The sequence below is a fragment of the Sphingobium sp. FW305-3-2-15-F-TSA7 genome (assembly GCF_058787155.1).
Genome location: NZ_JBYSZM010000019.1, coordinates 1 through 112,450, shown reverse-complemented (window position 1 = coordinate 112,450; position 112,450 = coordinate 1). Strand labels below are relative to the sequence as shown.

General features: G+C 64.6%; 107 protein-coding genes and 2 tRNA genes. 47 read left to right on the top strand and 62 right to left on the bottom strand.

Features of this window, described 5'->3' with window-relative positions; translation table 11 throughout:
- Positions 1 to 128 precede the first annotated feature (128 nt).
- Together glyA and AC3WN8_RS16335 are read right to left on the bottom strand one after the other, a co-directional pair.
- A complete protein-coding gene (gene glyA, locus AC3WN8_RS16340; RefSeq protein WP_492670512.1) occupies positions 129 to 1,451 on the bottom strand; it encodes a serine hydroxymethyltransferase in 1,323 nt (440 codons plus the stop codon).
- A gap of 96 nt (positions 1,452 to 1,547) precedes the next feature.
- Positions 1,548 to 2,330 carry a phytanoyl-CoA dioxygenase family protein gene (locus tag AC3WN8_RS16335; RefSeq protein ID WP_492670511.1) on the bottom strand — a complete coding sequence of 261 codons (783 nt, stop codon included), beginning with the start codon at positions 2,328 to 2,330 and terminating at the stop codon, positions 1,548 to 1,550.
- Between the two features lie 546 nt (positions 2,331 to 2,876).
- On the opposite strand from AC3WN8_RS16335, the gene AC3WN8_RS16330 reads away from it, so the two are divergent.
- Positions 2,877 to 3,350 carry a DUF6306 domain-containing protein gene (locus AC3WN8_RS16330; RefSeq protein WP_492670510.1) on the top strand — a complete coding sequence of 158 codons (474 nt, stop codon included), beginning with the start codon at positions 2,877 to 2,879 and terminating at the stop codon, positions 3,348 to 3,350.
- A 100-nt stretch (positions 3,351 to 3,450) separates the two neighbouring features.
- Here AC3WN8_RS16330 and AC3WN8_RS16325 read toward each other — a convergent pair whose 3' ends face one another.
- A complete protein-coding gene (locus AC3WN8_RS16325) occupies positions 3,451 to 4,044 on the bottom strand; it encodes a TetR/AcrR family transcriptional regulator (protein ID WP_492670509.1) in 594 nt (197 codons plus the stop codon).
- A 456-nt stretch (positions 4,045 to 4,500) separates the two neighbouring features.
- On the opposite strand from AC3WN8_RS16325, the gene AC3WN8_RS16320 reads away from it, so the two are divergent.
- From AC3WN8_RS16320 to AC3WN8_RS16310, 3 genes are all read left to right on the top strand, one after another.
- Positions 4,501 to 5,061, top strand: coding sequence for an outer membrane protein (locus AC3WN8_RS16320; protein WP_492670508.1), 561 nt, complete (start codon positions 4,501 to 4,503; stop codon positions 5,059 to 5,061).
- A gap of 213 nt (positions 5,062 to 5,274) precedes the next feature.
- Complete coding sequence (locus AC3WN8_RS16315) at positions 5,275 to 5,454, top strand: hypothetical protein (protein WP_492670507.1); 180 nt, start codon at positions 5,275 to 5,277, stop codon at positions 5,452 to 5,454.
- Between the two features lie 275 nt (positions 5,455 to 5,729).
- A complete protein-coding gene (locus tag AC3WN8_RS16310; protein ID WP_492670506.1) occupies positions 5,730 to 6,596 on the top strand; it encodes a DUF3011 domain-containing protein in 867 nt (288 codons plus the stop codon).
- 194 nt (positions 6,597 to 6,790) lie between these two features.
- Here the strand turns inward: AC3WN8_RS16310 and AC3WN8_RS16305 are convergent, their stop codons facing one another.
- From AC3WN8_RS16305 to AC3WN8_RS16285, 5 genes are all read right to left on the bottom strand, one after another.
- On the bottom strand, positions 6,791 to 7,792 hold the full coding sequence (locus tag AC3WN8_RS16305; RefSeq protein WP_492670505.1) for a Csu type fimbrial protein: 1,002 nt from the start codon (positions 7,790 to 7,792) through the stop codon (positions 6,791 to 6,793).
- Entirely contained in the window at positions 7,783 to 10,098 is a 2,316-nt protein-coding gene (locus AC3WN8_RS16300; RefSeq protein ID WP_492670504.1) for a fimbria/pilus outer membrane usher protein, read from the bottom strand. Before AC3WN8_RS16300 ends, AC3WN8_RS16305 begins: the two co-directional genes overlap by 10 nt.
- Positions 10,099 to 10,186: 88 nt before the next feature.
- Positions 10,187 to 10,939, bottom strand: coding sequence for a fimbrial biogenesis chaperone (locus AC3WN8_RS16295; RefSeq protein WP_492670503.1), 753 nt, complete (start codon positions 10,937 to 10,939; stop codon positions 10,187 to 10,189).
- A gap of 20 nt (positions 10,940 to 10,959) precedes the next feature.
- Complete coding sequence (locus tag AC3WN8_RS16290; RefSeq protein WP_492670502.1) at positions 10,960 to 11,490, bottom strand: Csu type fimbrial protein; 531 nt, start codon at positions 11,488 to 11,490, stop codon at positions 10,960 to 10,962.
- 16 nt (positions 11,491 to 11,506) lie between these two features.
- Positions 11,507 to 12,049 (bottom strand): Csu type fimbrial protein, encoded by a 543-nt coding sequence (locus tag AC3WN8_RS16285; RefSeq protein ID WP_492670501.1) that lies wholly within the window; start codon positions 12,047 to 12,049, stop codon positions 11,507 to 11,509.
- A gap of 365 nt (positions 12,050 to 12,414) precedes the next feature.
- Here AC3WN8_RS16285 and AC3WN8_RS16280 point away from each other — a divergent pair, with 365 nt between their 5' ends.
- Positions 12,415 to 13,428 carry a 2-dehydropantoate 2-reductase gene (locus AC3WN8_RS16280; protein ID WP_492670500.1) on the top strand — a complete coding sequence of 338 codons (1,014 nt, stop codon included), beginning with the start codon at positions 12,415 to 12,417 and terminating at the stop codon, positions 13,426 to 13,428.
- Between the two features lie 141 nt (positions 13,429 to 13,569).
- The gene (locus AC3WN8_RS16275; protein ID WP_492670499.1) at positions 13,570 to 14,616 is read left to right on the top strand and encodes a YncE family protein; all 1,047 of its coding nucleotides are present in this window, start codon (positions 13,570 to 13,572) and stop codon (positions 14,614 to 14,616) included.
- A 17-nt stretch (positions 14,617 to 14,633) separates the two neighbouring features.
- On the opposite strand, the gene AC3WN8_RS16270 is transcribed toward AC3WN8_RS16275, so the two are convergent.
- Together AC3WN8_RS16270 and AC3WN8_RS16265 are read right to left on the bottom strand one after the other, a co-directional pair.
- Entirely contained in the window at positions 14,634 to 15,734 is a 1,101-nt protein-coding gene (locus AC3WN8_RS16270; RefSeq protein ID WP_492670498.1) for a pyridoxal phosphate-dependent aminotransferase, read from the bottom strand.
- A gap of 81 nt (positions 15,735 to 15,815) precedes the next feature.
- A complete protein-coding gene (locus tag AC3WN8_RS16265; protein ID WP_492670497.1) occupies positions 15,816 to 16,535 on the bottom strand; it encodes a LuxR C-terminal-related transcriptional regulator in 720 nt (239 codons plus the stop codon).
- A gap of 211 nt (positions 16,536 to 16,746) precedes the next feature.
- Here AC3WN8_RS16265 and AC3WN8_RS16260 point away from each other — a divergent pair, with 211 nt between their 5' ends.
- Positions 16,747 to 18,405 (top strand): hypothetical protein, encoded by a 1,659-nt coding sequence (locus AC3WN8_RS16260; RefSeq protein WP_492670496.1) that lies wholly within the window; start codon positions 16,747 to 16,749, stop codon positions 18,403 to 18,405.
- Between the two features lie 27 nt (positions 18,406 to 18,432).
- On the opposite strand, the gene AC3WN8_RS16255 is transcribed toward AC3WN8_RS16260, so the two are convergent.
- From AC3WN8_RS16255 to AC3WN8_RS16240, 4 genes are all read right to left on the bottom strand, one after another.
- Positions 18,433 to 19,857 carry a sulfatase family protein gene (locus tag AC3WN8_RS16255; protein WP_492670495.1) on the bottom strand — a complete coding sequence of 475 codons (1,425 nt, stop codon included), beginning with the start codon at positions 19,855 to 19,857 and terminating at the stop codon, positions 18,433 to 18,435.
- A gap of 131 nt (positions 19,858 to 19,988) precedes the next feature.
- Positions 19,989 to 22,439: a TonB-dependent receptor gene (locus AC3WN8_RS16250; protein WP_492670494.1), complete on the bottom strand. Its 2,451-nt coding sequence runs from the start codon at positions 22,437 to 22,439 to the stop codon at positions 19,989 to 19,991.
- Positions 22,440 to 22,472: 33 nt separating this feature from the next.
- Positions 22,473 to 23,777, bottom strand: a complete 1,305-nt coding sequence (locus AC3WN8_RS16245) for an MFS transporter (protein WP_492670493.1) — start codon at positions 23,775 to 23,777, stop codon at positions 22,473 to 22,475.
- 98 nt (positions 23,778 to 23,875) lie between these two features.
- The gene (locus tag AC3WN8_RS16240) at positions 23,876 to 24,877 is read right to left on the bottom strand and encodes a LacI family DNA-binding transcriptional regulator (RefSeq protein WP_492670492.1); all 1,002 of its coding nucleotides are present in this window, start codon (positions 24,875 to 24,877) and stop codon (positions 23,876 to 23,878) included.
- A 50-nt stretch (positions 24,878 to 24,927) separates the two neighbouring features.
- Here AC3WN8_RS16240 and AC3WN8_RS16235 point away from each other — a divergent pair, with 50 nt between their 5' ends.
- Positions 24,928 to 26,370, top strand: coding sequence for a trehalase family glycosidase (locus tag AC3WN8_RS16235; RefSeq protein WP_492670491.1), 1,443 nt, complete (start codon positions 24,928 to 24,930; stop codon positions 26,368 to 26,370).
- A 45-nt stretch (positions 26,371 to 26,415) separates the two neighbouring features.
- Here AC3WN8_RS16235 and AC3WN8_RS16230 read toward each other — a convergent pair whose 3' ends face one another.
- From AC3WN8_RS16230 to AC3WN8_RS16220, 3 genes are all read right to left on the bottom strand, one after another.
- Positions 26,416 to 27,741, bottom strand: a complete 1,326-nt coding sequence (locus AC3WN8_RS16230) for a L,D-transpeptidase family protein (protein ID WP_492670490.1) — start codon at positions 27,739 to 27,741, stop codon at positions 26,416 to 26,418.
- 17 nt (positions 27,742 to 27,758) lie between these two features.
- Entirely contained in the window at positions 27,759 to 28,004 is a 246-nt protein-coding gene (locus AC3WN8_RS16225; protein WP_492670489.1) for a hypothetical protein, read from the bottom strand.
- A 184-nt stretch (positions 28,005 to 28,188) separates the two neighbouring features.
- Positions 28,189 to 29,319: a S1C family serine protease gene (locus AC3WN8_RS16220; RefSeq protein WP_492670488.1), complete on the bottom strand. Its 1,131-nt coding sequence runs from the start codon at positions 29,317 to 29,319 to the stop codon at positions 28,189 to 28,191.
- A 257-nt stretch (positions 29,320 to 29,576) separates the two neighbouring features.
- On the opposite strand from AC3WN8_RS16220, the gene AC3WN8_RS16215 reads away from it, so the two are divergent.
- The 6 genes from AC3WN8_RS16215 to AC3WN8_RS16190 all read left to right on the top strand — a co-directional run bounded on the left by AC3WN8_RS16215 (position 29,577) and on the right by AC3WN8_RS16190 (position 33,613).
- Positions 29,577 to 29,864, top strand: coding sequence for a co-chaperone GroES (locus AC3WN8_RS16215; RefSeq protein ID WP_492670487.1), 288 nt, complete (start codon positions 29,577 to 29,579; stop codon positions 29,862 to 29,864).
- Positions 29,865 to 29,913: 49 nt separating this feature from the next.
- Positions 29,914 to 31,542, top strand: a complete 1,629-nt coding sequence (groL, locus tag AC3WN8_RS16210) for a chaperonin GroEL (protein ID WP_492670486.1) — start codon at positions 29,914 to 29,916, stop codon at positions 31,540 to 31,542.
- Between the two features lie 60 nt (positions 31,543 to 31,602).
- Entirely contained in the window at positions 31,603 to 31,800 is a 198-nt protein-coding gene (locus AC3WN8_RS16205) for a hypothetical protein (RefSeq protein ID WP_492670485.1), read from the top strand.
- A gap of 36 nt (positions 31,801 to 31,836) precedes the next feature.
- Positions 31,837 to 32,103, top strand: coding sequence for a hypothetical protein (locus AC3WN8_RS16200; protein WP_492670484.1), 267 nt, complete (start codon positions 31,837 to 31,839; stop codon positions 32,101 to 32,103).
- Positions 32,104 to 32,109: 6 nt separating this feature from the next.
- Positions 32,110 to 32,973 (top strand): transglutaminase family protein, encoded by an 864-nt coding sequence (locus AC3WN8_RS16195; RefSeq protein ID WP_492670483.1) that lies wholly within the window; start codon positions 32,110 to 32,112, stop codon positions 32,971 to 32,973.
- Between the two features lie 349 nt (positions 32,974 to 33,322).
- Positions 33,323 to 33,613, top strand: coding sequence for a hypothetical protein (locus tag AC3WN8_RS16190; protein WP_492670482.1), 291 nt, complete (start codon positions 33,323 to 33,325; stop codon positions 33,611 to 33,613).
- A gap of 103 nt (positions 33,614 to 33,716) precedes the next feature.
- Here the strand turns inward: AC3WN8_RS16190 and AC3WN8_RS16185 are convergent, their stop codons facing one another.
- Together AC3WN8_RS16185 and AC3WN8_RS16180 are read right to left on the bottom strand one after the other, a co-directional pair.
- Positions 33,717 to 33,866, bottom strand: a complete 150-nt coding sequence (locus AC3WN8_RS16185; RefSeq protein WP_492670481.1) for a hypothetical protein — start codon at positions 33,864 to 33,866, stop codon at positions 33,717 to 33,719.
- A gap of 281 nt (positions 33,867 to 34,147) precedes the next feature.
- Positions 34,148 to 34,423, bottom strand: a complete 276-nt coding sequence (locus tag AC3WN8_RS16180) for a hypothetical protein (protein WP_492670480.1) — start codon at positions 34,421 to 34,423, stop codon at positions 34,148 to 34,150.
- Positions 34,424 to 34,487: 64 nt separating this feature from the next.
- Between AC3WN8_RS16180 and AC3WN8_RS16175 the strand changes: the two genes are divergently transcribed.
- Positions 34,488 to 34,895: an HIRAN domain-containing protein gene (locus tag AC3WN8_RS16175; protein ID WP_492670479.1), complete on the top strand. Its 408-nt coding sequence runs from the start codon at positions 34,488 to 34,490 to the stop codon at positions 34,893 to 34,895.
- A gap of 44 nt (positions 34,896 to 34,939) precedes the next feature.
- Here AC3WN8_RS16175 and AC3WN8_RS16170 read toward each other — a convergent pair whose 3' ends face one another.
- A complete protein-coding gene (locus AC3WN8_RS16170; RefSeq protein WP_492670478.1) occupies positions 34,940 to 36,463 on the bottom strand; it encodes an ABC1 kinase family protein in 1,524 nt (507 codons plus the stop codon).
- A gap of 153 nt (positions 36,464 to 36,616) precedes the next feature.
- On the opposite strand from AC3WN8_RS16170, the gene AC3WN8_RS16165 reads away from it, so the two are divergent.
- Complete coding sequence (locus tag AC3WN8_RS16165; RefSeq protein WP_492670477.1) at positions 36,617 to 37,147, top strand: DUF3617 domain-containing protein; 531 nt, start codon at positions 36,617 to 36,619, stop codon at positions 37,145 to 37,147.
- A gap of 61 nt (positions 37,148 to 37,208) precedes the next feature.
- On the opposite strand, the gene AC3WN8_RS16160 is transcribed toward AC3WN8_RS16165, so the two are convergent.
- Both AC3WN8_RS16160 and AC3WN8_RS16155 read right to left on the bottom strand, forming a co-directional pair.
- Positions 37,209 to 37,730: a hypothetical protein gene (locus tag AC3WN8_RS16160; protein WP_492670476.1), complete on the bottom strand. Its 522-nt coding sequence runs from the start codon at positions 37,728 to 37,730 to the stop codon at positions 37,209 to 37,211.
- A gap of 136 nt (positions 37,731 to 37,866) precedes the next feature.
- Positions 37,867 to 37,943 (bottom strand) — tRNA-Arg (locus tag AC3WN8_RS16155).
- An 85-nt stretch (positions 37,944 to 38,028) separates the two neighbouring features.
- Here AC3WN8_RS16155 and AC3WN8_RS16150 point away from each other — a divergent pair.
- Positions 38,029 to 38,544: a hypothetical protein gene (locus tag AC3WN8_RS16150; protein ID WP_492670475.1), complete on the top strand. Its 516-nt coding sequence runs from the start codon at positions 38,029 to 38,031 to the stop codon at positions 38,542 to 38,544.
- On the opposite strand, the gene AC3WN8_RS16145 is transcribed toward AC3WN8_RS16150, so the two are convergent.
- Genes AC3WN8_RS16145 through hemB form a run of 4 tightly spaced genes read right to left on the bottom strand, consistent with a single transcriptional unit; the run spans position 38,531 to position 42,922 of the window.
- Complete coding sequence (locus AC3WN8_RS16145; RefSeq protein ID WP_492670474.1) at positions 38,531 to 39,079, bottom strand: gamma carbonic anhydrase family protein; 549 nt, start codon at positions 39,077 to 39,079, stop codon at positions 38,531 to 38,533. The two genes, AC3WN8_RS16150 and AC3WN8_RS16145, sit on opposite strands and share 14 nt — an antisense overlap.
- Entirely contained in the window at positions 39,067 to 39,618 is a 552-nt protein-coding gene (locus AC3WN8_RS16140; RefSeq protein WP_492670473.1) for a GNAT family N-acetyltransferase, read from the bottom strand. Before AC3WN8_RS16140 ends, AC3WN8_RS16145 begins: the two co-directional genes overlap by 13 nt.
- A 24-nt stretch (positions 39,619 to 39,642) precedes the next feature.
- Positions 39,643 to 41,874 (bottom strand): fused MFS/spermidine synthase, encoded by a 2,232-nt coding sequence (locus tag AC3WN8_RS16135; protein ID WP_492670472.1) that lies wholly within the window; start codon positions 41,872 to 41,874, stop codon positions 39,643 to 39,645.
- Positions 41,875 to 41,932: 58 nt separating this feature from the next.
- Positions 41,933 to 42,922 (bottom strand): porphobilinogen synthase, encoded by a 990-nt coding sequence (gene hemB, locus AC3WN8_RS16130; RefSeq protein ID WP_492670471.1) that lies wholly within the window; start codon positions 42,920 to 42,922, stop codon positions 41,933 to 41,935.
- A 114-nt stretch (positions 42,923 to 43,036) separates the two neighbouring features.
- Here hemB and AC3WN8_RS16125 point away from each other — a divergent pair, with 114 nt between their 5' ends.
- Positions 43,037 to 43,918: a diacylglycerol/lipid kinase family protein gene (locus AC3WN8_RS16125; RefSeq protein ID WP_492670470.1), complete on the top strand. Its 882-nt coding sequence runs from the start codon at positions 43,037 to 43,039 to the stop codon at positions 43,916 to 43,918.
- Between the two features lie 197 nt (positions 43,919 to 44,115).
- On the opposite strand, the gene AC3WN8_RS16120 is transcribed toward AC3WN8_RS16125, so the two are convergent.
- The 9 genes from AC3WN8_RS16120 to AC3WN8_RS16080 form a co-directional block, all read right to left on the bottom strand.
- Complete coding sequence (locus tag AC3WN8_RS16120) at positions 44,116 to 45,849, bottom strand: DUF885 domain-containing protein (RefSeq protein WP_492670469.1); 1,734 nt, start codon at positions 45,847 to 45,849, stop codon at positions 44,116 to 44,118.
- Between the two features lie 89 nt (positions 45,850 to 45,938).
- Positions 45,939 to 46,577 carry a glutathione S-transferase gene (locus AC3WN8_RS16115; RefSeq protein WP_492670468.1) on the bottom strand — a complete coding sequence of 213 codons (639 nt, stop codon included), beginning with the start codon at positions 46,575 to 46,577 and terminating at the stop codon, positions 45,939 to 45,941.
- 250 nt (positions 46,578 to 46,827) lie between these two features.
- Positions 46,828 to 47,772: an oxygen-dependent tRNA uridine(34) hydroxylase TrhO gene (gene trhO / locus AC3WN8_RS16110; protein WP_492670467.1), complete on the bottom strand. Its 945-nt coding sequence runs from the start codon at positions 47,770 to 47,772 to the stop codon at positions 46,828 to 46,830.
- Positions 47,773 to 47,788: 16 nt separating this feature from the next.
- The gene (locus AC3WN8_RS16105; protein WP_492670466.1) at positions 47,789 to 49,246 is read right to left on the bottom strand and encodes an MATE family efflux transporter; all 1,458 of its coding nucleotides are present in this window, start codon (positions 49,244 to 49,246) and stop codon (positions 47,789 to 47,791) included.
- Positions 49,247 to 49,410: 164 nt separating this feature from the next.
- Positions 49,411 to 52,062 (bottom strand): valine--tRNA ligase, encoded by a 2,652-nt coding sequence (locus AC3WN8_RS16100; RefSeq protein ID WP_492670465.1) that lies wholly within the window; start codon positions 52,060 to 52,062, stop codon positions 49,411 to 49,413.
- 169 nt (positions 52,063 to 52,231) lie between these two features.
- Complete coding sequence (locus AC3WN8_RS16095; RefSeq protein ID WP_492670464.1) at positions 52,232 to 54,304, bottom strand: S9 family peptidase; 2,073 nt, start codon at positions 54,302 to 54,304, stop codon at positions 52,232 to 52,234.
- A gap of 146 nt (positions 54,305 to 54,450) precedes the next feature.
- Positions 54,451 to 54,930, bottom strand: a complete 480-nt coding sequence (locus AC3WN8_RS16090; RefSeq protein WP_492670463.1) for a DUF2497 domain-containing protein — start codon at positions 54,928 to 54,930, stop codon at positions 54,451 to 54,453.
- A gap of 10 nt (positions 54,931 to 54,940) precedes the next feature.
- A complete protein-coding gene (locus AC3WN8_RS16085) occupies positions 54,941 to 56,401 on the bottom strand; it encodes a TolC family outer membrane protein (protein ID WP_492670524.1) in 1,461 nt (486 codons plus the stop codon).
- A 17-nt stretch (positions 56,402 to 56,418) separates the two neighbouring features.
- Positions 56,419 to 57,036: a protein-L-isoaspartate O-methyltransferase family protein gene (locus AC3WN8_RS16080; RefSeq protein ID WP_492670523.1), complete on the bottom strand. Its 618-nt coding sequence runs from the start codon at positions 57,034 to 57,036 to the stop codon at positions 56,419 to 56,421.
- On the opposite strand from AC3WN8_RS16080, the gene AC3WN8_RS16075 reads away from it, so the two are divergent.
- Positions 56,951 to 57,409 carry a hypothetical protein gene (locus AC3WN8_RS16075; RefSeq protein WP_492670525.1) on the top strand — a complete coding sequence of 153 codons (459 nt, stop codon included), beginning with the start codon at positions 56,951 to 56,953 and terminating at the stop codon, positions 57,407 to 57,409. The genes AC3WN8_RS16080 and AC3WN8_RS16075 overlap by 86 nt on opposite strands.
- Before the next feature lie 105 nt (positions 57,410 to 57,514).
- Here the strand turns inward: AC3WN8_RS16075 and AC3WN8_RS16070 are convergent, their stop codons facing one another.
- A complete protein-coding gene (locus tag AC3WN8_RS16070) occupies positions 57,515 to 58,462 on the bottom strand; it encodes a polysaccharide deacetylase family protein (RefSeq protein WP_492670462.1) in 948 nt (315 codons plus the stop codon).
- 217 nt (positions 58,463 to 58,679) lie between these two features.
- On the opposite strand from AC3WN8_RS16070, the gene AC3WN8_RS16065 reads away from it, so the two are divergent.
- Positions 58,680 to 58,752 (top strand) — tRNA-Ile (locus AC3WN8_RS16065).
- A 79-nt stretch (positions 58,753 to 58,831) separates the two neighbouring features.
- Here the strand turns inward: AC3WN8_RS16065 and AC3WN8_RS16060 are convergent.
- Positions 58,832 to 59,950, bottom strand: a complete 1,119-nt coding sequence (locus AC3WN8_RS16060; RefSeq protein WP_492670461.1) for an ankyrin repeat domain-containing protein — start codon at positions 59,948 to 59,950, stop codon at positions 58,832 to 58,834.
- 229 nt (positions 59,951 to 60,179) lie between these two features.
- Between AC3WN8_RS16060 and AC3WN8_RS16055 the strand changes: the two genes are divergently transcribed.
- The 4 genes from AC3WN8_RS16055 to AC3WN8_RS16040 are packed head-to-tail and all read left to right on the top strand — an operon-like array spanning position 60,180 to position 62,490.
- Complete coding sequence (locus AC3WN8_RS16055; protein WP_492670460.1) at positions 60,180 to 60,806, top strand: GNAT family N-acetyltransferase; 627 nt, start codon at positions 60,180 to 60,182, stop codon at positions 60,804 to 60,806.
- A 21-nt stretch (positions 60,807 to 60,827) separates the two neighbouring features.
- Complete coding sequence (locus tag AC3WN8_RS16050) at positions 60,828 to 61,517, top strand: DUF4336 domain-containing protein (RefSeq protein WP_492670459.1); 690 nt, start codon at positions 60,828 to 60,830, stop codon at positions 61,515 to 61,517.
- Positions 61,518 to 61,567: 50 nt separating this feature from the next.
- Positions 61,568 to 61,804, top strand: a complete 237-nt coding sequence (locus tag AC3WN8_RS16045; RefSeq protein WP_492670458.1) for a DUF4287 domain-containing protein — start codon at positions 61,568 to 61,570, stop codon at positions 61,802 to 61,804.
- Positions 61,805 to 61,851: 47 nt separating this feature from the next.
- Entirely contained in the window at positions 61,852 to 62,490 is a 639-nt protein-coding gene (locus AC3WN8_RS16040; RefSeq protein ID WP_492670457.1) for a class I SAM-dependent methyltransferase, read from the top strand.
- Here AC3WN8_RS16040 and AC3WN8_RS16035 read toward each other — a convergent pair.
- Positions 62,485 to 62,847 (bottom strand): hypothetical protein, encoded by a 363-nt coding sequence (locus AC3WN8_RS16035; RefSeq protein WP_492670456.1) that lies wholly within the window; start codon positions 62,845 to 62,847, stop codon positions 62,485 to 62,487. The genes AC3WN8_RS16040 and AC3WN8_RS16035 overlap by 6 nt on opposite strands.
- 376 nt (positions 62,848 to 63,223) lie before the next feature.
- Between AC3WN8_RS16035 and AC3WN8_RS16030 the strand changes: the two genes are divergently transcribed.
- Genes AC3WN8_RS16030 through AC3WN8_RS16020 form a run of 3 tightly spaced genes read left to right on the top strand, consistent with a single transcriptional unit; the run spans position 63,224 to position 65,151 of the window.
- Positions 63,224 to 64,108, top strand: coding sequence for a hypothetical protein (locus tag AC3WN8_RS16030; protein WP_492670455.1), 885 nt, complete (start codon positions 63,224 to 63,226; stop codon positions 64,106 to 64,108).
- A gap of 26 nt (positions 64,109 to 64,134) precedes the next feature.
- Positions 64,135 to 64,716 (top strand): hypothetical protein, encoded by a 582-nt coding sequence (locus AC3WN8_RS16025; protein WP_492670454.1) that lies wholly within the window; start codon positions 64,135 to 64,137, stop codon positions 64,714 to 64,716.
- Between the two features lie 57 nt (positions 64,717 to 64,773).
- Positions 64,774 to 65,151, top strand: coding sequence for a ribonuclease HI (locus AC3WN8_RS16020; protein ID WP_492670453.1), 378 nt, complete (start codon positions 64,774 to 64,776; stop codon positions 65,149 to 65,151).
- 3 nt (positions 65,152 to 65,154) lie between these two features.
- Here AC3WN8_RS16020 and AC3WN8_RS16015 read toward each other — a convergent pair whose 3' ends face one another.
- Complete coding sequence (locus tag AC3WN8_RS16015; RefSeq protein WP_492670452.1) at positions 65,155 to 67,650, bottom strand: zinc-dependent metalloprotease; 2,496 nt, start codon at positions 67,648 to 67,650, stop codon at positions 65,155 to 65,157.
- A gap of 133 nt (positions 67,651 to 67,783) precedes the next feature.
- Between AC3WN8_RS16015 and AC3WN8_RS16010 the strand changes: the two genes are divergently transcribed.
- Positions 67,784 to 69,409 carry an NAD(P)/FAD-dependent oxidoreductase gene (locus AC3WN8_RS16010; RefSeq protein WP_492670451.1) on the top strand — a complete coding sequence of 542 codons (1,626 nt, stop codon included), beginning with the start codon at positions 67,784 to 67,786 and terminating at the stop codon, positions 69,407 to 69,409.
- A gap of 18 nt (positions 69,410 to 69,427) precedes the next feature.
- Here the strand turns inward: AC3WN8_RS16010 and map are convergent, their stop codons facing one another.
- The 4 genes from map to AC3WN8_RS15990 all read right to left on the bottom strand — a co-directional run bounded on the left by map (position 69,428) and on the right by AC3WN8_RS15990 (position 74,580).
- Positions 69,428 to 70,216, bottom strand: a complete 789-nt coding sequence (gene map, locus AC3WN8_RS16005) for a type I methionyl aminopeptidase (RefSeq protein WP_492670450.1) — start codon at positions 70,214 to 70,216, stop codon at positions 69,428 to 69,430.
- Positions 70,213 to 70,425 (bottom strand): ParD-like family protein, encoded by a 213-nt coding sequence (locus AC3WN8_RS16000; protein WP_492670449.1) that lies wholly within the window; start codon positions 70,423 to 70,425, stop codon positions 70,213 to 70,215. The genes map and AC3WN8_RS16000 overlap by 4 nt, the downstream gene beginning before the upstream one ends.
- 72 nt (positions 70,426 to 70,497) lie before the next feature.
- The gene (locus tag AC3WN8_RS15995; protein WP_492670448.1) at positions 70,498 to 71,979 is read right to left on the bottom strand and encodes a serine hydrolase; all 1,482 of its coding nucleotides are present in this window, start codon (positions 71,977 to 71,979) and stop codon (positions 70,498 to 70,500) included.
- A gap of 186 nt (positions 71,980 to 72,165) precedes the next feature.
- A complete protein-coding gene (locus AC3WN8_RS15990; RefSeq protein ID WP_492670447.1) occupies positions 72,166 to 74,580 on the bottom strand; it encodes a TonB-dependent receptor plug domain-containing protein in 2,415 nt (804 codons plus the stop codon).
- Between the two features lie 187 nt (positions 74,581 to 74,767).
- Here AC3WN8_RS15990 and AC3WN8_RS15985 point away from each other — a divergent pair, with 187 nt between their 5' ends.
- Positions 74,768 to 75,643 (top strand): ThuA domain-containing protein, encoded by an 876-nt coding sequence (locus tag AC3WN8_RS15985; RefSeq protein WP_492670446.1) that lies wholly within the window; start codon positions 74,768 to 74,770, stop codon positions 75,641 to 75,643.
- Between the two features lie 47 nt (positions 75,644 to 75,690).
- On the opposite strand, the gene AC3WN8_RS15980 is transcribed toward AC3WN8_RS15985, so the two are convergent.
- Positions 75,691 to 77,331 (bottom strand): M28 family peptidase, encoded by a 1,641-nt coding sequence (locus AC3WN8_RS15980; protein ID WP_492670445.1) that lies wholly within the window; start codon positions 77,329 to 77,331, stop codon positions 75,691 to 75,693.
- A 121-nt stretch (positions 77,332 to 77,452) separates the two neighbouring features.
- Between AC3WN8_RS15980 and AC3WN8_RS15975 the strand changes: the two genes are divergently transcribed.
- From AC3WN8_RS15975 to AC3WN8_RS15960, 4 genes are all read left to right on the top strand, one after another.
- On the top strand, positions 77,453 to 77,941 hold the full coding sequence (locus AC3WN8_RS15975; RefSeq protein WP_492670444.1) for a hypothetical protein: 489 nt from the start codon (positions 77,453 to 77,455) through the stop codon (positions 77,939 to 77,941).
- 69 nt (positions 77,942 to 78,010) lie between these two features.
- Positions 78,011 to 78,412, top strand: coding sequence for a GFA family protein (locus tag AC3WN8_RS15970; protein WP_492670443.1), 402 nt, complete (start codon positions 78,011 to 78,013; stop codon positions 78,410 to 78,412).
- Positions 78,413 to 78,562: 150 nt separating this feature from the next.
- On the top strand, positions 78,563 to 78,943 hold the full coding sequence (locus tag AC3WN8_RS15965; RefSeq protein ID WP_492670442.1) for an SMI1/KNR4 family protein: 381 nt from the start codon (positions 78,563 to 78,565) through the stop codon (positions 78,941 to 78,943).
- A 228-nt stretch (positions 78,944 to 79,171) separates the two neighbouring features.
- A complete protein-coding gene (locus tag AC3WN8_RS15960; protein WP_492670522.1) occupies positions 79,172 to 79,684 on the top strand; it encodes a putative immunity protein in 513 nt (170 codons plus the stop codon).
- A 36-nt stretch (positions 79,685 to 79,720) separates the two neighbouring features.
- On the opposite strand, the gene AC3WN8_RS15955 is transcribed toward AC3WN8_RS15960, so the two are convergent.
- On the bottom strand, positions 79,721 to 80,620 hold the full coding sequence (locus tag AC3WN8_RS15955; RefSeq protein ID WP_492670441.1) for an AraC family transcriptional regulator: 900 nt from the start codon (positions 80,618 to 80,620) through the stop codon (positions 79,721 to 79,723).
- Positions 80,621 to 80,766: 146 nt separating this feature from the next.
- On the opposite strand from AC3WN8_RS15955, the gene AC3WN8_RS15950 reads away from it, so the two are divergent.
- Positions 80,767 to 81,489, top strand: a complete 723-nt coding sequence (locus AC3WN8_RS15950; RefSeq protein ID WP_492670440.1) for an SDR family oxidoreductase — start codon at positions 80,767 to 80,769, stop codon at positions 81,487 to 81,489.
- Between the two features lie 149 nt (positions 81,490 to 81,638).
- Positions 81,639 to 83,456 (top strand): serine hydrolase domain-containing protein, encoded by a 1,818-nt coding sequence (locus tag AC3WN8_RS15945; protein WP_492670439.1) that lies wholly within the window; start codon positions 81,639 to 81,641, stop codon positions 83,454 to 83,456.
- A gap of 16 nt (positions 83,457 to 83,472) precedes the next feature.
- Here the strand turns inward: AC3WN8_RS15945 and AC3WN8_RS15940 are convergent, their stop codons facing one another.
- Positions 83,473 to 84,042 (bottom strand): ArsR family transcriptional regulator, encoded by a 570-nt coding sequence (locus AC3WN8_RS15940; protein ID WP_492670438.1) that lies wholly within the window; start codon positions 84,040 to 84,042, stop codon positions 83,473 to 83,475.
- Positions 84,043 to 84,139: 97 nt separating this feature from the next.
- Between AC3WN8_RS15940 and AC3WN8_RS15935 the strand changes: the two genes are divergently transcribed.
- The 4 genes from AC3WN8_RS15935 (at position 84,140) to AC3WN8_RS15920 (ending at position 89,349) form a co-directional block, all read left to right on the top strand.
- Positions 84,140 to 85,357 carry a serine hydrolase domain-containing protein gene (locus tag AC3WN8_RS15935; protein WP_492670437.1) on the top strand — a complete coding sequence of 406 codons (1,218 nt, stop codon included), beginning with the start codon at positions 84,140 to 84,142 and terminating at the stop codon, positions 85,355 to 85,357.
- Between the two features lie 93 nt (positions 85,358 to 85,450).
- Positions 85,451 to 86,179 carry an SIMPL domain-containing protein gene (locus AC3WN8_RS15930; protein ID WP_492670436.1) on the top strand — a complete coding sequence of 243 codons (729 nt, stop codon included), beginning with the start codon at positions 85,451 to 85,453 and terminating at the stop codon, positions 86,177 to 86,179.
- Between the two features lie 90 nt (positions 86,180 to 86,269).
- Positions 86,270 to 87,412, top strand: coding sequence for a GyrI-like domain-containing protein (locus AC3WN8_RS15925; protein WP_492670435.1), 1,143 nt, complete (start codon positions 86,270 to 86,272; stop codon positions 87,410 to 87,412).
- Between the two features lie 407 nt (positions 87,413 to 87,819).
- On the top strand, positions 87,820 to 89,349 hold the full coding sequence (locus AC3WN8_RS15920; RefSeq protein WP_492670434.1) for a PQQ-dependent sugar dehydrogenase: 1,530 nt from the start codon (positions 87,820 to 87,822) through the stop codon (positions 89,347 to 89,349).
- A gap of 63 nt (positions 89,350 to 89,412) precedes the next feature.
- On the opposite strand, the gene AC3WN8_RS15915 is transcribed toward AC3WN8_RS15920, so the two are convergent.
- A complete protein-coding gene (locus AC3WN8_RS15915) occupies positions 89,413 to 90,252 on the bottom strand; it encodes a class I SAM-dependent methyltransferase (protein ID WP_492670433.1) in 840 nt (279 codons plus the stop codon).
- A 74-nt stretch (positions 90,253 to 90,326) separates the two neighbouring features.
- Between AC3WN8_RS15915 and AC3WN8_RS15910 the strand changes: the two genes are divergently transcribed.
- Together AC3WN8_RS15910 and AC3WN8_RS15905 are read left to right on the top strand one after the other, a co-directional pair.
- The gene (locus AC3WN8_RS15910) at positions 90,327 to 90,761 is read left to right on the top strand and encodes a helix-turn-helix domain-containing protein (protein ID WP_492670432.1); all 435 of its coding nucleotides are present in this window, start codon (positions 90,327 to 90,329) and stop codon (positions 90,759 to 90,761) included.
- On the top strand, positions 90,758 to 91,183 hold the full coding sequence (locus tag AC3WN8_RS15905; RefSeq protein WP_492670431.1) for a hypothetical protein: 426 nt from the start codon (positions 90,758 to 90,760) through the stop codon (positions 91,181 to 91,183). Before AC3WN8_RS15910 ends, AC3WN8_RS15905 begins: the two co-directional genes overlap by 4 nt.
- A gap of 27 nt (positions 91,184 to 91,210) precedes the next feature.
- Here AC3WN8_RS15905 and AC3WN8_RS15900 read toward each other — a convergent pair whose 3' ends face one another.
- Positions 91,211 to 91,837, bottom strand: coding sequence for an MSMEG_1061 family FMN-dependent PPOX-type flavoprotein (locus AC3WN8_RS15900; RefSeq protein WP_492670430.1), 627 nt, complete (start codon positions 91,835 to 91,837; stop codon positions 91,211 to 91,213).
- Between the two features lie 84 nt (positions 91,838 to 91,921).
- Here AC3WN8_RS15900 and AC3WN8_RS15895 point away from each other — a divergent pair, with 84 nt between their 5' ends.
- Both AC3WN8_RS15895 and AC3WN8_RS15890 read left to right on the top strand, forming a co-directional pair.
- Positions 91,922 to 92,695, top strand: a complete 774-nt coding sequence (locus tag AC3WN8_RS15895) for an AraC family transcriptional regulator (RefSeq protein WP_492670429.1) — start codon at positions 91,922 to 91,924, stop codon at positions 92,693 to 92,695.
- 94 nt (positions 92,696 to 92,789) lie between these two features.
- The gene (locus AC3WN8_RS15890; protein ID WP_492670428.1) at positions 92,790 to 94,532 is read left to right on the top strand and encodes a hypothetical protein; all 1,743 of its coding nucleotides are present in this window, start codon (positions 92,790 to 92,792) and stop codon (positions 94,530 to 94,532) included.
- A gap of 67 nt (positions 94,533 to 94,599) precedes the next feature.
- Here AC3WN8_RS15890 and AC3WN8_RS15885 read toward each other — a convergent pair whose 3' ends face one another.
- On the bottom strand, positions 94,600 to 95,205 hold the full coding sequence (locus AC3WN8_RS15885; RefSeq protein WP_492670427.1) for a TetR/AcrR family transcriptional regulator: 606 nt from the start codon (positions 95,203 to 95,205) through the stop codon (positions 94,600 to 94,602).
- Between the two features lie 120 nt (positions 95,206 to 95,325).
- On the opposite strand from AC3WN8_RS15885, the gene AC3WN8_RS15880 reads away from it, so the two are divergent.
- Positions 95,326 to 96,543: an MFS transporter gene (locus tag AC3WN8_RS15880; protein ID WP_492670426.1), complete on the top strand. Its 1,218-nt coding sequence runs from the start codon at positions 95,326 to 95,328 to the stop codon at positions 96,541 to 96,543.
- On the opposite strand, the gene AC3WN8_RS15875 is transcribed toward AC3WN8_RS15880, so the two are convergent.
- The 3 genes from AC3WN8_RS15875 to AC3WN8_RS15865 are packed head-to-tail and all read right to left on the bottom strand — an operon-like array spanning position 96,519 to position 98,731.
- On the bottom strand, positions 96,519 to 97,346 hold the full coding sequence (locus AC3WN8_RS15875) for an arylamine N-acetyltransferase family protein (RefSeq protein ID WP_492670425.1): 828 nt from the start codon (positions 97,344 to 97,346) through the stop codon (positions 96,519 to 96,521). The genes AC3WN8_RS15880 and AC3WN8_RS15875 overlap by 25 nt on opposite strands.
- A 43-nt stretch (positions 97,347 to 97,389) precedes the next feature.
- Positions 97,390 to 98,202 carry an SDR family NAD(P)-dependent oxidoreductase gene (locus tag AC3WN8_RS15870; RefSeq protein WP_492670424.1) on the bottom strand — a complete coding sequence of 271 codons (813 nt, stop codon included), beginning with the start codon at positions 98,200 to 98,202 and terminating at the stop codon, positions 97,390 to 97,392.
- A 1-nt stretch (position 98,203) separates the two neighbouring features.
- Positions 98,204 to 98,731, bottom strand: coding sequence for a hypothetical protein (locus tag AC3WN8_RS15865; protein WP_492670423.1), 528 nt, complete (start codon positions 98,729 to 98,731; stop codon positions 98,204 to 98,206).
- 258 nt (positions 98,732 to 98,989) lie between these two features.
- Here AC3WN8_RS15865 and AC3WN8_RS15860 point away from each other — a divergent pair, with 258 nt between their 5' ends.
- Positions 98,990 to 99,496, top strand: a complete 507-nt coding sequence (locus tag AC3WN8_RS15860) for a MarR family winged helix-turn-helix transcriptional regulator (RefSeq protein ID WP_492670422.1) — start codon at positions 98,990 to 98,992, stop codon at positions 99,494 to 99,496.
- A gap of 95 nt (positions 99,497 to 99,591) precedes the next feature.
- On the opposite strand, the gene AC3WN8_RS15855 is transcribed toward AC3WN8_RS15860, so the two are convergent.
- The 8 genes from AC3WN8_RS15855 to AC3WN8_RS15820 all read right to left on the bottom strand — a co-directional run bounded on the left by AC3WN8_RS15855 (position 99,592) and on the right by AC3WN8_RS15820 (position 108,423).
- Complete coding sequence (locus AC3WN8_RS15855; protein ID WP_492670421.1) at positions 99,592 to 100,815, bottom strand: serine hydrolase domain-containing protein; 1,224 nt, start codon at positions 100,813 to 100,815, stop codon at positions 99,592 to 99,594.
- Positions 100,816 to 100,850: 35 nt separating this feature from the next.
- Complete coding sequence (locus tag AC3WN8_RS15850) at positions 100,851 to 102,470, bottom strand: M20/M25/M40 family metallo-hydrolase (RefSeq protein ID WP_492670420.1); 1,620 nt, start codon at positions 102,468 to 102,470, stop codon at positions 100,851 to 100,853.
- A 445-nt stretch (positions 102,471 to 102,915) separates the two neighbouring features.
- The gene (locus AC3WN8_RS15845; protein WP_492670419.1) at positions 102,916 to 103,746 is read right to left on the bottom strand and encodes an outer membrane protein; all 831 of its coding nucleotides are present in this window, start codon (positions 103,744 to 103,746) and stop codon (positions 102,916 to 102,918) included.
- Positions 103,747 to 104,102: 356 nt separating this feature from the next.
- Positions 104,103 to 104,390 carry a hypothetical protein gene (locus AC3WN8_RS15840; RefSeq protein ID WP_492670418.1) on the bottom strand — a complete coding sequence of 96 codons (288 nt, stop codon included), beginning with the start codon at positions 104,388 to 104,390 and terminating at the stop codon, positions 104,103 to 104,105.
- 221 nt (positions 104,391 to 104,611) lie between these two features.
- Entirely contained in the window at positions 104,612 to 105,766 is a 1,155-nt protein-coding gene (locus AC3WN8_RS15835) for a serine hydrolase domain-containing protein (RefSeq protein WP_492670417.1), read from the bottom strand.
- A gap of 169 nt (positions 105,767 to 105,935) precedes the next feature.
- A complete protein-coding gene (locus AC3WN8_RS15830; protein WP_492670416.1) occupies positions 105,936 to 106,511 on the bottom strand; it encodes a TetR/AcrR family transcriptional regulator in 576 nt (191 codons plus the stop codon).
- Between the two features lie 98 nt (positions 106,512 to 106,609).
- Positions 106,610 to 107,893, bottom strand: coding sequence for an ACS family MFS transporter (locus tag AC3WN8_RS15825; RefSeq protein WP_492670415.1), 1,284 nt, complete (start codon positions 107,891 to 107,893; stop codon positions 106,610 to 106,612).
- Between the two features lie 71 nt (positions 107,894 to 107,964).
- Complete coding sequence (locus AC3WN8_RS15820) at positions 107,965 to 108,423, bottom strand: Lrp/AsnC family transcriptional regulator (RefSeq protein ID WP_492670414.1); 459 nt, start codon at positions 108,421 to 108,423, stop codon at positions 107,965 to 107,967.
- A gap of 162 nt (positions 108,424 to 108,585) precedes the next feature.
- On the opposite strand from AC3WN8_RS15820, the gene AC3WN8_RS15815 reads away from it, so the two are divergent.
- On the top strand, positions 108,586 to 109,749 hold the full coding sequence (locus AC3WN8_RS15815) for an amidohydrolase (RefSeq protein ID WP_492670413.1): 1,164 nt from the start codon (positions 108,586 to 108,588) through the stop codon (positions 109,747 to 109,749).
- Positions 109,750 to 109,784: 35 nt separating this feature from the next.
- Positions 109,785 to 110,984, top strand: coding sequence for a diaminopropionate ammonia-lyase (locus tag AC3WN8_RS15810; RefSeq protein ID WP_492670412.1), 1,200 nt, complete (start codon positions 109,785 to 109,787; stop codon positions 110,982 to 110,984).
- 102 nt (positions 110,985 to 111,086) lie between these two features.
- On the opposite strand, the gene AC3WN8_RS15805 is transcribed toward AC3WN8_RS15810, so the two are convergent.
- Both AC3WN8_RS15805 and AC3WN8_RS15800 read right to left on the bottom strand, forming a co-directional pair.
- A complete protein-coding gene (locus tag AC3WN8_RS15805) occupies positions 111,087 to 112,175 on the bottom strand; it encodes a sensor histidine kinase (RefSeq protein WP_492670411.1) in 1,089 nt (362 codons plus the stop codon).
- Between the two features lie 93 nt (positions 112,176 to 112,268).
- The coding region (locus tag AC3WN8_RS15800; RefSeq protein WP_492670410.1) for a hypothetical protein at positions 112,269 to 112,450 on the bottom strand (182 nt) is incomplete at its 5' end.

Here is a 112,450-nt window from a genome sequence, read left to right as displayed (position 1 = left end):
AGACACCCCAATTGTCATTCCCGTGAACGCGGGAATCCAGCTTCTTCTTCTTTCTGATGCTTCACAGAATAGCTGGATTCCCGCGTTCGCGGGAATGACATAGGGTTTGCTGGCCCTGCCCGGCTGACTCAGCTCCGCACGAAATGCAGCGTCCGGAATCGCGATCGGAACGCGGTGACGCGTTCGGCGAGCGCCGCGGGGTCGTTCGCCGCCAATCCCTCGGCAACCAGATCCGCCAGCTCGGGCATATCGGCGGCCGTCATTCCCCAACGGACGATCTCCGGCGTACCGAAGCGCAGTCCATTGAAGTCGTCGGCCACGGGATCGATGGGAAGCCCGATGCCGGATGCGAGGATGTTGGCGCCGCGGAGGCGTTTCGCCGCATTGTGGCCGCCGCCATAGCCGGCCGCGCGCACCGCGAGCTGGTGGGATTCGGTGAAGCCCCTCGATCCGCGCAGGACGGGAACGCCGCGTTCGTCGAGCGCCTGCGCGAGCGCGGACGCGGTCGCCCGCATCTCCTTCGCATAGGCGGCACCGAACTCTTTCCAATCGAGCAGCGCGATCGCCAGCGACGCCGTCTTCGCGACGTCGAAATTCGCGGTCAGGCCTGGATAGGCGATCGCCTCGATCTTCTCCGCCAGCACGGCATCGTCGGTCATGAGCAGCCCCGAGGGTGGACCGCCCAGGCTCTTATAGGTGCTGCAGCTCAGCAGATGCGCACCCTCGCGCAGCGGCTGCTGCCATTCCTGGCCCGCGATGACGCCGCACAGATGCGCCGCATCGAACAGCACATAGGCCCCGACCTCGTCGGCGATCGCGCGGATCTCGCGCAGCGGATGCTGCCACAGATTCAGGCTGCCGCCGATGGTGATCAGCTTTGGCCGGACCTGCCTGGCGAGTTCGGCCAGTGCCGCGACATCGACGGTGTAGCCATCGGCATCGACGGGTGCGGCGTGGATGTCGAGCCCGTAGAAACCCGCCGCCCCGGCACCGTGATGGGTCACATGCCCGCCGATCGCGCCCGGCGGCGCGATGATGCTGTCACCGGGCTTGCAGGTCGCCATAAAGGCGTAGAGGTTCGCCATCGCACCCGACGCCAGCCTGAACTCGACATGGCGCGCGCCGAAGACCTCCGCCGCAAGCTGCGCCGTGATGGCTTCGATCTGCTCGATCGCCTCCAGGCCCATCTCGTATTTGGCGCCGGGATATCCCAGCGAGGGGCGGCTTCCCAGACCACTGGCCAGCACCTGTTCGGCGCGTGGGTTCATCGCATTCGTCGCTGGATTGAGGTTCACGCACTCGACCTCGTGAATCCGCCGGTTCTCGTCGATCAGCCGATGGAGCCGGTCGTCGATCGCGTCCGACGACGTGCCGGCCACCGAGACCGCTATCGACTGGACAAGGTCTTCGCTCTCGCTGCCGACCCAGGATCGGCGCGCCAATATAGTCATGATCTTGATCTTTCGTTGGTGGCGGCGCGGTCCGCGCCGAGCGCGGGCGCGCCCGCCCCTTGCTGAAGCCGGAAGGATCCCGGCCGTGGCCGGCGATCAGGCCGCCGGTTCGAGCAGACAGTCATCGGAGAGCGGGCGAACCGGCGTCAGATCGCGGTGATGGCGGAAATCCTCCCGCTTCTCCTGGGTATATGCGTTGCCGACCGGGTTTAGGATGAGCGAGAAGATGCTCCGGTTCCACGGCGAGATGTTCGGCGGCGATCCGTGGACGAGGCAATCACCGAAGATCAGCGCGGTTCCCGCCCCTCCCGTCGCGGACACCACCGGGCAGGTCTCGGCGATCTCCCGGACCTTGTCCTCCTCGACCACCCAGAGCGGGTAGCTGGTGGAGACATTGTCGTGCCAGGTGGCGACGCTGCCGAATTTGTGCGAGCCGCGCAGGAAATAGAGCGGGCCGTTGAACTCGGTCACGTCGTCGAGGAAAATGTGCAGATTGAGCGCGAGCGGTTCGGGCACACCGTCATCCTCGCGATGCGTCGAGAAATCCTGATGCCATTGCCACTGCTCGCCCTCGAACGCGGCCTTGACGTTGATCTTGACCTGCTGGACGTAGAGGTCGGGGCCCGCGATCTGCTGGGCCGGCTCCACCAGTCGAGGATGACGGACCAGACGCGCGAAGATCTCGTCGCGCAGATGCAACCCCATGGCCGTACGTACCACACCGCTTTTCTTCTCTTTGACGTTGGCAGGATCATCCTGCTCGAACACCCGCTCCATCGCGCCGCGAATTTCCGAGATTTCCTCCGCCGAAAAGAGATTTGGGATCACCAGGAATCCGTTCTGATGATACTCGTCGACGAGAGTCTGCGGGAGTTTCATATTGCCTTTCCTCTGCTGCATGCCTTGCCGTTGCCGATTCCTCACCGAGTGGGACGAACGAGCGATCGGGTCGTCGACAAATTGGCCGATCCAACCGCGACCGCAAGCCAGTAATACTGGCCCGAAGAGATAGGCTTTCTAATTCTTGCAGACCCTAGAGCGAGAAAACTTCACGCAAGCATCATCTCAGAGCAGTAGTTTTCCTTTCTCGTTTCAGCGCATTTGGTTCGGAAAGCAGACCCCAGGTCGGGATTGACCTGTTCCGGCCGATATCTTGCTTGAGTGTTCGTGGGCGGATGATTGGCCGGCCGATCGATCGCGGCCGGGCTCCGGATCGGGTCAATATGGCCTGATGACGCCGGGATGCTCCATCGGTGACGCCTCCTTGTCGAGGATCATCGACCTGTTATTCCCTTCAAGAAAATGAATATTATTGTGCAATTAATGCAAAAGGACTGCTGTCATAGATATCGGCATCGCCCGAACCTTTCTCGAAGTAATGGCGCGGATCCGCGGCGGCTTGCGCGCCGCGGCGGCGATTTCGGGATGAGCGACGAACCCGCCTCCCCCGTCTGCTATGCCGATCAGGGCAGCGACGCCTATATGGGCTATGCCGATCGCGCCGAAATATTGGCCGCCCTGAACGCATTGCTCGAGGCCGAGCGCGCCGGCGCTCGCGTCACATCGCATAGCAAGCGCGACGCACCACCAGCCATGCGGACGCTGCTCCACGCGATCCAGCGCGACGAAACCCGATGGTGCGTGATGCTGCGCACACAGATATTGCGGTTGGGCGGATCCCCGTCGCGGCGCTGCGGCGCATTCTATGCCAAGGCGATGGCGATCCCCGCCCCCGCCGAACGGCTTGCCTTCCTCAATCGCGGCCAGCGCTGGGTCGTCCGCACGCTCAGCGCGCTGCTGCCGCGCATCCGCGATGAGACGCTGCATGCGGCGCTGGCCGAGATGCGCACGAGCCATGTCGAGAATGTCGCGCGCGCCGAACATATTTCCGCTCTTTAGAGGGGCAGACTCAGCCGGCCGGTATCGGCGCGACCGTGCCGCGCCGAGAGCGAAGCCACCGCCCGCACGATGCTCTAGAGGCTGATCGCTTGATCTTGGTCTAGGCGCCGGCCACCGGCGCAAGCGCTGCGGCCAGCGCTATGTCCGCAATCTCGTCGACGCTGACCGGGCCATCGGGATCGCACCAGGTATGTGTCCAGTTGATCATGCCGAAGATCAGCATGGTCTGCGCGCGGGCCCGCGCGGCATTGCGTGCAAGAGATGGGTGGAGCGCGGTCAGCAGCGACTGGACTGCCTCGATAACCCTGCGCTGCTTGCCGACAATCTCGGCGCGGCGTTCGGCGGGCAGATTGTCGAGTTCGTTGAGCAATACCTTCTGGCGCTCGGCTGCGCCCACATAATGGTGCATGAAGGCATGAAGCAGCCGGTCCAGCATGATGGCAGGATCCGCCTTGCGCGCCATGACCTGATCGACGTCGGCCACGAGCTTGTCGATGTGCGACGCCATCACCGCGTAGAGGATATCCTCCTTCGAGGGATAATAATGATAGAGCAGCGACTTCGACGTATCGCAGGCGGCAGCCAGGTCGGCGAGCGACGCACCGTTGAAGCCGGCACGGGCGAAAAGCCCGGCCGCCCTTTCCACGATCGCTTCGCGACGCTGTTCGAAATCCGCTGCCTGGGTACGTGCCAATCCCGGCTCCTTCAAAAGATGATCAGGATCATCGGCGGTCGTGGCGAGCCCTCGCGCACGGCTCGCTCCGAAACTGCGCGACAGCCCCGAGATAAGTGGCGGGAATGACAAGCGCAACGCGAAATTGCGCGCGATCCGATGGGTGCCCGCCCGCTCATGGGCGCGATTTCGGGCGATGATCCGACGGATGCTTCGTGCCTCGATCAGCCATTGTCGCAATATGGCGCGACGTGGCGCTCGGCGGCGGCACGCAATTCTGCTAGTGCCGGCCATAGAAAATGAATCTTGACTTTTTCAGAAATTATATAGCGCTCAATGTGTTGTAAAATTACAATACATCGTAATTATATATCCATTTTTGGCAGAAATCCGTGGCAGCCACACGGGGCGTCGCCTAGATGCGCCCCCGTCAGGTGACTGGGACGGCTGACCCAAAACCCACTCAAGAGGAATTTTATGAAATCGATAATCTTCGCAACTGCCAGCCTGGCAGCCCTCATCGCTGCGCCTGCGGCGCACGCTGAAGGCGTCCGCGCCGAAGTCCACGGCGCCTATGACAATGTCAGCGTCGCCGGCGAGTCCGGCGATGGCGTCGGCTATGGCGTTGCGGTCGGCTTCGACAAGAATATCGGATCCGCGATGTTCATCGGCGTCGAGGCGAGCTTCGACGATTCGACCACGAAGGAATGCGTGCGCGATGTCAGCGTCGCCGGCGATCGCGCCTGCGTCGCCGCGGGTCGCGACCTGAGCGCCGTTGTCCGCATGGGCTACAACCTCAGCGAAACCGGCAAGCTCTATCTGCTCGCCGGCTACACCAACGCCCGCGTCATCGCCAGCTACAAGAACGGTGCGACCACCACCCGCGCCGGCGACAATGCCGATGGCCTGCGCGCCGGCGCCGGCTATCAGTTCGGCATTTCGAGCAAGGTCTACGGCAAGGTCGAGTATCGCTACTCCAACTACGAAGCCGATATCAGCCGCCACCAGGGCCTGGTGGGCGTCGGCATCAGCTTCTAAGTCCGACATGAGCGCTGGCGGTGAGACGACCGCCAGCGCTTTTTTCCCATCCTCCATCACTTTCCCCATCCCGCGAGTCGCAATCGGGCAGCCAGCCTGGCCATCATCCCCCGACATATCGAAATTGCGACGTGACGCTCCGGACCTGCGGTCGGCCCTGCCGCCATGGCGGGAAATTTGCTGTAAGAATGCGTCTCGAAGGAGACGAGGATCATGTCGTTTCGTGCCGCCCTCATTCGCCGCTGGAAACTGGAGCTGCGCGCCGCCGAAGCCGCCTCGGACAGGCTCGCGCGCCTCATGCATCTGGCGCGCGCCGCGCGCTTCGCCAAAAGAGCGGCGCGGGACATGGCCCGCCGCGACACCAAACGCACCGTGCCCGTCATCGCGATATAGCCGAGCAGACCCAATGCTGCGGAGATCGGCCTTTCGACCGGGTATCGTTCGGCAGTGCCGGTCATGATCGTTTCGGCTCATATCAATCCGAAGCGTGAAATCCCGCCATGTCTTCGCCTGGATCGATTGGATTTTCGCCAAGAATCCCACACAATAAACCTGCTGGAATCTTGACGCATTCTTTAGGGTGATTTGAGCTACCCCGCGCGAACAACCAAACTATACTGATGCCGAAACGACCAAATGGGATCGCTTTCAGAAATGGGAGACTCGGCATGAGAGGCACGCTCAAGGCAATCATTCTGTCGACCGCGCTGACCGCGCAATCCATCGCACCATTGATGGCTCAGACACGGCCGGCCCCGCAGGATCGACCGGTCCCTTTGCCTCGACCGATTCCCGATCGCCCTGTACCGCTGCCCCACCCCGTTCCCGGTCGCCCGGAGATCCAGCCACCTCGACCCAATCCGGGTTATCCCGGCTATGATCGAGATCGCGGCTATGCCGGACGGATCGTCTGTGAATCGCGCAACAACCGGACCACGCGCTGCAACGCGCGCACCGAGAACCGCGTCGTATTGCTCACCCGGGGCGGCAGCTGCTCGCAAGGACGCAACTGGGGTTATGACCGGCGTTCGATCTGGGTTTCGCGCAATTGCCGGGGCACTTTCGCCTATGGATATGGCAATGATTGGGGAAATGACTGGGGCAATGACCGCCCCGACAGGGACAAGGGCCCGAGCACCGGGCTGATCATCGGCGGCGTCGCCGTGGCGGCCGGCCTCGTCGCGTTGCTCGCGAGCCGGAGCAAGAAAACGAACGCCCCCGCAGAGACCAGCGAGCCCGCAACGCCGCCAAGCTATCCGCCGGGTCCGCCCGCCGCGATCTCGGCCGATCTTGCGTCGATTCCGTCCGCTGCAAAGCCGTCGATGCAGACCTGCCTGTTCGAGGCATCGCGCCAGATCGGCGCAACCGGCGGGACGCGGCTGCGCTTCGATCGGGTGACCAGCACCGAACCCGGCAATGGCGGCTGGCGTTTCAAAGCGGATCTGACCGCGACCTATCCCGATGGCGACCGGTCGGTTCCGATCTATTGCCGCGCAACGCCGAACAAGGTGGTGCAACTCGACTTTACGAGTTGAACGAAACAGAATGGAGGGGCGGAGCGAACGGCCCCGCCCCTCCATTCTGACAATAGTCCCGAGTCCGGCCGCTAGAGTCGATCCGGTTCGGATTGAACCGGATCGACCCTGAATTTTCCTTTGTTTACCGCGATTTAGCTTCGCTGGCCTGCGGCTCCGAGTCGACAGGCGATTCGGCCTGCCTCGAAATCGCTCTAAAACACCACATCGAGAATGATCGTGTCGAGGTAGCGGCCCGCGGTCGGCGTCGCCTGTGCGGGATCGATGATCGCGCGGTAGGTGAAACCCTGCAACGTGCTTCCGTCATAAGTGCCGGGATTGGTGTCGGCCGTGGCGCTGCTGCGCCGTTCGCCGCCGCTCGGTCCCCAGCGGTTCGAGCCGGAACTGCCCTGATAGAGTTCGTAACGCAGATAGTTGGAATCGAGCCGCATGCGCCGCGAGCCGCCGGCATAATTGTCGCCATTGCTCAGCCCCACCGAATAGCTCGCCCCCGCGCTGCACCGGATCGAAATGGTTCGCGTCACCGGATTGAACTGCGAAACGAGCGCCACCGTGCCGAATTCGACATCGGGCGCGGCAATGATGCAGTCATTCTCGACCGTGAGCGAGATATTGATGGTCACCGGCACACCGGTTCCCCAATTGAGGGGCGTGAGCAATATCGGACGGACAAAGCCCGGGCTTTGCGAATAGGACAGGCAGACGGCCACACCCAGCGAGCAGACCGAGAAATACCAGCGCAGATTGACGCTGCCCTGATATGTGCCCGCCGCGAGCCCCGCGGTGGGCGTCGTACGGAAATAGAGCGGCAGCGTACCGCCCGGCCCCGAGAACAGGTTGAGCAGATCGAAGCTTGAGAAATCAACCTCCGACCCCGCCGGGATCGCGGCACCACCCGACGTGGACGATACCGCGAACGGGATCGTCCGCCCGCCCGGCCCGACCAGCGTGAAGCTCGAGCTCTCCAGTCGAACCTTGAGATAGGATGTGGTCGCGATCGAGATCGCACTGCAGCCGAGCCCGCTCGACCCGCTGCCCTGCTGAACGGTGCTGGCGGCGACGAAGGAACTGACCGAACCCAGGCTCGAGCTCGCCGTGGCGACGGTGCAGGAACCATAGGTCTGCGCATGCGCATCACCCGCCGCCAGCGCGCCAATGCAGCCCATCATGACGAGCATGACGCGGATCAGCGACATGTCACCGGCCCGATCATCGCAACCTCCACATCCCGTGCCGGCGCCGGAATTTCGGCACTGCACCGGCCGCCATCGGGCAATGTGACCGCGACCCTGTTCGATTCCTCGAGCGCCTCGACGAAGAGCAGCCCGTCCCATCCGATGGCAAGCGGCGCGCCGCCATTGACCGAAGCGACCGCGCCGACGGGAAGCGGCGCGCCTGCGCCGTCGACCAGCGTGATACGGCCCGAACGCATGGCCTTGATATCGAAGTTCAGCACCACGCCGCTGCCCCGCGCCACGGCGACCCGTTGCTCGACCACGGGCACCGAGACATCGGCCGGCAGTCCGAACGGATCGATCGAATAGCGTCCGGCATAATAAGCGGTGACCCATGGCACGAGGACATGCCCGTTCCCGTCACTCTTGCCGACAAGCTGATTCTCGTAGTGCACGGGCACGCCGCCGCGGCCTCCGGTGTTCACCAGCGCGAAGGAATCGGCGATACGGTTGGCAACGAACACATCGTCGTCCATCGCGACAATCGATCCGCTGACGCCCGCCCAGCGGGTGATATCGTCCGCGCGCCCAAATGCGCCGCCGCGCACTTCCATCGCGGCAGTGCGCCATGCGAGTTCGCCCGCGCCGTAGAATCCCGTATCGGACGCGCGCGCCAGCGTAGCACTGCCGCCCAGTCCGCCGCCCGCCGGAACCGCACGGCTATAATCGGCGCGCAGCGTCGTCGCGCCCCGCGCCTCGCGCGCGACACTGGCCGCAACGACACCGCGCCGCCCGCCAAGCGGCAGGATGAGATTGAACGCGCCCGCCCATTGACGGCGGCGAACCTCATAGGTGCCCGACGTGAAAAGTGTGACTCCACCTGCAAGCGGCATCGACCATGATCCGCTCGCCAGGCCGAGATCCTGACCGCGCCCATCACTCGTCGCGATATAGCTTGCGCCGAAATTGCCGAGTGCGTCGCTCGAAAGGCTGGTGGCAATGGTGGTCGTCACCCGTGCGCTGTGGCGGTCGCCCAGGCTGGAGAGATCCGAAAAATCCTCGCTCTCGCGGACATGGCTGGCGGCGAAGCCGAAACGGCGCGCGCGATATTGATAACCGACGCTCAGCCGTTCGCCGCTTTCGCCATGCTCGTCGCTCAGCGCATAGCCGGCATTCACCACGCCGGCATTGCCGAGTTGAACCAGCGCGCCCAGATTGGCCGCGACAAATCCGCTGCTCGCCTCGACCGAACCCTCCACCGTGACGAATGGCGAGACGCCGTAGCGCAGCGCGCCGGTCGCAGCGAGTGCGCCATAGTCGAAATCCTTTCGTCCATAGTTCCGGCGCAGCACCCCGACCGATCCCGAGAAATCGAGCAAACCCGGACGAAGCAGGTCGTTGCTGACATAGAAGGGAATGGTGGTCATGACGCGTCGACCGAGCATGTCGGTAACCGCAAGCGTCGCCTGTCCCGCACCATTGAGCCCAGGCATCGCGTCGATGGCGAAAGCGCCAGGCGCCACTTGCCCGCCGCCGGTGCGATAACCGTCGATGAGAAGGTCGACCGCTGACGGCAGGCGCGCATCGCCTGCGAAGGCCGGCAATGGATAGGTGATCACGTCGGGCCGCACCGAGAAATCGCGCGATATCTGGAGGCCCGCCATGCGGACCGGGCGATTGCCGGGCAGGCTGCGCGTGACGAAATCGCCGGCCTCATAAGTGACCATGTGCTCGTCGTCCGAATAGGTCCAGTTCAGGTCGTAGCGGATCATGTGCCGCCCCTGCATCGCACCGGTCAGCGATACCTGCCCGAAATCGCCGAACATCCGGACTTCGGCCCATGCCGCTGTGCGCGGGGCACGATCATCGGTGTCGGTGAAGTTGAGATCATAGTTGAGCACCACGCCGAAACTGCTCTGCGGTCGCTCGCGTTTCGTGCCGGATGCCCCGATCGACTGGCGCGGAAGCCAGTCCGTCGGAACGTCGATCCGAAGCCGTTGATTGGCCTGATCATAATCGATCGCGACGCCGGGAAGCCCGTCGAGCGCAATCTCTCCCGACAGGCCGGCGGGCAGCGCGATGCCCGCTGCTGCCAGATCGGATGCCGCCATCTGGAACCGGCCCTCGGCCAGCGTCACGGGCACGATCAGCCCGGAGGACGCACCGTTCACGACAAGCTCGAGCTGAAGCTGCTGCACCCCGATCGCCACGGCGCCATCATCCGCTGCCGGGATGCCGGTGAACCGGCCGGAGGACGCGAAGAGCGGCTGCGCGACAAGCCCGACGAGGCAGGCCAGCAGGCCGGGCAGCATCCGTACCCTGCGCATCCGCGCTGAAGGAACGGATCGCACTGCGCATCACCGGCCGATGCCGGTCCCACATGAAAGGGAAAGAAAGCGTCCCGCGATCATCGTTTCAGCCGCCACTCGACGCGCCCATGGTCATGGCCTCGCCATTCACATTGAGCCTGAGCGCGCCGGCACCTGCGCCGTCCGGCAACGGCCAGCGCATCGTGGCCCCTGCCAGCACATAGCCGAGCAGCCCGGGGGCGAACGGCGCCTTGTCCGCCTCGAAGCCCGCATTGACCAGCCGCACATGAGTCTGGCCGGCATTGCGCACTTCCAGAAACCGTTTCCCGCCTTCGTTCACGATCCGCCAGCCGAGCGATTGCGGCGACGCCTTGGACGCGCCCGCATTCGGCCGGGACCGCCCTTCGCCATAGGAAAAGAGTGGAATGGCGTAGCGCATGCGGAACTGGATGCGCGCCGCGCTCGCCTGATGCGGCGGCGCATCCGCCAGCGGAATCTCGTCGACGATGACCCGATAGGCGCGCTCCGTACCAGCCGGCACGGCCTCGGTACGCGTCAGCCGGACAAGCTGGCGCTGGCCCGGCTCAATCCGGACCATCGGCGGCGTGCCGACCACTTCGGATTGTGGGGCATAAAGATCGCCGGCATCGTACTGCTGCCAGCCGAACACCCGCACCTGAAGCTGGATCGGTGTCTTGCCGGGATTTTCCAGCCACAGCGCGGTCGCGCGCTGCGTGGTTTCGATCACCGGGTCGACCGGCCAGATCAGCACCGCGCCAGACTGCGCAAGTACCGCGCCGGGCAGCATCATCCCCAATGATGCGAGCAGCCGGGCAACCGGAATGATGCAGTTTCGCATAAACGTCCCCCCCTTAAATCTCACCAGCTCAGCGTCACGGTCAGCGTATCGCCATAGGTACCGGCGGGCCGCGCCCCGGACAGTGTCAGCCGGCCGTAGACCGGCAGCCGCACGTCATTGGCGTTGATCGCGGTCACCGCGATTCCGACGGGCGCCGCCGCCGCGATCGGCTGTGTGCAGGCGGCATCGCTGCACAGCGTATAGGTGATGCGGTTCGCGACATCCGCGCCCCGCTGCAAGTGGCGAATCCCCCCCGCCCCATGCGCGCCCGCGTCGATCGACATCGAAAGACTGGTCTGCGGCGTGCAGCGCAGCGTGATCGTCTGGTTCGCCGACAGGCTCGCCGAATGCGTACCGGCCGAAAGCGCCGGAGCCTGTCCGAAATCCAGATGTCCGAAGCTTGACGATGCCGCCCCCGGCCCTTCGATCAGGCACCCCGCCGCGATCGTCGCCCCCACCTGGAAAGGCTTGCCGGTTTCCGCCCGTACCGGAACGGGCTGGATCGCCGCTGCGGCCGCGAACATCACGGCGACGGTGGCGATCCGTTCCACCTGTCCGACGCCTCGATCAGAGCTCGAGCGTGACGAGCACCGTATCCGAATAGGTGCCGGTGACGAGCCCCGCAGCGCCATAGGCGCGCCCATAGACACGGATATTCTGCGCACTGCCGTCGCTGGCCAGGACCAGACTGCCGTTGATGGCGATCAGCGTGTTGCGGCCGGCATCGGAATAAAGGCCATATTTCACATATTGCCCGGCGGCGCTGGCATGCGCCATCGCGCGATTGCCGCTCCCTGTGCCCAGACCGTCATGTTCACCCGCGCCGAAAGTCAGCGAGGGGGCGATACCCGGGCTGCACTGGATCGCAATGCCGGTACCGCTGCCGACTGCTTCGCCATCGGCGCTCGTGAACAGGCTGTTGTGCGATCCGAAATCCACGGTGCCGAAATCGCTGCTGCCCGCACCATCATTGGTCAACTGGCCATTGATGATGCAGCCGCTGGTGAGCGTAATCGTTGCATCGACGGTGCCGGTAATATCGGCCTTCGCAGCGGTACCCGCCGAGATCGCAAGCAACGCAGCGGCCGCGTAAACTGATTTTCTGTGCATCGAATTCTCCATTGATCCATCCAAGAGGACAATGCTTGTCATCGCACAAAGCCCCAATGATAATCACGATATCACCGGACTTTATTCAAATCCGAATTCAATCAGACTATGAATGATTCAATAAAGAACAACAGTTAAACAATCATTATTCCTCACAGACGACGCACCAGGAATACTGCCCAATTTTTGGGATATAATACTATCCAAAATGGCCAGCATTCTAAATATATACTATCCATTTTGGGTGGTATCGCTCCTCGGCCGCCATGCCTTGCCACCCTTGATCCCCATCCACTCACCGACGGGCGGACCGCCGCATATGTTCGGACTTGCCATCATGCCCCGACTGCGGCGAAGGATGCGTCATGAAAGTCGGAATTGTGGGTGCCGGGGCAATCGGCGGATGGATCGGCGCAAAGCTGGCTGCGGCGGGATCGCACGTGTCCGTGCTGGCGCGCGGCCAGACATTGAACGCGATCGTCGCAAATGGCCTCGTCCTTCACGAGGATGACGGCAGCATCGCCCCCCAGGTGGCAGCGTCGAGAAATGCGGCGGATCTCGGCCCTCAGTCATTGGTCGTGCTCGCGGTGAAGGCCCCTGCCCTTCGCGCCGCGGCACAGGCCGCACGCTCCTTCATCGATCAGGATACCATCATCGTGCCGATGCTTAACGGCGTGCCATGGTGGTTCCTTGGCGATCAACCGCGACTGCGCCCGGAATCGCTCGATCCGGATGGCGCGATCGGCGACGCGCTACCCGCCGATCAGGTGATCGGATGCGTCGTGCATGCGTCATGCTCCGCACTCGCCCCCGGCGTCATCCAGCGTCATTTCGGCAAGGGCCTGATCCTGGGCGAGCCGTCGCACAAACCAACGGATCGGCTCGAACGCGTCGCCGCATTGTTCGCCGCGGCGGGCCTCGACGTCACCAAAAGCGACCGGATCCAGCAGGATATCTGGTACAAATTATGGGGAAACATGACGATGAACCCCATCTCGGCGCTGACCCGGGCGACCGCCGATCTTATCCTCGACGACGAACTGGTTTCCGCCTTCGCACTGCGTATCATGGCGGAGGCGGCGGAGATCGGCGCCGCCATCGGCTGCCCCATCGCCGAAAGCGGCGAGGATCGCATGCAGGTCACCCGCAAGCTCGGCGCGTTCAAGACGTCGATGTTGCAGGATGTCGAGGCCGGACGTGCGATCGAGGTCGAAGCGTTGCTGGGCGCGCCGCGCGCGATCGGCGAACGTGCGGGCATAAGGACGCCCTATATGGATGCGCTACTGGGCATGACGCGCCTGTTCGATGCCGGGCGCGGTCTCGACAAAGGGTCGAACGGGTCGGCCCCGAATGCACCCCGGGCCGCTGCGAAGGAATAGGGCCCGGCGGCCGAGGGTTGGACCATCGATTATTTGACTCTTGGCGCTTGTTCACGACCGGGCGCACGACAAGAAAAGCGGCCGAGAGGACGCATCTTGACGATCAAGCACCAACACCGATCCGGCCCTGAAACGAACGCCATGCACCGTCGTCTCGGCATTGCCGCCACCTGCGCGCTCATGGCAATCGCCGGCGACGCGCGCGCGCAGGACCTGCTCTATGTTCTCGAGCGCAGTGCCACGCTGCCGAGCACCGACACGGGCTGGGACTATGCGAAGATGGAGCCGGGCACCAACCGGCTGCATATCGCGCGCGATGCGGACGGCAATACCGTGTTCGATGTCGACGCCAATCGCGTCATAGCGACCGTCGGGAATTCGAAGGGCGCCAACGGTCCGCTGCTGATCCCCCGCCATGACCGCGGTTATGTGGGGATGACCGACGGATCGCTGCTGAGCTTTCGTCTGAAGACGCTCGCGCCGATCGCGCGCCTGCCGCTTGCCCAGGACGGCGGTTTGAACAGCGCGATCCACGATCCCACAACCGACAGGGTCCATGCGATCGTGGGCACAAGACCGAAGGAATCGACCTGGTTCACCCTGGACGCGGCGACGGGCGCATTGCGCGGCAAGACGCAGTTTCCGTTCCGCAAGATGGACGATCCGGCCAGTGACGGCAAAGGGCGCCTCTTCGCGCCGGTGCGCTACGACAACATCATCCTGACATTGGATTCACAATCCCTGGCAGAGACCGCACGATGGTCGGTGCCGTGCAACGTCTCCAAGGTGCGGTTCCAGGCACGCACCAATCTCATCCTTGCCGCATGCGTGGGCGAAGCGCCCCGATTCCTCGCGCTCGATGCCGGCACGGGCGCGATCGTCGCCAGCCTGCCGATCGGCAAGGGCATTGACGGCTTCGCGGTGGACGAAAGCCGCGGACGCATCGTGACATCCAACGGCACCGACGCGACGCTGACCGTCATCGGCCAGAGCGGCCGCGAATTCCGCTCGCTCGGTACCGTCTCCACCCGTCCCGGCGCGCGCATGATGACCATCGACGAACGAACCGGAAAGCTGCTGGTCGTCACGGCGGACTACAGCATGCCACCACCGGGGCCCGATGGCGCGGCGGCGTCGAAAATCTATCATCCGGACAGTTTCACGGTGCTGACCTACGCGCCGCGCTAAACCGTCCGGCGCTGTCCTTACCCACTGAGCGCGCGCGAGATACCGTCCAGGCCCGCGGCAAGATCCTCGGCCGTGGTCCAGCCATAGCCCAGCCGGAAATAGCTGTCGGGCATCTCGAACCAATGGCCGGGGCCGACATAGGTGCCATGGGTCTGCAGCAGCCGTTCGTAGAACGCGGTGGTGCCGCCGGGCGGTTCGGCGCGCATGCGCGGGAAACAGACCACGCCGCCCGAGGGACGGACCCATTCGAGCCGGTCCTCACCCGCGATCCACGCCGCGACGGTCTCCAGCCGCTTGCTCATCTCGGCCAGGGTGGGCAGCAGCAAGGCCTCGCGCCTGGCCAGCACCTGTTCCGCGATCCATTCGTCGACGACGCTGCCGCAGATGCTGATCTGTTCCTTCGCCGCGAGGAACAATTCCTGCAGCGCGGGATCCCGGGTGATCAGCCAGCCGATGCGGATTCCGGGGATGCCATAGGCCTTGGACAAAGAGGACACGCTGATCACATGCGATCCGAGCGTGGCGGCCAGCGGCAGGCGCTCGCCATAGCAAAGGTCGCGATAGGTCTCGTCGACCAGCAGATAGCAGCCATGTGCCTTGGCCAGCGCGACCAGATGATCAAGTTCGTCCGCGCTCATCATCACACCCGTCGGATTGTGCGGACACGTGACGCTGATGATCCGTGTCTTCGGCGTGATCGCCGCGGCGATCGCGTCGAGATCGACGTTGAACCCCCGGTCGAAGGACAGGTCGACAAAGCTGATATCGCACCCGATCGCGCGCGGCGTCTCCAGATTGGTCGCGTAATTGGGCCGGACCACGACGAGATGGTCGCCTGCGGCGAGCAGCGAGGTCGCGATGATGAACAGCGCCGTCGCGGCGCCCCCGGCAATCAGGACATCGTCGGCATCGAGCCCCTCTCCCCCTTCGGCGATCAGTGCGCGCAGCCGCTGGCCGCCGCGATGTTCGCCATAGAGCAAAGTGAGGTCGGGGATCGTCAGCCCGAGCCCCGCGATCGTCTGATCGGTGATCGAGCTTTCCGACAGATTGTAGCGAATGTTCGAATATCCATATTCCTCTGGAGATTCGACTTCGATCGGCATCCGGACATAGCGCATATGTTTCAGCTTCCCGCCATTGAGTAACAGCCAGGATGCCGTGCCTGCGGGACAAGGACCATCCCCCCGCAGAGGGGGGCGTCAAGCGCGCAGCGCGAACAATTCGGCGAGCGAACTGATGCCCAGCTTGCGGAAGATGTTCTTACGGTGATCCTTGACGGTGTGACGGCTGATGCCAAGGCGCAGCGCGACCGCATCGGACGAACATCCCGCGAGCAACAGCGTGCAGACCTCGCGCTCGCGCGGCGACAATAGCGGCGCCTCCGCAACCATCGCGCGCGGTCGAAGTATGGCGTGACGTTCGAATGCGGCGCGGATCGGCATGCCGAGCATACCAAGGGCATGCAGCCTGCGATCGGGCACCGACCGTGCCGCTCGCTCACGATAGAAGCCGAGTTCGACGATACCGCCGCATCCCTTGAAATACAGGCCGATCTCCTCGAGCATCGGCGGCCAGCCGGCCGTCCGGAAACCCAATTCCTCCTCTTCGGCAGGAAGGAGCACGCCGCGGATCGGCGGCCCCAGATCGGCCTCGCGGATCGCAAAATCGCGGGCGCGGCAAACACCGATATCGCGCTGGCTGCGGAGCATCGGATTGGCCCGATGGGTGAACCGCACATAATTCTCGATGCCTTTGCGCGATCCGGTGCGATCGAAATTGTCATAGATCACCGCCGGGCCGCTTTCGGTGCGATGGACGATCATCGCGCTCAGTTCGAAATCGAGGAAATCACAAAGCGCCTTTGCGCTGATCGCGGCGAAGTCCGGCTCACCGATCGCGGCGATCATCCCGGAAAGCATGACGTGCTCGGTCGGGCGGCCAGTTCCAGAAGCTGACATGACCATGGTGCCTCTCATCACAATTCACGCAAAGCTATGCCTGCCGAGCTTTCACACCGCTGTCGCAGCCATGAATTGCCGGCGATCGCGCGAAGACAGGTTGATGACAGGTTGAGCTGCCCAACGTCCGGCCGTTAAGTCGGCGGACGACACGCACGGAGGGGCAAGCGCGATGCGATCGAACAGGAAGCTGATATTGGCCGCGGCGCTTGCGGGCGCTCCGCTGGGCGGCGCGGTCGCCCAGGTTTCCTCCGTCGGTCCGGCGGCCGCATCCCCACCGGCCGATTGCGAGGCGCCGGTTCATTATGACCGCGATCGAAAGATGTCGGGCTATATCCTGCCTACCTCTGCCGGCCCGCGGACCTGCATCCCCTTTTCGAGCGTCGCCGCCGTGCCGCCCGCCGGATACAAGGGCGACTTCTATGTCGACGAATTCGGCGACGCGCGGCTGCGCGAGCGCTGGGCCGAATGCAAGGCGGACGAGAAATGCCGCAAGCGCGTGTTCAAGGCGGTGATGAACCGCCATCCGCCCAACAAGGAATTCCACAATAGCGACGAACACGACCGCTATCTGCTCGGCAAGGTGACCGAGACGGGCGGCGATATCGACTTGTCGACGATCCGCCGCCCCGCATTCTTCGCGCAGGCACCGTATAACGAGCCCTTCGCCGCGCTCGATTCGCGCACCTCGACCGTCGAATTCACCGCACCGCGCGATCCCTATGAGCGGATCCACATGCAGATGTACGATCAGGTCAAGATCCGCGGCTGGTATGTGCGCGGCGATGGCGTGGATGACGGCAAGGGTGGTAGAACCCGCGCATTGGTCATCATGACCGCGGGCGGCGGCGGACGCATTGCCGCGATCACCCATCCCGACGACCAACTCTATCGGATCGAGAAGGACGGCGAGACCGAGATCAACGACTTCCCGAGCAAGCTCAGCGGCGCGACCGGCCAGGATCTGTGGCGCGAAACCGCGACCATCTTCAACCGCGCCGGGTTCGACATACTGCTCCACGATCGGCGCGGCGTCGGCATCTCGAGCGGCTATAGCGATACCAACACTTTGCAGCAGGGCCGCGACCTGCTTGCGATCATCGCCAGCCTCAGAACCGGCGAAGGCATGCGCGCAATGGCGCCGTCGGGCGCGGTGAGCAAAGGCCTGGCTGCGGCCGACGCCGTGCGCGGCACAGGTTCCCAGGGCGGATTGCCCGTGCTGCTGTTCGGCAATTCGCGCGGCACCATGGCCAGCGGCTGGGCCATGACGATGAATTTCGACAAGAATTGCACCTATGACCTGCCCGAGATCGCATGCGGTCCGGCGATCGGCGATACGACGATCAAGGGCGCGATGCTGCTCGCCGAATTCAGCAGCGGCCCCGGCTATGTGATGGACAAGCCGAGCGAGGAGGATGAGGAACGCGGCCTGGGCAAGGATCGCCCGCTGTTCATCGCGGGCAGCCAGGTCGAGCATAATATCGTCTTCTTCCCCAGTTCGGCGATCCTGGCGGGAACCGGCAAATGGCCCGCCGCCTTCTTCGCGCGCGGACTATGGGACTACGCGGCCTCGCTGCAGGGCACGATGGACAGCTATCGCCGGGTCAAGGGATTGAAGGAACTCGTCGTCGTCCGCGCACCGCACCCCTATGAGGTCTGGCCCGCCGAGGAGCAGAAACGCGTGCAAGGCCGGCTGATCGCCTTCGCCAGGGGCGTCATCCAGGGTGCGACCAGGATCGAAGGCGGCCGGCCATGGCGCGACATGAAGGAGCTGGTGGCAACGACGTCTGATGTGTGGGAACGATCGACGCACCCGACCCAGGTCCCCTGAGCGGGCGGCGGCGCCGCCCCGCAGCCGTTACTCCCGTCCTGCCGGCTGGTGCGGCGTGAACTGCCCCGCCAGCCAGGGATCATGCGTGGCAGCGCGATGATCCGCCAGCCATGAGCGCATCTGCGCGCGCACCGTTTCCAGTTCGGAATCGGTGATCCGATTGACCAGTTCGTCGGGATCGGCGCGCAGGTCGTAGAATTCTTCGGCCGGACGCTGAAGATAGGCACGCTGCGACCGCTTGCCGAGCGGGATGGAGGGATCGGCGGAAATCGCCTTCCAGCTTTCGGATTCGGCGACGTCGCCCGCGATCGGGTAGGGAAGCTGCCAGGCAAGATTGACGATATAGCTGTGGGTGCGCGTGCGCACGGCACGCATCGGATAATATTGGTTGATCTCGTGGAATTCGTGGCTGGCGAATATCCGGTCCCAGCCGGGCACGGAGCGCTTGCCCAGCACCGGCAGCAGCGAGCGCCCGGGCAACGGATAGTCCGGCCCCGCCGTCCCCGCCCATTCGAGGATCGTTGGCGCGATATCGATCCAGCTCGCCATCGCGTCGCTGACCGCCCCGCCGGCGGCACCGGGGGCATGGACGATCAGCGGCAGATGCAGGCCGGGATCGTAGAGATTGGTCTTGGCACCCGGAAAGGGCCGGCCATTGTCCGACAGGAAGATGACAAGCGTATCCTCGGCATGGCCGGTGCGCGCCAGCATCTCGACGAGCATGCCGACGCCGCTGTCGAGCCGGCTGAGCGATTCATAATATTGAGCGAGATCGGCACGCACCGCCGGAATGTCGGGCAGGTGCGACGGCACCGTCACTTTCACCGGATCGTAGCGGACGGGCGCGACGCGCGGCCATTCGCGGTCGTTGCCGAAATTGACGGGCGCGCGGTGCGGATCGCTATAGCCGATGGTCACGAAGAATGGCGTGTCGCCCGCCGCCTTGACGAAGCGTTCGGCCTCGTCCGCGATCAGCGCGACGTCGCGTATGCCCGATCGTTCGGGGGCAAGCTCCGCATCATAAGGAAATGCGCTTTCGGGGCGGATATGCTTCTTGCCGACCAGCGCGGTGGTGTAGCCCGCTCGCTTCATCAGCGCCGGCAAGGTGACGATGCCGTCGATCAGCCCCTGATTGTGGACCGAATGCGCCAGCCCGTACATGCCGTTCTGGTGCCCGTAGAGGCCGGTATACAGAACCGCCCGGCTGGGGCTGCACGACGATACCGCTGCGTAGGCGTGATCGAAGCGCGTTCCGCGCCGCGCCAGCCGATCGAGATGCGGGGTCTTCACCGCATTGCCGAGACAGCCCAGATCGAGCCCCTGATCGTCGCTGACGATGAGCAGGATGTTGCGTCGCTTTGTGCGATCGAGACCGGCGGCCGACGCTCCACGCGCGGCGGCAAGCGCCCCCGCGGTGCCCGCCAGCCCCTTGAGCATCGTTCGCCGGTCCATGATTCAGCTCCTCAGCAGGCTGTTACCTCTTGTCATTCCCGCGTACGCGGGAATCCAGCTTTTCCGTGAAGTATCGGAAAGAAGAAGAAGAAGCTGGATCCCCGCTTTCGCGGGGATGACAGTGGTTGATATTAGAAACGATAGATCAACGACGCCTGATAGGCGCGCCCGAAGATCGACCGGGCGATCACCGATCCACTGGTGGTGCCGATGATGCGGGCATTGCCCTCGGTCAGGCCCAGCGCATTGGTGAGGTTGGTCGCGGTCACCTGGAACTCGATCGGATCGGCCTTGAAGGTCGCGCCCAGATCGAACGTGTCATAGGACGGCAGCACCTGCAGGTTCTGGATGTCCGAGAAGCGCTCGCCGACATGGGCATAGGCACCGAAGATCGTCAGCTCCGTGGTGCCGATCGGGATGGTGTAGCTCGGCTCGATCCGTCCTTGGAAACGCGGCTGGCGCTGGATCTTGTTGCCATTCTGCACGCCGGTGGCGGCCCCGGCGGTGATATCCTTGAACTCGCCGTCGAACAGCGTGCCGTTGAACCGGAGCTGGAAGCCGTCGAACGGGCGCACCACGCCTTCGAGCTCGGCGCCATAGACCCGCGATCCGGCGATCGCGACGACATTGGTGATGCTGTTGTCGGGATTGACGACCTGCTGCGTATAGGTCTGCCCTTTGAACTCATTGTAGAAGAGCGTGAGCCCCGCGCTGATGAAGCGCTGGGAGGTCTTGAAGCCGACTTCATACTGGTCGATCTTCTGCACGACGCGCGATCCGTCGCGCAGATCGTCGAAATGCGGGAATTTATAGCCCGAATTGACGCGGACGAACGCGCTGTAATCGTCGGCGAAGCGCAGATTGGCGCCGGCGGTGTAGGAGATCTTGGTCTTCTTGTACGAAACCCGGCGCGTGCCGCCGTTCAGCACGGTGCTGCCGTTATTGTAGAGCGTCGCCGGATTGCCATCGAGATCGACGCCGCCGGTGGTCAGCCCGATCACGCCGTCAGCCTTAAACTGTTCGGCGCGCACGCCGGCATCGATGCGCAGCGCGTCGGTCACTTCCCATTCGTCGGCCAGGAAAGCGGCGAGGTTGCGCCCTTCCCAGTTGGCACGCGTCTGGCTGGTCGTCGCGCTCACCAGGCCGTTGCGGGTGAGCTGTGCGCCATTGTTGAGCGTGATGTCGATCAGACGCGCATTGGGTTCGAAGGCGAACAGCGCATTGTTGCCCTGATACCAGAGGTCGTCGACCGAATAATCGGCATAATAGCCGCCGATCGTCAGCGTGTTGCGGCCGAAGGTGCGGCTGAGCCGCGCTTCGTTGGTGAAGCTGCGGATATCCTTGTCGATCGACCAAAGGCCGGCGACGATCACCGGCTGGCTGCCGGCCGCGCTCTCATTGGTACCGACGAAGCTGCCGGTGCCCGATGTCGCGGGGCCGCGGCCGACCGCGCTGGCGGCGGCGAGCCGGCTGTTGATATAGGCGCCGAGCGTGGTCGGCACCGCGCTGGTGAAGATCGCGCGCACATCGGCACGGCCATCGACGAAGCTGAAGCGATCGGAGAAGCGCCAGCCTTCGCCCGGGGTCAGATCGATGCTGCCGCCGAACTGGGTCAGGTCGATCGTGCGACCGTCGGAGAAATCGCGCTGGATGGTGCCGGGCGTCGCGCCCTGGCTGATCTGGAGCGTGACGTCGCGGATCGCATTGCCCGCCAGCGCATCCTTGCGCTGGTCGAAATAGGGATAGACCGACAGATCGGATCCATTGTTGGTCGAAAGCAGCGGCGCGCCCGAGAAGAAGGCATTGGAATCATGCACCTTGCGCACATAGAGGCTGACTTCGCCCAGCCCGTCCCAGCGCTTGGTGAGCGTGCCGCTAATCTGGCCGCCCTTGTCGGCGGGGAATTGCGTGTCGCGGATGCCGTCGCTCAAACGGTAGAAACCGCCGACGCTGGCATACCAGCCGCCGCCCAGCGGCCCGCTGGCATAGCCGTCGAAGCGGAACAGCCCTTCGCTGCCCGCCGTCACGCGTGCACTGCCTTCGGGCGTGTCGCCGCCCTTTTTCTGGATGAAGTTGACGGTGATGCCGGGCTGGCCGTTGGAGAAGACCGGATTGGGGCCGCCGCGCAGCACTTCGGTGCGCTCAATCGTGTCGTCGACGCGGAACAGACTGAAGGTCTCGAGGAAGGACAAGGTGTTCGGCGCGAAGATCGGTGCGCCGTCGAGTTCGACCGTCGCGAAGGCGCCGCCGCCATTCTGGGGGAAGCCGCGCACACCGACATGGACGCCGGCGGTGCCGCCGCTGGTCTCGACATAAATGCCCGGGACGAGCTTGAGCAGATCGGCGGTGCTGCGCGGATTGAGCCGGTCGAGTTGCTCCGATGAGAGCGTGCTGATCGAGAAACCGGCGTCGAGACGGCTGAGGCCGTCGCTGCGCGGCGTGCCAGTGACAACGATATCATCCTCGGCCGAAAAATCCGCCGATGCGTCCTGAGCGGCCTGTTCCTGGGCGTGGCCGGCGACCGCCCAGCCCAATGCCAGTGCGGATGCGGTGATGCGCGTTATCGTCCTGAGAGTTGCCATGATCATCCCTTTCGTAATTTCGTTTTCTCTACTTTATTGGTTAGCATTATCCAAAACGCCCAAATCTTTAGAGGACGACAGGCGAGCTTTGCGCAGCAGCCGGTCGAAAATGACGATCGCCAGGCCCAGCAGCAAAGCGGGCACGACGATCAGGCGGAAGGCATGGACGCCGCCAAGCGCGGCGAAAACGCGACCGGTGATGAACGATCCGGTGGTCCCGCCAAGCGCAGAGAAAGCGATGAGCAGGCCAGTCATCGCCGAATGCCGCGTGCGCGGCAGCGCCGACAGGATCGCCGAATTGATCGTGGGATAGATGGGCGCCAGGAACAGCCCGATCATCGGCATCGCATAGCCCATCCAGGGCATGGCCGACCAGCGATCGATCGGGCCGACCGCCTGCGCTTCGGCCAGCGGCACGACGAACAGAACCACCGCCATGATCCCGGCGATGCACAGGCCGAGCAGCGCAAGCCAGCCGATCCGCGCGACGAGCGGCGCGGCACCGAGCCGGCCAAGCGCCAGCGCGGCGGCGAACAGGCTGGCGCCCTGCACGCTCATCGGCGCGGACAGATGCAGGACTTCGGCGTTGAAGGTCGGCAGCCAGGTGCCGACGCCCTGTTCGACAAGCACGTAGAGAAAGGCGGCGGCGGCGAACAACATCACCGCCGGTTTCGCGATCAGCCCGCCCATCGCCTTGAGATCGTCGAGCGGACTACCAATGTCCCGGGCGCGGCTTTCATCGAGCCGGCTGGCGAGCAGCAGCATCATGATCGCGGCCGAAATCGCCGCCAGCACCCAATAGACATGCAGCCAGACGGGATCGCCCGGATGCGTGGAATCGATGAACAGCCCGAACAGCCAATAGCCGCCGAGCACGCCGACCATGAACATGCCCTCGATCCGGTTGGTGAGCGCGGCATGGCTGCGCGCGTCGTCGGTCAGCAGGCCGATGATCGTGTAGGTCGCGGTCTTGACCAAGGCGAAGGAAACGCCGGTCACCAGGAACAGCAGCTTCACCGTGCCGAAGCCCGGGAACAGCGCCATCGCAAGGCACCCTGCCCCCACCAGCGCCTGCCCCAGGATCAGCGCGCGGCGGAAACCGAAGCGCGGCAGATAGGCAGCGACCGCCAACGAGACGAAGGCGATCGGCAGATCCTTGAACGCCTCAAGCGTCGATGCCTGCGCCTTGTCGACGCCGAAGCCGTTGATCGATTGCAGGATGACGGTGCCGACGCTGTTCAGGAGAATCGCGAAATGGGCATAGGACAGGATCAACGCCACGATCAGCCATGCGCGTGCCGCCCGCCTCGTTTCGAGCGAAAGATCTGCCCCTTGCATTACCTCTCCCGGCCTGGAGTCAGCTGCTCCCTGGGCAAGCGTTACCCGTTGCGGGGGTTGCGCACAACAAAAATGATAACGATACCATTCCCGATCGCCTATGTGTCGCGAACGATGAGGCGAGTCGGAAGAGCGAGGGGAGTCGGCCGTTGACCGGCAATGAGTGCAAGCAAGGTTTCGGCAAGCAGCCGGCCGCCGGCCGTCCAGTCCTGGCGGACGCTGGTCAGCGAGAAGGCCGCGGCAGCAGGGCTGTCGTCATAACCGACGATCGTCACCCCCCTCCCCGCGCGTCTGGCGGCGCGCAGCGCGCCGACCGCCATCAGGTCGCTGCCCGCGAACACACCATCGATCGCGGCGTCGCGCGCGAGCAGCGCCTCCATCTCGACCTCGGCGGACGCGGTGGTGAGATCGCTGCGCACCGTCAGCAGCGGACCACCGCCCTGTTCGACCAGCGCCTCCGCGCAGCCCGTCCGCCGCGCCTGCATCTCGGCATGGCGGACATCGCCCAGGAACGCGCAATGCGTGCAACCCCTGGCCATCAGGTGCCGCGCCGCCTCCGCCCCGCCATGGCGGTTGTCGCTGCCGACGACCACCGCACCCGACGCGCGATCCACGCCGTCATCGTCGCCCCAGACGACGAGCGGCAGGCCGAGCGCGCTATATTCCTGAACGGTATGATGATCGGCGCCCTGCCCCAGCAGGATCACGCCGCTGGTGTCCGCCGCCTCGGCGCGGAGCGCTGGATCGTTGGTCGTGACGACCGCCGCATAACCCGCCGTCGCCAGCGCTTCGACCACGCCGCCCAGCAGCACCAGCGGATAGGGATCGGACAAGGGCCGCGCGTCATTGGGCGTCCAGTCGACGATCACCGCCACCCGGCGGCGATGGCTCAGGCGCAGGTCGCGCGCAGCCAGATTGACCCGGTAGCCCGCCGCCCGCGCCGCCGCCTGGATGCGATCGCGCACATCGGGGCGCACCTGCGGGCTGTCGCGCAGCGCGCGCGATACGGTGATCTTGGAAACGCCGCAGATATTGGCGACATCGGCCAGCGTCACGCGACGCTGCGGCGCGGTGCGGTCGTCTCGTTGCTCATTCGTCATGAGGGTCTGGCATAGTGCAATCGTCACGAACGACAAGCGGCGAGCGGATCATGGCCGAAGCCGACGCGCCCAGCCCGCCATCGGTGCTTTACGGGCCGCTGTTCGCCGCGGTCCAGGAAGCGCGGCTGTTCGAGGACGGCAAGACCTTCGCCGATGCGGCCCCCCTGCGCACGCCGGCGGCGATCATGGCCGATTTCACGGCGGAGCCCCCCAGCGATCCACTGGCGCTGGCGGACTTCGTGCTGCGCAACTTCAAGGTGCCGGAGGTGCAGCCCCCTACCCCCGTCACCCAAACGCCCATAGTGCCGCTCGATCATCACATCGCGGCGCTCTGGCCCCTGCTCGAGCGCCCGCCCGTGACGGAAGAAGGCTCAGCGCTCGGCGTCGATCGCCGACATGTCGTGCCCGGCGGCCGCTTCCGCGAGCTTTATTATTGGGACAGCTATTTCACGATGCTGGGCCTGGTCCGCGACGGGCGGCAGGATCTGGTCGAGGACATGATCGACCTGTTCGCGGCGCTTATCGACCGTTTCGGCCATATCCCCAACGGCACGCGCAGCTATTATCTCAGCCGGTCGCAGCCGCCGGTCTTCTATCTGATGGTGGCCCTGTCGCGACGGCGGGCCGATCCGGCGCTGATCCGGGCGATGCGCCGCGAGCATGATTACTGGATGTCGGGCGGGCATGTCGTGGCGCTTGCCGGCGGCGCGACGCTCAATCGCTTCTGGGACGATCGCGACGGCCCGCGCGACGAGAGCTGGGCCGAGGACATCGCCACCGCCCGGCTTTCCGCCCGGCCCGAACGGGAAGTGTGGCGCGACCTGCGCGCCGGCGCCGAAAGCGGCTGGGATTTCAGTTCGCGCTGGCTGGCCGATGGCCGCTCGCTCGAGACGATCCGGACGACGCGGATCATACCCTGTTGTCTGAACGCGTTGCTCCATGGGCTGGAGCTTGCGCTCGCCGAGACCGGCGACCAGGCAATGGCCCGCGCGGCCGAGCGGCGGCGCACGGCGATCGCAACATTGCTGTGGAACGAAACGGAAGGCTTCTTCGCCGACCATCTGATCGACGAAGCCCGCATTTCGGCACAGCCGACCGCCGCCATGCTCTATCCCCTGTTCACCGGCGCCGCGACGCCGTCAGCGGCAAGGCGCACCATCGCCGCAGCCCGCCGGCTGCTGATGGCACCGGGCGGCATCCGCACGACCCTGACGGAAACGGGGCAGCAATGGGACGCGCCCAATGGCTGGGCGCCCCTGCAATGGATCGCCTGCCTGGCGTTCGAGGCCCATGGCGAAACCATGGCCGCGCGCGATCTCGCGGATCGCTGGATGCGTTGCGTCAGGCGCGAATATGCCGCGTCGGGGCGTTTGCTTGAGAAATACGACATCGAACAGGGCGGCGATGGCGGCGGCGGCGAATATCCCGTCCAGCACGGGTTCGGCTGGACCAACGGCGTCACCCGCGCGCTGATGGCCCGATACGGTGCCTGAACCACGACGACGGGCCGACGGTTCGGAAAGCCGAATATGCGCTGATCAATCGTCCCGGCCGTACACGTCGTTGCGAAAACCAATGCCGGTTTCGGTGGCGACGGCGGTGATATAGGTCAGATAGACCGGCACCGGCACCGGCAGCGGCACCGCCTGCTCCGGCTGCTTCGACGCGGCGGACAAGGGCTTCTGCAGCAGCCAGCGGCCGAGCTCCGCGGCATTCTCCAGCCGGATGCAGCCATTGCTGAAATGGCGATCGTCTTTCTTCAGCAGGTCGCGTGCCGGCGTGTCGTGCAGATAGATGCCCTCGTCATTGGGGAACATGAACTTGACGCGCCCCATCGAATTGGCGCCGCCCGGCAATTCGCGCAGCCGTACCTCGCGTTTGCCGGAGGCAACAGCCTCCCAGTCGATGTCCGAGGACGCGAGCTTGCCCGGTGACGCGCTCCAGTCCGACAACGCCTCGATGCGCTGCGACGCAAGCGAGCGGCCAGCCAGAACCTTCGGCGCGATGCTGTTGCGGGCAAGATAGGTCGGGATGTTCCAATAGGGATTGAGCACCGCCCATTGCAGCGTGCCGACCAGCATCGGCGTCTGGGTCTCCTTCGCACCCACCACGACCCGCATCGTTCCGGCCTGCTCGCCCGCCTCATAATACCAGAGGCGTCCCGACGAGGCATCGACGACGATGTGGCGCGTGAACGGACCGGGCAGCAGCCGGGCGCGATCGAGATTGAGATGAAGGCGTGCCAGCTTGTCGTCCGAAACGCCCTGTTTCTCCGCACGCGCGACCAGCGCGCGCAGGCGGACATAATGCGGGCTCATCCAGCCCATACCGGTCACATAATCGTCGAATGATCTGGGAAAGGCCGCGGCGCGCAGCACCGTCTCGACGCGCAGCCGCTTCGGCTTGAGCTTGCGATCCGCATAGATCATCCGGACGTTCGAGCGACGCTGATCCTGGACATAGCCGGCAAAGGCAGCGGAGAGTTCGAGTTCGGCGCGGGCAACCGCGCCCGGATCGCCGCCGCGCGCGTCCGCAAGGGCGTTACCGAGATCGTCGATACTATAGGATGATGGGCTCAGCCCATCGAGCTGGGCGGATTTGAGGAAGCCGAGCAGAGTATTGGCCGACCGCCCGATCTTTCCGCCCGGTGCCCAGAGCGGGCGATAACCGCGATCCGCGTAGAAACGCTTGAGCGCCCCGCTCGCCTCCGCCCGGATGGCGAGCGCGACTGCCTGTGCCTCGGGTCCGGACGGCGCAGCCTTGACCGGCGCTTTTCCCGCGCGAACGGGTGCGGCCGACGCGGCAGTGCCGGCGCAGAGAGCGGCAATGGTGATCAGGCAAAGGGGAATGCGGCCGAGCCGCATTCCCCCGGACGAAGCGATCAGCCCCGTTCCCCCTTGCGCGTCGGCATGGGCGGCGGCGTGTAGGCGGGCACGGCATTGGGATGATAAATGCCGTCGGCGGTGTAATAGCCGTCGATGATGCCATCGCCGTCACGATCGGCGGCGGTGCTGCCGGGCACCGCGCCTGGAGGCGGCGGCGGCGCATAAGCGACTTCTTCCTGCTTGGTGCAGGCGCCAAGCGCCAAAGCACCGAGACCGGCCAATATGACGGTTTGTGAACGCATAGACTTGCTCCCTTTCAAGGGCGCCGGGGAAACCCCGTACGCACGTACGCAGCCCCCAAACGCCCGAGCGGGACGTTCGTTACGTATCCTTCACCATTCGAGCGACAAACGGTGCGATGCTTGCGGCAGTCGGCGTTTTCGCGGCCACGGAGGGTCGTTTGACGTCAATCAGCCCCGCGGTACGCTACCTCTCCGCCCCGATCAGACACACCGAATTGCGCGCCAGCGCGATCGCTTCGTCCCTAGTGCGCGGCGGAGACGACGGCATCGGTCGGAGCAGCGGACGGGCATAGTCGGCTTTGACTGCCCAATTCACATTCTGCGGGAGCGCCCCCGTATCCTTGTAGAAGGATTCGATCGCTTCGGTCGCTGCAATGACGCCGACAACCTGGCCTTTTTCGGTCACAACCGGCCCGCCCGAATTTCCGGGTTGGATCGGTATCGAGATCTGCATCAACGCATTCTCGCCTCGCCCGGAAAGCGCGCTCACCGTGCCTTCGGTGAATTTCGGTTCCAGGCCCAGTCTTTCGACCACTGGAAAGCCCATGGTGAACACGCGATCGCCCAGACGCACCGATCCGGCCGCCGCGAATCCGAGATACTGAGCCGGGCGAGTGTCGACACGCAGAAGAGCCAGATCATTGGCAGGGCTGGCGTTGACGAACACGGCCGGCAGGACCTTGCCAGACACCGTCCGGCACACGATCCGGCCGGCCCCGGCGATGACATGATGGCTGGTCAGGACATGGCCATCCGGCCCGATGAAAAAGCCCGTTCCCGTCGACAAGCCGCCCGGCTCGCTCCCCTGCACCTCGGGCTTTGCAGCAGGTGCCGCGGCCGTCGATGCAGCCGGCCGGCCGGTCGATGTCAGGAAATTCACCGCATGCTGCACGGGCTCGGGAACCTGAACCTCCATACCGGACGGACGGCCGCAGGCGAGTTGGAGGACGGACTCGCCGATCGATCCCCGAACCGCCGGCGCAAGCTTGCCGGCCACGATATCCGCCATCGGCATTTTGGTGCCCGACGGATCGTACCCGATCCGATCGACCGTCGCCAACTGGTTGCTCCGGCAGTTGAGCAGATATCGCGTCATCTGATGCTGCTGGCCGTTGAGCAGCGGCGTCTCCCCGATCGCGAGGGTCCAGACCTGGCTGATGTCGCCGCGCGCGCTGCGGATCGAGCCGCGATCGAGATAGGTGACGACACGATTGGGTGCCGCGCCATTGAGGCCGATCCACCACCATTCGGTCGCGGCGGTCGCCGGCGTCGCCAGCATCAGCGCAAAACCGGTCAGCATGAATTTGAGCGCCATCGTTACCCTCCCCTGCAACCCGGCCGTATGGTTGATCGGCTTGCCCAAGTCGAGGCGAGGCGGCCCGCATCTTCGTTTCAGCATTCCGAGTCACCGATCACGCAATGGCGAAATCGCCTTGTATTCGCGCCCGGATACGCCACATAGGGTGCGCTGGCACTCTCCCCATGAGAGCGCCAACTCGCAGATCGGCAGCGCTGGCTCCCCGCTTGTGAAAGCGACGAATTCGTCGCGGCCCAGCGAGAGGAACGCTGCTCATGACATTTCGCCCCTTGCACGATCGTGTGCTCGTGCGTCGCATCGAAGCCGCCGAGACCAGCGCGGGCGGTATCATCATTCCCGACACCGCCAAGGAAAAGCCACAGGAGGGCGAAATCGTCGCCGCCGGGACGGGCATCCGCGCCGAGGACGGCACGGTCACCCCGCTCGACGTCAAGGCGGGCGACAAGATCCTGTTCGGCAAATGGTCCGGCACCGAGGTCAAGCTCGATGGCGAAGACCTGCTCATTATGAAGGAAAGCGACGTTCTCGGCGTGCTTGTCTGATCCAGACGCCGACCCAAGCCGCACACTCGAACATCAGGAAATCCAGACCATGTCAGCCAAAGACGTAAAATTCTCGCGCGACGCCCGCGAAGGCATCACGCGCGGCGTCGATATCCTCGCCAACGCCGTCAAGATCACCTTGGGGCCTAAGGGCCGCAACGTCGTCATCGACAAGGGTTTCGGCGCCCCACGCATCACCAAGGACGGCGTCACCGTCGCCAAGGAGATCGAGCTCAAAGACAAGTTCGAGAATATGGGCGCGCAGATGCTGCGTGCGGTCGCGTCGAAGACGCACGACCATGCCGGCGACGGCACGACCACCGCGACCGTGCTGGCGCAGGCGATCGTGCGCGAAGGCATGAAATCGGTCTCGGCGGGGGTCAATCCGATGGACCTGAAGCGCGGTATCGACCTGGCCGTCATCCGCGTGGTCGATGATCTCAAGGCGCGGTCGAAGCCCGTCGCCAACAATGAAGAGATCGCGCAGGTCGGAATCGTCTCGGCCAATGGCGACGAAGTCGTCGGCCGCAGGATCGCCGAAGCGATGGAAAAGGTCGGCAAGGAAGGCGTGATCACCATCGAGGAGGCCAAGGGCGTCGAATTCGAACTCGACGTGGTCGAGGGCATGCAGTTCGATCGCGGCTATCTCTCACCCTATTTCATCACCAACACCGAGAAGATGACCGTCGAGCTTCAGGATCCCTATATCCTGATCCACGAGAAGAAGCTGTCGAACCTCCAGGCGCTGCTCCCCGTGCTCGAAGCGATCGTGCAATCGAGCCGTCCGCTGCTGATCATCACCGAGGATATCGAGGGTGAGGCGCTTGCCACGCTCGTCGTCAACAAATTGCGCGGCGGCCTCAAGGTGGCCGCGGTCAAGGCGCCTGGCTTCGGTGATCGCCGCAAAGCCATGCTCGAGGACATCGCGATCCTGACGGCCGGCCAGACCATTTCCGAAGAATTGGGGATCAAGCTGGAGAATGTGACGCTGGACATGCTCGGCACCGCCAAGCGGGTTACGATCGACAAGGACAATACGACGCTCGTCGATGGCGCCGGCGCGTCCGACGCGATCAAGGCCCGGGTCGAGGCCATTCGCGGTCAGATCGAAAACACCACCAGCGACTATGACAAGGAAAAGCTCCAGGAGCGCCTTGCCAAACTCGCCGGCGGCGTCGCGATCATCAAGGTCGGCGGCTCGACCGAAGTCGAGGTGAAGGAGCGCAAGGATCGCGTCGACGATGCGCTGCACGCGACACGTGCGGCGGTGGAGGAAGGGATCGTTCCCGGCGGCGGCACCGCCCTGCTCTACGCATCGCGGGCGCTGGACGATCTGAAGGGCATCAACGACGACCAGACCCGCGGCATCGATATCGTTCGCAAGGCGCTGCAGGCTCCGCTCCGCCAGATCGCCGAGAATGCCGGCCATGACGGTGGCGTGGTCGCGGGCAGGCTGATCGACGGCAATGATCAGACGCTCGGCTTCAATGCGCAGACCGAACAATATGAGGATCTGGTCCGGTCGGGCGTGATCGATCCGACCAAGGTCGTTCGCTCGGCCCTGCAGGATGCCGCGTCGATTGCCGGACTGCTGATCACGACCGAGGCGGCCGTGGCCGAACTCACCGACAGCAAGACCATGGCCCCGGCAACCTATGGCAGTGACATGGATTATTGATCCTTCGAAACGGGCCGGAACGCGACGCGCGGATCCGGCCCTATTGCACGGGAGTATCTTATGAGCATTTCAGCACCGCAGACCGAAGCTGAAGCCGCCGAATTGATGGCCCGTCATGGGATCACGCGCATCCCCGCCGATCAATATCACTACAAGAGCTGGCGTTACTCGAACCTCGGCGATGCCGTTGCGCAGGCCCGGCGCGATCCAGTCCCGGCCATCGCTGCGCCGACGCCACCCAGGCAAGTTCCGGGCTGACCGTACGCCGCCGTCTCCTCCTCTGAAAGGAAGCTCATGAACCCGTCCTCAACACTGTGTCGCGCGCAGGAAGCGCTCCAGCGCAGCCGCGCGGCCGGCACGTCGCTGGAGAATGTCCGGACGATCGCAGAGAAAGCCGCCGCCGCCTGGTGTATCGAAGCGGTCTTCGCGGAAAAGCGCGAGCAACGGCGCGAACAGACGCAGCAGATGGCTGCAACTCTGCTGGATGGCGAAGACCGGACACGCGATCAGGACGACAGCTGGTTCAACGAAAATCCGGATCGCGGCCGCGTGAACGCCTGACCGCCAATGGCCCGGCTCGTCATCCGGCACCGGACGGAATATCGTTATACCGAGCCGGTACGCCTTGGGTCGCACCGGCTGATGCTGCGGCCGCGCGAGAATTGCGACGTCAGGCTGATTTCGTTCGATCTGGCGATCACGCCGCTGGCGCGGATAAGCTGGGCCCATGACGTGTTCGGCAATGCGGTCGCGACGGCGTCTTTCGCGACCATGACCGACAGCCTCGTGATCGAGAGCGTTGCCGAACTCGAACTCGAAGCCGCAGCCTGGCCGATCTTCGACATCGCCGCATCGGCGATCACCTATCCCTTTCGCTATGCCGATGACGAGTGGGCCGATCTGGGCGCGCTTGCCGTGCCCCGCCATGCCGATCCGACGGGGCGCTTGCGCGATTGGGCGAGGGCATTCGTGGCCGGCAATCCGACCGACACATTATCCCTGCTCAAGGATCTGAGCGCAGGCGTGCCGGGATGGATCGGCTATCAGGCGCGCGACGACGAGGGCACCCAGTCCCCTGTCCACACACTCGATCGCGGCTGGGGATCGTGCCGCGATTTTGCCGTCCTGTTCGTCGAGGCCGCACGCAGCCTGGGCTTCGGCGCGCGGATCATCTCGGGCTATCTTCACGATCCCGATGGCGACCTTGCGGGCACAAGCGGGAGCGGTTCGACCCATGCCTGGGCGGAGGTCTATGTCCCCGGCGCGGGCTGGATCACATTCGATCCCACCAATGGCGGGCTTGGTGGCCGCAATCTCGTTCCGGTCGCCGTCGCGCGCGATATCGGACAGGCCATGCCGGTCGCCGGCAGCTATGTCGGAGCCCCCGACGCGCTGGAAACGATGATCGTCCGGGTTTCGGTGACGGCATGAGCCGCGAGTGTCGGCAGGGGCGATTGGATAGCGCAGACACCGACCAGATATGCTATGATGCGCCCATCACCCGACATTGAACGCAAGCATCCCGTGACAGAGAGACATATGCGCTCCCGCTTGCCCGACGGGAGCCGTGCATCATGGATGCCGCTGCATATTTCGAAAGCCGCCTGACTGCGTCGATGGACATGATGAACGCCACGTCGGACCCATGCGCGCGAAAGGCACACGAAGGTCTCGTGAAGGGTTATCGCGCGCTTGTCGCCGACCACTCCCGGCTCGCAGCGGATGATATCTCAACATCGCCTCCACAATGCGAGGTCAGGCCGTTTCCGAAGGCGGAGTGATGTCGATCCGCACCACCCGATCATCAGTTACGTTCAATGCGCCCTTTAGACTCAAGGGATTCGATCGTTCCGAACCGCCCGGCACCTATGAGATCGAGACCGATGAGGAGATCATCGAAGGGAACGGACCCACGGCCTATCGACGCGTCGCGACGCTGCTTTACGTTCACAGCCGCGGCATGACACGGACCGTGACGGTCGATCCGGAAAATCTGAGCGACGCTCTGACCAAGGATGCGGAGCAACAGGGGCCCGGCTTCCGGCCATCATCATCATTGCGAGAAGCGTAGCGACGAAGCGATCCAATGTCGGACACCTGTGCGCTTCCGCAGGGATGACAGCATGGGCATATTGCGATCCGGGTGGGATCACCCTGGCGATCGACGATGCGCCTCAGGGTCTGCTGCTCGCCACCTGCCATGGCAGGCCGGGCAGTTTCACCATGTCGCAGCCGCATATCTCGCAACGGGTAACGAAACGGCCCTTGTCCCAGTGACTGGTCTTGAGATCGGCGACATGCCTGCCGAAAAGCGTATGAAACATCATTGGTCTCCGTTTTTCCGGGTCGCACAAAGGCTGTCGGCGGGTTCGGCCTGAGCCGCACCGCCCTCGCTCTCCCATCGCTCCAAGGCCCGGTCCAGCCCACGCTGCCGTGTCGGCCTCCGCGTGGACGCGCGTGATGCCCGATGGCGGAACGCCGGCTTCATCGTAGCTACTCCCATCAAGCAAGCGGGAGCACTGGAGTCTCTCTGTCACGAGATGCTTGCGATCGGGATCGGGTGATGTCGCATCATAGCACAGGCCGCCTCGTCCCCGGCATCAATTCACACGATCGCGGCCTTGATCTCGAAAGCCACAACGCTCAAAGTCGCGAATGACTCGCAAAAAAGAAACGCCATGACCGGCGCTGCCGATATCACCCCCGCAGCACCGGATACCCGTCCGTTCAGCCTCAAGCCGCTGATGTTCGAGACGTCCGTCTGTTCGATGGCGATGATGGCGTGGGGGATCTGAGGCGACCATATCGCGGCCTCACTGAAACTGCCTTCTCCCGTCAAATTCTTCCAACCATCCCTTCCTGCGCGGTTGACGATCGTCACCGAACTTTGGATGGCCGCCCTTGATGACGATCGATGGAGACTGGGAAGGGCCGGTGATGGCGGCATGTCGATGGCGCTGACCGCGCTCAGCCTCGCCATTGCCGGCATCCATCACCCCAACAAGCGTGGTCCCGCTCGCGCGTTCGAGCTTCGTGTCTGTGCGCCCGGCGAACCGGTCGAACTTCGACCGGAACCGAAGAATCCCGCCGATCCGCTCGCCATCGCGGTATTTAGCCTGCGCGGTGTGCAACTCGGCTATCTGACCGCGGAGCGGGCGCCCTGGATCGGTGCGATGATCAGGAATGGACGCGAGATCCAGGCGATCTTCCAGGGCATGACGCAAAAGAGCGCCTTTATCCGCGTGGCCTTTGACGGAGAGGCACCCGCCCTGCCGCCCCGGCGCGATTGCGACGCGCCGATCGAGGCACAGTCATCCGATTGGTATCCGGATGAGCAATGGCCGGACGATTAGCCAGGTGATCCTACCAATCATGATTGATCGACCTCACGCTCTATTTACCCCGCCGCGACAAGCCCGAGTGCCACGACGATGCCCGCCAGCAGGATCGAGACCGCGATCCAGCGGCCGGCCGAAACGATCGCCGCACCAACCGCGTCGTCATTGCGCGCCACGATAGGTTCGGCCTCCAGTCGCCGGATCGCTGCACGCAATAGGCGAGGCGCATCGTCGCCGATCCGCACGATTTCGCGCATCAGCGCCTGGGCTGTGGGTCCCCAGCTTTCGGGTGAGAGGCGGGCACGCACGATCTTCAGCCGTGCCCGCCCGATCGCGGCGGACAGATCGAATCCTGGCTCGATACCGGCAAGCACGCCGTCGATGGTCACCAGCGCCTTAAAGATGAGCAGCAGGTCGGGCGGCAACACCAGCCTTTCCTCACGCAGCAGCGGAAAGAAATCGGGAACCATCGCGCTGAGTATGATCGCCCCACCGCCATGCCGCGCGACGAGCCGTTCGGCCGCACGCACGATCTGCTCGCGCGTCGCATCGCTGCCGTGCGACCAGATCGCGATGACCTCCGCGAGCGCGGCGGGATCGCCCGTCCTGAGCGACTGGACGAAATCCATGAACTCCTCGCGTCGGCGCGGACTGACATGTCCGATCATGCCGAGATCGAGCAAAGCGATCCGGTTGCCCGGCAGGCAGAGCAGATTGCCGGGGTGCGGATCGCCATGGAAGCGACCGTTGATGAACACCATGTCGAGCATGATGTCCGCACCCAGCTCGGCAATGACGGCCGGTTCGATTCCGGCCTGTCTCAGCGTATCGCCGTTGCGCGGCGGCACGCCGTCGACATAATCCATCGCGAGCAAGGTTTCCGACGACCATTGCCAATGGATTTCGGGAACGACGACGCGCGGATCGTCGGCGAAATCGTCGCGAAGCCGATCCGCATTGCGACCTTCATTGGTGAAATCCAGCTCCTCCAGCACCGCCTGGGCAAGCTGCCGGACCAAAGCGGTGGGAGAAAAGCGGCGCGCCTCGGCACTCGCGCTCTCCGCCATGGCCGCCAGATGCGCGATCAGCCGCAGATCGGCCTCCATGCGCGGCCGAATGCCGGGGCGCCGGACCTTGAGCACGACGGCCCGGCCATCGGCCAGTGTCGCACGGTGCACCTGCGCCATCGATGCCGCCGCCAGCGGTGCCGGATCGAAGGATGTAAAAGCCTCCTCCGGCGCCTGGCCGAGTGCAGCTTCAACCGCATCGCGCAATGCGTCGAACGGCAGGGTCGGCGCCTGGCTGTGCAGTTGCTCGAGTTCCGCGATCCACTCGACAGGCAACAGATCTGCGCGCGTCGCGAGGATCTGTCCAAGCTTCACGAAGGTCGGGCCGAGTTCCTCCAGCGCAAGCCGAGTGCGCCGAGGCAGGCCGGTTTCACTTTGCCCGCCATCGTCATCGACCTGCCGCGGCGCCAGACCGAATCTGGCGAGCAGCACGCCCAGCCCATAGCGGGTCGCCACCGCAATCATCTCGGCCAGCCGGTCGCGGTCGCGCGTGGCGACGATGAGCGTTTTGATCATCGATATCAGATAGGGTCTCGATCGCCCGGCCGCGAGAGGCCGTTGCGATGACGTGACAATGGAACCCACAGCGAAACGGTTCGTTGGAGCGCCGCCGGCCGGCGGACGGTTCGTCGGCAGGCAAGTGACCTGAAATAGGGGAGATTCAATTTGATGCGTACTTATCTTGTCGCGTGTACTGCGGCTTGCGCCCTCATGCTCGGCGCATGCTCCGGTGGAGAAAAGGCGGACGGCAACACCGCCGCGACGAACGAAACCGCGGCTGCAGCGCCGTCGGCCGACGCTTCGGTTGCGCCCAAGGCCGGCCTTTGGGAAATGAAGATCACCGCCGCCGGCATGCCCCAGCCACAGGCCACCAAGGTGTGCGTCGGTGAACCCACCCCCGGCACCAATCCCTTCACGCCGCCGCCCGGTGCCGGCCAGGCCTGCGCCAGGAATGCGGTCAACAAGGTCGCCACAGGTTACGAGATCGATTCGGAGTGCACCATCAACGGCATGACCGCCACGAGCAAAGGCAGCGTGACCGGTGATTTCTCGTCCGCCTACAAGATCGAGATGGCGACGAAGATGAGCGGCGCGAACATTCCTGCCGCCGCGCAGCAGGAAGTGAAGACCGTGATCGATGCGAAATATCTCGGCGCATGTCCCGCCGACATGAAGCCCGGCCAGTCGCAGACCGGCTGATCCGCGAAAAGGGGGAGCTTCGTCTCCCCCTTTTTTCCCGATCGCGGCCCGGTTCGATGCGTCAGGAATTCCTCAGCCACCGAACATAAGCCGCCAGCGCCGCAACCGCGATCAACCCCAGAAGCTGCAGAAGCCCGGTAAGCCAATCGTCGTTCTGCAGGGTTCGGCCATCGGCAAGGCGTTCGGGATCGTCGACCCACCCCCGCCGGAAATCCTTGCGCCAGAACCAGAAGACGATCAGCGCGCCCGGCAAGGCCACCAGGGGGGCCGCCCATTCATACCCCTCCACTCCGCCGAAAACGAAGATCATCGTGGTGAGGATGTAGGAGAGACCCGCCGTCCAGGCGGCACGCTGCGTCGGCGGAGATCGCAGGGCGACAAAGAACTTCAATCCCAAAGAGATCATCGTGATTATCAGGAGCCCCGCCAGACTCCCGATCGCCACACCCAGCAATGCATCTTGCATAGCGCCCCCAATTCCCTCCGACCCGATCCGCAAGTCTGCGATGCAGTCCGCTTCGAGTCGATCAATTTCGATCGTCGCACGGCCGCGATCAAGCGCGGGGCCGGCATAGCGCGTCAACGGTCCGAATGGTGCTCCATGAGCGCAGCTTCAATGCTGGCGCCGGCCCCATGCCGGAAATCGTTGCGGTGATGTCAGCCGATCGCCGGAAAGGAAAACGCCGTCCCTCGCACTTGGCGAGAAACGGCGGAAATCCTGGCGCGCCCGGAACGATTCGAACGTCCGACCCTCAGATTCGTAGTCTGATGCTCTATCCAGCTGAGCTACGGGCGCGCATTGGAGGCGGTCACATAGTCCGGTCATTTCAACTGCGCAACCCCGTTGCGATGCATTTCTGCGCAGGATAGGAGAATGGCCGATGCAACGCCCCCTTATCACGCTTCTCGCAATGCTGGCGCTGGCCGCCTGCACCGCGCCCGCTGGCGATTTTCCTTCGCTTGCCCCGCGCCCCGTCGAGCAGCGCAGCGATGTGGAGCCGACGCCCGAGCCCGTTGCCGCGAAGCCGGCCGATGCCGGACTGTCCGCCGATCTCGCGCGGATGCTGGCGGGCGCACGCAAGGGCGAAGCCGATTTCTCGACGGCCTTGCCGGCCGCGGAGCGCGCGGTTTCGGCCGCGCGCGGCGCGAATCCGTCGAGCGAATCCTGGATCGCGGCACAAACCCAGCTGTCCGGGCTCGACGCGACGCGCGCGCCGACCGCGAGCGCGATGACCGAGATCGATTCGCTCTACGTATCGTTGGCCGACCGCGCCTCGCAGGATGCTGCGCTGGGGGGCGTCGCCGACGCGGCAGCGGCGCAGGCGGAAATCGAGGGCATCTATAATCGGCAGGTGGAGCGGCTGGCCGCGCTCCGGAGCCAGCTCAGCCAGCCCTGAGCACCGCCGCATGGGCCTTGGCGAGCACTCGATAGCCCTCCACGCCCTTGAGATTGCCGGTCACCTGATCGTCGGTCAGCGTACGCATCAGCCGCGCCGGACGACCGCCCCACATCTCGTTCGCGCCGATGATCTTGCCGGGGGTCAACATGCCGCCCGCGGCGAGCATTCCGCCCGATTCGATCACCGTACCGTCCATGGTGATCGCACCAAGCCCGACAAAGCTGCGATCCCTGAGCGTGGTGCCGTGGACCATGGCAAGATGGCCGATCAGCACATCTTCACCGATGATCGTCGCATGGCCGCCAAGACCGTCATGCCCCGAATCGCAATGGACGACGGTGCCGTCCTGGATGTTGGTGCGCGCGCCGACACGGATGGCGTTCACATCGCCCCTGAGCACGCAATTATACCAGATGCTGGCTTCCGGACCGATCTCCACATCACCGATGATGCGGCAGCCGGGTGCGACGAAGGCGCTGGGGTCGATCCGCGGCGTCTTGCCGTTGAAGCTGATGATGCTCACGCCGTCCATTGGTCTCTCTCCGTCACATAGACGATGGTGGGGTTGAGATCCGGCCCATAGGCTGGATCGATGAATTCCAGATCGTCGCGGCGGACCATGCCCAGCCGCTCCATCAGCCCCCAGGATGCGGTATTGCCCGCTACGGTGAAGGCGACCACGCGCTGCGCGCCATGCACGTCGAAGGCACGGCGGATCGATGCGATCGCTGCTTCCTTGGCATAGCCCTGCCCCCAGCTATCCTCGCGCAGGCGCCAGCCCACCTCGAACTCGCCGGTCAGATCGGTACCCTGGGCATCGACGCGCTTGATCCCGCACATGCCGAGCAGTGCGCCGTCCGCCTTGCGTTCGATCAGCCAGAAGCAATGACCATGTTCGGCCTGCCATGCGTTGACGCGCGCCATCGTCTTTTCCATCTCGGCGCGCGTGCGCAAAGGGCCAAGCCAGCGCATCACTGCGGGCGTGTTGAGATGGGCCTGGAACGGATCGATATCGGCATCGTCCCAGGTTCGCAGGATCAGCCGATCGGTCTCCAGGATCGTCTCGGCCATGCTCCCCCCTCCCCTGTTATCGCATCACGGCGCCCATGCCTTGACCAGCGGCAGGATGCTCGAAAAATCGTCGGTCCATGCGGCGAAGCCTGGCTTGGTCCGAAGCGCCCGCCAATTGCCGGACGGGTCCTTTACGGCGGGCGCAGCCAATCGTGCAATCACTTCGGCGTCCGGCGACAACGCGATCCAGACCGAACTGGCGCCTTGCGGCACCGGATTCGGATCGCGGCTGATAAAATAGGGCAGGATCGCGCCATGCCAGCCGCCGTCCCGGGCGGCCGCGGCGATCACGGGTTCCATATCCAGATAACGGTTGGAGATATGGACGAGCAACAGGCCGCGTGGCGTGAGGGTGCGACGGTAAATGCCGAATGCCTCGCGCGTGAGCAGATGCATTGGCACCGCATCGGACGAGAAGGCGTCCAGCGCCAGCAGGTCGAGGCTCGCAGGCGCTGCCGATTGCAGCGTCAGCCGCGCATCGCCGATCTCGATCGGTGCGCCGCGCGCGCAACGCGAGAGGAAGCTGAACTGCCCGGAGTCGCGCGCGATGCGGACGACTGCGGGATCGATCTCATAATAGCGCCAAGACTGTCCGGGCCGCGCGTAGCAGGCGAGCGTGCCCGCCCCCAACCCGACGATCCCGACACGGGCATTGGCCCCCGCCAGCGCCGGCAACATGGTCAGCGCGCGACCGACGCCCGATCGACGGACATAATAGCTGGTCGGTTCGCTCTCCTGGCCGGCGGTCAAAAGCTGGGTGCCATGGACGGTGGTGCCGTGGACCAGGCGCCGCACCTGTGTCTGATGGTCGGTGGTGACGGTATAAACGCCGAAATAGCTGCGTGTGCGCGCGTTTGCGGTGAGCGAAGCGGCAACGGATTGCCAGCCGCCGAAGATCATCAGCAGCGCGGCAAGCGCCGCCGTGAAGGGAATGGCGCGTCCGATGCTGAGGACACCGAGGACCAGAACCACCGCACCCGCAATCGCCTTCCCGCCCGAGACGCTCAGAACGAAAGCCAGCAGGCTGGCGAGCGAGATGACGAGAGCCAGCATGCGGGCGCGCTGTCCCGATCCCCAAGCGCGGTCGAGTGCCGCGAGCCAATGGGCCTGCGGCACAAGCAGCGCGGCGGCGACGATCAGAATCGGATGTTCGTAAGTCCAGTCGAAAGTGATGGGTGCCAGCAGTGCAGCGAAAAGCCCACCGATCACGCCGCCGATCGACATTGCGAGATAGAATCCGGTCAGCCGGTCGGGTGCGGGGCGCAGGCGGTACATCCGCGTATGCAGCGCGACCGCGACGACGAACAGCAGCAACAGGCTAAGCCCCGCGCGCAGCAACGGCCGCGCCTCGTCGTCAAGCAGCGCGAAACCGCCGAGCACCAGGATCAGCAACGGGGCCATCCGCGTCACCGCATCGGCGATCACGCGATTCGTCGCGAAAACCGCACTGAAGCTGAGCAGATAGAGCGCAAGCGGGATCACCCAGAGCAAGGGCATCGCCACGATATCCGTGGTCAGATGCGTGGTGGTCGACAGCATCAGGCCCGAAGGCACGGCAGCCAGGACGATCCAGTGGAGCCAGCGGACAAAAGTCGGCCGCTCGCTGCGTTCGGCCTGCACCTCGACCACGGCCCCCCGCGACCGTGGCAGGGTGAGCGCACAGGCGACGACCAGCAGAGCCAGCAGCGCATAGCCCCCGCTCCACAGCGCGCTCTGCCCCGCGATCGACAGGCGCGGCTCGACGATCAGCGGATAACCGATCAGCCCGACAAAGCTGCCCAGATTCGATGCGGCGTAGAGCGCATAGGGATCGCGCCCGCCGCTGGCGATGCCGTACCAGCGCTGCATCAAGGGCGCCTGCGCGGCAACCGCGAAGAAAAGTGGGCCGATCGACAGCGCGAGCAGCCAGGGCACCCAGATCACCGGCGCGGCATCCGCCGGCGGATTGCTCGCAATCAAGCCGATCGGCAGCCAGAGCGCGGCAACGGCGAACAGGACGAGATGGATCAGTGCCTGACGCGCAGGGGCCAAATGGCCGATGGCATGGGCATAGGCATAGCCGCCAAGCAACAATGCCTGATAGACCAGCATCGCGCTGTTCCACACCGCCGGCGCGCCGCCGAGGCGGGGCAGCGCCATACGTGCGATCATCGGCTGGACAAGGAACAGCAGGAAGGATCCGGTCAGGATCGTAACGACGAACAATGGGCCCCGCCCCATCCGGCTCATCCCCGAATACTCCGCGATCGTCGCCATGCCGAAAAATCCCCCATCTTCGTCGGATCCAATGGGGGAAGCATGGTTAAGGCAGCGTTTACGAGAGCAGCCGCGCCGCGTGCGCCGCGTGATAGGTGAGCACCCCCGAGCAGCCCGCGCGCTTGAACGCCATCAGCGTCTCCAGCACCAGCGCGTCGCGCTCACCCGCGCCCGTCGCCGCCGATGCCTCGATCATCGCATATTCACCGGAGACTTGATAAGCAAAAACAGGTACTTCAAACCGATCTTTCACACGGCGAACGATGTCGAGATAGGGCAGCCCAGGCTTCACCATCACGCTGTCGGCACCCTCGGCCAGATCGGCCGCGACTTCGCGCAGCGCCTCCTCGCTATTGGCCGAATCCATCTGATAGGTCTTCTTGTCGCCCTTCAGTAGCCCGCGCGAACCGACGGCATCGCGGAACGGGCCATAGAATGCGCTCGCATATTTGGCGGCATAAGCCATGATCTGCGCGTTGACGAAGCCCTCGCTCTCCAGCGCGGCACGGATCGCGCCGACACGGCCATCCATCATGTCGGACGGCGCGATTATGTCGGCACCGGCACGCGCCTGATTGAGCGCCTGCCCCACCAGCACCTCCGAGGTCGCGTCGTTGAGCACATAGCCGGCCGCATCGAGCAGCCCGTCATGGCCGTGCGCGGTATAGGGATCGAGCGCGACGTCGGTCAGCACGCCGACCTCCGGTACCGCATCCTTCAATGCGCGAATGGCGCGGCACATCAGATTGTCGGGATTGAGCGCTTCTTCGCCACCATCGGTGCGCCGGTCATGCGGGGTATTGGGGAACAGTGCGATGCACGGGATACCCAGATCGCGCGCGTCCCTGGCCCGCGCGACGATATTGTCGACCGACCAGCGCGAAACGCCGGGCAGGCTTGCTACAGGTTCCTCGACGCCCTCCCCTTCGCAGATGAACAGCGGCCAGATCAGATCGGCGGGAGTCAGCACGGTTTCGGCATGGAGCGATCGGCTCCACGGCGCAGAGCGGGTGCGACGAAGGCGCAGAGCGGGAAATGCGGCGGTCATGGCCGCTGCTTTCGGACTTTGGGCGCGCGACCGCAAGTCCCTGCGTTCGCCCGCGCACGGGCGTCCATGAAAGAATGTCTTGCGCCCGGACCGCCCGCCATGCGTTGTGCATCGATGCGAACCATCCGCTCCGCCGCGCTGATCGTCAACGCCCAGTCGCGCAAGGGGCGCAAGCTCTTCCGCAAGGCCAGGGCAGCGGCGGACAATCTGCCATTTTCCGTCAAGGCATATGAAGTGCGTCGGCCGAGCCTGCTCGAAGCGACGGTGCGTCGCGCGCTGGCGGACAAGCCCGACATGGTGATCCTGGGCGGCGGCGACGGCACGATCAGCGGACTGGTCGACCTGCTGGTCGGTGAACATGTCGCATTGGGCGTGCTGCCGCTCGGCACCGCCAACAGTTTCGCGCGGACATTGGGCATCCCGCTCGACCTGCAGGGTGCGATGGACGTGATCGGTGCGGGTCATTTCCGCCGCATCGACCTGGGCATGGTCGACGGCGACTATTTCGCCAATTGCGCGGCGATCGGCATCTCGCCGCTGATCGCCGAGACCGTGCCGCACGGGCTGAAAGCCGCGCTGGGGCGGACCGGTTATCTGATGTGGGCGGTGTGGAAATTCTTCCGCTTCAAACCCTTTGTCCTGATCGTCGAGCAGGACGGCAAGGAAACCCGGCTGAAAGTGGTGGAGGTTCGCATCTCCAACGGTGCGTTCCACGGCGGCACCGAACTGATCGACGACGCCGAGCCCGACAGCGGCGAGATCATCGTCCAGGCGGTCACCGGCCATGTCAAACGCCGGCTGGTGTGGAACTGGTTCACCAGCTTCTTCCGCCTCGATGCACGCAAGGAAACGGTGGAGAGCTTTTCGGGACGGGAGATCAAGGTTCGCACCGAACCGCCACTGGCGATCTCGATCGACGGCGAAGTGCTGGCGAAAACCCCCGTGGTCGCCCGCGTGGCGGCGGGGATTATCGAGGTTGCGGCACCGAAAGGGTGAGGCCTGTCGCCGACAAGCCACCATCCCGTCATGCTGAACCCCTCGACAAGCTCGGGACGGGCTTGTTTCAGTATCCATGCCACAACCCACGCGACAGCGAAGATCCCGACATGGACCCTGAAACGAGTTCAGGGTGACGAAGCAAAAAAGCCTTGGCTCGGCGCCTTTCCGAAAAGTCTCACTTTCTTTCAGGCCCCCTACTTCCGGCTGGCGATCCAGGCCTCCACATTCTTGCGCAGCAGCGCCAGCGGCACGACGCCGTCACCGAGCACCACGGCATTGAACGCCTTGATGTCGAAGCGCTTGCCCAGCGCCTTCTGCGCCTGGTCGCGGAGCGCCAGGATTTCGAGCCCGCCCGAATCATAAGCGGTGAGTTGTCCCGGCAGGATCGCGATGCGATCGATCATCCCCTTTGCCACTTCGGGCGGAAAACGACCGGTTTCGCTCAGATAGGAGACGAGCCGGTCGCGATCCCATTTGCCGATGTGCAGGCCGGGATCGGCGACCATGCCGCGCGCGGGCCATGCGCGCCGGGAGATCTTCATCTGAGGCGTATCGAGCAGGCCGATCTCTTCGGACATGCGCTCGGCATAGCGCGCCCAGCCCTCGATATAGGCCGAATTGAAGCCGATCTTCGAAAGCCGGCTGTTGGGCAGCCGCGCAGCATAGGCGAATTGCAGATGATGGCCGGGATAGCCTTCATGCACCGCGGTGATCGCCATGTCGGCGCGGCGGGCATCCTCGACCTTGCCGACCTGGAGCATGTAAAGCGCGGGTTTCGCCGGATCGGCGGCGGGGGTATAGTTGGAACTGGCGCCCGACTCCTCCATCGCGTCGGTCATCGGCCGCACTTCCAGTGGCTGCTGCGGCACATTGTCGATCAGCGCGGCCACTGCGGTGCGGGCGCGCTCCACGACATCGCGATTATAGGCGACAATCTCTTCCTTCGATGCGAAGCGCTCTTCCGGGTCCGCCTTCACCCGCGCGACGATCTGCGAGAAATCGTCGGTGCCGTAGAGTTTCTTGCCGATGGCGCGGACGTCGGCGACATTGGCGGCAACGGTGCGCTCGCCCAATGCCGCGACATCCTCGCCCGGCCGGTCGAGCGTCGTGTAGGAGCGCAGCATGGCATTGTAGCAGGCCCGGCCGTCGGGCAGATCGAGCACCGACAGGCTTTCGCGCGCGGCGGGAATATAGGTGTCGCGCAGGAAGTCCCGATAACCACGGATCGCCGGTGTGATCTTGTCGCGTATCAGGGCCGCGAACGCCGCCTTGAACGCGGCATCGTCGACGGTCTTGGCGGGCACGAAGAAAGGCGATGCCTCGGGCGTCCCGGTAATCAGTCCCTCGACCTGCGCCAGCACGCGCACCGCCACCGAACGTGGCACGACATAGCCCTTGGCGATGCCCTGTTTCAGATTGGCGATGTCGGCGGCGATATAATCGGGCAGACTGCCCCAGCGGGCGAGCGCATCGGCCCGATCCTTCGCAGTGGCGACGGGCTGGCGTTCGACCAGATTGGCGAAGTTGCCCGGCCAGCCGTCCATGTGCGAGACCGTCCAGAGCTCGCTGTGGCAGACGCGCAGGCCCCGCTCCGCCTCCAGCATCTCCCGCGCGATCGCATAGTCCCGGATCGCTGCACGATCCGGCAGCGTCTTCGGGTCGAGTGCGTCGAGCCGGGCGAGCAGCGCATCGACCTCGGCATTGTTGCGCGCGATCGCGGCCGGGCTGATATCGATCAATATGTCGTTCCGTCCGCCGCCGATCTCGGCATAGAGCGGCAGGAATGGATTGGCGGCCAGACGGTTGGCGACGATATCGTCGGCGATCTTCGCCATCGTATCGCTGGATGAGCTCTGCGCAATGGCCGGCAACGACACCGCCGCATAGAGCAACACGCCCGTCCGGATCATTTTCGACCAGCAACGCATCACGCAACCTCCCCGTTATCTTCGTAACAGCGGCGGATTAGCCGAGATAAAAATGCCTGGGAAGACGGACTCACCCCCGAAATGGACATTCAGCTGTGCGGGAAGATGATCGGCGTGTCGCCTGCCCGCCAGGGAGCCAGGCGGATCATCGCGGTCGCGAACAGCGGCGCGGCAAGCTGGCGTGCAAGCCAGGCCTGCACGCTGGGCAGCGGCTGGGCGTCGAACCATAGTCGATCGGTCTCGGCGAACTGGCGGACAAAGGGCATGATCGCAGCATCGGTCAGCCCTCGCGCCTCGCCGCAGAGGTAGGCGTTCGAGACCAGCCGTGCCTCCAGTCCGCGGAGCAATTCCAGGCCTGCGCCGCGATGTGCCGTAGGATCGGACGCGTGACGATCAGGATATTTGTAGCGATCGAGATGATGTTTGAAGGACCCGTCATTAGTCGCGATCAAGGCATCCTCCGCATGGTCGCGCCAGTGCTCCGGATCGTTCCGATCGAGCGCCCAGCGCATGATGTCCAGGCTCTCGTCGATCACGCGTCCGTCTGGCAGCACCAGCACCGGCACGGTCGCCTTTGGCGATGCAGCGATCATCTCCGCCGGCTTGTCGGCCAGCTTCACTTCGCGGATCTCGCAGATCGTACCGCTGACGATCAGCGCGAGCCGTGCCCGCATGGCATAGGGGCAACGGCGAAAGCTGTAGAGGATCGGCCTAGGGTCCAGCCCCATTATTGATGAGGCCGTGACGAGGGAGAATTGGGTTCATGGCCAGGCGCGAGTGCGCCGGATAGCATCGCTATCCGGCAATCGAGCAACGACGTCAGGAACCCAATTCCCCCTCGCCCGAAGGGTGGCATCATATCGGGCGATCCGCGGCGTCGGAACGCTTGGACGTGGCGATGCCACGTGCTGCGCGCTCCTCCTGGCGGCTCATCCCGATCTGATACCATCGCGGCCTCATTAATAATGGGTCTGGGCCCTAGTCGTCACGCCGCGCGCCGATATGCGCCTCGCCCGGTGCCTCGGCCAGGCTCTCCTGACGATGCCGCTCCGCATAGCCGGCACGCTGTTCTTCGGTGCGCTCGGCATGGCAGGTCGGGCAACTGACACCCTCGACGTAGAGCGGCGAAGCGAGATCGGTCGCTCCGACGGGACGGCGGCAGCCATGGCAGAGCGTATACGAGCCCGGCGCGAGGCCGTGGCCAACCGTCACCCGCTGATCGAACACGAAACATTCGCCTTCCCAAAGGCTCCGCTCAGCGGGGATGGTCTCCAGATAATTCAAGATCCCACCCTGCAGGTGATAGACCTCGTCCAGGCCCTCCCCTTTCAGGAACGCCGTCGATTTTTCGCAGCGTATCCCACCTGTGCAGAACATCGCGACCTTTGGCGGCCTGCCTTCGCCCAGCAGGCGTTCGCGCTCGGCGCGGAACCAGGCGGGGAAATCGCGGAACGTGCGCGTCTTCGGATCGATCGCGCCGGCAAAGCTGCCGACCGCCACTTCATAATCGTTGCGCGTGTCGATGACGATGGTGCCGGGATCGGAGATCAGCGCATTCCAGTCGATGGGCGCGACATAATGCCCGACACTGGCGAGCGGATCGATATCGGGCTCTCCCATCGTCACGATCTCGCGCTTCAGTCGCACTTTCATCCGGTGGAATGGTAGCGTCGCCGCGCGCGAGAATTTGACGTCGAGATCGGCGCAGCCCGGCAGCGCACGGATCGTCGCCAATATTTGCTCGATCGCCATATCGGATCCCGCGATCGTACCGTTGATGCCTTCGCGCGCGACCAGCAAAGTCCCCTTGATCGCCTGTGCGTGGCACATCTCGGCGAGATCGGCGCGGATCGCCGCGCAATCGGCGAAAGGCGTGAACTTGTAGAGCGCCGCAACGCAGATCGGCAGGCTGGGCTGTATCACGTCCGGGGCCATCGCATCATGCCGTCGGTGTCAACCGCCCGGCCGGCTCGGTTTCCGAATTGACTGCCTCGCGGCATTCCTCGGGACCGGGCGGCACCATCAGCGTCGCGCGACGCCAGCTGTTGGAGCGATAAAAGGCGATGGCGAGCAGGACGGTGACAAGCGAACCGATCGGGAAGCTGAGCCAGAGCGCGTCGGGGCCCAGCGTATCGCGCATCAACAGGATGAAGCCCAGGCGCACCGGATAGAGCGCGATGACCAGCGTGATGAGCGGACCATAGACCGCACCGTTCGCGCGCATCACACCGAACAGGATCAGTGTGATGCCGAACAGGATGAAACTCCAGCCCGAGATCAGATGGATATGCGCGGCAAGCGGGATCGCCGGGCTGGCGCCGCCCAGGAAGAGCGCGAGCGCGTAGCGATCGAACAGGACGAGGATCAGCACGAGCGCACCGGTCATGGCAAGATTGGCGATAATGCCCGATCGCGTGATCTGGGCGATCCGGTCCCACCGCCCTGCCCCGATATTCTGTGCGGCCATCGCACTCACCGCCGCACCGATCGCCATTGCGGGCATCTGCACATAGGTCCAGAGTTGCTGGATCACGCCGAAGGCGGCGGCGTAGAGCAGCCCTTCGCGGTTCACGAGACCGGTCATGGCGAGACCGGCGGTCGACATGACGATCATCTGCAGGCCCATCGGAAAGCCCTTGGCCAGGATCATCCTGAGCAGCGCCGGATCGGGCTTGAGATAGGCGAGTTCCGGCCCGCGCAACCTCAGCGGCAGATCCTTCGCATAGATATAGACGACCATCGCGATCGCGCTGACATAGCCCGCGATCACATTGGACAATGCCGATCCGGCGATGCCGAGTTCGGGGAACGGCCCGACACCCAGGATCAGCAGAGGATTGAGGATCATGTCGAGCAACACGCTCAGCACCATGAACCAGAGCGGCGTCATCGAATCGCCTGCGCCGCGCAGGCCCATCATCAGCAGCACCGACAGGAAGGACGCCGGCATCACCAGGAAGATGATCCGCAGATAGGCAAGCGCCATCACCTCCGCCTCCGGCGGTGTCGCGAGCAGATGCAGGATCTGCGGGGAATAGATCCAGCCCACCACCGCGATCACGATCGCCAGCAGCACGAACATGCCGAGAGCGCTGCCGATGGCGCGGCGCGCGGCATCGACGTCGCGGCGCCCGAAAGCCTGGCCGACCATGATCGTCGCCGCCATGCCGAAACCGAAGACCAGCGCGAACATCAGGAACATGATGATATTGGCGTTCGCGGTCGCCGCGATCGCATTCTCGCCCAGGAAACGCCCCACCCAGATGGCGTTGACCGATCCGTTGAGCGACTGGAGGACGTTCGATCCCAGCGTCGGCAGCGCGAAGATCAGCAGAGTGCGCGTGATCGGACCCTGGGTGAGATCGTGGATGCCGGTCTTTTTCTCTGTCTCGGCCATCCCGCTTCTCCCTGACGCCTTGCCCCTACGTCATTCCCGCGAAAGCGGGAATCCCGCTTCTTATTTTTTCGATCCGGAGATCAGAAAAGCGGGATTCCCGCTTTCGCGGGAATGACGGAGAAAGTTGAGCGCAGATGCATCCAAAGCGGTCACTGCGCCAGTGCTTACCCCAGTCGCGCCAGTGCCGCCTGCAGCCTTTCGGCCTCGGCCGCCTTCTCCGCATGATCCGCTCGCGCTTTCTCGACCGCCTCCGGCTTGGCGCGTTCGACGAAGCTCGGATTGGACAGCCGGCCCGCCAGCGAATCGCGCTCCTTTGCGGCCGCCTCGATCGCCTTGGCGATGCGCGCGCGTTCCGCGTCCAGGTCGATCGCACCGGCCAGCGGCAGCATATAGGTCGCCTCGTCCACCACGATCTGGATCGCGCCACCCTCCGGCGCCGGATCGTGGCTGATCGCCTCGACGCGCGCCATCCGGCCGAGCGCCGCCGCTTGCCGCGTCAGCCGCTCGGCGGTGGTCGAGCCCGCTTCGCGAACATGGAGCGGCAGGCGAGCGCCCGGCGGCACGTTGAGTTCGGAGCGCGCGGCACGCACTTCGGAAACCAGCCGGATCAGCCAGTCGATCTCCTGCGCGGCCCCCGCATCGAGCGCATGAGTGTCGGCCAGCGGCCATTTGGCGACGATGAGGTCATAGTCGCGCGCTCCCATCGCATGCCACAATTCCTCAGTGATGAAGGGCATGAAGGGGTGGAGCATGACGAGGATCTGATCGATCACCCAGCCGGCAACGGCCTTGGTCTCGTCATCGATCTGGCCGCGTTCCTCGCCCACCGAGATGGGCTTGATCAGTTCGAGATACCAGTCGCAGAAACGGCTCCAAGTGAACTGATAGATCGTGTTCGCCGCCTCGTCGAAACGGAAATCGGCAAAGGCGAGATCGAGCTTCTGCACGGTCTCGATCGTCTCCGCGATGATCCAGCGATTGACCGGCAGTGCCGCATCGGGTGCCCGCAACGTCTTCGAAGCGCCGATGCCGTTGGACTGGGCGAAGCGCGTCGCATTCCACAGCTTGGTCGCGAAATTGCGATATCCCTCGACGCGTTTCTCGTCGAGCTTGATGTCGCGGCCCTGGCTTTCCATCGCGGTCAGCGTGAAGCGCAGCGCGTCGGCGCCATAGCGATCGACCAGGCCGAGCGGATCGACGGTATTGCCCTTCGACTTGGACATTTTCGAACCGTCGGCGGCGCGGACCAGCCCATGGAGATACAGCGTCTTCCACGGCGCTTCCTTCAGGAAGTGCAGCCCCTGCATCGCCATGCGCGCATCCCAGAAGAACAGGATGTCGAAGCCGGAAATGAGCACGTCATTGGGATAATGGCGCTTGAGCAATTCGGTCTCTTCCGGCCAGCCCAGCGTACCGAACGGCCAGAGCGCCGAGGAGAACCAGGTGTCGAGCACGTCGCTGTCGCGGGTGAGCGTAACGCCCTCGCCCGCCAGCGCCTGCGCGACCGTTTCGTCCTCAGCGACATAGCATTTGCCGTCGTCGCCATACCAGGCCGGGATCTGATGGCCCCACCAGAGCTGGCGGCTGACGCACCAGGGCTGGATATTCTCCAGCCAGTTGAACCAGGTCTTTTCCCAGCTCTTGGGCACGACGCGGATATCGCCGTTGCGCACGGCCGCGATCGCCGGCTGCGCCAGCGTCTCGGCATCGACATACCATTGGTCGGTCAACCAGGGTTCGATCACCACGCCCGAACGGTCGCCATAAGGCGTCTGGATCGTGCGATCCTCGACCTTTTCCAGCAGACCCGCCGCGTCGATCGCGGCAACGACCTGCTTGCGCGCCTCGAACCGGTCGAGCCCGATCAGATCGTCGGGCACCAGCCCGTCGGCGGTCTGGACGACGCGCGCTTCGGCATCGAGCATGTTGAGCATGTCCGCAGCCTTGATGCCCGCGCGACGGCCCACCTCGAAATCGTTGAAGTCATGGCCCGGCGTGATCTTCACCGCGCCCGAGCCCAGTTCGGGATCGGCATGCTCGTCGGCGACGATCGGAACCAGCCGGCCGGTGATCGGCAGGCGGACGTTGCTGCCGATCAGCGCCTTGTAGCGATCGTCCTCCGGATTCACCGCGACCGCCATGTCGGCGAGCATGGTTTCGGGGCGCGTCGTCGCGACCGAGATATGGCCGCTGCCATCTTCGAGCGGATAGCGGAAATGCCAGAATTTGCCGGCGATCTCCTTGGTCTCGACCTCGAGATCGGAGATCGCGGTCTTGAAGCCCGGATCCCAGTTCACCAGGCGCTTGTCGCGATAGAGCAGGCCCTGATTGTAGAGATCGACGAACACCTTGATGACCGCGCTGCTGAAATGCGGATCCATGGTGAACTGTTCACGGCTCCAGTCCATCGAGCAGCCGAGCCGGCGAAGCTGGCGGGTGATCTGCCCGCCCGATTGCGCCTTCCATTCCCAGACATGCTCGACGAACGCCTCGCGGCTCATGTCGGTGCGCTTCACGCCCTGCGAGTTCAGGTTGCGCTCCACCACCATCTGCGTGGCGATGCCGGCATGGTCGGTGCCGACCACCCACAGGGCATCCTTGCCCTGAAGGCGCGCATGACGGACCAGCACGTCCTGCAACGTATTGTCCAATGCATGGCCGATATGCAGGCTGCCGGTGACGTTGGGCGGCGGATTGACGATGGTGAAGGGGACGGCGTCGGGCCGCGCGGGGCGGAACAGTCCGCCCATTTCCCAATGGTCGTACCACCGCGCCTCGATGGCGGCCGGATCGAAGGTCTTTGCGAGTTCGGTCATGATGGGCGGGCTTTAGCGGGCTAGCGCATCAGATTCCAACTGCTCATTGCGATTTGGGCAGGCGATCTCCTCACGCCGTCATTGCGAGGAGCAAAGCGACGAAGCAATCCAGCGGTTGATACATCCCTGGATTGCGTCGCTTCGCTCGCAATGACGGCGAGGAACCCCGCTATCGCGGCGTCGCGCTTCCGTCCCCCTTCGTCCACTGATCCAGCCAAGCGAAGACCTCATGATACCATTGCATCGAGTTGCGCGGCTTCAGCACCCAGTGATTCTCATCCGGGAAATGCAGCAGGCGTGAGGGCACGCCGCGGCGCTGGAGTGCGGTGAAGGCGGCGAGACCCTGGGTGTCGGGAATGCGGAAATCATTGGCGCCATGGATCACCAGCATCGGCGTCTTCCACTTGGCGACGTGATTGACCGGGTTCCATTTTTCGAACTCTTCGGGCTTTTCGTAATAGGGGCCGCCATGCTCCCATTCGTCGAACCAGAGCTCTTCGGTCTCGTACGCCATGGCACGCGCATCGAAGACGCCGTCGTGCTGGACCAGGCATTTGAACCGGTCAGGCCACTGGCCGGCAATCCAGTTCATCATATAGCCGCCATAGGAGCCGCCGAGCGCACAGGCATTGGCGATGTCGATCCCGGCATCCTTCGCACCCGCAGCGACGATGCCCAGTTTCAGATCCTCAAGAGGCTTGCCGCCCCAGTCACGGTTGATACTATCTGTGAAAGCTTGGCCGTAACCCGTTGAACCATGGAAATCTATCGTGACCGCGGCGTAGCCGGGCGCCGAGAACAGCCGCGGGTTCCAGCGATAGGACCAGCCATTGCCGAAGCTGCCCTGCGGCCCGCCATGGACGAGCAGCGCGACGGGCAGCTTGCCGACTGCGCCCTGCGGCTTGACGATCTGGCCCCAGACTGCGTCGCCGCCGGCACCGGCGAAGCTGAACCGCTCGACGCTGACCGGATCGATCTGCGCAAGCTTGTCGGCATTGACCCGGGTGAGCTGGGTGAGCTTGCCGGCCTTGCTCATCCGATAGAGATCGTCCGGCGCCTGGATCGAATTGATCGTCAGGATCGCCCCACCGTCGGCGAGCGGGGTCAGATTGCCCACGGTGCCGCTCTGGGTGAGCCGCGTCGCTTTGCCGCTCGCGACATCGACTCGGAAAGCGGGATCGTCGAGTACGTCGCCCGCGGTGACGAGCAAACTCCTGCCGTCCTTCGCCCAGGCCAGCGAACCGACCGAACGGTCCCAGCCTTCGGTCAGCGCACGCGTCTCTCCGGTCGCGAGATTGCGGAGCTGGACGACCTGGCGATCGGCCTCATAGCCCGGCCGCTTCATCGCGACATAGGCCAGAAATTTGCCGTCGGGTGAGACGGCGGGCAGCGTATCGGTCGCGTCATTGGCATCGGTCAGGTTGACCGGCGCGGCGCTGCCGTCGGCGGGGCTGGCGAAGATGTCGAGATTGGTCGAGGTCGCCTCGATCCGCCCCGCCTCTCGCAGCGCGAAATAGATCGTCCGGCCGTCGGGTGCCCAGGCGATCTCCTCGCCGCCGCCAAAGGGTTTGGACGGCGTGTCGCCGACGAGTTCGCCGACCACCGAGGTGCCGGTGCCAACCGCCTTGCCGTTTTCGAGCGGAAAGACGTAGAGGCGCGAGCGTTCGTTCGGGTTCTCCCATTCGTCCCAATGACGGACAAACAGTTTGTCATAGGTTCGGCCGTTGCCGATCGCGGTGTTGGCGAACCGGACGGTGGAACAGGCGAAATCGCGGCAGCCGAGATGGCGCTCTCCCCAGATCGCAATGCGGTCGCCGGTCGGCGCCAACGCATAGCCCGCGACGTCGGCGGACAGGGTCGTCACCTGCTCCGGGGTTCCACCGGGCAGCGTGACGCGCCAGACCTGCTCGGTCTCTGCCGCATTGCTCAGATAATAGAGATATTTGCCATCGGCCGAGAATTTGGGGTCATGCTCGTTCTTGTCCGCCGCCGAGGCGATCTTGACCGGCACCGCTCCCTTGGTCGCGACGTCGAGCAGCCACAGATCGGTGCGGCGTTTATTGGCGGGAAGGTCGGTCTCGCTCAGCGAATAGGCCAGCCATTTGCCATCGGGCGACACCGTCGGCGCGCCGATGCGATGCATCGTGGCCAGATCCTCGGCAGTCATGGGGCGGGCGATAGCGGCGCCGGGCGCCTGGGCGATGGCGAGCGCAGTGAGGCTCGCGAGCAGCAAGGTCTTCATGGGTGCTCAATAGACCCATTTTTCAGGGACTGCCATGTTTGAGCGCAGGGCGTGGCGATGCGAGGACGCCGCCCCCTTTCGCTGAAGCGACGACGATGAACGAATGTCAGCAGGAACCCCGATAACCCTCGGGGGCTAGGCCAGACTTAAAGATCCTTGCCCGTGATCCGGCGAATCTCACGCGAGACCATACGCTCCACCACGGCGGGCAGGTTGGCGTCGAGCCATTCGCTGAGCATCGGGCGCAGCATCTCGCGCACCAGGCCTTCGAGCGTGTTGGCGCCCGCCTCAGGCTTCACGATCAGCGATGAAAGCGATTCGAGCGACATACGGCTGGCCTTTGCCACCCGCTCGGAAATCAGCTCGGGATCCTCCGCGACTTCCTTCATCGGCTCAGGCCCTTCTTCCTCGGCATAGGCGTCGCTCTCGACAACCGTGTCGGTCAGTTCGAGAACCTCGTCATCGATCTCCGGTTCCTCGGAAACCGCGGGAACCGGCGGAGAACGGCGCCGCGCAGCCGCACGGACACGTGCGGTCGCCGCCGACGTATCAGCGTCTTCGGCGATGATCCGTTTGATGGACGACAATATGTCCTCCATCGACGGCTCGTTGCTGATGTCCCCCATCTTCACAGCCTTACTGCTTCGGTAACGCTGTTACTGACGGATTTTGGGCCGGTGTGTCAACGGTTCGCGTCGAAACCGCAACAGGTGTGGCATCGCGGCCCCAGTCCCAGATGATGTTGCGGACGCGCTTGTAATTGTCGACCGGGTCATAGAGCGGACCGCCATCGAGGCCGAGATCGCGTCCCTCGGCGTGGCCCATCGCGGCCAGCAGGGTGAAGCCGGCGACATAGGCGTCGCGCCGCGCGGTGACGAGCAGCACCTGCGAATTGAGCAATTCCTGCTCGGCATTCAGTATGTCGAGGATGGTGCGCGTGCCGACGCTGTTCTCGGCGCGAACGCCCTCGAGCGACAGCCGATTCGCCTCGACCGCAGTCTGCGAGCTGGTGATCACGTCGTTCGCGGCCTGCCATCTGGCATAGGCCGAGCGTGCCTGGGCGATCACGTCTCGCTCCGTCTCGATCTGCTGCTCGATCGTCTGGCTTTCGCGCGCCTGCGCCTGGCGGACCTGCGCCGACGGCGCACCGCCCTGATAGAGCGGCAGCGTCGCCTGCAGACCGACGGTCGCCGAGCTCGACGAATTGGTCAGCCCCGAGATGTTGTTGCGCACCGAACCCAGAAAGCTCTGATACTGACCACCCGAAACCGCCGAAAGCTGCGGCAGGCGCGACGCGCCGGCGACGCGGACGTCATAGCGCGCGGCATCGCGCTGCTTCGCTGCAGCGACCAGATCGGGATTGTCGACCAGCGCCACCTGCACAGCCGCTTCCGGCGTGGCCGGCAGATTGGGCAGTGGCGGCGGCGATTGCAGGTCGACCGGCGGCGTACCGACCACCTGGACATAGCGTTCGCGGCTGGCGATCAGATTCGCCTGCGCGGTCTCGAGCTGGCTGCGCGCGATGGCAAGCCGCGCTTCCGACTGGGCAACGTCGGTGCGGGTGAGATCGCCCACTTCGAACCGGTCGTTGGTCGCCTGCAGATTGACGTCGAGCACGCCGACATTCGCCTGGTTGAGCTGAACGATCGATTCGTCGCGGATCACGTCGAGGTAAGCGGCGACGACCGAGCTGAACACGCTCGATTCGGTGCCGCGCAGAAAGGCCCGCCCCGCGTCGACGCGGGTGTCCGCCGCACGGATGCCGTTGCGCACCGCACCGCCACGATAGATCGGTACATTGATCTGCGCGATGGCCTGCGCATTGCGCGCAGAGCGGAAGATGCCGGCGGTGCCCGCCGCATTTTCGGTATATTCGGCAGTCGCGCTGGCATTGGGCAGGCCCTGTGCGCGGATCAGCGGCACATTCTCATCCTCGGCACGCTGGCGCGCGCGATCGCCGGTCAGCGTCGGGTTCGTGTTATAGGCGCGGGTCAGCGCCTCGCGCAGCGTTTCCGCCGATGCGGGTGTGGCAGCGAACGAAAGGCCCAGTGCCGCGACCGCGGCAACCCCCGCGAGTGATCTGAATTTCGTTCTCAGCACGCTCGAAACCTTCTTCAGAAAACGAAGCCCGCGGGCACCGCGAAACCGGGCAGCGACACCGCTTCCGAATCCGCGAAATCACCGAGCACCAGGGAATCGCCGACCTTGCGGCCCGATGCCAGCCGGGTGACGCCGCGTTCGGCCAGCACGGCCGCCATACGTCCGCCATCGGCGAGCTGCGCCTTGAGCGCGTCGGGCACCTGCTCGATCGCCCCATCGACCAGGATCACGTCATAAGGCGCATTCGCGGCCCAGCCTTCAGCAAGCGGCCCGTTCACCACCGTCGCGGCCTTTGTGCCGGCCAGCGCGCCTTCGGCGAAGCGGGTCAGCGTCGTATTCTCTTCAACTGCGGTCACGCTCAGGCCGAGTTCGGCCAGCACCGCAGCGGCATAGCCGGTCGCGGCGCCCACCACGAGCGCACGCTCACCGGAGCGCGGCGCCAGCGCGGTCAGCAGCCGGCCGGTCACCAGCGGCGGATTGATCGCGCGCCCTTCCCCAAGAGCAACGGGCGTGTCGATATAGGCAAGCGCAGCCCGATCCGCCGGCATGAACGCCTCCCGCGGGACAGCGCGCATCGCGTCGACCACGTTCGTGTCGGACACGGCTGAAGTCCGCAGCTGGTTCGACACCATCGCCGCACGCATCGTTTCGAAATTGGCTTCGCTCATCATCCGCTTCCAGATCGCACAACTGTCTTACACGCGCAATACACTATATCGCGCCAACGCGGCTTCTATCCCCTCGAAACCGTGTCGCCAAGCGAAAGAGCATCGGCGCATAGGTAATGATCGAAAGCCGATCCTGCGAGGGGGCATGGAGCGCCATCGTCCGCCTTTATTCCCCCGCCGCTCATCGAACGCACTCGCGACCGGAAACAGCCAAAATCCGCAGGATTTTCGTGCCCAAGAGCACATCGATCAATGCCTGGCCGCAGAATGGCGGAAACGCGCACGCACGGCCACCATCGACGGGTTACGCATCGGCAACGGCCTTGAGGGACCGTGAGTCCCTCATGCCGGGGTGCCTGAAAACCCTGCCTGCTTTCGACCAATCACATGCTGCCATCGACCAGCGTCGGGAGATATGCGGGTGCCGACGTTCCGCACTTCATCATTTCAGCACGCGCGCGTCGAACAATGCGGTCAGCACATCTTCGTCGGTGCGCGGATCGATCAGGTCTTTCGGCGCACGACCGGTTTCCTGGGCAAGCGCGGCGATGCGTCCGCCATTGGTGAACCAGCCATCGGGCTCGCGCGCGGCGATCGGATCGCGATAGGCCTCATCGATCGGCACGATCTCCCACCCGTCACCGCGCAGCGCGGCGGCGAGATCGTCGACGAACATCGCGTTGAGATCGGTTTCGTGGAGCAGGATCACTTGCACCGGCTGACGCCCCAGCGCGGTTCGCGCGATGCCGTCATAGAAATTCGCGGCACCGACCAGAGTCTCGACATACAGGTCGCGCAGCGCGGCCATGTCGATGCGCCGGCCCGCCGCCCTTGCCCGCGTCGCCAGACCGTCCAGATGCCAGTCGTAATTATCGATGGTGACATAGCCGTTGGTGAGCCCGCGCTCGGCCAGCGCGGCGCGCACCTCCGCCCGCTTGGCAAGATCGCGGCGGCCCTCATCGAGAAAGGGATAGCGATACCAGGGCCGATAGCCCGGCCGCCCCTTCAGCCAGGCGGCTGCGCGGTCGAGATCGGCGATATAATCGCCGGCCGGCGTCTTCGACAGCCAGAGATGGCTGTAGCTGTGATTGCCGATGACATGGCCGGCACGCACATAGGCAGCGATCCGGGCCTCCCCGCCCTTGCCGTCAGGTGCGTCGAGGTTGCCGGGCGTGACGAAAAAGGCCGCCTGGCGGATGCGCGCGCGTTTCAGCGCGGCGATGAACTTGCGCGTGCGCGTATCGGGTGTGAAGAAACCGCCGGCCTTGCGCGGGACGTCGTCGAAGCTGAAAGCGATGCGCTTCTGCGCCAGCACGGCCGACATATGACCGAGCAGCAGCGCCGCAACCAAAGCCGCCATGATACGCGCCAGCAGCGTTTTCACTCCCATGGTCCCTTCTCGCTCCACATTTATGGGCAATATCCGCCGATCCGGCCCATGCCCAGGCAAGCCAGGCAATGTTTCACCAGCGGAACGGCCCGGCGGAAACCCTTGGCGCGACGCGGCGTGCGGCCGAAGCGCCGCGCCGTTGCCAATCCACAGAAAACGCATCGGCGATTCATTTTCGTAACCAGTTCTTAGCGGATCGCGACTATCAGGTCGGCTTGGGCCTGTAGCTTAAAGCAGAGCGCGCCGCAGATTACGGCAGGATGTAGGTGCGAGACCTACTGGGCCCACCAGATTTCCCGCCGCCATGGCGCGGACCTCACGCACGACGATTTCGTCGCTGCGGTTCAGGACCGCGATGGGCGGCCGCGATCAGCGCCGATAATCGGGTGCCGACAGCGCGACCGGGTCGGGATTGAGCGCGACCCAGTTCACAGCCAGCTCGCATAAGGGCCGCACATCCCCATTGCCGCGCCTTGCCCCCGCGACAAGCGCCGCAGCCTTCGTCCGATCCGTTTCAGGAAGCGGGACACCTGAACCGACATGGCCGACGAACGCGTCAGCCATCTTCCGGAAATCGGCATCCCAATTGGCTCCGCCATTGCGCTCGATCTCGTCATGGATGCGTCCCGAAATGCGAATGACCTCCCCCTGCACGGTCGCCGCAGCGCCGCTGGACGGCACCAGCAATTCCCACAATGCCTGATGGCGATCCTCCCACCGGTCGCCCTTCGCCATGATCGCGGCCTTGCCGTCATGCATCGTCCGGCGCGGAGCCGGCGGCACATCGAACAGCACATAGAGCCGGTCGAGCGCGGCACTGGTCGCCTCCAGCATGTCGGGATTGAAACCGGCGCGATGGAATTCGAAATTGGCGCCGATACGCCGGACCTGCGCCTGCAACTCCGGCGTCACCCGTACATTGCCCGCTTTTCCCCGCCCAAACATGCGCCCGGCAATCGCGCGAAACCCGGCCGGCCGGGGCGCCGGGACATCGAGCAGAAGCGCCGCGACAGCCGCCACGCCCTCGATCGTAGCGTTGCTGCACTGGTGCAGCGCCAATGCCAGGGGCGTCAGGCCGCTCTTGTCGAGCGCGTCGGCGTCCCCGCCATGCTCCAGCAACAGCCGGACCGCCTGCCTATTGCCCGCGCGCGCGGCCGCGTGGAGTGGCGTATTGCCCCGGTCGTCGCGCGCATCCACCACCGCGCCCAGCGCCAGCAGTACATCGATCCGCCCCTGCCAATGGCCGGCATGAGCATGCAGCGGCGTTTCGCCATAATTGTCGCGCGCGGCGATATCCGCCCCCCGCTCGACCAGCCAGTGCGTCAACCGGTCGCTGCAAAATCCGAACGCGAGCGCAGTCTGCTTCGTATAGCCCCCGCGCGCATCGACGTCGCAATGATCGAACACCGCCCGGATCGCATCGAAATCCCCCTGTTCGAGCAAGGTCCCGAAATCCTTGGGCAGCGTCTTCTTCCTGGCCTTCGCCATCCCGTTTCCTCACGACAATCACGCATTCCACCCAACTCTGGGGCAGCAGGGGGATGGGCGCAACAGGCGCGGACGTGCGCTGGTCGGGCCAACTGACTCAAGTCCAGCGAAGTTCTTCGGCGAAATTGTCATCCCGCAGCCGGGATCGGCCGTCATAGCCCCACTCTGGTTGACGCGCCGCCGCCGCCCCGCCAGATACACGGTCCTTTTCCCAATGGGCGCGGCGCAGATGACGACGGATGCGGCGATTGCGATCAGGCCCGCCAATATGGCGAACGGGCGCGATCTGGACGCGATATTCGGCGCGCGCGGTGACGGCTATAAATGCCAGTGCCAGCGTTACCGACTGGCGCCCGGCGAATCCTTCGGCAAGGTCCCCGTCGCGGTGCGCTCAGCGCGGTTGCGCGAACAGGCGAATTGCGGCCGCCCCGATGCGCGCGCCACCAGCGGCCTGGTCGCCTGGTTCGGCGACGAGCCGGTCGGCTGGTGCGCCGTCGAACCGCGCCCCGCCTATGCCGGGCTGCTGCGCGTCTATCGGGTGCCCTGGATCGACCGGGACGAGGACCGGCACGATACCGGCATCTGGGCCGTTACCTGCTTCCACACGCGCGCCGGTTATCGGCGGCGCGGTATTAGCCGGGCGCTCGCCTGCGCCGCCGTCGATTTCGCGCGCGAACATGGCGCTCGCGCGCTCGAAGCCTATCCGATGATCACCCGGCCAGGGCAGGATGTACCCTGGGGCGAGCTCCATGTCGGGAGCGTGAGTATCTTCGCCGCGGCCGGCTTCGTCGAGATCGGCCATCCGACACCGAGGCGGCTGGTGATGCGGATCGATTTCCGGGATGAAGACGGATGAGATCCCGGCACGAGCCTCGCGATGCTGCGGCCTTTTGACGACGGGATCTGGATCGCGGACGGCCCGGTCGCGGTCGTCGCCGGCTTCCGATATCCGACACGCATGGCCGTCATCCGCCTCTCGGATGGTGCACTCTTCATCTGGTCGCCCATCGCGCTTTCCGACGGACTCCGCGCGGCGGTCGAAGCGCTTGGTCAGGTGCGTGATATCGTCGCGCCAAACGCGCACCATCACCTGTTCATCAGCGAGTGGCATACGGCCTATCCCGGCGCCAGGCTTCATGCGCCGCCGGGACTGCGCAAGCGGCGAAAGGATATCGTCTTCGATGCCGATCTCGACGACGATCCCGCGCCCGACTGGTCGGGGGAGATCGATCAGGTCATTGTCCGGGGCAATCCGATCATCACCGAAGTCGTCTTCTTCCACCGAAAGAGCCGCACGGCGATCTTCACCGACCTGATACAACATTTCGAGCCAGGATGGTTCGCGGGCTGGAGAGCCAGGATTGCCGAAATCGATCTCATGACGGCGCCCGAGCCGGCGGTCCCCAGAAAATTCCGGCTGACATTCCTCGATCGAAGTGTCGCACGCGCGGCACTTCACCGGATCCTGGCCTGGCCCATCGAGAAAATTCTGATGGCCCATGCCGCCCCCGTCGAATCGGACGGTCGCGCGTTCATCGCCCGCGCATTCGCATGGCTATTGGCTTGAGTTCGTCACTCTCAATCCGAAGATCGGCCGCCGACGGACTTGACCGGGACATGTCCGGCCATTCTAATCGCCGCATGACCAACGAACCGATCAAGGGCCCCGCGTCCTATTTCCCGTCCATCGAGAAGAAATACGGCCGCCCCATCGCCGAATGGAAAGCGCTGGTGCGCAGCCATGGCGCGGCGAAGCATATGGAACTGGTCGCCATGCTCAAGGACGATCATGGCATGGGCCACGGCCATGCCAATGCGATCGTCGCGCATACCCTGGCGGAGGACAAGACCTAGGCTGGAACGACGAGCGCCCGAGCCGTGCCAGCGACGGAGCACCGATCATGAGTCTCGCGAACGACGCCCGTTTCTGGGACAGGGCCGCACCGAAATACGCCAGGAGCGCGGTCGCCGATCAGGCCGGATATGAGCGCACGCTGGAACGGACGCGCGGCCTGTTGCAGCCGGACGGTCGGGTCGTCGAGTTGGGATGCGGAACCGGAACGACGGCCCTGCGGCTCGCGGGCGATGTCGCGACCTATCTCGCGACCGATATCTCCCCCAATATGATCGCGATCGCCGGCGACAGGCACTCCGCCGCGCCGATCGCGGGGCTGGCCTTCCAGACCGCAACCGTGGAAACGCTGATGTCGGACGCGAGACCGGTCGATGCCGTGCTGGCGTTCAATTATCTCCATCTGGTCCGCGACGTGCCCGCTACGCTGCACGGCATCCACGCCTTGCTCGCATCGGACGGCCTGTTCATCTCCAAGACGCCATGCGTCGGCGAGATGGCCGCGCTCATCCGACGTGTCCTCCTGCCTGCCATGCGCGTGGTCGGCAAAGCGCCGCATGTGACCATCTTCGGCGCATCCGAACTGGGCCGGCTCATCGACGATGCGGGCTTCGGGATACTGGCCGTGGAGAACCATGCAAGCAAAGGCAATGACAACCGGCCCTATATCGTCGCGCGCAAGTTATGACAGATCGCACCGGGCGGCCCCCGCCGCCAGCGACGCGCGGCAGCTGTTGATGGCCGCGACAAGCGATGTGCGGAGTTCAGATCGATGGACATCCCACCGCGCGACCAGTTCGTCGGCGCCGATCGAGCGATCGAGGCGCAGCTGCTCGGCGCGGAATTCGGTCTGCGCCTCGAGATTCTCCTGATAGCAGAGCTGCAATGCGGTTTCGGACACGTGTTCGGCGGTGTTGTCCGGCTCGACCACCGCAAGATCCAGCGCATGACCGGTCGCGCAGGTCCGCAGAGCTTCGGACGACGTGTCCGCGGCCGGGGCGGCGGCCGATGCCCCATTAGTGGCACCAAGCACGGCCAGCACCATGGCGATCCTATACAACATATCGGTTCCCTCTCAGGCTGAATCTAGCCGACCCGCTGCCTTATCGAACCAGACGCACACCGGCGCCATTCCCGAGTGGAGCACCCGACAGTGCCTGGATCGGCAAATATGCGGCATTCCGCCGCATCGCTGCTCTCCGCATTCAAGAAACTGCCGCCGATATTCCGGATTCACAGTTCCGATGTTGTGCCGCATGAATTCAAACCGAAGCGAGCAAGTCTAACCCATGGCATAATTCTTGACCGGGTCGTCCATGGGACATTTACGTGCTTGAAATGCTGGCAACGCGCCAGTAGCGGGCCTTTGGGGTCGCTCGTCCCGCACCATTGTGCGCGGACGTCCCTTGGGGAGGAATTTCATGAAGTCTGCGTTTCATCTGAGCCTGTGCCTGGCGCTCGCCGGCGCGTCTGTCGGGTCGACGGCGATCGCCGCGCCCGCCAATGTCGTGACCGAGCAGACGCGCAGCGTGACCGGCCGGCCGTTGCAGGTGATGGTCGCGCAGTCCGAGATCAAGACCGACATCAATCCGTCGAACATCGCGGTGGCGACCGGCGGCGGCATGCTCGGCGGTCTGCTGGCAGCCTCTCAAAATGCGTCGCGTACCAAGAAGGCAGAAGCCGCGATCGAGCCGCTGCGCGCCGCGCTGACCGGTTTCGATGCCGACGCACTGTCGCTGGAGACGACCAAGGCGGGCCTCGCCGACATCGCCTGGCTGCAACCGGTGGAACCGGCGTTCAGCAAGGATTCGTCGCTGCTGGGCAAGAGCGGGGTGCTGGACGCCGGCACGGCCGCGCAGGTGGCCTTCATCGAATATTCCTATGACCTGTCGCCCGATTTCGCGAGCGTTCGCGTCGTCGCGAAGATCGAATTCGCCAACAAGGCGGTTCCCGCGACCAGTGCGGCAAAGCCGGAATCGCGCCTGTTCCCGAAAAATCTCGCTTATACGCAGAGCATCACCAGCGTGGTTTCACTGCCGACGCCCGGCGCGGACATGGACGCCAATGCGGCGCTGTGGAGCGCCGATGAGGGCAAGGTGGCACGCGCGGCGCTGACTCAGGCATTCGCCAAGATCGGCCAGTTGATGCCGCGCACGCTGGCGTTGACCGCCGAAGACATCAAGCTGATGTCCGCCAAGGACAAGAAAAAGGGCGTGGCCGGTGGCTTCTCCGGCCGGATCCAGGACACCACCGACGGCACATTGCTGTGGTCCGGCGGTTTCATCCACGCACAGCCGCTGTCCTGATCGACATGGCCGTTCGACCGGCTCCTATGCGCGGGATCGGATGGGGCTGTGCCGGGCTCCTGCTCGCACAGCTCGCCGCCGCACCGCCGGTATCGGCCAAACGGACGCAGGCGCAACTGACGGCGACCTTCAAGGACCGCGCCTTTCCAGCCACAGGCGTGGCGCAACCGGAGCCGGTTTGCGCCGCCCGGTTCACCGATATCGTCGATGCACGCCGGTCGCCCGAAATGGCCGGCGTCATCGGACAGCGCGGTGTGCTCGCCCCGCAGGATGTGCGGGGCTGGTTGCAGGCCGTGCTGGGCGGACTTACGGCGCGCGGCATCAAGCCCGGTTTCGAGGGCGAGGCCGCTACCGAAGGAACGCCCACGGCCAGTTTCACGCTGCAGACGGCATGGATCGCGAGCACCGCGGTAACCTACAGCGCCAATGTCGTGATACAGCTCAAGGCACAGGGCGCGTCCGGCCGATCCTTCGACAAGAGCTATCGCGGGCGCGTATCGCGAACCGCCTATTGGTCGGGCGGCGTCGACACACTGCAGAGCGCGATGGACGGCGCCTTCGCCGATGCGCTCGATGCGATGGCCGAGGATCTCAAGACGCTCTGCTAGAGGCAGCACGATTGCGGTGACCGTCCGCGGCGGGAGGGAGCCTAAGGAGGTCATGCCATGCCATCACGCGTGAAGATCTTCTTCGACGGCGGATGCCGGCCCAATCCCGGCGCGATGGAGATCGCGGTCGTCGTCGCGGGACGGGCGCATATCGAGCGTGACCTGGGGCATGGCACGCGGCTCGACGCCGAATGGCTGGCGCTGATCCAGGCGCTGCGGATCGCACGATCGCTCGGGCTCGAGGATTTCGTGCTGATGGGCGACGCCGCCGACATCATCGCCCAGGCCAATGGCACCACGACATGCCGGGGCGCCGCCGTCGTGCATCTGGCAACTTTCCGCGCGCTCGCCGGCACTGCGCCTTTACGCATCCGGCATATCAAACGGACGCAAAATCTCGCAGGGATCGCACTCGCCCGCACCCATCTGCGCTAGGACCTACCTGCCCGGCGGCGCCATCCAGTCTGTATCGCCGATCGGATCGCCCGGCGGGATCGCGGGCGCGCGCGGGCGTTCCGCAATCAGCCGGTCCAGCGCCTCCGGGTCGAGCAACTGGCGGGAAAGCTGTACTGCCCAGGCGCGCTCGTCCGCCCCGCCCTGGGCCTTGCCAAGGCGCTGCGCGATGCGATTGACGCGGTCGCCGAGCAGCGCCGCTGCTTCGGGCGGGGTGTCCGCCCGGCGCGCCGTCTGCGCCATGACGACGATCGCGCGCGTGACAACCCTGCGACCCAGCGCATCGCCACGCATCGGCATCACCTGTGCCTCGATCGCATCGAGCAATTCGGAAACGCCCGGCATGCCGAGATCGACGGCGCGCTGGATTTCCAGTCGCGCAAGCCGCTTCGGCGCGAGCAAGGTGTTCAGCGTCAGCGCCGCGGCAGTGTCGGCGGCGACCAGCGGATCGAACACCGGCCCGCCCGCCGTGCCGAACAGCTCGATGTCGAACTGGCGGTTGGTCGTGCCGTTGCGCGGCGCCGACAGCAATAGCGGCAATTGAGCGGGCAGGCGCAGCGCATCGGGCGAAATCGTCCGCATCACCGCCGCGATCGCCGCGCGCTGCGTGGCGGCCGGCACCGGCGACGACGCCTCGCGCCCGTCACCCGCCACCGCATAGTCGAAGTCGACGCCGCCGACCGACTTGGCCGCGGCGATCATCTGATAGCGATGTAGCAGATAGATCGGCACGAAACGGCGACGCAGATTGGCGACGGTTTCGCCCGGCGCCAGATTGCGCAGACCGAAATTCTCGATCGCGGCACGGCGGACCGTCATCATCCGGTCGAGCTCGGCGACGGGATCGGGGCCGTCATCCCACAAAGCGGCCCAGGGTTGGCCGGTATCGGCGGCGCGGGCATTATCGTCCTGCGTATAGCGCCAGCCGGCGGCGACGATCGCAGCGGCTTTCGCATCGACCGCGGCCTGGACGTCGGCGCCCGGTGCGGGCTCGCCATAGAGCCAGTCGACGCTCGCCACATCCCATGCGCCGACGCCCACGCCATAGGCGTCGGACAAATCGGGCTTGCCATCGACCAGTCCGATGCGCGGCGCCGGATAATCCATCACCGACGCGCGATCCTGCGTGCTCGCCGCGAAATTGTGCTGGAAACCGATCGAATGGCCGATCTCATGCGCGCTCAGCTGGCGCAGCCGCGCAAGCGCGAGCTGGGCGGGATCATTGGGCCCGCCCCGGCCGGTCATCGCGGTACCGACCAGCCCCTGATAGATCTCGACATCCTGACGCGCGCGTTCGGAACCGAGCACGACCATGCCGCGCACGATCTCACCGGTGCGCGGATCGACGATCTGCTGGCCATAAGCCCAGCCGCGCGTCGCGCGATCGACCCAGTTGATCATATTGTAGCGCGCATCGAGCGGATCGGCGCCCTCGGGCAGCAGCCGTACCTCGAATGCGTCGACATAGCCGGCGGCGTCGAACGCCTTGCCCCACCAATTGCCGCCTTCGATCAGCGCCGAACGGATCGGTTCGGGCGCGGCGCGATCGACATACCAGATGATCGGCGCCTTGACGCGCGAACGTGACGCCGCAGGATCGAGCTTCTCCAGCCGATAGCGATTGGCATAGTCGCGCACCACATCGCTCCCCAGCGGCGCGCCGTAATCGATCGCCTGGCTCGAGATTCCGCCGACGCGGGGGTCCAGCGGACGCGGCCGGAACCCCGGCGGCGGCAGCGCGACGAAGCTGTGATGGACGCTCAGCGTCACACGACGCGGATCGGGTGCGATGTTGGTCACCTCGTCGCCCGGCTGGTCCGACACATAGGTCTGGATCGCGTCGATCTCGACATTGCGGGGAAAGACTTTGGCGGACCCCGCATCGACCGCGGAAAGCGCGGGATCGATACGAAAGCCGCGCCCGGCGCCCTGCGGGCCGCTGCCCGTGCCGAACACGTCACCCTCCTGCCCCAGCGCGCGCGCGATGCCGAGAATGTCGGCGGCGAGGAACGACGCGATATCGACGGTGATCGCCCCATCCGCCGCGACATGCGCGATATCGCCCATCCACACCAGGGAGGTCGCGAAATCGGGCGAACGCGCACCGGGCGTATTGGGCACGCGGAAACGCGGATTCTCGAACTCGATCGCGACTTTCTTGCCGATACGGCGGAAGACGAGAAGCTGGGTGTCGCCGATCCGGCCGCGATCGAGCACGGCCGGTGCCGCTCCCAGCCCGGATCGCAGCATCGGCGTGTAAAGATAGCGCGCGGCAACGCCGTCCGCGTCCGGCCGGGGCAAAGTGACCAGCACGCGTCCGCCATCGGCATCGACATTGACGCGCATCAGCCCGACCTGCGCGATCGTTCCTGCGAACAGTGCGGAGGGGGTGGGTTTCTGTGCGGGTGCCTGAGCCTGAGCGCCGCTCGCCAGCACAATTCCCAACGCGACCATCGTCGTCGAACGCAACCGATAACCCATTGAAACGCCGCCCTCCCCTTGTGGAAGGCCGAATGATGGCGCAGATCGCGCCGTGGCGAAAGCGATCAATGCCGGGAAGACATGCGGCACGAAACGCTTCCACCCCGAGCAATCACTCTCTAGGGCCCATTCCATGCTTCGCCTGTCCGGTCTCGCTCTGCCGCTCGATCACGAAGTCGGCGCGATCCCGCCGGCGATCTGCGCACGGCTGGGCATCGATGCCGCCGACCTGCGCGGACACAGCGTCGTGCGCCGGGGCAATGACGCGCGGCGGCGCACCGCGATCCTGCTCGTCTATACGCTCGATATCGAGCTGGACGTGGAAGTCGAGGCAGCGGTGCTGGCGCGCTTCGCGGGGGACAAGGATGTGCGCCCCACCCCGGACACGCATTATCGGCCAGTGACGAGCGCACCGCCAGGCTGGTCCGGCCAACGGCCGGTGGTGATCGGCGCGGGGCCATGCGGCCTGTTCGCCGGGCTGATCCTGGCGCAGATGGGGTTCCGGCCGATCATCCTCGATCGCGGCAAGATCGTGCGCGAGCGGACCAAGGACACCTGGGGCCTGTGGCGCCGGAGCGAACTCAATCCCGATTCCAACGTCCAGTTCGGCGAGGGCGGCGCCGGCACCTTTTCGGACGGCAAGCTCTATTGCCGGGTGAAGGATCCCCGCTTCCTGGGCCGCAAGGTGCTGGAGGAGTTCGTGAAGGCCGGCGCGCCCGACGACATATTGTGGGAAGCGCATCCGCATATCGGCACCTTCCGCCTCGTCACCATGGTGGAAAGCATGCGCCGGACGATCGAGGAACTGGGCGGTGAATATCGCTGGCAGACCCGCGTCGACGATGTCGAACTGACGCCGCTGCCCGACGGCCACCAGCGGCTGCGCGGCCTGCATCTCCATGACGGCGGTTTCATCGAGGCCGATCATGTCGTGCTCGCCATCGGCCATAGTGCGCGGCCGACCTTCGAGATGCTGCACAAGCGCGGCGTCCATATCGAGGCCAAGCCCTTTTCGATCGGCGTGCGCATCGAGCATCCGCAGTCCTGGGTCGATCGCGCCCGCTACGGCAATTGCGCGGGCCATCCCGATCTCGGCGCCGCCGCGTACAGCCTGGCGCATCACTGCGCCAACGGGCGAACGGTCTACAGCTTCTGCATGTGTCCGGGCGGGCGCGTCGTCGCCGCCACGTCGGAGGAAGGGCGCGTCGTCACCAATGGCATGAGCCAATATTCGCGCGCCGAATTCAACGCCAATTCCGGGCTCGTCGTCGGCATCGATCCGCGCGACTATCCCGGCGGGCCACTGGCTGGCATCGATTTCCAGCGCCACTGGGAATCGCTCGCCTATGTCGCGGGCGGATCATCCTATCACGCACCGGGACAGACGGTCGGCGATTTCCTGGCGGGCCGCCCGTCGACCGGGCTGGGCGAAGTCGTCCCCTCGTACAAGCCCGGCGTGACGATGACCGATCTGTCGCTATGCCTGCCCGGTTTCGCGATCGACGCGATGCGCGAAGCCCTGCCCGTCTTCGGCCGCCAGATCGCGCGCTACGATCATCCCGACGTGGTGATGACCGGCGTGGAGACGCGCACATCCTCTCCCATCCGCATCACGCGCGGCAAGGATTTCCAGAGCCTCAACACCGAACGCCTGTTCCCCGCCGGCGAAGGCGCGGGCTATGCCGGCGGCATCCTCTCCGCGGCGATCGACGGCATCAAGGTGGCGGAGGCGGTGGCGCTGAGCATGATGGCGGGGTGACGAGGCGCGCGGACGGCATCATGCCGCGAGTTTGAACTTCCGCGCCATGGCAAGTTCATCGGAGCGCAGCGTCAACACCCGGGCGCCAGTTGCGGTGACTGCGACGGTATGCTCGAATTGAGCCGAGAGCGATCCGTCCGTTGTCACGACGGTCCAGCCATCGGCTTCGGTCTTCACGTTCCGCCGCCCCTGATTGAGCATTGGCTCGATCGTGAACACCATGCCCTCGCGCAGCGCGAGGCCGGTGCCGGGCTTCCCGAAATGCAGTATCTGCGGTTCCTCGTGCATTTCCCGGCCGATGCCGTGGCCGCAATATTCACGCACGATCGAATAGCCGTTCCGTTTGGCGTGGCGCTCTATTACCCAGCCGATATCGCCAAGCCGCGCGCCTGCGCGCACGGCGCCGATGCCCATCCACATGGCCTCATAGGTCGTCCGGACCAGTCGGGCGGCAGCAGGTTTTACCGTTCCGACACAATATGTCTTGCTCGAATCCGCAATATAGCCGTTCTTTTCGAGCGTGATATCGAAGTTGACGATATCGCCGTCGCGAAGAATATCGGCCAACGACGGCACACCATGACACACGACCTGATTCACCGATGAATTGATGGCGAACTCATAGCCATATTGACCGATGCTGGCAGGCCTCGCCTTCAATTCTCCGACAATGAATGCCTCGACCGCTTCATTGACCTCCAGCGTCGAGATTCCGATCAAGGAAAAACCATCGAGAAACTGGAAAACCGAAGCCAGCAGACGCCCCGCCTCCGCCATCAACACTATCTCTTCCGGCCGCTTCGTCATGCCGAACTCGCCATCAGGCCATTGGCGGAAACGCCCGCGGCATCGAGTTCGCGTCGTGCGATCTCGTTGAAACTCAGCGTAGGATTGGTTTCGCAAAGCATGCCAATCCTGATCCAGAAAGCCGCCTGCGCGTTGATCGATCGAAGCGACACGGTGCTGGCTTTCCGCACCTGATCGTGCAACTCGTCATCGATATTCACCAAACCCACAGGCACCTCCATATATGATTCGTATATGTATCATATATCCTTGCTGGACGGCAAATCCTGTCCGACACCGCATCAGGATCGCGGCAGCGCCGCGAGACGCTGCCTGGCATCTTCGTTCGCCGGATCGAGCTCAAGCACACGACGATAGGCGCCGGCTGCCGCGGGCAGATCGCCGGTGATGTGATAGGCTTGGGCCAGACTGTCATGGGCATTGACGCTGTTCGGAAATTTCGCGGCGATGAATATGAAGAGGTTGAGCGCGTCGCGCGCCCGTCCCGTACTGAGCAGGCGATATCCCCAGTCGTTCAGCTCCATTTCCGACCATGCCAACCCCGGATCGCGCGCCTCGATCGCCGCGGCAGCGGTGGCAATCGCGGCATAACCCTGCTCGTCGAGCGCGATGCGCAGCGCGGGCACGCCCGACAAGACGAGCCCCGGCGCGAACGCTGCCGCCACCCTGTCGACCATGTCCTCGGGATAGGCGCCGTTGAGATTGGTGAGGATGACGACGCCGACGCGATGTTCGGGATAATGGAAGATCGCGGCCCTCCCGCCCCCGGTCATGCCCACTGCGCGCGCCGCGCCGCGTGAAAAGACCTGCCAGCCAAGCCCCCATTGTCCGGCCGTGCCGCTGGTGAAGGGGACCGGCGTCCACATCGCCGCGCGGCTGGCGGAAGACAGCAATGCGCCGCCATCGAGCGCGATCAGCCACGCCGCCAGATCCGCCGCGCTGCCGTTGAGCCCCGACGAAGCACGGCGGAACGGCAGGAAGCGCTCCGACGTCGCCTTCATCGTGCGGGGCGCATCCGGTGCGGCCGCGCTATAGCCGTTGATGAAGGGCCCCGGCAACGCCCAGCGATAGGTCGGCGCCTTATGAGGGATCACGTCATAGGCATCGCCATAGGCGGTATGCGCCATGCCGGCGATGCGGAGCTGCTCCTCCGCCAGCGGCGCATCGGGTGCGCGTTTCTCCAGCGCGTTCAGCACGCGCTGAATCAGCGTGTAATTGGTCTGGCAATAGTGGAAGCGCGTGCCCGGCGCGAAGCCGACCGGCCGCTGCCGCACCCAATCCCATGCGGCGGCGGCGTCGGTCTCGACCGTCGGCGCGCGCATCACGTCGGGCAGGCCCGACATGTGGCTGAGCAATTGCCGGATGGTGACCGCCCGCCATGCCTCGGGCAGATCGTCCAGATAGCGACCGACCGGCGCCCCGAGATCGAGCCCGCCACGTTCGACCTGCCGCATGGCCGCAACCCCGGTGAACGCCTTGGTGATCGAATTGATCGCGAACACCGTGTCGGCGCGGACAGGCTGGTCGAACTCGACGCTGGCGATGCCGTAATCGCGCGCGAAGACGATCCGGCCGTCGCGCACCACCGCCACAGCCATGCCGGGAATGCGCAGCGCCCGCATCCGCGTGCGAAGATAAAGATCGACCGAATCCACCGACGATGCCGCACCAGCATGCACTGGCGCGGCGGCGGCGAAGAGCCCGGCAAGACCGACCATCCCCAGATACCCACGGCGGCTGCAGGTCCAGCTCGTTGAATTCATCGCGATCTCCGCCATGCATACGCTACATCCGATCCCCGACCTGCCCGGATCCGGATAGCATCGACGACTGACTACATCTGTAATCAATCACCGACACGCGGGGCAATCGGAAATCAAATTTCAGCGACACAGGCCAGGAGGGGCGACGAACGAAGCCTCCCGATCAAGGCGATGCAGGATCGCGACCTATTTGAACGCAAGCGTCGCCCGAGCGTAATAATAGCCGCCATTGACGCCGAAGGCGGAGAAGTTCGGATAGACCTCGACCGCCGGGCTGCCGGCGAGCGCCGCGACACGCAGGCCGGCTTCGTTGACGCGTTTCGGACGGATGTCGAACAGGTTGTTGGCGCCGATGCTCAGCGTCAGCGCGTCGCCGAAGCGATGCGCGATATCCAGATCGGTGATGAAGGCGCTGCCCGTCCGGTCGAGATAATAATTGCCGTCGCCCGGATCGGCATAGCGCGACGCATTGCCGTAAAGACTTTCCTTGAGCGCCACCGTCCAGGGTCCGTTGGTGTACACGCCCGCGAGGATGATCTTGTAGCGGGGCGACGCAGTCTCCAGCGTCGACAGCGCGACCTTGTCGAACAGGCTCTGCCCCGACGCGGCAAGTTCGGCCGGCGTCGCGCGGATCGCAGTCACCTTGGTCCGGCTGTAATTGGCGGCCAGCGACCAGTCGATCCTGCCCGCATCGCCCAGGCCAGTGGCGAAGTTCAACACCATGTCGATGCCGCGAGTACGGGTATCGATGCCGTTGGAGAACAGGTTGATGCCCGAGAAAGGCACATTCTCCAGCACATTGCCATTGGCAACGATCGCCGCATTCACAGCCTGCGAGCGCACCACGCCAGCATAGGTGCCGTACAGCGTGCCGCTGCCGACGACGCGATCGCGAATCCCGATCTGATAGGCATCGATGGTCAGCGTTGCGCGCGGCGACAGCGATGCGACGACGCCCAGGCTGAAATTGGTCGAATGTTCGGGCGAAAGCGGCGCGATACCGATCAGCCGCGCAGCAGCCGCATTGGGCGGAAGCTGGACAAAGGCGGAATTGGGCTGGACGTTGGTCGCCGAATAATAGGCCTCGGCCAGCGTCGGCGCCCTGAAGCCGGTGCTGGCAGTGCCGCGCAGCGCGAACGACGGCGAAACCGCATAGCGCCCGCTGACCTTGCCCACCAATGTCTCTCCGAAATCGGAGAAATGCTCCAGCCGGCCGGCAAGGTTGAGCGTCAGTTCGGGCAGCGGCACGAACGATGCCTCGGCATAGAGCGCGGCATTGCGGCGGCTGTGGCTGCCGGCATCGGTCAGCGAGAATCCCGGAAAGGATTGCGATCCCGCCTTGTAACGCGATGCAGGATCGCCTTCGCGCAATTCATAGGTTTCGCGCCGCAGTTCGGCACCCAGGGCCAGATCGACGGGCTGGCCGAACCCGAGATCGAGCTTATGGCGAAGGTCGAGATTCGTCGTCCATTGGGTGGCCTTGAACGCGCCGGCGTTGAAGTCGGTCGGGGTCGCACCCGTATCGTTGAACAGATCGATATTCGCCGAACCCGTCACCGCGACGCGATTGTCGTTGATGCCGTAAGTGCTGCTGAGATCCCAGGCCCAGCCCGCCAGATCGCCGCGGACGCCGATGGTGGCGGAGATGTCCTGGGTCTTCAGACGATCGACCGGACTGAACCCCATCGGATAGATTTGCGGCAGTCGCGTCGGCAGTCGGAAATTGGCCCAGCCGCCGGCTTTCTTGTGACCATAGGTGCCGAATCCGTAAAGCTCGACATCGGGCGAGATGCGATAGCCCGCATTGATGCCCAGCAGGTGCAGCGTGTAGCGCGCATCGCCGAACACCCGGTTGAGATAGGGATAACCCGGCAAATTGCGCCATTCGGGATGCTGGCCCGATGCGATCGCCTGCTCGACGCGGGCATCCGGGCCGCCGGCATTGCTATAGTCATGGAAACGGCTCTCGGCCGTCAGATTGACGAACCCCTCGCTGCCGAGCGCAAAGCCGAAATTGGCCGATGCGCCGATCGTCTCGCCATCGCCCTGGAAATATTGCCCGGCATGGACGCTCGCCTTCCCGCCCGACGCGTCGTCGTTCAGGATGATGTTGATCACGCCGGCGATCGCGTCGGACCCATATTCCGCAGCGGCGCCATCGAGCAGCACTTCGACGCGGCCGACGCCGGCCATCGGTATGAAAGTGAGATCGGGCGCAGCGCCACCCTGGAATGCGCTGGACAAGACCGACAGGTTCGCAGTGCCGTGCCGGCGCTTGCCATTGACCAGGATCAGCGTGTGGTTGGGCGATACGCCGCGCAGCCGCGCGGCCAGCGTCTCGTTGGCGAGATCGTTGCCGACCGCCTGGGTGTTGAACGAGGCGAGCGTGGTCGAAAGCGCGCTCATGAGGCTGGGCGAGCCGGCACGCGCCAGCGTGGCGGCATCGAGCACCTGTACCGGCGCAGGGCTGTCGATCGCGCGCAGCCCCGTGGCACGCGTTCCGGTGACGATGATCGGGCTTTCCGAAACCTCGTCCTGGCCGAACGCAGGTTGCGCCGATCCGAGCACCGCCAGCGCGGCACCCCAAATATAGTTCTTCATTCATCCCCCCGGCGCGACCGACGACGACAATATCGATCGGAGGGCGACGCGTAACGCATCAGCCTTTACCAAGTGTTTCCGATCCTCGCTTTGACGAGCGGTCGTGGATATTCACTCGATGGAACGCGCCGCATATCTCGCCTATCATCGTTGCCGTCACGATATCCGCTAGGCAGGAGTGATCGACATGGTGCATCTCATCGCTCCTTCCAAAAGGCTCTTGCGGCTGATGCTCTGGGCGTGGCTCGCGGTCGTGGCGCAAGGCGCGGCGGCGGCGCAACCCATGAAGCATGTCGTCCTCATCGGTGGCAGCGAAAGCCATGCGCCGGGCGAGCATGCCCATCCCGACGGCGTCCGTATCCTTGCCGCGCTGCTCAAGACTTCGCCCGATGTCATGGACTCAGGTGGACGGATCGTCGTCGACGCCTATCCCGATGGCTGGCCGGCCGATCCTGCGATATTGGAGCGCGCATCGACGATCATCTGGTATTTCGACGGGCTGGAGAAGCATCCGCTGCTCGATCCGGCGCGACGCAAGCAGTTCGAACGTCTGATGAAGAAGGGCGTCGGGCTGGTCACTCTGCATCAATCATCGACATTGCCGCCCACCGACAGTTCGATCCCCCTGCCCGCGTGGCTTGGCGCCGCACGCTACGGCATGTTCAACCGCACCGACGAACAGGCCGATTTCACGCCTTCGCCCCACACGACCATGCGGGGCGTGCGGCCGTTTCGATATAAGGACGAATTCTATCCCACGCTGACATTCGATCGGGGCCGAGGGCGTATGACCCCTGTACTGAGCGGCGCGCTGGGCATCCAGTTCCAGGCGGGGCGGACCGTCACCATCGCCCCCGAAGCCAGGCCGGTCGCCTGGGCAAATGAACGCGCCGGCGGCGGCCGCGCCTTCCTGTTTACCGGCGTGCATTATCTCCGCGCCTTCGACGAGCCGAACGTGCGCACGATGCTGCTCAACGCCATTTTCTGGACCGCCGGCATGGCGGTACCGAAGGACGGAGTCCGATCGATTTCTCCGGTGGATGCGATGCGGGATACCCCATGATGTCATTCCCGCTCACGCGGGAATGACATAGGGGCACCTCCTGGATCCTACCGCCCAGCCCGGCTCTTGTCCCGCGCCGCACGGAATTCGTCGCCTACCACCCAATTCGGCCAGGCAGTGCTTTCCGCCAGTTCGCGGCCGATCGCATAATAGAGGCGCAGGTCAGATGTCACGCCGGCCCAGTCCCAGGACGGATCATATTCGTCCTTGGGCCCGTGATAGCGGTGCTCCTCATAATCCTTCGCCGCGGCCGTTCCCGCCGCGGTGCCGCCTGCGACCAGATCGTTGCCCCCCTCGAAATAGAGCATCGGCACGCCCTGTTTCGCGAGGCTGAAATGGTCGGAACGATAATAGAAGCCCTTTTCCGGAGTCGGCTCCTGCGTGGCGACGCGGCCTTCCGCCGCCAGCGCACGATCGAGCAAGGCGTCGAGTTCGGACTTGCCCTTGCCGATCACGACGACGTTCTTCGCCGCCCCCGCCACGCTGAGCGCATCCATATTGACGCCCGCGACGGTGTTGGCGAGCGGCAGCACCGGGTTCTCGCCATAATATTTGGAACCGAGCAGTCCCGATTCCTCGGCAGTGACTGCGAGGAAGGCGATGCTGCGATCGGGGGCACCGGCCTTGGCATGCGCCTCCGCGAGCGCGACCAGCGCGGCGGTGCCCGTGGCGTTGTCGACCGCACCGTTGCAGATATCGTCGCCGTCGGGCGCAGGCTTGCAGCGGCCGAGATGATCCCAGTGCGCGGTGTAGAGCACATAATCGTCGGGCCGCGACTTGCCGGGCAATACCGCGATGAAATTCTTCGACGCATGCTTGCGCAGCGTATTGTCGAACGAGACCGAGGCTTTCACGCCAAGCGCCACCGGCTTGAAGCCAGGCTGTTTCGCGGCGGCGGTGAGGGCGACCAGGTCCTGTCCCGCGCTCGCCATCAGCGCCTTCGCCTTGTCGTTGCTGATCCAGCCCACCGCAGGGGCCGCGTTCATATTGCCGTTGGGTGCGTCCGCGACCTGCTGCGCGCCCGTCCAGCTCGACTGGACGACGTTCCAGCCATAGGCGGCGGGCACGGTATCGTGGACGATGATCGCGGCGGCGGCGCCCTGGCGCGCGGCTTCCTCGAACTTGTATGTCCAGCGGCCATAATAAGTCATGGCGCGGCCGCCGAACGGCCCGTCCAGCCCCGGCGTCTCATAATCGGGATCGTTGACGAGGATGATGACGGTCTTCCCCTTCACGTCCACCCCGGCATAGTCGTTCCAGTTCTTTTCCGGCGCGTTGATGCCATAGCCGACAAAGACGACGGGGCTGTCCTTCACCGCGATGCGCGGGACGACGCGATAGGTGCCGATCACCATTTCCGGACCATAGGCCGCGGATACCGGCGTCTTTCCGCCTGTGAACGACAAGGCGGAGACGTTCTTCGCGGTGATCTCGACCAGCGGCACATCCTGCAGCCAGCTGCCCTTATTGCCGGGCTTGAGGCCGAGTTTCGCGAATTCGGCGGTCAGCAGCGCCAACGTCTTCTCCTCCCCCGCCGAACCCGGCGCCCGCCCCTCATAGGCATCGGAGGACAATTCCTTGGTGACGCGCTTCATCGTCTCGATCGGAATGTCCGGCTTCGACGATTGGGCCGCGACCGGTGCGGCGGTGAGAAAGGCGATGACGGCGGCGCTGGCGAGAAGGCGCATGAGGAGGACTCCGCTGAACTGGATCGAGACAGCGGGGTAGCGAGGCCGACGGGGGCTAAGCAAATGAAAACGGCGGTGCGCGTTTCTTGCGAACCTTCCCGGCAAGAGCCATGCTGCTGACATGAAAGTCCATGCAATTTTCCCAATGCTCGATCTTTACGAGCTTGGCGAAGCCGACGATCGCGTACGCGAATGTATTTCGGTGATCGCGAACCTCGTGACCGACTGCCTCCGACGTGACGGGGATGAATTCCATTATACCGTGGATTGGCGCGATCCGGGGACCACATTGGAGGATGCGACATCCCATTTGGATAGCGCGGAACCGCATATCGTCCAGTTGAATACGGTCGAAGCATTGCGAGACCGCGTGCGGGCTTCGGTCGATCCCTTCAATCCGACGGGCACCATTATAAGATCAATAGCAACATGCCGAGCCGTCGCCTTTGGTTATGATGGGCAGGCATTCATATGCCTGCGCCACGAAGATACACCGCCGGCGTCGTCCGCTCCGTCGCTCGTAACGATCGAGGAGCAATCGGACATCCTCCTCAATTTCGATTATTTCGATGGATTGTTGCCACATTCCGATGCGGATCCGGTTCCGTAGACCAGCTTTCAGAAAAGCACGGCCGGCGCCAGATTCGGGGATTAGGGGCGATCCGGCTGGAGAGAATCGATGCTTGCGGGTTCATACCATTGCGGAGGTGCGCACTGGACACTGAAGGGCGATCCAGGCCCCGCCACCGCATGCAACTGCACGCTGTGCCGGCGCTATGGTGCGCTCTGGGCCTATGACTATGAGGGCGAACGCATCCGCATCTTCGGGCAGAGCGCATCCTATACGCGCGCTGGAAAGGACGATCCGTCGCTCGAAATCCGTTTCTGCCCGTCATGCGCGGGCGTGATCTGCTGGCGCAGCCTTCGCCCTGAAGCAGACCGCCGGCGCCGCATCGCCGTCAACCTCCGCCTCGCCCCGCCCGAGGCGGTTGCCGCGCTGCCGATCGACCATTTCGACGGCCTGGACAGTTTCGACGACCTGCCCGGAGACGGCCGATGCGTTCGTGACCTGTGGTTCTAGGGGCCGCAACTTTCAGTAGCGGATCTTGCGGCCGCGCAGGCAATTCTGTCTTGATCGGCCGCGCTTCCCGGGGATCATGCGATTATGGACGGACATGTTCGCCTTCAGGACTGGTGGAGCAGAACCAGGGCCGGAATCACGACGGCGTCAGTGGCCGAAAGTCTGATCGTAGAGATCGAGGCGCGTTATTGCCTGACGATACCGCGCGAGTTTCGAGACTATCTCACCCATTCCTGCCCCGTCGGACTGGGGTGGGACCAAGAAGATGGCATCTGGTGGGATATCGACCGGATCAGGAATATTCCCGACGAATATGAACATGAAATTCCGCCGTGGATTCCCGATGGTGGGCGGAAATTCCTGTTCTTCATGGATTATTGCATCTGGTGCTGGGCATGGGCAATTTCCTGCGCCGACGATGAAAGCCGCGGGAAAATCGTCGTGATCCGCGGTTCTCCGGAAAGGTTCGTCGCGGACAGCTTCTCGCAATTTGTCGACCGCTACACCACCGACTGGGTTTCGGTCATCTAGAGCGATTTGCAGTTCGATGGAATCATCGAACGACTCGAAAATCGCGGTAAAACAAACATCTAGAGCAGGCGATCCGCCTCCGTCGGATCACAGCCTGCTCTAGGCTCAAGATCCTGTCGAAGCTCCTGACGCGATGGTGGTCGATCAATCCAATGGCGGCGCTGGAAGGCGTTGCCGCGAGAGATTTGATCTTGCTGTCTCGAAGACATGCGATGAAGCTTGAACAGCATGATTTTCACCGAGCCTCGCGACCCCAGATTCATCACTCTCCGTCGCGGCGGCACCCTGAGCGACGTCAACCATCGCCTCCTTGCGGCATGGGCCGCAACTTGCGCCTCGCACGTCCTCCATCTCTTCGAAGAGGCATTGCCGGGCGATGATCGCGTACGACACGCGCTTGAACAGAATCGCGCATGGGTTCGAGGGGAAGTCACCATGCGCCAGGCCCTGAGGGTTGCCCATGCGAGGGCTGCTGCCAGAGACGTCACAGGCGCGGCAAAATTCGCTGCTTATGCGGCCGCCCAGGCAGTCGCAGTCGCCCATGTGGCTGCTCATGAACTGGGCGCGGCAGCCTATGCGATCAGAGCTGTCAGAGCGGCGGTCGATGAGGGAAAGCGCGAACAGGCAGGTCGTCGCGAATGCCGATGGCAACGCGAACAGCTTCCGGACGAAATCCGGGCGCTGGTGCTTGATGACCAGCGGTTGCGGAACCATGTATGTTGGTTCGTGTTCGACTGTTGACCGGTACGGGACGACGCCATTCCGGAATGCCCGGCATTACACCGCCGCTAAATATCCCTCGGCCAATTGCAGGCGCTCGATATCACGTCGCGGCGGCGCGCCGAACAGGCGGCGATACTCCCGGCTGAATTGCGACTGGCTGTCATAGCCGACCGCGAAGCCCGCCGTCCCCGCGCTCGCGCCCTGCGCCAGCATCAGCCGCCGCGCTTCCTGCAGGCGAAGCTGCTTCTGATATTCCAGCGGCGTCATCCGCGTGACCGCCTTGAAATGCGCCTGAAGCGACGACGGGCTCATGCCCGCAGCCGCTGCGATTTCGGCGATGCGGATCTGTTCGTGGAAACCGCCGCGAATCTTCGCGATGGCGCGGCTGATCTGACTCAGATGGCTGTCCGCAACCGCCATGTTGCGCAGCGTCGGACCGTGCGGACCGATCAGCAGCCGGTACAGGATCTCGCGCTCGATCAGCGGTGCCAGCGTCGATATGGCCTCGGGCTGTGACAACAGTTTCACCAGCCGGCAGACGGCATCGACCAGATCGGGATCGCTCGGATAGACCGCCAGCGCCGGCATTTCCGCTGTCCGCGACGAGGTACCGCCCGTGGCGAGAATAAGGTCGACGAGCGCCGACTGATCGAAGTCGATCTTGCAGCAGAGATAGGGTTCTTCCGGACTCGCATCGATGACATGCCCGACCAGCGGCAGATCGACCGACACCAGCAGATAGCGCGCCGCGTCATAGATCACGCTATGCTCGCCAAGCGACACTCGCTTCGATCCCTGGGCGATCAGGCAAAGCGATGCTTCATAGACCGACGGCACCGGCTCGGTAGGGCGATCCGCGCGGATCAGTGACAACCGGGGCACGGCCGTTCCAGCCATACCGGATTCCGGTGAGTACTGCGCAATGAGCGCGGCCAGTTTCGAAATGCTGTCCATACAGCCTGTTCTCATGAAGCACCGACAACGACAAGCCGCCGACGCCAGATTTGGAGGATCGTGCAAATGGCTCGGGCGATCGCTCTAACGCTTCCGGCCCTGCCCGCTGCATCAGGAGCCATGCCCAGCAAGAAGGAGCGAGCATCATGACCGTAACCGACAAAACCATCCTCATCACCGGCGCATCGAGCGGGATCGGCGAAGCGACCGTCCGCGAACTGGCCGGGGCCGGCGCACGGCTTTTCATCGGCGCGCGCCGCGCCGACCGGCTGAAGGCGCTGGCTGAAGAATTGGGGCCACAGGTCGCCTGGCGCGAACTCGACGTGACCGACGGCGCCAGCTTCGATGCTTTTGTCGCGGCGGCCGAAGCCCGGTTCGGCCGCATCGACGCGCTGATCAACAATGCGGGCATCATGCCCCTGTCGCCCCTCGCCGCGTTGAAGCGTGACGAATGGACCAGGATGATCGACGTCAACATCCATGGCGTGCTCAACGGCATCGCCGCGGTGCTCCCACGCTTCGTCGCGCAGGGCGGCGGCCATATCGTCAACGTCGCGTCGGTGGGCGCGCATATCGTCGTGCCGACGGGCGCGGTCTATTGCGCGACCAAATATGCGGTCTGGGCGATCACCGAGGGACTCCGCCAGGAGCATGACGAGATCCGCGCGACGATCATCGCCCCCGGCGTCGTCGATACCGAACTGGGCAACGACATCTCCGATCCGGCGGTGGCGGCCAATCTCAGGCAGTGGCGCAAGAAGTCGCTGACGCCCGACGCGATTGCCCGTGCGATCCGCTATGCGCTCGAGCAGCCCGAGGGCGTCGACGTCAATGAGATCATCGTTCGTCCCACCGCAGCCGACATGTAGTCGGGCCGCCAACCCCCACCGCGTCGCTCCGGTGCCGGTGGGGGCTCTTGCCCATGGCGACTTCGCCGCGACCGTCATGTTGCGGCAATCCTTCCCGCCGATTGCGGTGCGACGGGACAGTGAGCCCCGAGCTGCGTAAGGGCGATCCGATGACCACCCACCGCCCGAACCATCTCACCGCACCCGCCATCGCTTTCGCCATCACCGCGACGCTGTTGGGGGCCTCGCCCGCTCCGGCCGGCCCCGCCGCGATCGAGGGAGTCTGGAGCAGCGTCGTCGCCGAAAACACCGCCACCCCCATCGATGTGAGCATCGCCCATGACGCCCGGGGATGGCGCGCGACGAAGGGGGCAGTCGTACGGCGCCCCACAGCGGATACGGCCGACTATCTCGACTTTCCATTCGCGGACGGCACGCTCCGCCTGTCGCCGACACCAGCGGCCGCGCCCCGCGCTTACTGGATCCAGCCGAAACGGGCGCCCGATATCGACTATCCTTTCGTCACGCCGATGACATTGACCCAAGCGGGAAAAGGCCGCTGGCGCGCCGCAGCGATGCCGCTTGCCCGCAACACCGACCTGCACCTGTCGATCTCCGCCAGCGCCGATGGCGCAAAACAGGCGTTCATCCGCGAATCCGGCAGAAATTATGGCGGAGGACGCCGTTTCCGCGTCACCCTGACGGCCAACGAGGTGACGCTTGTCGATCAGCGTGACGAGACGCAGATCCTGCGCGGAACGGTGCACGGAAACCGGCTCGACCTAGCCATTCCCCAACTCGGGCGCGTGATCCCGCTGCGGAGATCGGCGGCAAGCGCAGTTCGTTTCTGGGCAAGGCCGCCAGCGGAACCGCAATATCGCTACCGCGCGCCCCGCGACCGGGGAGATGGCTGGCCGGTCGCGGCGGCCATGGCCGTCGGCGTTGCACCGGCGCCGCTTGAGGCACTGGTGCGACACATCGCGGCCGAGCAACCCGCGCCGTCCTCGCCCGCCATCCATTCGGTGATGGTCGCGCATCGCGGCACGCTCGTGCTCGAGGAATATTTCCACGGTTTCGACGGCGAGCCCCATGACGTCCGCTCGGCAGGCAAGACGCTGACGACGACGATCGTTGGCGCAGCCATCGGACAGGGCGTGGCGATCACTCCCGACGCGCCGGTCTATCCGGCCTTTGCGCGGCGCTATCCCGGCCTGACCCCCGATCCGCTCGCCGCGCGCCTTACCCTGGGCGATCTCATGTCGATGCGTTCGGGCTATGCATGCGACGACGATGATCCGGCCATGCCCGGAAACGAGGACGTCATCAGCGAAACCGGCGGCGATATCGATGCGCGCATCCTGCGCCTGCCGTCGGTGACACCTGCGGGTGAGGGGTTCGCGGTCTATTGCAGCATCGACATCCATCTGGCGGGCGCAATGACGGCGATGGTCGCTGGCCGGTGGCTGCCCGACATGTTCGATCGCTGGATCGCCCGACCGCTCGATTTTCGCGACTATCACTGGAACCTCACTCCGACAGGCGAAGGCTATGGCGGCGGCGGCGCCTATGTCCGCCCGCGCGACCTGCTGAAGATCGGTCAGCTCCATCTCTCCGGGGGGATCTGGAACGGACGACGCGTACTTCCCGCCACCTGGGTCAGCGAGGCGACCCGGCAGCTCACGGTCTATGCTCCGCCGCCGCCCGTCGGATCCCAACCGCCAAATGCCGGCGATGTTCACGGCTATGGCTATGGCTGGCATCGCTACCTGCTCGAAACCGAAACCCGGCGCTATGAGGCTTATGCGGCGACGGGCAATGGCGGCCAGCTGGTGGTGGTGGTCCCTTCGCTCGATCTGGTGGTCGGCTTTTCCGGTGGCAGCTATAATGCCTACCGGACCTGGGTTCAGTGGATGAAAATCCTGATCCCCAAATATATCATTCCGGCCGTTCCGGTGGTGGCGATGCCACCGGCACAAACGCCGGGTTGAAACAGCTTAGCCCTTATCACTCGAGCGCGAGTGCGGCGTGGACGATGTAACGACGACCATTGGGGCGATCGAGATGGGCGTAGCGATCGAACAGCGCGATCAGTTCGCGGGCAAGAGCGCGGGCATCGTCGGGGGCAAGAGTGCAACGATGCCAGAGGTCGGTTGCGCCCCGCACCGCGCCCTCCGCCGAAACGATCCGCATCCTGGGACCGCGGTCGTGATGATAGAGGACGCCGCTATAGGATCCGGCGAAGCTGCGTTCGAGTGCAGCCTGAAGCTGCACCGTCCGGTCCTGGCGTGGCAGTGGCCCGGTAAGATGTGCGGGCACGAAGAAGCTTTTTGCGGTCGCGCGATAATATCGGATCGCCCGCCCCGCGCGCGGCATTTCGCGCTCCACCGTCGCCAGGCCCAGCGCGACCAGGCGGTTGAGGTGATAGCTGAGCAGGCTCAGCCGCGTATCCGTCAGCGCCGCGAGTTCGGCCGGCGAGCGTGCACGGTCGATCAGCGCGAGCAGGATAAGCCGCGAGCGCTCATTGGCGAAAATCCTCGCCGCCGCCTCGTTCCGGATTTCGGTCTGCTCGTGCATCGCCGCCTCCATATTTCACAGCTCATATTCAATATCCCCTCTTTGTTTTGAAGTTGAGCCTGGATTGCAATGCCCCGACACCAAGCGGGAGGATGGAATGCGTCGAACGATGTTGATGGCGGTCGCGCTGGCGGGTGCGGCGACAGGTGCACTCGCGATCGGGCCGGCGGCAGCGACCGGTGATACGCCCATCGCCACGTGCTTGGCCGCGCGCGCGAACGCGGCGGAGCTGAGCGGCGTGGCGCTGGTGGTGCGTGGCGGTGTCAGCACGGTCTTCGCGCGCGGCGAGGTCGCGGCACCGGGGAGTGCCCCGATCACTGCGGACACGCGCTTCAACATGGGATCGATGACCAAGATGTTCACCGCGATCGCGGTCGCGCAGCTGGTCGAGGCGGGCAAGATCGCGCTCGACGATCCGGTCGGCAAGCATGTGGACGGACTGACACCGGGCACGGCGGCGGTGACGGTGCGCCAGTTGCTGACGCATAGCGGCGGGCTCGGCTCGATCTTCCGGCCCGATACCGAAGCGGTGGTGGCCAATGCCCGCGCGACGCGCGATTACAAGCCGATCATCGCGGCCGAGACGCCGGCCTTCACGCCCGGATCGCAGCACCAATATTCCAATTCCGGCTTCGTCCTGCTCGGCCTCTTGGTGGAAGCGGTCAGCGGGCAGGATTATGCCGATTATCTCGACGCGCATATCTTCCGGCCGGCGGGAATGTCGGCGACCGGCCTGACGCTGGGCGACGCAGCCACGCGCGCGATGCCGATGACCCGGGGCATGGGCGAGCCGCGTCGGCTTCCACCGAATGGGCCCAATGGCTCAGGACCGACTGGACCGGGACAGACCGGCGTGGCGGGCCCGGGCGGGCCGGGACCAGCCATGATGCCGCCGCCCGGGAATGGCCCGCTCCGGCCGTCATTCACCATGGGCCGATACGCTTCGCCCGCCGGCGGCGCCTATGCCACGGCGGCGGACATGGCACACTTCTTCCAGGCGTTGTTGGCGGGCAAGCTGATCCGGCCGGACACGCTGCGCAGCGTCACCGGGCCGCAGATCGTCATGGCACCGGCGCGCGAGGGGCGACCGGCGATGCATTATGGCTTCGGCTTCGGCAATGGCAGCTTCGAGGGACATCGCTGGTTCGGCCATAATGGCGGCGCGCCGGGCGTGAATGCAGAGGGCGGCGCCTTTCCGGACGACGACACCATCATCGTGGTGATGAGCAACCGCGATCCCCCCGCTGCCGGCCGCCTGTACGGCGATCTGCGCCGCGTGGTGCTCGACGATGCGAAGCTGGCGAGCTGCGCCTGAGGGCGGCGTCCGCATCGTCAGCCTTCCTTCATCTTACTCCCGGCAATTTCGCTCTCCCGTCACCGGGGCGGGCTTGCCAGGGAGTTGCCGTCGATGACCCGATCGCCTTTCGCATTCACAACGCTCCTCGCTCTTTCCGCGTGCGGACAGGCGCAATATGATCCGCGCGGCGTGCGGCCGGAGGAGACGTTGCTCTCGGTCAGCGCGACCGGCCAGACCGACACCCGCCCCGACCAGGCGCAGTTCCAGGCGGGCATCAGCACATGGGACAAGAGCGCCCAGGCCGCGAGCGCGGCCAATCTGAAGAAGATCGAGGAGATCGTCGCAGCGCTCAGGCAGCTCGGCATCGCCGAAAAGGATATCCAGACGCGCGCACTGACCGTCCAGCGGATCGATTGGGGTGATCGCAAGGGTCAGTATCAGGCGAGCAACACCGTCAATGTGACGGTGCGCAAGATCGATGGCGCAGGGGCCGCGGTGACGGCGGTGACCAATGCCGGCGCCAATATCGTGAGCGGTCCCGATCTGCGCATGGCCGATCCCGAAAAGGCCGCGAACGCCGCCTATACTGCGGCCTACAAGGCGGCGCATGATCGCGCCCAGGCCTATGCCGGCGCGGCGGGCATGACGATCGCCCGCGTGCTGACGATCCGCGATTCCGGCGGAACGCAGGGCGATCGTTATCTGCCCGGCGCCGCGCCGCCGCGCGTCGCGATGGTGATGGAACAATCAGCCGCCGACGCCGGGAACGCGCGCCTGATGCCTGGCGAGACGACCAGCAGCGTGACAGTCCAGGTGGATTTCGCGCTCACGCGGAAATAGGCACGGGACCGCACAGCTTGCAGCGCAATACCGCGCACCCTCACGATGCCGCTAATTTACAACGCCTAGTTCATATTCTAGCCATAGAATATGAACAGCGAACTCACCGCCGGCGAACTCGCTATTCTTACATTGCTCGCTGAGTCGCCCCGACACGGATATGAGATCGAAGCGCTGATTGAGGCGCGCAATATGCGCGAATGGGTCAATGTCGCTTTCTCCTCAATCTATTATTTGCTCGGCCGCCTCGAGAAGCGTGGCCTCGCTGCTTCCTCACCGACCGGAGGGAGCCCACGTACGCGCCGGCCGTTTTCGATTACCGCGACTGGCCAACAGATACTGCTCGAAGAGGCGATCCGGACGATCGTCGAGCCAAGGCGGGCGTCCACCGATGTTCTGATCGGGATTGCCAATTGGCCGATGCTGGACGGCGGAGAAGGCCAAAAGGCGCTGGATGCCCGTATGCGAAAGTTAGAGGCGGAGCGCGCGAGGCTGCAAGCCGCGCGCAGCGCAGCGCAAGCGCCCGATTTCGTCTCGGTGATGTTCGATTACGCGCTGGGACAAATTCAGGCCGATCTCGATTGGACGGCGGAAACCAGGATCAGATTGGGGAGTCATAAAGTGAAGGTCGATCTGAAGAAGGAATTCAAGGCGCTGTTCAGCGCGCCATATGACAGGTTCGTGGAGATAACCGTTCCGCCGATGAATTTCGTGAAAGTCGACGGCGCGGGCGACCCCAACGAGGCCACGGCCTATCGATCGGCGGTCGAATGGCTCTACGGCGTCAGCTACGCCATGAAGTTCGCGGCCAAGGCGGTGTTCCAGCGCGACTATGTCGTCCCGCCGCTCGAAGCGCTGTGGTGGGCGGACGATCCCGAAAGTTTCGTGCGACGCGACAAGCATGACTGGCATTGGACCGTGATGATCATGGTCCCGAGCTTCGTGCCGCCGGAATTTTTCGACGATGCGATGAAGAAGGCCGCAGCCAAGCTCGGGCAGCCGCCGGCGAGCTTGCGCTTCGAAGCCCATGAGGAAGGCTTGTCGCTACAGATCCTGCATATCGGCAGCTATGACGACGAAGGCCCGATCCTGGAACGACTCCACAAGACGGTCATGCCGGAGCGGAACGTGACGTTCAACGGCGCACATCACGAAATCTATCTCGGCGATCCGAGGAAGAGGGAGCCATCGAAGCTGAAGACGATCCTGCGTCAGCCGATCAAGCCGCGGTAGAGTCGGCTTCGGGCGGGCCGGCAATCATACTGGCATCTCCAGCATCGGCGACCATTCTTTACTCAAATGGTGGATATTGCGGACGCTATTGCATGGGCCATGACAACGCTGCTTTTCATCGGTGAACTTATCGCTATGCAACGCTCGTCATCTTCGGAATTCTCGTGCCGACCGTTTACAGCAATCTTACGGACTCGATTGCCGGTCCAAAAAACTGCATCCAGACATTGTCCGCGCGCACCGCTCCAACCCGTCTGCCTCGATCTTGAATCTACAATCCTGCACAAGCAATGGCGGGGCATGCATTACGCGACATTATATATTCCAGACGCAAGTCTTTCGCGCCCGCAAAAATATGATATCCCGATATTGGAGTAGCGAGTGCAGAGTAAGCGTTGGAGAGATTTATGTCGAAGGGGGGTTCGGCGCGACGGCTGGGAATGCTGGCGTGCGCATCGCTGTTTTCACTGAGCGGTTGTGGTGGCGGCGAGGATGCCCCGCCTCCGCCGCCGCCGAACCAGGCGCCCGCCATCGCGGCGCGCGCGACCGCGACGGTGGAAGAGAACAAGGCGGGTATAGTCTATATCGCGATTGCCACCGACGGGAATAACGATCACCTGACCTTCTCGATCTCAGGCGGCACTGATGCCGCCGCGTTCAATATCTCGTCGGCCGGGGAATTGTCTTTCCGCACGCCGCCCGATTTCGAATTGCCGACCGATGTGAAGCCGCGTGATTTCCACACCAACGTCTACACCGTCGAGATAACAGTGACCGACGGCAAGGAAACCGCGAAACAGCTTCTCGACGTCACGGTCACCGACATCAAGACGAGCCCGTTCAGGGCCCGCAAGGTCGCATCGGGATTCGATCGGCCGAACAACCTCGTCACGCTGCCCAACCAGCCGGATCGCGCGCTGGTGGTGGAAAAGGCCGGACGGGTGCGCATGCTGACGCTGTCGAGCGGCGCCATTGCCAGCCGCGCCTTTCTCGATGTCTCGGCGGAAATCAGCACCGATGGTGAACGCGGCCTCATCGGTTTCGCTGTGACGCCCGATTTCGCGCAGAGCGGAACCGTCTATGCCGCAATGACCGTGGGCGGCAATCTCGAGGTCCGGCGCTACCGCACCCGGCCGCAGGACATAGATCAGGCCGATCCGGCATCGGCCGACGTGATCCTGTCGATCCCCAATCCGAACAATGTGAAGGTCGGCGGCTGGATCGGCTTCGGTCCCGAAGGCTTTCTCTATATCGGTTCGGGCGCGGGCGCGGAGATGGGAGAGAACTCAACCGACCTGCTCGGCAAGATCATGCGGATCGATGTCAACCGCGATGCATTCCCGAACGACAGCCGGCGCGACTATGCGATTCCCACCGACAATCCGTTCGCGGTAGCGGGCGGCGCGCCCGAAATCTGGGTGCTGGGCATGCTCAATCCGCAGCATGCCAGTTTCGATACCGGCACCGGCTTTCTGTGGGTCAATGACTATGGCTATTCAGAGTACGGCCTCTACACTTACGAGATAAATCTCGTCCGTCCGGCCGATGCCGGACGCAACTATTCCCCCGTCAGAAATCTCAGAATACCGATAGAACCGGCTGTCTCCGACAATTTCCGTTACCCGGTCATAGGTGAGAGCCGGGGACTGGCTCCCAGCCAACCGGGTGACTTCGGCCTGATCGGCGGCGTCGTATACCGAGGCCGCTCGGAATCGCTTCAGGGCCTCTATGTCATGGGACACCGCAAATTTAAGGATCTCACCAGTTACACCGCTGCATCTTACACTCTGAATCAGCTGGATAATGGCGCAAAAAGAGGAGGCTCTCTGAATCTTGGTCCCGTCACCGGCCCCGTTTCCGGCTTCGGCCAGGACAAAGACGGGAATATCTACATCCTCTCGCCGACCGGAGACGTCCATATCGTCGAAGCCATCTAGGGGCGAAGCCTCGAATCGAACCGCCGACCACCTCTCCTTTATACCGAGAATGGCGGCCAATCCCTACGCTCGCGCATCGACCAGCCAACAGGCGGCGGTGAAACGCACCATATCGTCCCGGACGAAAGGCTGAAACGCGGCGCGGACGGTGCGGATCACCTGATCGCGTAATACGGGCGCGAGCGTGGGCAGGACGAACTGGAGCGGCCCCAGCCGGGTGAATAAGCCGTCCAGTTCCGCCTCGGGCAGAATGCAGGCCACATCGACTGCGGCGATCTCGATGGCCGACCAGCCGCTTTCGCTGAGAATGCGGCGGATGCGCTCCGGGTCGGCGAAGGCGAACTGGCCCGGTGCGTCGGGATCGCGCGCGGGCAAGTCGGGCAACAGCGGTGCCGCCGCCCGCTCCGCCGTCGTCATGAACGGGTTTTCCGCCGGCGCACGCCAGGCGGCGAAGCGCAGCGCAGCGCCGTCGCGGCATGCGCCGCGCAGGTTGGCGAAGGCGTACACCGGATCATCGAAGAACATCACGCCGAAGCGCGAGACGATCCGGTCGAAGCTCGCGGATGCGAAGCGATGGGTCTGCGCGTCCGCCACGATGAAATCGGCGTCGATGCCCTGGCGCTCGGCCCGCGCGCGCGCCAGATCGAGCATCGGCCGTGAAATGTCGATGCCGGTGCAGTGGCGCGCCATCCCGGCTCCTGCCGCCGCCAGCGTGATCGCACCCGTTCCGCAGCCGACATCGAGCAGCGCGCCGTCGGGCTCGCCCGCAATCGGCCGAACCAGCAGATTCTCGAACGGGGCGAACATCGCGTCGAGCACGGCCTGCGCCTCGGTCCAGTTCCGACCCGCCACGCCGTTCCACAATTGCTGCTGCGCACTCTCCGTCCCATGCCGGTCGTCCATTTTCGTCACCCTTTCGATTGCCTTTGCGAGTCGTCGCGGCCAGTGTGCCACTTCAAGTCGACTTGAGGTCAAGCATGCCGAGTCTCGATATTGCCGAAGTGGCCAGGCGGTCGGGCGTGCCCGCCTCGGCGCTGCGCTTTTACGAGGAACAGGGGCTGATCGCGTCGATCGGCCGGCGCGGGCTGCGACGCGTGTTCGATGCCGCGATCCTGCAAAGGCTGGCGCTGATCACGCTTGCCCGCTCCGCCGGCCTGTCGCTCGCCGAAATCGCGCTGATGTTCGGCCCCGACGGCAGCCCGCGCATCGACCGCGACATGCTCGCCGCCAAGGCCGATGAACTGGACAGCACGATCGGCAAGCTCACTGCGATGCGCGACGGCCTTCGCCATGCCGCAGCCTGCCCCGCCCCCAGCCATATGGAATGCCCGACCTTCCAGCGCCTGCTCAACGACGCGGCATCGCGGCCGGCCAAGGGAAAACGCGGCGCGATCGACCGGCACATGCCATGACACGCTGGATTGCCGCCCCCGCCCTCATGATGCTCGCCGCATGCAACGGCGCAAATTGGCCCGAAGCCATGTTCCCACAGCAGGTTGAGGTCGAACGAACGCTCTATTCCGATGCATCGTCCGGGCTTCGCGAAGGCTGCGTGGCGATCGTCGTCGAACTTGACGAGCGTTCGGCCAAACGCCTGATGGGCACATCGGCGCCGGCCGCTGGCTGGATCGCATCGCCGGTCCCGGAGGACGCGAAACCCCTGGCCGCATTTTCTGCTCTTGGCGGATGCGGCACCGGTCAGGGCGCCCCGCTCGGGGACATGTCCGGCGCGCTCCATCGGCCGGGTGCATGGTACAGGATCGTCAATGGCGGCGAGGGTCTGGCCGTGATCGTGCCAAGGGCCAGGCTAGCCGGATGGTATTACGCCGGCTGATCCGCGATCATATTCCGCGCAGCGCGATCAGCCATAGAGATCGTTGCGCATCGCATGGTTGTAATGTTCGTCGATCGCCTTGGCGGCGGAGGGTTCCTGCTTCGTCATCGCGGCGACCATCTGGCCGGGCGTCGGCAGGCTCCGGCGCTCGATCCGCGACCCCGGATCCCACAGCCGGGCGCGGTTCACTGCCTTGCCGCAATGGAACAGCACTTCGTCCACCGCCACGACGATCGCGGTCTTGGGGATCTTGCTGCCCTCGGCGAGCGTCGCGCACAGCGCCGCATCGTCGGTGATCCGGCCATGCCCGTTGATGCGCATGAAGACGTCGAGGCCGGGGAACAGGAACAGCATGCCCAGCCGGTCGTCGACCACCAGATTGCGCATCGATTCGATGCGGTTGTTCCCCGGCCAGTCCGCAAAGGCCACCGTCTTGGGATCGAGCACCCGCACGAAACCCGGCGGCCCGCCGCGCGGCGATGCGTCCAGCCCGGCGTCGCGACCGGTCGCGAGGCAGAAGAAAGTCGCCCGCCGGAGATAATCCTCATGGAAGGAAATCAGTTCCTGCCGCACCGCTTTTTGAACATGCTCCATCGGCGGATCGTAGAGCTGGTCGAGATCGGGGGCAGTGGGATTGGGGGTTGGCCGGGTCATGGACATCTCCTGTCGATCAGGATGATAGCCGGACCCGTACGGCGGCGCTAAGCTATAGCAGCCAATCAATTGCGAGTAGCCGCCATGCTGGAGGAGAAATTCGCGCTCGCCGAACGCGATCCCAACGATCCGATTGTCGTCGCGATCTACGAAACACCGGCTGAACGGCGCGAGCTGGGACTGCACAGCCATGCCCGTGGCCAGCTGTCGGGACTGCGGCGAGGCCTGCTCACCATCGGCACCGATGCGGGTGCATGGGTCGTCCCCGCCGACCATGCGGTCTGGCTTCCGCCCGATCAGCCGCATTACGGCTATATGCACGGCGCGCATGAGGGATGGGGCTGTTATGTCGCGCGATCGGCTTGCGCGAACCTGCCCGACCGTCCCTGCACGATGCGGGCGTCGGGCCTTTTGCGCGAAGCAGTGATCCGCGCCTCCGGCTGGCGGGGGCCGGATATGGATGAGGGGCAATGGCGCATCGCGATGGTCATCCTCGATGAGTTGAGCGCCACCCCCGTCGAACCCTTCGGCCTGCCGATGCCACAAGATCCCCGCCTCGTGCTGATCGTACGCGCGCTGCTCGACGATCCCGGCGACCGGCGCGAAATGGTCGCATGGGCGGCATGGGCCGGGATTTCCGAACGCACGCTGAGCCGGCGCTTCGTCGCGGAAACCGGCTATAGCTATACCGCGTGGCGGCAGCGCGCGCGGCTGATGCGGGCGCTGGAAATGCTGGCGGAGGATGTTCCGGTCACCACCGTCGCGCTCGACCTCGGTTATGACAGCGTCAGCGCCTTCATCGCGCTGTTCAAGCGCATGTTCGGGGTGACGCCCTCGGCCTATTTCGCCGCCCCCTGAGCCCGGGCGTGCAATTCGCGCACGACCTGCCCTTGTGCTTGCAATGTAGGATTTCAAATGTTCCTCCTTTGTTCCGTTCACAAAGGAGATTCTGATGGCACTCAGCGGTACCTATGCAACCACGGCGGCACTCGAAGCCGCGAATACGACCGACCTGTCCGCGATTCTCGCCGAAGCGGGCAAGGCCGGCACCTTCACGATCCGGGATTATGCCAGTTTCACGGCGCAGGTGGCGGCCGACACCGGCAAGACCAACTACATCCGATCGACAAGCGACAATACCAAGGTCTGGGTGCGGACGACGATCCCGAGCAACGGATCGGCCGGTATCGGCTTCATCGCGTCCCAGGCCGGGGCGGTCAATCGCACCCAGCAGGATAAGGATCGCGACACCGTCCACGTCAAGGATTTCGGCGCGATCGTAGATGGCGTCACCGATACGACGGTGGCGAGCAATCTGGCGACCGGCGCTGCCGATATCTATAGCGCGTCACTGCGACGGGCCATCCATCTGGCCGACGGCACGACAATTCTGGGCGCCGGCAATGTGCCGCTGTTCGTTCGCAAGGGTCAGACGTTGACCGGCGCCGGCGTGGGATCGTCGTGGATCGATGTTTCCAGCCGCACCGCCAACAGCAATCCGATCATCAAGCTTGGCGAGAAATCGGACGGCACCGACGATTCCAGCGGTGACTCGGTGTGCGTCCGCGATTTTACGACGCTCGGCGGTCCCGACAGTGCCGCGAACATCGACACCAATAATTGCGCAGGCTGGACCATCACCGACGTTTTCTTCTCAAGCCCGGGCATCGGCATCAAGGCATCGGGCGGCGACGGCTTCGTCACCAGTTGCACCTTTGACGACGGGCTTAACGGACTCGTGATCAACGGCGCCAATATCCTGGCCTCCAACAATATATTCTATCTCACCAACCAGCAGGTCTCCTTGATCGATGGCGCTCACGATATTCAGCTGAACGGAAATCAGCATGAGTATTTCGAGATTTACGGCCTTCTTCTCGATGGCGACAATATGAAGAATATCCGCGTCAATGGCGGATCCTTCCTCCAGAACGAGCAATTCGCCTCAAGCCATGCCGTGTTCATTTCCTGCAGCGCGGGCGAATTCGCGTTCAACGGCATCTCGTTCCGGAATTTGCGCGGTGCGGGCATCAAATACGGTACGGGCATCGGCAATGTCATGTCTGTGCATTCGTGCATTTTCGACGGCAGCAAGACGTTGTCTGGTTATACGCAATCCACCACGATGCAGGGGATCGATGCCTCGAACGTGACATCGGTGATCCATGGCTGCGTGTTCAGGAACCTGCCCGGACAGCCGATCGCCCTTGGCGGCGGCGAAGCGACGACATGGGTCATCGATAGCTGTCAGTTTTCCGGCAATACCGGCGGTTCGACCGAAATCAACGTGACCAACAGCAATGCGAACAGCCGGGTCATCATCCGCAACTGCCTGGGATCCGGACGGCCGCTGGTCAACGTGCAGTCGACCGTCCCCGTCATCTACGAGAACAGCGACAACCGCATGGGCTATGCCGCCATCAGCCCCGGCGGCACGCTGACGCTTCCCTATGGCGCACGTGTCGTGACGATGACCGGCAGCACCGACCTGACTTCGATCGCCGCACAGGAGGGCGATTATCAGCGCGTGATCACCATCGTCTTCGGCCAGGCGCGCACCGTCAAAAACGGCGTCGGCAATATCAGGCTGAGCGGAAGCACCGATTTCTCGGCCACCTATGAGGATACGCTGACACTGGCCAATAATTTCGGGGCCGGTGGCACATGGTATGAAGTGTCGCGGACAGTGATCTGACAATGAACTTGGAAGGCCCGATCCGTGAGGATCGGGCCTTTCGCAACGCCCCGCCATGCAACCAAGGTCACGCTGGTTTCGCGCCCGCGATCAAAAGCCCGTCGAGCAGCGTCCTGAACGCCTGTACCGCGCGCTTCGATGTCGCCGCCGGGTCGTCGGCATTGGCGATCCATTGCGCAGCGTGCAGCCCGGCACCGCTGAGCAGACGGGCGACGCCCTCGGGATCGACATCGATGATATAGCCCTCCGCCTTCAGCCGTTCGAGGCTGGCGGTCATCGATCGGATGCATTCGGTCTGTGACGGCCAGGTCGATGGATCGCCGAGCACCGCCGGACCGTCGCGCATGACGATACGGCGGATCTCCGGCTCCACCGCCATTTCGATATAAGCGATATTCTCGTCGACAAAGCCTTGCCAGGGATCGGGTGCGCTGGCGGCGATGATGCGCAGGCGTTCGGACATCTCCGCGTCGATCTGCGCGATCACCGCCTGGAGCAGCCCCTTCTTGTCGCCGAAATGATGATAGAGCGCGCCGCGCGTCAGCCCGGCTTCGGCGGTGAAATCGTCCATCGACGCATCGGCATAGCCGACGGAGCCGAATGCCGCGCGCGCCGCCGCCAGCAGCTTCGCGCGGGTTTCCGCGATCATTTCCGTCCGGGGTCTGCGTGCCATCTGTCCCGCCTTCTTCACATGCGAGACGTATATATATTGACATACGCTGCGTATGTCACTAGCTGCATTCACATACGCTACGTATATGAATGATTCCGTATCGAAGTCGAGGAGCGTGCGATGGCCAACCCCTATGGCGAGATATTCCGGGCGCCGGGCGCCAAGGGCTTTGCCGCGGCGGGTTTCGTCGCCCGCCTGCCGATCGCGATGGCGACGATCGGCATCGTCGCCATGCTGTCGCAGACGCGCGGTGCCTATGGGCTCGCCGGCGCGGTCGCCGCCGCCTTCGCGCTCACCAACGCACTGCTTGCGCCGCAAATCTCGCGACTGGTCGATCGGCTGGGACAGGGCCGAGTCCTGCCCCCGGCGGCGGCGCTGTCGGTGGCAGGCTTTTCCGGCCTGATCGCCGCGACGCATTTCGGCGGACCGGACTGGTTGTTGTTCGTCTTCGCATTGGTCGCCGCCACTATGCCGAGCATGCCGGCGATGGTCCGCGCGCGCTGGACCGCGCTGTACCGGGGCACGCCGAAGCTCAATACCGCTTTCGCCTTCGAATCGGTCGCCGACGAACTGGTCTATATCGCCGGATCGTCGCTGTCGGTCGGCCTCAGCGTTTCGCTGTTCCCCGAGGCCGGTCCGCTCGCCTCGACGCTGTTCCTCGCCATCGGCTCCACCGCCTTCATCCTGCAAAAGGGTACCGAACCCAGCGTACAGCCGGCGACCAAAGGCGATGGTGCCCCGGCCATCGCGCTGCGCCCCGTACAGATTCTGGCCTTCGCGCTGGTCGCGGTCGGTGCGATCTTCGGCACGGCGGAAGTGACAGTGATCGCGCTGACCGCCGAATTCGGCAATGCGGCGGCGGCCAGCCTGGTGCTGGGCGGCTATGCCGTCGGCTCGCTGTTCGTCGGACTGGTCTATGGCGCGCTCAAGCTGAAAATGCCGTTATCGCGTCAGTTCGCGATCGCCATTGCCATCGCGGCGGCGACCACCGTGCCGCTGCTGTTCGTCGGCAATATTCCGATGCTCGCACTCGCCTTGTTCGCCAGTGGTGCCGCGGTCTCCCCCACCTTCATCACGGCGTTCGGACTGATCGAACGGCTGGTGCCCCCTGCCCGACTGACCGAGGGCATCACCTGGGTGACGACGGGTATCGGCATCGGCATGGCGGTCGGCGCCTTCGCCTCGGGCCGGGTCATCGACGCCTTTGGCGCGAGCCAGGGTTTCTGGGTGTCGATCGCGGCGGGCATCGTCGCCGTGGTCACGGCATTGCTCGGCCAGCGCAGCCTGACGACGCCGGGCCGTGCCTTAACGGATCAGCCCGCGGCCGTCTCCGCCTGAAAATCGACGCGATCGAGCAGCGCCGGCCAGTCGATGCCGTCGCTCAGGCCGAAGCGGTTTTCGAGCGTAGCGCGTAACGCGTCCCTGGTGAGGAAAGTCCGCTCGGGCGGCGCCCTCGGTTTCCGGACGGTCAGCCGGTTCTCAAGCAGGACATGGCGAGCCTCCGACGTGGTCTTCGCGATCATCAGGCGGTGGCGGAAATGCGCGCTCGCGTCAGACCAGACCTGATCATTCGCCCGGCTGAGCCGAGCGTCGTCAACCGCAACCCGCGCCACTTCATAGACGCGCGCCCATTCGCCGTCGATCAACGCCTCGAGCAGATGGCCTTCGACCGTCGGCGTCAGCCTGAACGTCTCATGTGCGGTCTCCTGCGGTTCGGTCGTGTCGAAGCGCAGCGGCCAGGGCGGCACGCAACTGCCGAAGCCGACATCGACGAGGTGATCGGCATCGTCGATCCGAACGCGCAACGCCATATGCGTCCAGGCGCGCGGTGGATCGCCGGGCGGCAACATCCACAGCACGCGGCCGATCAGCGCCTCGGCATCGAAGCCCTGTGCACGAAGGATCCGCCGGAACAGGCTGTTCTGTTCGAAACAATAGCCCCCGCGCCGCCTGTGGACGAGCTTGTCGAACAATGTCGCGGGATCGAGATCGATGGCGCGGCCCAGCAGCACGTCGACGGCTTCGAACGGGATATGCGCGATATGATGCGCGATCAGCGTTCGCAATCGGTCGAACGGCGCCAGAGCCGCGCCGTCCCAGCCGATGCGGGTATAATAGGTCTGCAGGTCGGCGGCGTTCATCGATCATCCTTCAGCATGCGGCGATTCCTCGCATATAGACCAATCAGCCATGATCGGCCTGGGGCTGGCGATACATATGTTCGGGCTTCATGCCCGCCAATTGCCCGCCATCGACAGGCAGTGTCACGCCGGTGACGAAGCTGCTGGCGTCCGATCCCAGCCAGAGCACGGCGCGCGCAACTTCATCCTCGGTTCCGATCCGGCGCATCGGCGTCGCCAAAGCGGCCTGAGCCCGCGCCTGTTCCCCCGCCGCTTCGAGATGATGAGTGAGGATCGGTCCGGGGGCGAGCACGTTCACGCGGATGCCGCGATCCGCATAGTCCAGCGCCGCGACCTTGGTGAGCGCGATGATGCCCGCCTTGCCCGTCACATAGCCCGCCAGATTGGCGACGCCCCGGACGCCCGCGAGCGAGGCCATGTTGACGATCGAGCCGCCCCCGGAGTCGATCATCGCGGAGATCTGATACTTCATGCCCAGAAAGGTGCCGCGGATGTTGATCCGGATCGCGCGGTCGAAATCGGCGACGGACATGTCGGCGAGCGGCCGTGGGACTGAGGCGTCGGTGGCGTTGTTGAACGCGAGATCCAGCCGGCCAAAGGCGGCGACCGTCTCGCGCACCAGATCGGCGACAGAGGCTTCGTCGCCCGCGTCGACGGTGCGGAACTGCGCGATCAGGCCATCGGCGCGGATCGCATCGACCACCGCCTCCAGCGCCTTCGCGTCGCGCGCGGCCAGCATGACCTGCGCCCCCGCCCCGGCAAGCAGCCGCGCGGTCGCCGATCCGATCCCCCGGCTCGCGCCGATGATGAGCGCGGTCCTGCCCGCGAGTGGAGGGCGCGATATCTCTTCGATCATGTCAAACTCCAGTCTGGGCGGATGCATTGGCGCGGGTTGCCGGAAGCAGGATCGCGACCAGGATCAGCCATGAAAATCCGGGGAATCGGGTCAGCGGGACGAGCGGCAGGAAACGGAGGTCGAACAGGGTCAGCCAACTGAGTTCGCCCAGCAGCGCCAGCAGCAGCCCGGCCCCGGCCAGCCAGCGCGGGACCAGCTTCATTATGGCGCAGGGAATGGCGATGCCGGCGATCAGCAGGCCGAACGGCACCGAGAAACCCGGCCCGCCAAGCGCGAAGGACAGGCGGAAAAGCGCGCCCGCACCGCTCACATCGCCGCCGACAAAGGACAGCGCCCACAGGATCGACGCCGCAATCATCATCGCGATCGCCGCCGCGAAACCACCAAACAGCGCGATCGACGGGCCGACCGCATCGACACCCAGGAAGCGCAGTCGTGCGACCAGCCCCGCCGTCAAGATGCCGAGCGGGACGCCCGCGCCGAACTGGAGCGCGGCGCAGAGTCGCACCGCATCCGAACGCGCCCGCATAAATTCCAAAATCGCCGCGTCGTTCACGTCCGGCCCCGGGAATGCGGGGGAGCCACGCATGAGCAGAGCAAGCCCGGCACAGAATAGCAGGGCAAAGATCGTCGCGGGCAACCACAAGGGTGGGCCCGCCTGACGATATGTCCCGGCAGTCTCGGCGTGGGTGGGCATAGGCATTGTCCTCATATGGATCTATAATCGAATCATTCATTCGATGAACGATTCATATGATGAACAATATCGACTTTCAAGGAGCAGAGCGTGGCTGAAAACAAAGGCACGGAAACAGGCGGACGACGGACAGTCGCATTCCTGCTCGCGCAGCTCGGCGCGCATGCCGCATCCCAATTCGCCGCTCGGCTGGCCGTGCTGGATCTGATCCCGGCCCATGCCGGATTGTTCCGCATGCTCGCATCCGTGCCGGGCTTGACCCAGCGCGAGCTTGCAACGGCGCTGGATACGCTGCCGAGCCGCATCGTGCTGCTGCTCGACACGCTGGAAGCGCGCGGGCTGGTCGAGCGCCGTCAGCACGACACCGATCGGCGCCGGCATGCGCTCCATTTGACCGCTGCCGGCGACGCGCTCGCCACGGAGGTCGGCCGGATCGCGCGCGCGCATCAGGCGGCGCTGCTTCAGGCGTTATCGGACGAGGAACAGGATGTGCTGGCGGCGCTGCTGCAACGCATCGCCGATCAGCAGCAGCTCATCCGCAACGTTCACCCCGGCTATCGCTCGGGCCCGCGCGCAAAGCCCACCGATCAGACCTAGAGCAGTTCACGATCTGATCGCATCAGATCGGCTGCTCTAACCGCGATTTCAGCTTCGCTGGTCTGCGGTTCGAGTCGATCGATGATTCCATCGAACTACAAATCGCTCTGGCCCGTCGGCTTTGCCAGCGCCTCGCACAGCGCGTCGGTCGCCAGCGCGATGCGTGATTCGGCGGTGGCTCGGTTGGCGGGGCTGTTCTGCACGCCACGCGTTTCGGTGTTGAACGCCAGCAGGCTGCCGGCATGCTGATCGGGGCAAAGGCTGAGATAGGCGCGAAAGCCGTTCTGGTCGCCATTATGGCCGATAAAGCGCACCGCCCGCCCCCGATCGACGAAGAAGGACAGGCCACTCTGCGTGGTCGCTGCCATCCGCCCCTGGCTGAAATCGTCGCCCGCCGCGATCTGCGGCCGCCACATCTCCTCGATCGAGGATCGCTTGAGGACAAGATCGTAATCGTGTGCACGCGCCGGATCGCCGAGCAGGAAGGCGACATATCTCGCCATATCGGGGAGCGGCGCGTTGAGCCCGCCATTCGACACGGTCACGCCGGTATCGGCGTCGAACGGCGCGGCGACACGCTTGCCGTCGCGGATATGATAGCTGTGCGACCGGTGCGGCAGCAGGTGCGGCGGCGTGCGATCGAAATAGCTGGCATGCATGCCCAGCGGCTTCAGGATATTCTTGTCGACATAGACTTCGTAATCCTCGCCCGAGAGCCGCTCGATCACCTGGCCGAGATAGACGATGCCGGGATTGGAATAGCTGAACCGCGTGCCCGGACGGAATTTGACCTCGGTATAGGGCAACATCGCCACGAGCTGCGCCCAGCCTTTCGGCTCGAACGGCTGCCACTCATGATCGCGCCAGGGCCATGTCGCTCCGCCGAAGCCCGCGCTGTGGCTCATCAGCTGGCGCAGCGTGATCGCTTTGGTGTCACCGAACGGGTTATGCACCGCGGCAAGCTCCGGCACATATTGGACGATCGGATCGTCGAGCGTCAGCAGCCCACGATCGCGCAGTTGCATGATCGCAATCCCCGTCATCGTCTTGGTGATCGACGCCCAGTGGTAGATGGTCTGCGCATCGACGGGGACATGCGCGTCGGCATCCTGCTCACCCAGATGATCGGCAACGACGGTGCGGCCGTCGCGCACGACATAGAAGCTGCTGCCCACGATGCCCGACCGCTGCATCTCGGCGCGATGCAGCTTGCGGAAATCGCCCAGCGCCGCATCGAAGGCGCGATCGCCGGCGGCCGGGGCCGGCCCGGCGGCCAGCGCGGCGGCGATCAGGAACGTGACGGCAATCCGGCGCGACATGGCGATCTCCCTGGTCGGTCCTAGGCCGGGTTCTCCTATTGGTCCGGATCGGGATAGGAGAAGGGATTGGTCACCGCCGGCTGGGTCGGCATCGGACCGCGTGGGAACGGCGTGTCGGCGTTCGCCGCGTTGAGCAGGAAGGATGCCAGGATGATCGCGCCCTGCCGCATATCCTCCGCCCGCATATGATCATAGGTATCGAGCTGGGTGTGATGGACGCGGGTTTCGTAATCGAGCGGATCCTGGATGAACTGGAACCCCGGAACCCCGACCGACTGCATGAACTGATGATCGGTCCCCTCGGTCTTCTGGATCGCAACGGTCGAAGCACCCATCGACGCAAAGGGAGCAAGCCATTCGCGGAAGATCGGCACCGCCGCCATATTGTTCTCGGCATAGATGCCGCGCAGCTTGCCCGAGCCATTGTCGATGTTGAAATAGGCCGAAAGATCCTTGTAGCCAGGCATCGGCGTGATCGGAAAACGCGTCGCCCAGCTGACATAATGCTCATCGGCGCTCAGCGGGCGTTCGGGCGCAGGGCGCTTCGCCAGATATTTCTCGATATAGGCGATGCTGCCATACAGCCCCTGTTCCTCGCCGGACCACAAAGCGAAGCGGATCGTGCGCCTGGGCTTCACCCCCATCGCCGCGATGATCCGCGCCGCTTCCATCACCATCGCCGATCCGGCGGCATTGTCGGCAGCGCCGTCGCCGGCCGCCCAGCTATCGAGATGCGCGCCCGCCATGACATAGGCCGCGCCGGGATCGCTGCCCGGAATATCGGCGATGATGTTGTACGCCTGCGGATCACTGTCGTCGAAATGGACGTTGCTTTCGATCTCCAGCGTCGGCGCGGTGCCGGACAGCGCGAGGCGGGCGAGGCGGCGATAATCCTCAGCCGCGATCTCGACGCCGGGAATGGCCGGGGTTTCCCCGACGCGGTGGAAATAGCCTTCGCCATGAAGCAGCTTGCCTTCGCCGCGAGAGCGCTTGGCATAAGCGACCGCGCCCTCGCTCGCGAGGAAGTCGGCGAGTTCGCGCTCGAAACGCCCCTGCTTCATCCACTGCGCCAGCTTTGCGGGATCCCAGCTTGGCTGTTCATGGGTATCGAGCTTAGCGAGATCAGCGTCGCTCAGCCGCTGGAACGGCGCCTTTTCGGTGTCCGAGCCCTCGCCCGGCATCGAGACGAGCACGATCTTGCCCGCCAGCTTGCCACGCCATTTCTCGAAATGCTCGGGCTTGCGCATCGGCGCGACGACGATCGGCGCGACGAGCAAACCCTTGGTCGCGGGCGTCCAGGCAATCGGGATCGCGGCAAGCTGGATCGGGCGCGGCGTGACCATCCGGACGCTCGACTTCTCGATCCACCAGCCCCGGCCGAACTGGAAACCTTCCTTATGGACATTGGCCAGGTTCCATTCGCGGAACTTCTGCTGCGTCCACTCCTCGGCTTTTCGCATGCCCGGCGAATTGGTCATGCGCGGCCCGATCACGTCGGTCAGATGCTGCGCGGTCTGCATCACCTGCGAATGGTTGGTCCCCTCATCGACGATGCGCAGCACCTGGGTCTTGTCGTCGGGCTTGGGGGCGGGCTTGGCGGAGAGCGGGGTAGTGCCGAGCAGGATGGCGGCGAGTGCGATTGGCAGGGTGCGCATGGCGTTCCGTCGTTCGAAGGGAGGACTGCGCGATTGCTATGGCGACGGCAACGCACTGGCAAGCGCATAACGCCGGTGGCCGCCATTCCGGATATGTTTGGCGCGATGATTCGGCAGAGGGCTTAGCTGCCGGTCAGTTGTGACGGTGCGGCCTATGCCGTCCACAGCGTAGTTGCCAACGTCACGAAAGCGACGAAGGCCCGGTACTACTGGCTGATTCCGAATGCGATCAGCGCGATGACTGCTGCGACGGCGAGGTAAATACAGACGGGGAGCCATCATATCTTCTCCAGCCAGCATCGCCATGAACATGGTGAAACGGCCGGCAAGTCCATCGGAAGCGGACACGGCGAATGGCTCATGCCCTCCCCCATTGACGGGAAGGATATAGGAAAAAGCCTCAACCGCCGGACTAGCCCCGCGAACCGCCAGGTTATCGCCAAAGCTAGAGCAATTTCTGGCTCAGGCGGAGAGCCACTGCCCTACTCCGGCCACTGACCGTGTTCGTACCGGGTAACAGGCCCAGATCGGCCTGAGTCGCTTCGATTTCGATAGACAGCTCGTCGGACAGGCGCGTGGCAAGGCCCAGGCCGAAGAGAAAACCAGCGGCATTCCCTTCACGAAAGGCCAACCCCGTCGCGGGCGGAACCTTCGCGTTGCCAAAGCGGACATTCGACAGCTGGAGTCCGACCGTGCCATAGGCAAGAACATGGTCGGTAGCGAAGCCCAGCTGCCCCTTTACGCGGCCGGTGATCCGCGTGTCGAACGGGATCGGCGAAGCGTTGCCTGGCAACAGACCCGCATTCTGGCCCTGCGGAAAAGAAGCCTCCAGTTCAACGCCCGTGACAACCGCCCCTGATTGCCAGCGACGCCCGAGTTGGGCACCGAACGCAATACCACTCGCCTTCGCATTCCCACCGGGCGAGATGTCGAGTGAGTGATAGGTGTAAAGGGCTTCAGCCAGCCCGACGTTGATACCGAGATAGGCGCCATCCCATGCTCGAACCTTAGCGGCTGCCGCTGTCGCAGACACGCGACCTAACGGCACCGCCGCTGCTGCCTGCGGCACCGCTGATGACGCGGCAGCATCGTGTTCTGGAAGGCCAGCATCGGCGGTTCGTGCCAACAGGCGGGCGAGATCCTGGCGCAACGCGGCATTCTCCCGCTCGAGCGCTTCGAGTCGTCGCGCAACTTGCTCAAGCGTAAGCGATTGCGCGAAAGCCGGGGCGGGCACGATAAGAACGGACGCAACGACGCCACAAAACCATTTTGTCACAATCGAATCTCCAATGATGGCGAATTGCGCATCAATGCGGGGGCAGTCGCCTCTCCGCAACGAACGTTCGGCACCATTCCGGATGCAATACCCTCGCGCCGCAACAATGCCGGCGCTCCATTGCGAATATCGGGTCGATCAGCACCGTCCCCCTGATGGGAGTAACGCTCCCATCATGATTAGCATTGCATGGGAGGCGGCCCCTCACCGGCTCCATTGGCTGGACGTCCTTGACCAGATCTGAAAAGCGCAACTGCATGCGCAGAACGCCGCCGGGGACCATGCCTTCGCGATCACCGGCGCGCAATTCGATTGCGTCACCAGCCACTTCGTACCACCAGCGTCCGGTGAAGGCTTCAATTTGGTGGTACATCCCGCCGGCGCCCGAAACGCGGATGGGGCCGCGCCGCACGCTGCCGACCAGCCGGCACGATAATGTCGGGAATCAGCCGGCTCTTGGTCTTGATGCAGGTCTGTTCCGGTTCGTCGATCCGGTGGAGCAACGTCGGCACTTCGGCATTGATCGCCTGTTCGAGCAGGCTCAGCGGAATGCCGACCGGTAGCCGGATCGTCGAGGACCGTTCCTCGAGCGTGACGGGCGCAACGAGTCGGGCGGCGCCGGATTGGACGTCTTTTCGCCGCACCCCGTGAGGAGAGTGCTCGAAGAAGCAGCCAGTGCACAGGCGCTTATCCAGTTCCGTGCTCCGCCCAATCTGCCTTCCGGTACGTCGCTCATCTTGCGCGACTGCACAAGCATCGGATCCGGAACGACGCTGGTTTCGCACGATTATCTTGATGGAGAGTGAAGCGGGGACGGAGCCACCGTCGCCGCCCCGCCCCCGCCATCATGACGAAGGTCTGCCGGTCAGGGCGCCGGCGGCAGGCCCAGTGCGATCCGCTCGATCCGCGCGGCGACCTTGGCGGCGCCGACATCCTTGCCGATCGTATTGGACAGCACGACAACAGTCACCCGATCCTGCGGAAATTCGGAGAGCGAGGCGTTGAAGCCGTTGATGCCACCGCCATGATCGACCTTCCTGTGCCCGTCGAGGGTGGAGATCATCAGGCCATAGCCATATTCCACCTTGGGCATGCCTTCGATCTTCCCGATCACGGTGCCGCTGGTCTGGCCGTTGGTGAGTTTGCCCGGCGTGGTCATCGCCGCGAAGGATGCGGGCGTCAGCAGCTCGCCGCCGAACAGCGCCGCGTTCCAGCGCACGAGATCACTTGCCGTCGATCGCATCGCGCCGCCGCCGCCGGGCACCGTCATCGAGATGAAACCGGCATTTTTGAACTTGCCGACGCCGTCGCTGGCATAACCCTCGACACGGCCCGGTACGATATCGGTCTCGTCGTCGAGCGCGGTCCTGGTCATGCCCAAGGGTGTGAAGAAGCGATCCTTGAGCACGGCCGCCAGCGGCTTGCCCTCGACCTTCTCCAGTACGGCGCCAAGCATGAAATAGGCGGTGTTGCTGTAGTTCCAGCTGGTGCCCGGCTCGAAATCCATCAGCTTGGGCATCGCCGCGAAAAAGGCGACCATCTCCGCCGTGGAGCGGTGCAGCAGCCCGTCCTTCACGAAATAATCGGGCAGTGCGGTATAGTTGAACAGGCCGGAGGTGTGGTGCAGCATCTGCGCCAGCGTGATATCGTTCGCGCGCGGAAAATCGGGGAAATAGCGCGACAATTTGTCGTCGAGCGAGAGCTTCCCCTCCTCCTGCAATTTCAGCAGCGCGACCGCGGTGAACTGCTTGGTCACCGATCCGATCCGGAATATCTTGTCGTTGGTAACGGGCACGCCGAGCTCGAGATCCGCCGAGCCATAGCCCTTGACCAGCACGGGCGCACCATCCCGAAACACCGCGACCTGCAATCCGGGGCTCTGCCCCTGCGCCACCGCCTCGTTCGCGGCGCGATCGATCGCGGCGGCGACCGCCTTGGTATCCGCGGCGGCCGCCGGCGCGGCCATGGCGACGATCGCGGCCATCGACGCGGCGGCGAATCCATATCGGCTATATCTCATCCATTCCCCCATGCGGCGCGTGGCGCCTGCCTGTATCCGGGCCATAAGCAGCCCAGGTCCGGTCGATGCCGGACCAATACAGCCATGGACCAGAGCGCCGCGAGCCTGTCAATAGCAGACCCGCGAGTATTTTTACAGAAGGTCGGTTGCGGGCATCAGTCCCAGCGCTTCACGCCGTCAGCATATCCAGCTGCCGATCGATCAGCGCATGGATGTCGGCCTTGGTCAGGCTGTCGCAAAAACCGCGCAGCGTGTTGATGCCGTTCATGAAGGTCAGCAGTCCGATCGCGCGCAACCGCGCGGTCGCCGGATCGAGATCGGGGCAAAGCCGCTGAACGACCTGGCCGAGAAGCGCGATCACGCGATCGGCGCCGGCCACCATCTCCTCGCGGATTTCGGGATCGCGCACGCCGTCGATCTGCGTTTCCAGCGCGCCGGCCACCACGCGCCAGCCCTCGCGCCGCGCAAGCTGGCCCAACCCTTCACGCATATCGGCGCGAAGCTGCGCGATGGTCTCGATCCCGGACAGCACCTCCGCTGCCGCAAGATCGCGCCGGACCAGCCCGATCAGCAACGCGCGCTTGCTGTCGAAGTGGACATAGACCGCGCCCTTGCTGAGATCGGCTTCGCGCGCGACCTCGTCGATGGTCGCGCGATCCCAGCCGTCGCGCTTCACGCACCGCTCCAGCGCGTCCAATATATGGCGGCGGCGCTCGGCCATATATGCATCGGATCGTTTGGGCATCTGGCTTGCTATCTCCGTCGCGACCGAGATAGCCCGCGCCGGCATGTTTTACAAACATACCATTAAGTCTGTTAATCTGCCGCCCCGTCTACGCTCGATCAGTCGATGATCTTCCGTCCGGTTCCCCACGCCAGCCAGATCGCGGCGCCGACCAGATTGACTCCCGCGGCGAGGATGAAGGTGGCGGTATAGCCGCCGGTCAGGTCGAGCAGCAGCCCGGTCGCCGCGACGCCGATGATGCCGGGCAATGTGCCGGCGGTGTTGGTGATCCCCCAGAGCACATCGGCATGGCGCGGCGCGATGTCGAGATGGTTGACCGCGAAACCGGCGAAAGTGAGCGCGCCGACGCCGAGCGCGCCGCACATGCAGAACAGCGCCATCGCCGGGGTGGTCGCGGTGAGCGCGAGCAAGAAGAAGCCGGCACTGCCGACCAGCCCGCCGCATTGCATCAGCCGGCGCACATTGGTCACGTCGGCACCGCGCGCGATCATCTTGTCGGCGACGACCGCGGCGGCATTGCCGATGACGAACTGGCTGATCCACGGGCCGATCGCGAACAGCCCCGATCCGGCAACCGACATATGCTGTACGTCGCGGAAATAGCTCGGCAGCCAGGCGAGCATCAGATAGAGCGTCCAGTTGTTGCAGAAATGATTGATGATCAGCGCCCACACCGCCTTGTGCGAGAGCAGCAGGCGCCAGGGGATCGGCTGGCGCACCGTGCCGGTTTCCGCCTCGATCGGGGCGAGCAGCGCGCGTTCCTCCGCACTGATCGTTGGATGCAGCGCGGGCCGCGCATGGATCAGCCGGAACCAGAAAACCGCGAAGACAAGCCCCAGCCCGCCAAAGGCATAGAACACACTCTGCCAGCCATGATGCTCGACCAGCCAGCCGGTGACGAGCAATGCGAAGATCGTACCCATCGGAATGCCGGTGAGATTGATCGCGGCGGCGCGCGACTTTTCCGGGCCCGGCATCCAGCGCGCGAGCAGATTGTAGATCGCGGGAAAGCTCGCAGCTTCCCCTACGCCCATCAGGATGCGTGTCGCGATCAGCGCGGCGAAGGACAAGGACGCCGCGATAGGGGTGAGGAAAGTGAAGGCCGACCAGGCGACGAGCGCGCCGCCCAGCAGCAACCGCCCGCCGACCCGGTTGGCAAGCCAGCCGGTCGGGATCATCGCGGCCATGTACCCGATGAAGAAGGAGGAAAGCACCAGACCCTTGGTGGTGCCGGACCAGCCGAAATCCTCGGCCATCGGAATGATCGCGACCGAGATGTTGACCCGGTCGATATAGCAGATGAACGTCGCGAGCGCGCACATCAGCACCACGATATGCCGCTTTTGCAGCCCCGGTTTCGAGGCCGCCCCCATCAATGCCATCTCCGCCCCTCCCCGGTCGGTTCGTTATGGCACGCAGGTAGATCGCATGAGCGCGGCGCGCGCAAGCACCCTCACACCGGAACGCGCATTCCCGTCTTCACCCGGTCCATCGTCACGAAGGTGCGGAACTTGCGGACATTCTCGTCGGCGAAGAACAGGCGCCGGGTCATCTCCTCATAATCCGCCATGGTCGGTACGGTGACGACCAGCATGAAATCGACTTCGCCAGTGACATAATAGCATTGCTGCACTTCGGGCGCGTCGAGGAAACGACGCTTGAGATCGTCGATGCGGTCGGCGCGCTCGCTTTCCACTTCCACCTCGACCAGGATGGTGAGCGGCCGGCCGAGCGCCGCGGGATCGACGATCGCGACATTGGCGGCGATGACGCCGCTCGCCTCGAGCCGCTGGATCCGGCGCTGCACCGCGGGCGCGGACAGGCCGACCTGCTCCGCGATCAGCCGTTGCGGCATGCGATTGTCCCGCTGCAACAGGGTCAGGATGGCGCGATCGAAGGAGTCTGGAACCATGATTGCTTTCAAAATTTCCGTTTCAAAATTGCCGCTCGGGACAAACGGAGATCGGGAACAATACGAGCGAAACTTGCAAATGCACCCGCCAAATTCAGCACATCGCTCATCGTTTTTGAACTATTCGCTCACCAACCCCGCTGCATCGACGAGGCCCGACCGATGACCGACCCAATGCACGAGATCCGCGCCCGCGACATGATCGCCTGGCGCCACGCGCTGCACGCGCATCCCGAAATGGGCTTCGAGGAACGGCGCACCGCCGCCTTCGTCGCGGAAACGCTTCGCGGCTTCGGCATCGCCGATGTCGTGGAGGGCGTCGGCGGCACCGGTGTCGTCGCGACGCTCCGGGCGGGGGGCGGCAATCGTGCGGTCGCGCTACGCGCCGATATGGACGCGCTGCGCATCACCGAGCGTGGCGATCGCCCCCATGCCTCGTGCAATCAGGGCGTCATGCATGCCTGCGGCCATGACGGGCACAGCGCGATGCTGCTCGGCGCGGCACGGATGCTCGTCGAGGATGGCGGCTTTGACGGCGTGGTCCGGCTGATCTTCCAGCCTGCGGAGGAATGGGGGCGTGGCGCGCTCGCCATGCTCGATGACGGTCTGCTCGAACGCTTCCCCTTCGACGAGATTTACGGTCTGCACAATATGCCGGGCATCGCCGCCGGCCGGTTCGAGACCACCGCCGGCCCCGCCATGTCCGCCGAGGATAATTTCGAGATCGTACTGAGCGGCGTGGGCGGCCATGCGTCGCGGCCACAGGCGGGGCGTGAGGTGATGGTCGCCGCCTGCGCCACGGTGCTCGCGCTCCAGACCATCGTTTCGCGCCGGTTGAGCCCCACCGATATCGCCGTGGTCTCCGCCACCGAGATCGTGACCGATGGCACGCGCAACGTGCTGCCAGGCGAGGCGCGCATCCTAGGCGATGCGCGTAGCTTTCGCGCCGAGGTGAGTGCGATGATCGAGGCCGAGATGCGCCGCATCGTCGCGGGCATCGCCGCAGCGCACGGCTGCACCGCAGAAGTGACCTATAGCCGCGAGTTCGTCGCGCTGATCAACGATCCGGCCGCCACTGCCGCCGCCGTCCGCGCCGCGGAAACCGTGTTCGGCGCCGACAATGTCGCGGGCGCCTGCGCGCCGATCACTGCGTCGGAGGATTTCGCGCGCTTCCTGGAGCGCGTGCCCGGCTGTTTCGGCTTTATCGGCAATGGCGCCGACTCCTTGCCGCTCCACAATGCCGGCTATGATTTCAACGACGAGATCCTGCCGAACGGCGCCCTCTGGCTGGCGACGATCGCCCGACAGCGCCTGCAACTCCCCTGATCCCAACGCCCAATCCCTACGAAAGACTCGCTCGCATGCTTATCCTGAACAGCCACCCCGATCACGGCGCGGCACTCGATCCGCGCGACGCCGCAACACTGGACGGCGCGGCGGCCGCCGAGGTTGCCGAACATCTGACACACCGCCCCGATCATCGGCCGACCCCACTCCACGCCATGCCCGCCCTCGCCGACCAGCTCGGCGTCGCCGCGATCCAGATCAAGGATGAAGGCCCCCGCCTCGGCCTAGGCAGCTTCAAGGCGCTCGGCGGCGCCTATGCGGTGATCCGGCTGGTCCTGGAGGAAGCGGGCCGCGTCTTCGGCCGCCCGGTCGGCTATGACCAGATGCGCTCCGGCCCGGTCCGCGCGGTCGCGGCCACGCTCACCATCGCCTGCGCGACCGACGGCAATCACGGGCGCTCGGTGGCGCAGGGCGCGGAACTGATCGGCGCGCGTTGCGTGATCTTCGTCCATGAACGCGTCAGCGACGCGCGCGTCGCCGCCATCGCCCGCTTCGGTGCGGAGATCATCCGCGTGCCCGGCACCTATGACGACTCCGTCACCGAGGCCGCGCGCGTCGCGACGGAACGCGGCTGGATCATCGTTTCCGACACTTCCTGGCCCGGCTATGAGCGCATCCCCGGCCTGGTGATGCAGGGCTATACCGCGATGGTGCGCGAGGCGATCGAGGCGCTGCCCGCGCCGCCCACCCATGTCTTCGTCCAGGCCGGCGTCGGCGGCCTCGCCGCCGCGGTCGCGGGCCATCTTGCGCTCGTGCTTGGCGAGGGACGCCCGACCGTCATCGTCGTCGAGCCCGATCGGGCCGCCTGCCTCTTCGAAACCGCACGCGCCGGCCATCCCGTCAAGATCGCCCATGGCGAGCCCACGGTGATGGCGATGCTCGAATGTTACGACCCTTCGCCGCTGGCGTGGCGCGTCCTCTCCCGTGTGGCCGACGCGTTCATGACGGTCGGGGAGGACGATGCCGTGTCGGCGATGAACCGGCTGGCCCGGCCTGCGGGTGGCGATCCCGCGATCGTCGCGGGCGAAAGCGGCGGCGCGGGGCTGGCCGGCCTCATCCGCATCGCCGACGATGCGGAACGCCGCGCCGCGCTCCGCCTCGGCCCCGATGCCCGGATCCTGGCGATCAATAGCGAAGGCGCGACCGATCCGGAGCGCTATCGCGAACTGACCGGACTGGACGCTGCTGAGGTCTGCGCCGAAATTGCCGTATGAGCGGACGGCAGCCGTAGCTTCTGACCTAGTCTGAGCTCAGGCGGATCGACTCAATATCATGTCATTTCCGCGAAAGCGGGAATGGCAATTCGGGAGGTGATCCTAGATTAAACCCTGGCCTGTTGCCGGCGCGGCGGCTTCCTGAGCGAAGAAGATCGATACCGACACCCCCCGCCCAGCCTCCGATGCCACCGTCACCCGCGCCCCGGCATTCTGCTTGAGCGATTGGACGATGACGGCGCCGAGCTTGCCCGATCTAGGCCAGCTCGTGCCCTCGGGCAGGCCGATACCGTCGTCGGACACGGTGACGCGGCAGCCGCCATCGTCGATCAGGCTATGGAGCCGGATCGTCCCGCCGTCGCGGCCCGCAAAGGCATGTTTGAGCGCGTTGGTGAGCAGTTCGTTGACCACCAGCCCGGCGGGCATCGCCACATTGATCGACACCGGCCATGTATCGACGAGCAGGTCGAGGCGAATGCCCTCCGTCGCGTGCGCCTGCATCACGGCCGAGGCGATTTGACTGAGATAGACGCCCAGATCGATCGTCCCCTCCAGCCCCTCGGTCGACATGGTGTCGTAGAGAAGCGACAGCGCGGTGATCCGTCCGGCGAGCCGGTCGAAGCGCTTGCCCGTCGCCTCGTCCCCCACATTGCGCGCTTCCATGCGGATCAGTGCGGTGATCATCTGCAGGTTGTTCTTCACACGATGCTGCAATTCGCGCAGCAGCACATCCTTTTCGCGCAGTGCCTGGCTCTCCGCATCCGCGCGCGGCTGGCCGATCTGCGCCAGCGCGACCAGCCGGAACATCGGGCGGCCATCGTCATCCTCGATCGTGTTGGACCAGGCATCGATGTCCACCGCGCCATCACCGCGCTCGATCACGAAGCAGCCAAGATACTCCTCATCGGCCTCCACCACCTCGCTCAGGCGGCGATCGTCGCCCGCCGCCGCCGCGACACCGGGCAGCATCGTCCAGTCGCGCCCCTCCACTGCGGCGGCGGCCTGGCCGGTCAGCCGCTCGAATTCCATATTGGCATAGGCAATCCGTTCCGACGGACGGAGTTCCGACACCGCGATCGCAACGGGCACATGATCGAGAAACTGCTTGAAACGATCGCTTTCCAGCGCATCGGCCAGACCGGGCGTCTCGAGCAGCTTGCCGATCTCTTCCGGTTCATCATTGTCGGCCATAACGCGCACTCCAATCGCGCGCAGCATAGAGGCCAAGTCGGGCGCCGTGGCAATCGATCCATGTTAAAGTGGCGTCGCCATTTCTGCAGCGCCTCAATCCTCGGGATCGATCACTACCGTCTTCGCCCCATTCATATCCACAGCCACCTGCGCCTTTACCCAGGCCTGCAGCGCGACAAGACGCTCGGCTTGTTCGGATGCGATCAGCGCGTCGGCGAGAGGAAGTCGCGTTTCGCCGGCGGCTGCATCAGCGCAACCGGGGGCTGGGGAAAGGG

Coding starts and splice junctions, on each gene's coding strand:
- AC3WN8_RS15890 (WP_492670428.1), top strand. CDS start 92,790: ATGGCACTCAGCGGTACCTATGCAACCACGGCGGCACTCGAAGCCGCG.
- AC3WN8_RS15810 (WP_492670412.1), top strand. CDS start 109,785: ATGCTTATCCTGAACAGCCACCCCGATCACGGCGCGGCACTCGATCCG.
- AC3WN8_RS16295 (WP_492670503.1), bottom strand. CDS start 10,939: ATGCGAAACTGCATCATTCCGGTTGCCCGGCTGCTCGCATCATTGGGG.
- AC3WN8_RS15820 (WP_492670414.1), bottom strand. CDS start 108,423: ATGGTTCCAGACTCCTTCGATCGCGCCATCCTGACCCTGTTGCAGCGG.
- AC3WN8_RS15830 (WP_492670416.1), bottom strand. CDS start 106,511: ATGCCCAAACGATCCGATGCATATATGGCCGAGCGCCGCCGCCATATA.
- map (WP_492670450.1), bottom strand. CDS start 70,216: ATGACGAAGCGGCCGGAAGAGATAGTGTTGATGGCGGAGGCGGGGCGT.
- AC3WN8_RS15955 (WP_492670441.1), bottom strand. CDS start 80,620: ATGGACAGCATTTCGAAACTGGCCGCGCTCATTGCGCAGTACTCACCG.
- AC3WN8_RS16090 (WP_492670463.1), bottom strand. CDS start 54,930: ATGGGGGACATCAGCAACGAGCCGTCGATGGAGGACATATTGTCGTCC.
- AC3WN8_RS15805 (WP_492670411.1), bottom strand. CDS start 112,175: ATGGCCGACAATGATGAACCGGAAGAGATCGGCAAGCTGCTCGAGACG.
- AC3WN8_RS16020 (WP_492670453.1), top strand. CDS start 64,774: ATGCCATCACGCGTGAAGATCTTCTTCGACGGCGGATGCCGGCCCAAT.
- AC3WN8_RS16115 (WP_492670468.1), bottom strand. CDS start 46,577: ATGGGGCTGGACCCTAGGCCGATCCTCTACAGCTTTCGCCGTTGCCCC.
- AC3WN8_RS15885 (WP_492670427.1), bottom strand. CDS start 95,205: ATGGCACGCAGACCCCGGACGGAAATGATCGCGGAAACCCGCGCGAAG.
- AC3WN8_RS15920 (WP_492670434.1), top strand. CDS start 87,820: ATGTCGAAGGGGGGTTCGGCGCGACGGCTGGGAATGCTGGCGTGCGCA.
- AC3WN8_RS16225 (WP_492670489.1), bottom strand. CDS start 28,004: ATGCGTTCACAAACCGTCATATTGGCCGGTCTCGGTGCTTTGGCGCTT.
- AC3WN8_RS15940 (WP_492670438.1), bottom strand. CDS start 84,042: ATGCACGAGCAGACCGAAATCCGGAACGAGGCGGCGGCGAGGATTTTC.
- AC3WN8_RS16040 (WP_492670457.1), top strand. CDS start 61,852: ATGAGTCTCGCGAACGACGCCCGTTTCTGGGACAGGGCCGCACCGAAA.
- AC3WN8_RS15855 (WP_492670421.1), bottom strand. CDS start 100,815: ATGTCGCGCCGGATTGCCGTCACGTTCCTGATCGCCGCCGCGCTGGCC.
- AC3WN8_RS16055 (WP_492670460.1), top strand. CDS start 60,180: ATGACGACGGATGCGGCGATTGCGATCAGGCCCGCCAATATGGCGAAC.
- AC3WN8_RS15925 (WP_492670435.1), top strand. CDS start 86,270: ATGAACAGCGAACTCACCGCCGGCGAACTCGCTATTCTTACATTGCTC.
- AC3WN8_RS16050 (WP_492670459.1), top strand. CDS start 60,828: ATGCTGCGGCCTTTTGACGACGGGATCTGGATCGCGGACGGCCCGGTC.
- AC3WN8_RS15825 (WP_492670415.1), bottom strand. CDS start 107,893: ATGGCATTGATGGGGGCGGCCTCGAAACCGGGGCTGCAAAAGCGGCAT.
- hemB (WP_492670471.1), bottom strand. CDS start 42,922: ATGACCGCCGCATTTCCCGCTCTGCGCCTTCGTCGCACCCGCTCTGCG.
- AC3WN8_RS16095 (WP_492670464.1), bottom strand. CDS start 54,304: ATGAAGACCTTGCTGCTCGCGAGCCTCACTGCGCTCGCCATCGCCCAG.
- AC3WN8_RS15915 (WP_492670433.1), bottom strand. CDS start 90,252: ATGGACGACCGGCATGGGACGGAGAGTGCGCAGCAGCAATTGTGGAAC.
- AC3WN8_RS15905 (WP_492670431.1), top strand. CDS start 90,758: ATGACACGCTGGATTGCCGCCCCCGCCCTCATGATGCTCGCCGCATGC.
- AC3WN8_RS16270 (WP_492670498.1), bottom strand. CDS start 15,734: ATGCGCTATGTCCGGATGCCGATCGAAGTCGAATCTCCAGAGGAATAT.
- AC3WN8_RS16060 (WP_492670461.1), bottom strand. CDS start 59,950: ATGGCGAAGGCCAGGAAGAAGACGCTGCCCAAGGATTTCGGGACCTTG.
- AC3WN8_RS15850 (WP_492670420.1), bottom strand. CDS start 102,470: ATGCGCACCCTGCCAATCGCACTCGCCGCCATCCTGCTCGGCACTACC.
- AC3WN8_RS16275 (WP_492670499.1), top strand. CDS start 13,570: ATGCACCGTCGTCTCGGCATTGCCGCCACCTGCGCGCTCATGGCAATC.
- AC3WN8_RS16025 (WP_492670454.1), top strand. CDS start 64,135: ATGCGCGGGATCGGATGGGGCTGTGCCGGGCTCCTGCTCGCACAGCTC.
- AC3WN8_RS15880 (WP_492670426.1), top strand. CDS start 95,326: ATGGCCAACCCCTATGGCGAGATATTCCGGGCGCCGGGCGCCAAGGGC.
- AC3WN8_RS16190 (WP_492670482.1), top strand. CDS start 33,323: ATGTCGATCCGCACCACCCGATCATCAGTTACGTTCAATGCGCCCTTT.
- AC3WN8_RS16245 (WP_492670493.1), bottom strand. CDS start 23,777: ATGCAAGGGGCAGATCTTTCGCTCGAAACGAGGCGGGCGGCACGCGCA.
- AC3WN8_RS16215 (WP_492670487.1), top strand. CDS start 29,577: ATGACATTTCGCCCCTTGCACGATCGTGTGCTCGTGCGTCGCATCGAA.
- AC3WN8_RS15985 (WP_492670446.1), top strand. CDS start 74,768: ATGGTGCATCTCATCGCTCCTTCCAAAAGGCTCTTGCGGCTGATGCTC.
- AC3WN8_RS16120 (WP_492670469.1), bottom strand. CDS start 45,849: ATGCGTTGCTGGTCGAAAATGATCCGGACGGGCGTGTTGCTCTATGCG.
- AC3WN8_RS16105 (WP_492670466.1), bottom strand. CDS start 49,246: ATGGCCGAGACAGAGAAAAAGACCGGCATCCACGATCTCACCCAGGGT.
- AC3WN8_RS16250 (WP_492670494.1), bottom strand. CDS start 22,439: ATGGCAACTCTCAGGACGATAACGCGCATCACCGCATCCGCACTGGCA.
- groL (WP_492670486.1), top strand. CDS start 29,914: ATGTCAGCCAAAGACGTAAAATTCTCGCGCGACGCCCGCGAAGGCATC.
- AC3WN8_RS16035 (WP_492670456.1), bottom strand. CDS start 62,847: ATGGTGCTGGCCGTGCTTGGTGCCACTAATGGGGCATCGGCCGCCGCC.
- AC3WN8_RS16080 (WP_492670523.1), bottom strand. CDS start 57,036: ATGGTGTCGAACCAGCTGCGGACTTCAGCCGTGTCCGACACGAACGTG.
- AC3WN8_RS16185 (WP_492670481.1), bottom strand. CDS start 33,866: ATGTTTCATACGCTTTTCGGCAGGCATGTCGCCGATCTCAAGACCAGT.
- AC3WN8_RS15865 (WP_492670423.1), bottom strand. CDS start 98,731: ATGCGGGCGCGTTCGGATGCGGTGCGACTCTGCGCCGCGCTCCAGTTC.
- AC3WN8_RS16100 (WP_492670465.1), bottom strand. CDS start 52,062: ATGACCGAACTCGCAAAGACCTTCGATCCGGCCGCCATCGAGGCGCGG.
- AC3WN8_RS16175 (WP_492670479.1), top strand. CDS start 34,488: ATGTCGATGGCGCTGACCGCGCTCAGCCTCGCCATTGCCGGCATCCAT.
- AC3WN8_RS16330 (WP_492670510.1), top strand. CDS start 2,877: ATGAGCGACGAACCCGCCTCCCCCGTCTGCTATGCCGATCAGGGCAGC.
- AC3WN8_RS15995 (WP_492670448.1), bottom strand. CDS start 71,979: ATGAATTCAACGAGCTGGACCTGCAGCCGCCGTGGGTATCTGGGGATG.
- AC3WN8_RS16195 (WP_492670483.1), top strand. CDS start 32,110: ATGGCCCGGCTCGTCATCCGGCACCGGACGGAATATCGTTATACCGAG.
- AC3WN8_RS15875 (WP_492670425.1), bottom strand. CDS start 97,346: ATGAACGCCGCCGACCTGCAGACCTATTATACCCGCATCGGCTGGGAC.
- AC3WN8_RS16200 (WP_492670484.1), top strand. CDS start 31,837: ATGAACCCGTCCTCAACACTGTGTCGCGCGCAGGAAGCGCTCCAGCGC.
- AC3WN8_RS16220 (WP_492670488.1), bottom strand. CDS start 29,319: ATGGCGCTCAAATTCATGCTGACCGGTTTTGCGCTGATGCTGGCGACG.
- AC3WN8_RS16135 (WP_492670472.1), bottom strand. CDS start 41,874: ATGGCGACGATCGCGGAGTATTCGGGGATGAGCCGGATGGGGCGGGGC.
- AC3WN8_RS16010 (WP_492670451.1), top strand. CDS start 67,784: ATGCTTCGCCTGTCCGGTCTCGCTCTGCCGCTCGATCACGAAGTCGGC.
- AC3WN8_RS16335 (WP_492670511.1), bottom strand. CDS start 2,330: ATGAAACTCCCGCAGACTCTCGTCGACGAGTATCATCAGAACGGATTC.
- AC3WN8_RS15990 (WP_492670447.1), bottom strand. CDS start 74,580: ATGAAGAACTATATTTGGGGTGCCGCGCTGGCGGTGCTCGGATCGGCG.
- AC3WN8_RS16205 (WP_492670485.1), top strand. CDS start 31,603: ATGAGCATTTCAGCACCGCAGACCGAAGCTGAAGCCGCCGAATTGATG.
- AC3WN8_RS16145 (WP_492670474.1), bottom strand. CDS start 39,079: ATGGACGGCGTGAGCATCATCAGCTTCAACGGCAAGACGCCGCGGATC.
- AC3WN8_RS15900 (WP_492670430.1), bottom strand. CDS start 91,837: ATGACCCGGCCAACCCCCAATCCCACTGCCCCCGATCTCGACCAGCTC.
- AC3WN8_RS16070 (WP_492670462.1), bottom strand. CDS start 58,462: ATGGGAGTGAAAACGCTGCTGGCGCGTATCATGGCGGCTTTGGTTGCG.
- AC3WN8_RS16045 (WP_492670458.1), top strand. CDS start 61,568: ATGTCCGGCCATTCTAATCGCCGCATGACCAACGAACCGATCAAGGGC.
- AC3WN8_RS15950 (WP_492670440.1), top strand. CDS start 80,767: ATGACCGTAACCGACAAAACCATCCTCATCACCGGCGCATCGAGCGGG.
- AC3WN8_RS15975 (WP_492670444.1), top strand. CDS start 77,453: ATGAAAGTCCATGCAATTTTCCCAATGCTCGATCTTTACGAGCTTGGC.
- AC3WN8_RS16315 (WP_492670507.1), top strand. CDS start 5,275: ATGTCGTTTCGTGCCGCCCTCATTCGCCGCTGGAAACTGGAGCTGCGC.
- AC3WN8_RS15970 (WP_492670443.1), top strand. CDS start 78,011: ATGCTTGCGGGTTCATACCATTGCGGAGGTGCGCACTGGACACTGAAG.
- AC3WN8_RS16125 (WP_492670470.1), top strand. CDS start 43,037: ATGCGAACCATCCGCTCCGCCGCGCTGATCGTCAACGCCCAGTCGCGC.
- AC3WN8_RS16310 (WP_492670506.1), top strand. CDS start 5,730: ATGAGAGGCACGCTCAAGGCAATCATTCTGTCGACCGCGCTGACCGCG.
- AC3WN8_RS16075 (WP_492670525.1), top strand. CDS start 56,951: ATGAACGCCTCCCGCGGGACAGCGCGCATCGCGTCGACCACGTTCGTG.
- AC3WN8_RS16170 (WP_492670478.1), bottom strand. CDS start 36,463: ATGATCAAAACGCTCATCGTCGCCACGCGCGACCGCGACCGGCTGGCC.
- AC3WN8_RS16240 (WP_492670492.1), bottom strand. CDS start 24,877: ATGACGAATGAGCAACGAGACGACCGCACCGCGCCGCAGCGTCGCGTG.
- AC3WN8_RS15835 (WP_492670417.1), bottom strand. CDS start 105,766: ATGAGATATAGCCGATATGGATTCGCCGCCGCGTCGATGGCCGCGATC.
- AC3WN8_RS15935 (WP_492670437.1), top strand. CDS start 84,140: ATGCGTCGAACGATGTTGATGGCGGTCGCGCTGGCGGGTGCGGCGACA.
- AC3WN8_RS15960 (WP_492670522.1), top strand. CDS start 79,172: ATGATTTTCACCGAGCCTCGCGACCCCAGATTCATCACTCTCCGTCGC.
- AC3WN8_RS15945 (WP_492670439.1), top strand. CDS start 81,639: ATGACCACCCACCGCCCGAACCATCTCACCGCACCCGCCATCGCTTTC.
- AC3WN8_RS15980 (WP_492670445.1), bottom strand. CDS start 77,331: ATGCGCCTTCTCGCCAGCGCCGCCGTCATCGCCTTTCTCACCGCCGCA.
- glyA (WP_492670512.1), bottom strand. CDS start 1,451: ATGACTATATTGGCGCGCCGATCCTGGGTCGGCAGCGAGAGCGAAGAC.
- AC3WN8_RS16305 (WP_492670505.1), bottom strand. CDS start 7,792: ATGTCGCTGATCCGCGTCATGCTCGTCATGATGGGCTGCATTGGCGCG.
- AC3WN8_RS16320 (WP_492670508.1), top strand. CDS start 4,501: ATGAAATCGATAATCTTCGCAACTGCCAGCCTGGCAGCCCTCATCGCT.
- AC3WN8_RS15895 (WP_492670429.1), top strand. CDS start 91,922: ATGCTGGAGGAGAAATTCGCGCTCGCCGAACGCGATCCCAACGATCCG.
- AC3WN8_RS16230 (WP_492670490.1), bottom strand. CDS start 27,741: ATGCGGCTCGGCCGCATTCCCCTTTGCCTGATCACCATTGCCGCTCTC.
- AC3WN8_RS16165 (WP_492670477.1), top strand. CDS start 36,617: ATGCGTACTTATCTTGTCGCGTGTACTGCGGCTTGCGCCCTCATGCTC.
- AC3WN8_RS16140 (WP_492670473.1), bottom strand. CDS start 39,618: ATGGCCGAGACGATCCTGGAGACCGATCGGCTGATCCTGCGAACCTGG.
- AC3WN8_RS16235 (WP_492670491.1), top strand. CDS start 24,928: ATGGCCGAAGCCGACGCGCCCAGCCCGCCATCGGTGCTTTACGGGCCG.
- AC3WN8_RS16030 (WP_492670455.1), top strand. CDS start 63,224: ATGAAGTCTGCGTTTCATCTGAGCCTGTGCCTGGCGCTCGCCGGCGCG.
- AC3WN8_RS16150 (WP_492670475.1), top strand. CDS start 38,029: ATGCAACGCCCCCTTATCACGCTTCTCGCAATGCTGGCGCTGGCCGCC.
- AC3WN8_RS15910 (WP_492670432.1), top strand. CDS start 90,327: ATGCCGAGTCTCGATATTGCCGAAGTGGCCAGGCGGTCGGGCGTGCCC.
- AC3WN8_RS16015 (WP_492670452.1), bottom strand. CDS start 67,650: ATGGGTTATCGGTTGCGTTCGACGACGATGGTCGCGTTGGGAATTGTG.
- AC3WN8_RS15930 (WP_492670436.1), top strand. CDS start 85,451: ATGACCCGATCGCCTTTCGCATTCACAACGCTCCTCGCTCTTTCCGCG.
- AC3WN8_RS16280 (WP_492670500.1), top strand. CDS start 12,415: ATGAAAGTCGGAATTGTGGGTGCCGGGGCAATCGGCGGATGGATCGGC.
- AC3WN8_RS16260 (WP_492670496.1), top strand. CDS start 16,747: ATGCGATCGAACAGGAAGCTGATATTGGCCGCGGCGCTTGCGGGCGCT.
- AC3WN8_RS16285 (WP_492670501.1), bottom strand. CDS start 12,049: ATGCACAGAAAATCAGTTTACGCGGCCGCTGCGTTGCTTGCGATCTCG.
- AC3WN8_RS15870 (WP_492670424.1), bottom strand. CDS start 98,202: ATGATCGAAGAGATATCGCGCCCTCCACTCGCGGGCAGGACCGCGCTC.
- AC3WN8_RS16300 (WP_492670504.1), bottom strand. CDS start 10,098: ATGCGCAGGGTACGGATGCTGCCCGGCCTGCTGGCCTGCCTCGTCGGG.
- AC3WN8_RS16255 (WP_492670495.1), bottom strand. CDS start 19,857: ATGGACCGGCGAACGATGCTCAAGGGGCTGGCGGGCACCGCGGGGGCG.
- AC3WN8_RS15815 (WP_492670413.1), top strand. CDS start 108,586: ATGACCGACCCAATGCACGAGATCCGCGCCCGCGACATGATCGCCTGG.
- AC3WN8_RS16265 (WP_492670497.1), bottom strand. CDS start 16,535: ATGCTTTCCGGGATGATCGCCGCGATCGGTGAGCCGGACTTCGCCGCG.